This is a genomic window from Streptomyces sp. DSM 40868 (assembly GCF_011820545.1).
GTDB lineage: Bacteria > Actinomycetota > Actinomycetes > Streptomycetales > Streptomycetaceae > Streptomyces > Streptomyces eurythermus.
On the sequence record NZ_CP050504.1, the window covers coordinates 5607871 to 5723213 of the forward strand.

Sequence of the window (115343 nt, forward strand, 5' to 3'; positions counted from 1 at the left end):
GAGCTGACCGGCACCTCGCTCCGCGACCGCAGGGGGAGGTCGCCAAGGAGATCCCGTCCGGCGAATCAGCGAGCCACAGGCGGGAGTTGTCGTCGTGTACGCACAGGGAGACACAGATGGGAGCTGACTGACGGTCATGCTAGAGTTCCGCGTTCTCGGGCCCGTCGGACTGTGGTCCGACGGTGTGGAGGCTCCACTGGGCGGTTGCAAGCAACGCACCATACTGGCCGCCCTGCTGCTCGCCGACGGCTGGGTCGTCTCCGACTCCGACCTCGGCGGGGTGCTGTGGGAACGGCGTCCTCCCGCCACGTATCAGGCACAGATCTACACCTACGCCTCGCGGCTGAGGGGTCACTTCCACGGCGGCGCGACGATCACGCGCTGCGGCCGTGGTTACCGCGTCGAGAGAGGGGACACCCGCTTCGACCTGGACGAGTTCTACCGACTGGCCAAAGAGGGCCAGACGCTGATGCGTTCGGGACGCACCGGCGACGCGGCGGCCCGGTTCCGGGCGGCGCTCGACCTGTGGAGCGGCCCCACCCTGACCGGGGTGACGGACGCGCTGGTCGACAACGAGCGGTCCCGGATCGAGATGGCCCGGATGGAAGTGCTGGAGAGCCGGATCGACGCCGACCTCCACCTGGGCCGGCACCGGCAACTCGTCGGTGAACTCACGCAGTTGGTGGGAGCGCATCCACTGCGGGAGACGTTCCGGGCGAAGCTGATGATCGCCCTGCACCGCAGCGACCGGCAGGCCGAGGCCTTCGAGACGTTCCACGCGGGCTGCGGCCTGCTGCGGGAACAGCTCGGGGTCGATCCCGGGCCGACGCTGCGCAGCGCCCACCAGGCCATCCTGGCGGACGACTTCGCACCGGCACGCCCCGGCCGGGGCGATCTGGTGGCCGGTCCGACCGGGTGACGGGGGCTCCAGCTGGTGCGCAGTTCCACGGCACTGCGCACAAGCTGGAGAGCGGAGGAAAGGCGCGAGGGCCCGGGCGGCCCGCCGGAGTGACGCGCGGCGGGCCGCCCGGCCGGAACGGGGCCACCGGAGAAGCGGTGGCGGGCGACCGCCGAGGGTACGGCGGCGGAAGGCGGCGGGGATCCGGTCGTACGGGCCGCCGGAGGGACGGTCGTTCCGGGCAGGGGTGGCCGGGCCGGGGTGACCGTACCGGGCGCGGGAGAAGCGGTGGTGTTGCGGCGTCGGAGCGGTCGGGCAGGGGGAAAGGGAGGGGCGGATCGCCTCCAGCGCCGCCGGGGTCCGCAGGGCCACCTCGATCGCGGGCAGCCCGCCGGCCACCGGCACCCGTGCCGGCGGTATGGCGTCGGCGAGCACCACCACGGGCGGAGGGGCCGGCGGAGCGGGGCAGCGGCGAGGTCATGCCCTCACCGTCGGCGCCGGCGCGTCCGGGCACGGAGAAGCCGTCGGGCTACGGCGTCGGTGGGGTCGTGGGGTGAAGGACCAGCGGGCCCGGGCGGGCGTACTCGCGGGCCAGTGCGGCCGAGCGGCCGGGGCCCAGGATGAGGTCCTCGACCGTCCAACCGCCCGGGGAACCGGGCTCCTTGTGGTCGACCCGGACCGGGCCGTGCGCGCCGGTGAGGGCGTCCAGACGGCGCAGGTCGGCGACGATGCCGACCCCCACGGCCTTGAGGACCGCTTCCTTCCGGGTCCAGGCCCGCAGGAAGACCTCCTCGTACTCCCGCTCGCTCCCGGCCCGGCCCAGGACGCCGAGTTCGCCGTCCGACAGGGCGATCCGGGGCGCGTCCCCGAAGCCGCGCCCGGTGTGCTGCTCGATGTCGACGCCCACCTGCCCGGCGGCGGTGACGGCGAGCAGCCAGTACGGCCCGGAGTGCGACAGGCTGAAGTCCAGCCGGGTGGCGGGTGCCACGATCCTGGGCCGCCCGTGCAGCGGGTCACCGCACCTCGGGCACGGATGCCGGCCGAACCGGATCGCGGCCGGCGGGCCGCCGAGATAGTGGTCGGCGAGGATACGGCGCACCGCGGCGTGCGCTCCGGCGTAGCGGGCGGCGAACGGCGCGCCACGGCGCCGGAACGTGCTCAGTTCCGTGACGTCCAGCACGGCCAGGTCGGCCGGGTCGGGGAGGTCCCCGGCCCGGCCGTGCCACACGTGGACGGCGTTGCCGCGGCCGAAGCGGGCGGTGCCGTCGCGCACCGACGGCGAGCGGCCGCGGCCGACCGGCCGGGCGGCGCCTCGGCCGGGGGCGTCGGCGGCGGGCGGGGTTCGGGGCATGACGTGCCTCTCTGCGAGGAGCCGGCGGCGCCGGAATGAGGGAAGGGCCAGGGCCGGCCGGGGGATGTACCGGCCCTGGCCCCGCTTCGGTGGCGGGGGCTCCCGGCCGGTCAGTCCGGCAGGAAGCCCTCCACCCGCATGCCGAGCCCCTGGGCCCGGGCGGCGGTCAGGACGTGGTCGGCCAGGGCGATGTCGAGGACACCGAGGCCGAACGGGGCGTAGACGACCGTCCGGCCCGGCTCGGGGACGTACCCCTGCCCCGCGTCCTCGTCCAGGAGCAGCCGGCCGATCGTCGGGGCGATGAAGTCGCGGTGGCCCGCCGCCCGGACGGCGAGGTCGAGGGAGGTGCGTTCGCGCAGCGCGTGCTCGGTGTCGTCCACGACGTTGTACGCGTCGAGCAGCGACTCGGGCAGCAGGTCCCGCAGCGAGATGTGCAGCACGACCGTGCCCGGTTCGGCCGCCCCCAGGTCCAGGTGCGGTTCGACGGCCGAGGTGGCGATGGTGACGAGGCCGTGCGCGGCCAGCGCCTTCTCGGCGCTGTCGAGCACGAGCACCCGCGCCCCGGGCACCACCGAGGCCGCCTGGGCGGCGAACTCGGCGGCGCGTTCGGGCGAACTGTCGTACACCGCAAGCGAGGTGAGGCCGGGCAGGACGGCGTGCGCGTGGCGCAGGATCTCCAGGTTGATCACCCCGCAGCCGATCAGGGACAGGCCGTCGGGGCGGCGGTCGCGGGTGAGCAGCTCCGCGGCGAGGGCCGCGCTCGCCGCGGTGCGCTTGGCGGAGATCAGCGATCCCTCGATCAGGGCCTCGGGACGGCCCGTCTCCAGGGAGTTGAGGATGATCGCCGCGCTGGCCCGCTGGATCCCGCGCCCGATGTTGGCGGGGAAGGAGGCGATCCACTTCATGCCGGCGGCCGGCCGCTGCCCGCCGCGGTAGGCGGGCAGCCCGATGATCCGGTCACGCGGCTGCCCGGGGAACCGCAGGAACGTCGAGTGCGGCACCGCGGTGTCGCCCCGCTCGTGCAGGCGGTAGGCATCCGCGACGACCGACATGGTGTCGGGTTCGCGGCCGTCGAGAAGCCGCGCGACCTCGCTGTGGCGCAGGATGAGCATGACGTCGGTCCGTTCCTTCCAAGGGGTGAGCGGTGCCGGTCAGCGGGTGGCTTTGAGGGTGCCCAGATAGGGGTGCCACAGGTGGTCGGGGTTGGCCTCCACCGCGGCCACCGCCTCGCGCATGGCGACCAGGGCCTTGGGCTCCTCGTCGTCGTACACGTCGCCCTGGAGCATCTTCAGTACGTCCGTCCGGTACCGGGGGTCCTGGACGAACGCGGTGAACAGGACGTTGAGCCGGTAGTAGATGGAGATGAACTCGTACCAGTAGCGCACCGCCCTGCGGAGCTTGGTCTCGTAGGCGGCGAACCGCTCCTTGCCGTAGTCGCCGGCCGCGTGCGCCGCGATGATGTCCCGGGAGGCGATACGGGCGCTGTTCAGGGCGACGCTGACGCCGCTGGAGAAGATCGGGTCCACGAAGCGGGCGGCGTCGCCGATCAGGACGTAGCGGTCGCCGGTGATCTCCTTGACCGAGTAGCTGTAGTCGCCCTCCGCCTTCAGCGGGCGGACCTGGCGGCAGCCCTTGAGCGCGTCGTGCAGTTCGGGGCGGCTGCCGACGAAGTCCCAGAAGAACTCGTCCAGGTCGCCGCTGCCCTCGGCGAACCGCTTCTTCTGGGTCACCACACCGATGCTCGTGATCGTGTCGGTGATCGGGATCTGCCACACCCAGGAGTCCTTGATGGGCAGGAAGTGCACGTAGATGTGCTCGGCCTGGGCCGCCGAGGTGGACAGCGCCTCCCGGTCCAGCCCCTCGAACCAGGCGTGCACCGCGTACTGGTCGAAGACCGGGTCGGGCACCTTCGTCCTCAGCTGCCGGCCCAGCATCGTCTGCCGGCCGGAGGCGTCCACGACCATGCCGGCCGTGTAGTCCACCCGCTTGCCCGCGATCCGGGTGCGGACCGTCACCTCCGGGTCGCCGAAGTCGACGCCGAGGACCCGGGCCCCGTTGAGGACGGTCGCGCCCTGTTCCTCGGCGTGCCGCAGCAGGATCGCGTCGAAGCGGGAACGGTCCACGTGGTACGTGTAGTCGCGGTCCACCCCCTGCTGGTCGCGCTCCACGAACTGGATGTCCGCGGTCCAGTCGTGCTGGAGGCCGCTGAAGCCCAGCCGGGGGATGTCACGCGACTCGGCGGAGGTCCAGGAGGCGCCGTACTTGCGCGGGAAGCCCGCCTCGTCGATCTTGTCGAGGGCGCCGATCTCCAGCAGCACCGGTGTGGTGGCCGGGACCAGGGACTCGCCCACGTGCGGCCGGGGGAAGGTCTCGCTCTCGAAGACGATCACGGAGAGCCCGGCGCGGGCCAGGTAGGAGGCGGCGGTGGAGCCGGCGGGCCCGCCGCCGATCACGGCGATGTCGAAGTCGGTGGTCATCGGACGGTCTCCTGCTCCAGCTCGCAGATCATGGCGGCGATCGAGGCGGCGTTCTTGAAGTTCTTCGCGTCGATCCGGGCGGTGGGCACGGAGACGTCCCACTCGTTGAGGATGAAGGCCTGCAGCAGCGCGATCCGGAGCGAGTCGATGATGCCCCACTCCAGCAGCGGGGTGGCCGCGTCGATCGCGCGGTCCTCGTCGGACCAGAGGAACTCGGTGCGGATGAAGTCCAGCACGCGGGCGGTCACGGCGTCGGTGTTCATGAGCGTCCTTTCGAAAGGGTCAGGTGCCGCCGGACCAGCGCCGGACGGTCGATCTTTCCGTTGCGGGTGCGCGGCAGGTCGTCGAGCAGATGGACGTGGTCGGTGATCATGTAGCTGGGCAGCCGCTCGGCCAGGTGCCGGCGCAGCGCCAGCGCGCCGGGCCGGGCGCCGGGCACGGGGACGACGAAGGCGACCAGCCGGGCGTCCATGCCCTCGCCGGCCACGACGACGGCCGCGGTCTCGACCTCCTCGTGGGCGTCGCAGGTGGTCTCGATCTCGCCGAGTTCGATGCGGTGGCCGCGGACCTTCACCGCGTGGTCGCGGCGGCCCACGTAGTCGAAGGAGCCGTCGGGCAGCACGGTGACGATGTCGCCGGTGGCGTACTCGCCGGAGCCGGGCGCGGCGCCCCAGTAACCGAGCATCACCGACGGCCCGCTGACGACGAGTTCGCCCTGTTCGCCCGGCCCGGCGACGGCGCCGGCGTCGGTGCGGGCCCACACCTCGTCGCCGCTCGCGGCCCTGCCGATCGGCACCGGCCGGTCGCGCTCCAGGTCGGCCGGGACGACCTCGTGCCAGGTGCACACATTGGTCTCGGTCGGGCCGTACAGGTTGAGCAGCCGGGCCTTCGTCCACGCGGCCAGGCGGCGGACGTGGGCGATGGGGAACGGCTCCCCGGCGAACAGCACCGCCCGCAGTCCGGCGGGGGCGGGCCGGTCGAGCAGGCCGCCGCCGCGGATCATCAGGATCAGCGCCGACGGCACCGAGTACCAGACCGTGATCCGCTCCCGGTGCAGGAACTCCACCAGCTCGCCGGGCGCGTAGGCCAGCGCGGCCGGGACCAGGCGGACCGAGGCGCCGGCCGCGAAGGCGGCGTACAGGTCCAGCACCGACAGGTCGAAGACGAGCGGCGCGTGGTTGGCGAACCGGTCCCCGGGGCCCGCGCCGAGCAGGTCCACGGCCCAGTCGACGAAGGCGCGGGCGTTGCGGTGGCTGATGCTCACGCCCTTCGGCGTCCCGGTGGAGCCGGAGGTGTACAGGATGAACGCCGGGTCGTCCGGCTTCACCTCCGTGTCGACCGGGGGCACCGCCTCGTCGTCACCGGGCGGGGCCGCCGCCAGATCCAGCACGGTTACGCGGCTTGGCACGGCGTCGAGCCGCGCGGTGCCGCCGTGTTCCGCGGGGAGGCCGAGCGCCGGGCGGATCCGTGTCAGACGGGCGCCCGTCGCGCACACCACCCGGGCGGCGCAGTCGCGGGCCACGGTGGCGACCCTGCCGACCGGTGCCGTCCCGTCCTGGGGGACGTAGACGGCGCCCAGGCGCAGCACCGCCTGCATCGCCACCACGACCTCGGGCGACTTGTCGCCCCACAGGACGACCCGGTCCCCGCGGCCGACCCCGGCCCGGGCGAGCAGGAGGGCGTAGGCGTCGGCCGCGCGGTCGAGTGCGCGGTAGGTCAGCTCGCGCCCCTCTCCCGCCACCGCCGGCCGCAGCGGGTACCGCCGGGCGGAACGTATGACCAGCTCGTGGAGGTTCACAGTCCTCTCTCCCTCGCGATGACGCTCCGGTGGATCTCGGTGGTGCCGGAGAAGAGCGTGCTGGGCACGGCGTCGCGCAGCTGCTGCTCGATGCCGGTCGAGGCGAGGTAGCCGATGCCGCCGAAGACCTGCACCGCGTCCCGGGCGTTGGCGACGGCGGCCTCGGAGACCGCGACCTTGGCCAGCGACACGGCTCCGGCGTCGGCGGTGCCCTGGTCGGTGAGCCAGCAGGCGCGGTACAGCAGCAGCCGCGCCCCCTCCAGCCGCTCCGACATCACCGAGATCTTGTGCGACACGGCCTGGAAGTCGGCCAGCCTGCGGCGGAACTGCTTGCGCGAACGGACGTGGGCGACGCACCGCTGGAGCTGGTACGTCATCACTCCCAGGTAGATCGCGAACAGGCAGGCCCGTTCCCAGCCCATCGAGTGCTGGAAGACCGCCCGGCCCTGGCCCTCCACGCCCAGCAGGAAGCGGGCGGGCACCCGGACCCCGTCGAAGGTGATCCGGCCGGCCGGGCAGCCGTGCAGGCCCATCTTCTCCAGGGGCGGGCCGACGCTCAGCCCCGGCAGACCGCGCGGGACCACGAACCCGCTGGTGCCGAGGAACCCGGCAGCGGGCTCGGTGACCGCGTAGGTGACGATCACGTCGGCCAGCGGGGCGTTGCTCGCGAACGACTTCACGCCGTCGAGCACGTAGACGTCGCCGTCGCGGCGGGCGGTCATCTCCAGCCGGGCCGTGTCGGAGCCCGCCGCGTCCTCGGTGATCGCGTTGGAGGCGATCAGCGAGCCGGTGGACAGGCCCTTCAGCAGCTCCTCCCGCAGCTCCGGGCCTGCGAAGTCCCGTACCGGCACCGCGCAGGCCAGCAGATGGGCGGCGACCCCGAAGGCCAGCCCGGTGTCCAGGCAGCCCTGCCCGAACGCCTCCAGGCACAGCGCGGTGTCCAGGGCGCCGAGCCCGCCGCCGCCCGACTCCTCGGGCAGGCAGAGCCCGGTCAGCCCGAGGGCCGCCGCCCTCGCCCAGTCCTCCCGGTCGAAGTGGTCCGCCGGGTCGGTGCGCCGGCGCCCCGGCATGTCCTCCCTGATCGCGGCCAGCAACCGCTCACGACGTCGCTGCTGCTCGGTCGTCAAGGCGAAGTCCATCGACGTCCTCCTTTCCGTAGGCGTGGAGCTCGGCGTCGGACATCGCGTCGAGCTCGGAACGGACCAAGTCCTCGATCAGGGCCGCCAGTTCGGCGACGGTCGGGCCCTCGAAGACGGCCCGGATCGGCAGGTCCACGTCGAAGGCGTCCTGGAGCGCGGCGACCAGCCGGATCGCGAGGATCGAGTTGCCGCCGGCCCGGAAGAAGCCGGTGTGCGCGCCCACCGGGGCCGCGAGCAGACCGGTGAAGATCTCCGCGACGCGTTCCTCGACGATCCCGCGCGGCGCCACCGGCTGTTGCTCGTCGGACGCGGGCGCGGGCAGTGCGCCGTGGTCGACCTTGCCGTTGGCGTTCAGCGGCATCGCGGCCAGCGCGGTGAACACGGCCGGCTGCATGTACGCGGGCAGCCGGGCGGCGCACAGGGCCGTGAGCGACCGCGGGGAGGGCGCGGTGCCGTCCGGGACGTAGGCGACCCGGATCAGCCCGTCGTGCGCGGTGGCCACGGCCTGCCGCACTTGCGGGTGCTCGGCGACCACCGCGGCGATCTCGGCGAGTTCGACGCGGTAGCCACGGATCTTGACCTGGGTGTCGGCGCGGCCGAGGAACTCCACCTCGCCGCCGTCCAGCACCCGGGCCAGGTCCCCGGTCCGGTACAGCCGGTCGCCCGGCGCCCCGAACGGGTCGGGGACGAACCGCTCCGCGGTCTGCTCCGGCCGCCCGGTGTAGCCGCGTCCGACGCCCGCGCCGCCGACGCACAGTTCGCCGACCGCGCCGACCGGGACCGGCCGCAGCCAGGAGTCCAGCACGTGCGTGCGCACGCCGGGCAGGGGCCGTCCGATCGGCACGCCGTCCCGGCCGGATCCCGCCGTGACCGGGTGCACGGTGGCGCCGACGCAGGTCTCGGTGGGGCCGTACTCGTTGATCAGCCGGCCCGGGCCGAGGAGGGACGCCCAGCGCTCGGCCAGGGCGGCCGGCAGCGCCTCGCCCGCGACGACGATCCGGGCCGCGAGGCCGGCGATCCGCTCCTCGGGCAGCCCGGACAGGATCTCCAGGTGGCCGGGCGTGAGCTTGAGGAAGGCCAGCGGGGCGGCGGCGACCAGCCGGTCACCCAGTTCGGTGAGGTCCAGGTCCTGCGGCAGCAGCGTGGTCGGCCGGCCGGCCAGCAGTCCCGCCCACAGGTTGGGGACGCCGAGGTCGAAGGCGACCGAGGTGAACACCGCCGCGCCGCCCGGCGCCGGCAGCGCCAGCTCGTCCACCGCCCACCGCAGATGGCCCGCGAGAGCGGCGTGGGTGATCTCGACGCCCTTGGGCCTGCCCGTCGAACCGGAGGTGTAGATGACGTACGCCAGCCGCTGCGGGTCGGCGGAGCGGGCGGGCCGGGACTCCTCGGCGCCCTCCGCGCCCGGCGACACGGTCCGGGCGCCCTCGACGGTGGTGCCGGAGACCAGCAGCCGGGCCCCGGCGTCGGCCAGCATGTACCGGACCCGCTCGGCCGGGGTGCCCGGCTCGATCGGCAGATAGGCCGCGCCCGCCTTCCACACGCCGAGCAGGGAGGCGATCAGGTCGGCGCCGCGGTCGACCAGGACGCCGACCACCGAGTCCGCGCCCGCGCCGAGGCCGAGCAGCCGGTGGGCGATGCGATTGGCCCGCCGGTCCAGTTCGGCGAAGGTGACCTCGCCGGTCTCGGTGCGCAGGGCGACCGCGTCGGGGGAGGCGTCGGCCCGCCGCTCGAAGAGGCCGGGGGCGTCGGTGGTGTACGCCGGGGCGGGGGTGCCGCTCCAGCGCAGCAGCGCCCCGCGCTCGGCGTCCGGCAGCAGATCGAGTGCGTCCAGGCGGGTGCCGGGGCTCGCCGAGGCCCGCTGGAGCAGCAGCGCGAACTGCTCCGCCAGGCGCGCGACGGTGTCCCGCTCGAACAGGGCGGTCGCGTACTCCAGGCCCCCGGACATCCCCCCGTCGGGGCGGCGGCGCAGATAGAGGGTGAGGTCGGTCTTGGCGATCCGGGAGACCTCCACCAGGGTCGCGAGGTCCGCCGCGTCGGCGGCCGATCCGGTCAGCTCCTCGTCGTGGAGGTCGAAGGCGACCTGGTAGAGCGGGGTGCGCGAGGAGTCCCGCTCGGGGGCGAGGTCGGCCACGAGCTGCTCGAAGGGCAGCTCCTGGTGGGCGAAGGCCGCCCGGCACGCGTCCCTGACCCGCCGGATGCCCGCGTCGAAGGTCATCCGGCCGGACAGGCCCAGGCGCAGCACCAGGCTGTTGAGGAAGAAGCCGACCACGCCCTCGGTCCCGGGCCGGTCGCGGCCGGCCACCGGGGTGCCGAGCACGACGTCCCACTGTCCGGTCCGGCGGGCGAGCAGCGTGCCGAACCCGGTCAGCAGCATCATGAACGGGGTGGCCCCATGGCTTCGGCCCAGCTCGGTGAGGGCCTCGGTGACCTCGGGCGACAGCTCCAGCGGCACCATCGCGCCCCGGCCGTCGCGCACCCGGGGCCGGGGGTGGTCGGGTCTCGGCTCCAGCGGGGCCGCGCCGTCCAGCGCCGTACGCCAGTGGGCGAGTTCCCGCTCCACCGTCTCGGGCGTGATGCGCTCCCGCTGCCAGACGGCGAAGTCGGCGTACTGGACCGGCAGCGCGGGCAGCTCCGGCGCCCGGCCGGCGCGCAGCGCGGCGAGGACCGTGGCGAACTCCCGTTCCAGTACGGAGGAGGACCAGCCGTCGCAGACGATGTGGTGCACCGAGAGCACCAGCACCTGCCGGCCGCCGGGCGCGGGGTCGCGGGCCAGCAGGGCGCGGGCGAGCGGGCCGCCCGCCAGGTCGAAGCCGCGGTCCAGCTCGCGGTCCAGCACGGCGGGCAGCTCCCCGGGCGTGACCTCGGCCGTCGTCAGTTCCAGCGGGGCCGGCGGCCGGATCAGCTGCATCGGCTCGCCGTCCTGGACGACGAACGCCGTGCGCAGCGCCTCGTGCCGCTCGACCAGCCGGTCCAGCGCGGCGGCGACCAGGTCCGTGCCGGTGCCGTCCGGCACCGGCAGGAACAGCGCGGACACCCATTCGCGGCTGCGCGGCTTCATCCGGTCCAGCACCCACAGCCGGCGCTGACCGAAGGACAGGGGGAGCGGTCCGGTACGGGGCAGCGGCACGGGGCCGCTGGGTCCGTCGGGGCGGTTGAGGGGGGTGACCCCGTCGGTCTCGTCGGCTTGGTCGGCCTGGTCGGCCTGGTCGGTCGGCGGTACCGGGGCGTTCCCGTCGCCCGGGCCGTTGCCTTCGTCCCGGCCGGCGAGCAGGCGGGCCTGGCCGGCGATCGTGGTCTCGGTCAGCAGGTCCGCGAGGGCCAGGTCGCGGCCGGTCGCCTTGCGCAGCCGGTTGACCAGCCGGGTGAACTGGAGGGACGTACCGCCGAGTTGGTAGAAATCGGCGTCGGGGTCGATGCCGTCGCTCTTGAACAGGTCGCGCCAGACCCGGGCCACCGTCTCCTCGGCCGCCGGCCTCTGCCGGACGGCCTGCGCCGCGAGGGACGGCGCGGGCAGCGCCGCGCGGTCCAGCTTGCCGCTGGAGGTGGCCGGGAACCGGTCGACCGCGATCAGCACCGACGGCACATGGCTGCCCGGCAGCCGCTCGGCGAGGAAGTCGCGCAGCCCGTCCGGCACCTTCGGCGCCCGGACATAGGCGGCCAGGGCCGTTCCGCCGCCCGGCGCCTCGACCGGGACGACGGCGGCGCCGCCGACCGCGGGGTGGCTCTCCAGGGCGGCCTCGATCTCGCCCGGCTCGATCCGGACGCCGCTGACCTTGACCTGGCGGTCGATGCGCCCGAGGTACTCCAGGGCCCCGTCCGGGCGCACCCGGACCCGGTCGCCGGTGCGGTACAGCCGCGCCCCGGCGGGCCCGTACGGGTCGGGCACGAACCGCTCGGCCGTCAGATCGGCCCGCCCGAGGTACCCGCGGGCGACCCCCACCCCGCCCGCGAACAGCTCGCCCGTGTCCGCCGGTTCGCCGCTGTCGTCCAGCACCAGCACACGCATCCCGGTGATCGGCCGGCCGATCGGCACGGGCCCGGTGCGCTGCGCGGGGTCGAAGCGGTGGGCGGTGATGTCGACGGAGCACTCGGTCGGCCCGTAGGTGTTCCACACCGTGACACCGGAAGGGGCCAGCGCGAGCACCCGCTGGACCACCTCCGCGTGCAGCGGCTCACCGGCGCACGCCAGCACGCGCAGCGCTCCGCAGCGGTCCCAGCCGTCCTCCTCGGCCAGCGCCCGCAGCACGGACGGCACGACCTGGAGCACGCTCGCGCCGGTGTCGGCGACGGCCCGCAGCAGGGCCGCCGGGTCCCGCTCGGCACCCTCCGGCGCGAGGACGACCGTGCCGCCGACGGCGAGCGGCGCGAAGATCTCCCAGCCGGCCGCGTCGAAGGTCACCGGCGTCTTCTGCAGCACCCGGTCCGAGGCGTCCAGGCCGAGCGCGCCGATCGCCCAGCGGACGCGGTTGGCGAGGCCCGCGTGGTCGATCACCACGCCTTTCGGGCGGCCGGTCGAGCCGGAGGTGTGCATCACGTACGCGGCTCCGCCGGGCTCTGCGGCGGCCCGCGCGATCCCCTCGCCCGGGAGGGTCCCGCCGGCCGGGGCGGGAGCGTCGGCGCGCACCGCGGTGGCGCCGGCCGCGGTGACCCGGGCGTGCCCGGCGCGGTCGGTGACGACCAGGGTGAGGCCGGTCTGCCCGACCAGGCCGGACAGCCGGCCGGACGGGTGGCCGGGGTCCAGGGGCAGGTAGGCGGCTCCCGCCCGCCAGACGGCGAGCAGGGTCACGACGAGGTCGGGGCCGCGCGGCAGCAGGACGCCGACCGGGCGGTCCGGTGCCGCGCCGTGGGCGACGAGGGCGTGGGCCAGGGCGTCGGCCCGGGCGTCCAGCTCGGCGTAGGTCAGCTGCCTGCCGGCCGCGGCCACCGCCGGCCGGTCCGGGGTCAGCGCGATCTGCCGGGCCACCAGCTCGGGGACGGGCGTCGGGGCGGTCATGACAGGGTCTCCTTCGGTGTGCCGGGAGTACGGGGTGTGCCAGGAGTTCGGTGTGCCGGTGGTTCGGGCCTGCCGGGACTACGGCGTGCTGGGAGTACGAGGCGCGCCGGGAGTACGGGTTGTCCCGGGGTGCGGTTGCGCCAGGAGTTCGGGCGTATCGGGAGCTCGCGTGCTGGGAGTGCGGGAGGCGCCGGAAGTACGGGTGCGCCGGGAGTGCTGGAGGCGCCGGTAGTTCGGGCGTGCTGGGAGTGCGGTAGCGCAGGCAGCTCGTACGCGCCGGGAAGCCGGGTGCGCCCGGGGCCGGGAGCGGGTCAGGAGGTGAACTGCGGGACGCCGTAGCGGGCGAACCGTTCGGCGACGGCCGCGGGATCGCGGGTCGTGGCGAGCGTGAGCAGCAGCAGGATCCGGGCCTTCTGCGGCAGCAGGTCCTCGGCGGGCAGGACACCGGGTGCGTGGGCGTCGTACACGGCGCCGCCGCCGGTCCGGGCCGCGGCCACGACCGTCACGCCCTTGCCGAGCACCCCGCGCAGCGCGCCGGCCTCGCCGGGCGAGGGGTCGCCCGCGACGACGACGCCCTTGACGCCCGCGTCGGCGAACGCGGTGATCGCCTCGCCGCCGGCGTCCGGGTAGGAGGCGACGATCTCGGTGCGGGGCAGCTCCTCCCGCCGGATCCGGTCCAGGTCGAACGGTGTGCGCCAGCTGTCCTCTCCGCACCGCTGGACCCGGGCGGGCGCCCGCAGCAGCCGGATCCGGTCGCCGTCGACGGTGCCGAGCACCCCCGCCTGTCCGGCCTGGAAGGCGCCGGGCCTGAGGGTGGTGGTCTTGGTGGCCTCGCGGGCGGCGAGGATCTCGTTGCCGAACGCGACGACCGTGCCGAAGCACCGGGTGCGCGCGCTCGCGGCCAGCACCACGGCGTCGTAGAGGTTGGCGGGGCCGTCCGCGCCGAACACGTTGGACGGCCGCATGGATCCGGTCACGACCACCGGCTTGGGGCTGCGCACGGTCAGGTCGAGGAAGTACGCCAGTTCCTCAAGCGACTTGGTGCCCGCCGTGACCACGACCGCGTCCGCCGTGCGCAGCGCCCGGTCGACCTGCCGGGCCAGGTCGTAGTAGTCGGTCATCGCGGTCCGCTCCGGCCCTTCCCGGGTGGTGACCCGTGCCACCTCGTCCAGCTCCGGGCGCAGACCGGAGACGATGTCCGCGATGGGCAGCGCGCTGCCGTCGTAGTCCTCGAAGCCGGCCCGGTCCTCGGCGACGCCGGTGATGGTGCCGCCGGTGCCGATCACGACCACCTCGGGCCCGGCGGCCCGCCGCGGCCCGGCCTCCTTCGCGGCGACGGCCGGCACCGAGGAGACCAGCCCCACCAGCAACAGGGCCGTGACGGCCGGCACGAGCCGTCTCACGACAGCACCTGCCCGTTGTCGGCGCGCAGGGCGCGGGACCTGCGGTGGTCGAGGTGGATGAAGGTCCGGTGCAGCCAGCGGTCCTCGCCGTCGTAGCGCGGGGTGAAGTGGGTCCTGCCGTGCAGGGTGACCCGGTTGTCCACGATCGCGAGGTCACCCGGGCGCAGGTAGACGGCGCGGGTGACGGTGTCCAGGGCGGCCCGCAGGACCGTCATCGCCTCGGCGGCCTGCTCGTCCTCGGGGTGGGTGGCGTGGAAGTCCACCCGGACGTCGGGGTCGTCGAAGTCGCCGTACAGCACCGGGTGCGGCGGGGCCTGGCCGCCGGGGCCGCCGAAGGACGGCGGGACCTCGGTGCGGAACCGTTCCTCGCCGAGCACCTTGCGCACGTCGTGCGGCAGCAGCGCGACCGCCCGGCGGATCGAGGCGACCCGCAGACCGGCGCCGCCGTCGTGGTCGGGGCGCAGGCACAGCAGCGCGACCATGTCCGGCCGGTACGGGTGGAAGGCGTTCTCCACGTGCAGTTCCAGCGGGACCGAACCGGCGTTGCTCTGCTGCTCCTCGCGCCCGGCCACGGGGACGACGTTCTGCACCAGGGCGCCGCTCTTCTCGTCCCGGTAGGCGATGACCTCGCCGAGCTGCGAGGAGACCAGGGCGATGGTCCCGGCGGCCGGGGTGGCCGCGCGCTCGACCGACTCCTGGACGGTCGGGGTGGGGGCGAGCGCCGGCGCCGACGGCAGGTTGCGGACCAGCAGCATGCCGTCCGCCCGCGGGTCGTGCCGGAACGCCCGCAGTCTGCGGCGCAGCCGCTCCGGGAGTTCCTCGGACATCCCGCGGCAGGCGTCCAGCCAGCTCCGGTCGTCGACCAGGCGCGGTTCCACCTCGGCGAGCGCATCGGCGACGGCCCCGGTCCGCTCCCTCTCCGCCTCGGTGAGGGTGAATACGTGGTCCTCGGTCATGACGTTCCTTCCTGAACGGGTTCGGACAGATCACGGACCAGCGGGTCCCGGCCGAGCGCGACCGCTTCGAGCACCCGGGCGCAGCGCGCGGCCAGCCGCCGCGCCTCACCCGGGGTGAAGGCGTCGGGGCGGTGCCCGAGCCGCAGCGACAGCCGCTCGCCCGGGACGACCGCCAGCCGGAGCGGGAAGTGGGTGTCGTCCGCGGCCGTGAACGCGCGCATCCGCAGCCGCCCGCCGAGGGCCGCCGCCCACGCGGACGGGTCCATCGGGTAGTTCACGAACAGCGTCGTGGTGTCGAACAGGGTGCGCAGGCCGGCCGCCCGCTGGATCTCGGCCAGGCCCAGGTGGTCGTGCGGTTGCAGCGCGGCCTGCTCCCGCTGGAGGCGGTGCAGCGCGCCGAGGAACGGCTCGTCCGGGGCCAGCCGTACCCGCACCGGGACGGTGTTGGTGAACAGCCCGACCATGCCCTCGACACCGGGCAGTTCGGGCGGCCGGCCGGACACCGAGGACCCGAAGACCACGTCGTGGCCGCCGGTCAGCCCGCCCAGCACCACGGCCCAGGCGCCCTGGACGACGGTGTTCAGCGTCAGCCCGTGCGCCGCGGTACGCGCCGTCAGTGCCCGGGTGGTGGCCTCGTCCAGCTCGCGCACGACGAGTTCGTGCGGCACCTCGGTACGGCCCGTGGCGCCGACGAGGGTCGGACCGGGCAGGCCGGCCAGCGCCTCGCGCCAGGCCTCCTCCGCCGCGTCCCGGTCCCGGCCGGCGAGCCAGGCCGCGTACCGCCCGTACGGCGTGACGGGCGCGAGCCGGCTCCCCGCGTACAGGGCGAACAGTTCCCGCACGAGCACCGAGGTGGACCAGCCGTCCCACAGGATGTGGTGGACGGTCAGCACCAGCCGGTACCGCCGGGTGCCGAGCCGGAGCAGGAGGAACCGCAGCAGTGGCGGCTTCGCCGGGTCGAACCGGGCGCGGCGGTCCGCGGCGGCCAGCCGTGCGGCCTGGGCCTCCGGGTCGGGGCCGCCGGTCAGGTCCGTCTCCCGCCAGGGCAGTGCGACCCGGGCCGGCAGGACCTGGACCGGCTCGTCCAGGTCGCCGTAGTGGAAGGCGGCGCGCAGGTTGGCGTGCCGGTCCAGGACGGCCTCGGCGGCGGCCCTCATCCGCGCGGCGTCGAGGGCTCCTTCGAGGTCGACGGCGAGCTGGGCCGCGTAGACGTCGAGCGTGTGCTCCGTCCGCATGCTGTGGACGAGGAAACCTTCTTGCAGCGGGGAGAGCGGCAGCAGGTCGGCGAGCGGCCCGTACTGCCCGGCCAGCTCGTCGATCTCGTCCTGGGACAGCTCGACCAGCGGCACGTCGGACGGGGTGAGCCCGCCCGCCCCGGCACCCCGGCCGTGCCGGGCCAGGCCCTCCAGGGCCGTGCGCAACAGGGCGGTCAGCTCGGTGATCCGCTCGTCCGGGAAGAGCCGTCGCGGCCAGTGGACGGTGAGGGTCAGCTCCGGGCCGGACGGGCCGTCGAAGGTGGCCGCGAGGATCTCCAGCTCGTGCGCGAACGGCATCCGCGGGTCGGCGTCGGCGTGGAGACCCCCGTCGGTCAGCTCCCAGTCGGCGCCCTGTCCCGAGGAGAAGCGGCCCAGGTAGTTGAAGCCGAGCCGGGGCGTGGGCAGCGCCGACAGCCGGGCCCGGGACGGCTCGTGGAGGTGGCGCAGCATGCCGTAGCCGAGGCCGTGGTCGGGCAGCGCGCGCATCTGCTCCTTGACCCGCTTGAGCGCGTCGCCCACTGCCGGGCCCGCCGCGGCCACCTCCGGCCAGGCGACCTCGCCCGGGTCCAGGCGGGCCGGGTACATGCTGGTGAACCAGCCGACGGTGCGGTCCAGCCGGACGCCGGGGAAGACGTCCTCCCTGCCGTGCCCCTCCAGCTCGCACAGCACCGCGCCGTCCGCGCCGCGCCAGCGGCGGTAGGCCAGCGCCAGCCCGGTCAGCAGCACGTCGGTGACTCCGGCGCGGAACGCGGCGGGCACCTCGGTGAGCAGCGCCCGGGTCGTCCCGGGGGAGAGGGTCACCGTCACACTGCGGGCGGTGGCGAACAGGTCGGCGGCCGGGTCCAGGGCGCCGGCTCCGGCCCCCGGGTCGGCGGTGCGCGCGATCCCCTCCCACATCGCGAGCTCGCCGGCCCGCTCCGGGGCGGCGGCGGTGAGCCGGTGGGCCCAGGTGCGCAGCGAGGTGCCCACCGCGGGCAGCGGGGCGCCGGTCATCGCCGAGGCGAGGTCCTGGAGCAGCACCCGCCAGGACACGCCGTCCACGGCCAGGTGATGCAGGGTCAGCTGGAGCAGACCGGGCGCGCCGGGCCCGCCGGGACACCAGACGGCCTGGTGCAGGACCCCCTGCGCCGGGTCGAGCCGGTCCCGGGCACCCGAACGCCAGATGTCTTCCCGTCCAGGCTCGGGTACGACGGTCGGTTCCGGTACGACGGTTGCTTCGGTGAGGTCGGTCGGTTCGGGTATGCCGACCGGTGTGGGGACGCCGGTCGGCCCGGGTGCGACGGCCCGCCCCGGCGCGACGGATGGTTCGGTGACGCCGGTCGGTCCCGGCGCGACGGCTGGTTCGGCGGCGCCGGCCGGTGCCGGTACGACGGCCGGTGCGGGTACGACGGCCCGCCCCGGTACGCCGACTGGTTCGGCCACGCCGGTCGTTTCCGTTACGACGGTCAGCTCGGGGGCGACCGTGCCCGGCGGTCTCACCTCCAGGCGTCCTGTCTCGCGCAGCCGCAGGCGCAGTGCGTCGTGGTGGTCGATGAGGGTGCGCAGGCCGTCGGACAGGGCGTCGGACGTGGTGCCCGCCGGTGTCCGGACCGTCACCGACTGGCTGAAGCGCGAGTTGGGGGTGTCCTGTCCGGCGAGCCAGGCCACGATCGGGGTGAGCGGCACCTCGCCGCTGCCCGCGCCGTCGGGCTCGGCGGCCCCTTCGTCGGCCAACGGCCTTGCGATGCCCGCCAGTCCGGCGGCCGTCGGGTGCAGGAACACCTCGCGCGAGGTGAGTTCCAGCCCGGCCTTGCGGGCGCGGCTGACCAACTGCAGCGCCATGATGCTGTCGCCGCCCCGGTCGAAGAAGGAGGCATGGGCGCCCACCCGGTCCAGCCCCAGGACCTCGGCGAAGAGCGCGCGGAGCGTCTCCTCGGCCGGGGAGCCGGGCAGGTCCGTGTCGTCCGCGCGCCCCTCGGGCGGGGCGGGCAGCGCGCGGCGGTCGAGCTTGCCGTGCGGGGTCAGGGGAAGGGCGTCGAGCACGACGAGCGCGGCGGGCACCATGGCCTCGGGCAGGATCCGCCGGGCCACCTCCCGGACCTCGGCGGGGTCGAGCGGCCCGGCCGGGACCAGATAGCCGACCAGGCGCCGGGCGCCGGGACGGTCCTCCCGGACGGCCACGGCCGCCGCGCGGACGCCGGGGTGCCGGCTCAGCGCGGCCTCGACCTCGCCCGCCTCGATCCGCAGCCCGCGCAGCTTGAACTGCCCGTCCCCGCGGCCGAGATACTCCAGCTGCCCGTCCGGCCGCCACCGGACGCGGTCCCCGGTCCGGTACATGCGGTCGCCGTCCGGGCCGTACGGGCAGGGCAGGAAACGGTCCGCGGTCAGCTCCGGGCGGCCGTGGTAGCCGCGCGCCACTCCGGCGCCCGCGATGTACAGCTCGCCGGGGCAGCCGGCGGGGACCGGCTCGAGCCGCTCGTCCAGCACGTAGACCCGCGCCCCGGCGATGGGGCGGCCGATCGGCGGCCGGCCCTCGCCGCCCAGCGGGCCGCTGCCGGTCGCCGCCACGGTCGCCTCGGTCGGCCCGTACATGTTGAACATGCGGCGGCCCGGCGCCCAGCGGGCCACGAGCGCCTCGTCCACGGCCTCCCCGCCGACGATCAGCACGTCCAGGTCGGGCAGTTCCCGGGCGGGCAGACCGGCCAGGACGGCGGTGGGCAGCGCCAGATGGGTGATACGGGCGTCCCGCAGCAGCTCCGCGAGGTCGTCCGGTGCCAGGGCCGAGGTGTCCGGCGCGAGCACCAGCGTGGCACCGGAGATCAGGGCGGGCCAGATGTCGCCCACCGCGGCGTCGAAACCGGGCGAGAGGTACTGGAGCACCCGGCTGCCCGGCCCGAGCCCGAACCGTCCGGCGTGGTCGAGGGCGAGGTTGGCGAGCGCGCCGTGCGGGACGACCACGCCCTTGGGCAGGCCGGTCGAGCCCGAGGTGTAGACGAGGTACGCGGCCGAGTCCGGGTCGGGCCGGCCGAACCCGCCCCCCGGTAACCCGGTGGGGCCCTCCTCGGTGAGGACGCACACCGGGGCGGCGTCCGCCAGCAGGTGGTCGATCCGCTCCCGCGGGTATCCGGGGTCGACCGGCACATAGGCGGCACCGGCCCGCAGGCAGGCGAGCATCGCCACGACCAGGCCGGCCGTGCGCGGCATCAGCAGCGCGACCGTCGTGCCCTCCCGCGCCCCCCGCTCGCGCAGCCGGGCGGCCAGCGCGTCGGCCCGCGCGTTGAGTTCGCCGTAGGTCAGCGTGGTGTCCCCGTACTCCAGGGCCGGCGCCCCGGCCGGGCGGCCGGCGACGAGCCCGGGCACGTCACCCCCGTACGCCGGGGAGGGCGCCCGGACCGGCAGCAGGGCCGTCCGCTCGTCCGGGGTGAGCAGGTCCAGCTCGCCGATCGGCGTGCGCACCGAGTCCGCCGCCCGCAGGACGAACGCGGTCAGCCGCGCCGCGTGCGCGGCCAGCCCGGTGGCGTCGTGCAGGCCGGGGTCGGCGTCGAAGAGCAGCGCGCCCGGCGAGCCGTCCGAACGGCCGCTGACCGCCACGGTCAGGTCCGGGGCCGGGCCGGAGGCCAGGTTCGTCACCCGGCCGGTGGCGCCGCCGAAGTCCAGGTCGCGCTCGTACGGCATGAAGTTGACCAGGGTCCCGAGCAGGCCGCCCTCCCGCCCGGTGACGCCCAGTTCGCGGCACAGGTCCTCGTGCCGGTAGCGCTCGTGCCGCAGCGCGGTGCCGATCTCGGCCGCCACCACGGGCACCAGATCGGCGAGGCTCGCCTCCAGCGGGACGTCGAAGCGCAGCGCGACCGTGCCCGTGGCCATCCCGGGCACCCGGCGCGTGCCGGGGCTCCGCCGGCCGGAGACCGGCAGGCCGAGGATCACGTCGGTGCGCCCGGTCAGTCGCCGCACGTACGCGGCGGTCGCGGCGACGAGGAGGGTCTGCCAGGTGGTGCCGGTCTCCTGCGCGGCCCGGTCCAGCACGGCGCGTCCGGCCTCGGGCAGCGGATCCTCCCGGCGCAGGCGCGGCGGCCGGTCGCCGGTGGGGGCGGCGCCCGGCAGCAGCACGGGGTCCGGGCGGTCGGCGAAGCGGGCGGTCCAGTAGGCGCGGTCGGCCTCGAACCGGGGCGAGGCGCGGTAGCCCGCCTCCTCCTCGGCGAGCGTGTGCAACGGCTCGAAGCCGGCCGGGCCGGGCCGCGCGCCGCACAGTTCGCCGAGCCGGCGGCGCAGCAGATGCACTCCGTAGGCGTCCACGAGAATGTGGTGAATTCTGTAGTAGAACAGCAGCCGTGCCGGACCGAGCAGGAAAACGGCCGCGTGCGACAACGGCCCTTTCTCCAGATCCACGGACGTCGCCAGATCGGCGTCCATCCATTTCCGGGCGGCCTCCTCCGGGTCGGCGCTGTCGCGCAGATCGACCAGGGGAGGCGTTTTCGGCGGGGCCGCGGACACGTATTGCCGCAGCCCCTCGCCGTCCTCGCCGACCGAGGTCACCCGCAGCACCTCGGCCTCGGAACACAACCGCGCCCAGGCCCGCCGGAGCGCCTCGGGGTCCAGGTCACCGCGGATGTCGATGCACTCACCGCAGTTGTAGCGCCGGCCCGAAGGGTCCAGCTGATGGGCGAACCAGACGCCCTGCTGCGCCATGGAGAGCGGAAGCCGCCGTTGGTATTCCATGCCGAAGAGCCTGCGCGGCCCGGCTATCAGCGGCCTATAGCAAAACGACCCCCGGTCAAAAGATCGGACGGGTATAGCGGCAATATGGGCGCCTTATCGGATCCGATTCGACGCTCGGCCCCATGGTGATAGCACTCGGCCCCATGGTGACAGCCGCGAATCCGGTGGTGCCGCTTCCGGCGGACCGGCTGCTGACGTTTCTGCTCCAGGCGGGCCTGCTGCTGGGCACCGCGCTGGTGCTCGGCAGGCTGGCCCGGCGGGTGAACCTGCCCGCGATCGCCGGTGAGCTGTGCGCCGGGGTGCTGCTCGGCCCGTCGGTGCTCGGCGCCCTCGGCGTCTGGCACGGGCCCGGCACCGAGCAGATGCACCTGCTCGACGCCACCGGCCAGTTCGGTGTCCTGCTGCTGGTCGGCCTCTCCGGCGCCGAGCTGGACCTGCGGCTGGTGCGCACCCGCGGGGCGACCGCGGCGAAGATCAGCCTCGGCGGGCTGCTCGTGCCGCTCGCCTTCGGGGTGGCGGCGGGCTTCGTGCTGCCGCTGTCGCTGCTGTCGGGCGGCGCGGACCGGACGGTCGTCGCGCTGTTCCTCGGCGTGGCGATGTGCGTGAGCGCGATCCCCGTCATCGCCAAGACGCTGCTGGACATGAACCTGCTGCACCGCAACGTGGGCCAGCTGACCCTGACCGCGGCCGTCATCGACGACGTCTTCGGCTGGCTGATGCTCTCGGTGGTCTCCGCGATGGCCACGACCGGGCTCGGCGCCAGGACGGTGGTGGGCTCGGTGGCCGAGATCGCCGCCGTGCTGCTGGTCGCCGCGTTCGTGCTCCGGCCGGCCGCCCGCGTCGTGCTGCGGCGCGGTCCGGCGATCGCACCGGTGGTGGTCATCGTCCTGCTGGGCGGCGCGGCCACCCAGGCCCTCGGCATCGAGGCCGTGTTCGGCGCGTTCGTCTGCGGGGTCGTGATCGCGTCGGTCAACCCCCGCCCGGAGGCCCTGGCCCCGCTGCGCACGGTCACCCTGACCGTCCTCGCGCCGCTGTTCTTCGCCCTGGCCGGCCTGCGCATGGACCTGACCGCGCTGGCCGACCCCGGGGTCGCCGCGGTGGCCGCCGGCATCCTGCTGCTGGCCGTCGCCGGCAAGTTCCTCGGCGCCTGGATGGGCGCCGCCGCCAGCGGCCTCGGCACCGCGGAGGCACTGGCCTGCGGCGCCGGCATGAACGCCCGCGGTGTCATCGAGGTCATCGTCGCGATGACCGGGCTACGGCTCGGCGTCCTCAACGCCACCGCCTACACCACGATCGTGCTCGTCGCGATCGTCACCTCCCTCATGGCCCCGCCCCTGCTGCGCAGGGCGATGGACCGCGTCGAGCACACCGCCGAGGAGCAGATGCGGCTCACCTGGCCGTCCGTCCCGAAGAAATCGGAGATCCCATGAGCGACCTGCTGCCCCACCTCGTGGAGGGCGGACCCGGCGCCCCGCCGCTGCCGGAGTTCACCGCGCTCCACCGCGACGAGCTGCGGGCCCGGCTGACCCGCCACGGCGCCGTGCTGCTGCGGGGCTTCTCCACCGGCCCCGACCAGCTGCGCGGCGTCGACGACGTGGTCCGCGCCTTCTCCGGCCCGCCGCTGGAGTACGCCGAGCAGTCGTCCCCGCGGACCGCCCTGCACGGCAACATCTACACCTCCACGGACTATCCGCCCGAGGAGGAGATCTTCCTGCACAACGAGAACTCCTACCAGGCGTCCTGGCCGGGCGTGCTGTTCTTCACCTGCGTCGAGCCGCCCCTCACCCGGGGGGCGACCCCGCTCGCCGACACCCGGGAGATATACCGCTCGATCGATCCGGCGGTCCGGGCGGAGTTCGAGGAGCGCGGCTGGATGGTCGTGCGCACCTACCGGCCGCGCTTCGGCGTCGACTGGCGGATCTCCTTCGGCACCGGGGACCGCGACGAGATCGCCCGCCTGTGCGCGGCCCGCGACCTGCGCTGCTCCTGGGCGGACGGCGACGTGCTGCGCACCGAGGGCGTTCGCGGGGCCGTCCACCGGCATCCGGTCACGGGGGAGTCCGTCTGGTTCAACCACATCACCTTCTTCCACAACAGCACCCTCCCGCCGGACGTCCGGGAGGGCCTGCTGGAGCTGTTCGGGGACGACGGCCTGCCGGCCAACAGCTACTACGGCGACGGCGGCACCATCCCCGACGATGTCATCGCCCACCTGCGCGACCGCTACCGCACGGCCTCCCGCAGGTTCGACTGGCGGCGCGGGGACGTGCTCCTGGTCGACAACATGCTGGCGGCGCACGGCCGGGAGCCCTTCACCGGCCCGCGCCGGATAGCCGTGGCCATGGCCGAGCCCGTCGTCCCGGCGGCCGTACGGTGAGCTGGTTCCGTACGTTCCACGCCCGGCCCGAGGCCCGTGTCCGCCTGGTCTGCCTTCCCTACGCAGGCGGCGGCGCGGGCCTCTACCGTGCGCTGGCACAGCAGCTCCCGCCCGGGATCGAGGTCGTGGCCGTGCAGTACCCGGGCCGCCAGGACCGGCGTGCCGAGGCCCCGGTCGAGGACCTGGAGGCGCTGGCCGACCGGATCGCGACCGAGCTGACCGCCCTGGACGGCCCTCCCGTCGCGCTGTTCGGGCACAGCCTGGGCGCCACGGTCGGCTTCGAGGTGGCCCGCCGGATGCTCCCCAGGTTCCCGTCCCCGGTCGTCCGGCTGTTCGTCTCCGCCCGCAAGGCGCCCGCCGACCACCGGCCGGGCGGGCGGGAATTCCGGGCGGACGCCGTGCTGCGGGCCTGGGCCGAGCGCTCGGGCGGGGCGGCCCGGCAGGCCGCGGCCGACCCCGAGCTGTGGCAGCTGGCGGCTCCCTCGCTGGCCGCGGACCTGACGATGTCGGAGACCTACGCGCCCCGCCCCGGCGCCAAGGTGACCTGCCCGGTCACCGCCATCGCCGGCGCCGCCGACCACGGGTGCGGGGTGGCGGAGATGGGCCGCTGGGCGGCGCACACCATCGGCGGCTTCGAGGCCGTCGAGGTGGCGGGCGACCACTACTTCATCGACGATCCGGCCGCCGACCTGTGCGGGATCCTGGCGGGACTCGTCCGCGAGGTCCGGGTCTGAGGAAGCGGACTTCGCGCATCAGCGGGCCGGTTCAGGGCCGGGAAGGCCACGGCAGGCGGAAGGGGCGGGATCCCTGAAGGATCCCGCCCCTTCGACGCGCGGCCCTACTCTCCCTTGCCGGCCAGGTCCAGCAGCCTGCCCCGCAGGAAGAAGCGGGTGGCGACGACCGCGACCGTCACCGCGACGGCCGCGCAGGCGGCGCCCACGGCGATGACGGCCCCCCACGGCACGCTGAACGCGAACCCGCCGGCCAGCTTGGTCAGCGCGGCCCGCTGGCCGGCCACCACCAGCCCGGCCGCGACCGCGCCGAGGATCCCCCCGGCCACCGCCGCGACCGCCGTCTCCGCCGCGACGTACTTCAGCGTGTCGCCGCGGGTGGCGCCGGTCAGGTTGAGGGCCGCCAGCTCCCGGCGCCGGCCGGGGGCCGCCATCACGAGGGTGTTGGCGATCGCGAGCAGCGCGTAGCCCAGCGCGAGCGCGAACACGATCAGGGTCGCGAGCCGGGCCTGCTCCTGCTGGTCGTCACGCACCTCGTCCAGGAACTCGGCCATCGGCGCGACCTCGACCGGCTGGTCGCGCGCCGCCTCGCGCAGCGCCGCGGCGACCGCGGCCCGGTCGCCGCCCCGGCCGACCTCGACGTCGATCCGGGTCGGCTCGCCACCGGCCGCGTGGGCGGCGGAGACATAGCCGGTCTCGCCGAGCACCGAGGGGCCCGTCAGCGCCGCGACCGTCAGGTTCACCGCCGTACCGTCGGGCAGCCCGGCCTTCACCTCGTCCCCGGCCTTGATGCCGAACTCGGCCGCGGTGTCCTCGTCGAGCACCAGCTGCCGGTCGCCGAACCGGTCCAGCGAACCCTCGGTGATCTTCAGGTCCTGGGTGGCGGCCAGCGCCTTCGGATCCACCGCCCAGCTGGACAGGGTGCCGATGTAGCGGTCCTTCGCCCCGGACAGGCGCAGCTCGCCGGGGGTCAGCGCGGCGGCCCGGACACCGGGCAGGGCGAGCACCTTCTCCCGGGTGGCGGCGCCGATGGTCGCGCCGTCGTCGGCGACCATGGTGAAGTCCGCCCTCGCCTGGGCCCGCAGCCCCGCGGCACCGGCGTCACCCGCGGCGACCGGCGCGGTGAGCAGCGCGCCGCCGAGGCCGAGCGCCAGCACGACCGGCGCCGCGACCGAGGCGGTGCGGCGGCCCGCGAACAGCGCGCCCTCCCGCACGATCATGGCGCCGGCGCCCAGCCTGCCCAGCGGCCAGGAGGCGAGGAACAGCACCGGGCGCAGCAGCAGCGGGGTCAGCAGCGCGCAGCCGCCCACGATCAGCACGGGCACCGGGAAGTAGTTCTGCATGCTCATCGCGGTGAGCGGGCTGTCCACCGCCGAGACGCTCCGGTACAGGCCGAGTCCCAGCAGGGCGACGCCGAGCACCAGGCGGACGGGGGTCAGCGCCCGGCGGCTCCCGGTGGCCTCGCGCAGTGCCTCGGCGGGTTTGACCCGGCCCGCCTTCCAGGACACGGCGGCGGTGCCGAGCATCGCGGACAGCAGGCCGGCCGCGAAGGCGATGAGCAGGGGCGGCCAGACGACGTCGATCTCGTACCAGGCCGGGGCGATGTCCTTGTCGACCATGAAGTCCCGCAGCAGCGCGGCGAACCGGGCGCCCACCAGACAGCCCAGCGCGGAGGCGACGGAGGCCAGCAGCAGCGCCTCCAGCAGCACCATCCGCCGCACCTGCCAGGGGGTCGCCCCGATGGTGCGGAACAGGGCGAGTTCACGACGGCGCTGGTCGACCACGAAGGCGAAGGTGGCGATCACCACGAAGACCGCGACGAAGGCCACGATCATCAGCGAGGTGCCCGCCATGCCCTCGGCGTCCCTCAGCTGGTCCCGGCCGCCCTCCTGGTCGGCCTCGGCGAGCAGCCGGGCGTCCCCGGTCAGCACGCTCGCCGGGCCGGCCGCCGAGCGCACCCGGTCGAGCGGGCCGTAGGCCACCACGGCCCGGACACCGGGCGCGAGCCTCCTGGCCTCGGCGTCGGTGAAGAACACGGCATCCTCGAACCAGACCAGATCCGTGACCCCCACGACCCGGTAGCCGGCGAAGGTGCCGCCCACGGCGACCTCGACCCGCTTGCCGACCAGGGCGGCGTCGCCGCCACCGACCACGATCTCGTCGGCGGCCCGCGGCGCCCGGCCGGAAGCGAGCCGGTACGGGGTGAAGGCGGCCGTCGACCACGGATGGCCGACCTGGTCGCCGGGTCCGCCGGGCAGCCGGGCGGAGAACGAACGGTCCTCGACCGTCCGGCCGGTGGCGGCCAGCGCGCTCACGGTCCGCGCGGGCAGGTCGCCCGGGCGGGCGATCGGGAACTCCCGGGGATCGCCGTCGTCGTCGGTCAGCTTGTAGGTGACGGGCTGGGTCACGACGGCGGGGGCCGCGGCATACCGCTGCGGCCCCGACAGATCGGTGGTCCCCACGGCCCACAGGGCGAGGGTCATCATCGCGATGATGCCGACCCCCAGCGCCAGCGCGAGGAACGCGCCCGCGAACGAGACGGCACGGGCTCGCACGGTCGCGAGCGCAAGCCTCACCATGACTGCTCCAGTTTCGTGATCCGCGCCGCGGCCAGTTCGGGGGTGGGGGATTCCAGCACGCCCGCCGGGCGGCCGTCGGCCAGGAAGACGATCTGGTCGGCGTAGGAGGCGGCGACCGGGTCATGGGTGACCATGATGATGGTCTGCCCGGTGGTGTCGACCAGTTCGCGCAGCAACTGCATCACCTGCCGGGAGGACTTGGAGTCCAGCGCCCCGGTCGGCTCGTCGGCGAACAGCACCTTCGGCCCGGTCAGCAGCGCCCGCGCGAGCGCGACCCGCTGCTGCTGGCCGCCGGACAGTTCGCCGGGGCGGTGCTGCTTGCGCTCGCCCAGCCCCAGCCGGTCCAGCGCGGCGTCCACCGCCTTGCGGGCGGGTTTCTTCCCCGCGAGCATCAGCGGCAGCGCCACGTTCTGCCGCGCGGTCAGCGACGGAATGAGGTTGAACGTCTGGAAGACGAAGCCCACATGCTGTCGTCTCAGCCTGGTCAGCGCGGCCTCGCCCAGCCCGCGCAGCCGGGTGCCGGCCAGCGTGACCTCCCCGGAGTCGACCCGGTCGATGCCGGCCGCGCACTGCAACATGGTCGACTTGCCGGAGCCCGAGGGTCCCATCACCGCGGTGAAGACCCCTTCGGGAAAGTCCAGCGTCACCTCGTCGAGGGCGATGACCCGGTTGTCCCGCTTGCCGAATCCTCTGCTCACGGACTCAAGCCGCACCATCGCCGTTCCCGTATCCATGTCCGGAACGGTAGGGGCGCCATCTATATCCGTCCCATACGTGCGGACCGGTCGGCCGGATCCGGCCGACCGCACCGCCGCGGCCTCGGTGTATCTGGCGAATATGGCTCGGCTATGGCCGGTTCCCGAAGCTCGGGAGGGTCCGTGTCTGCACGGGTCCCTTGTTCACCGGAGGTGGGAAATGCACGCTGAGGAAGCCGACGACCGCCGCTATCTCGTGGTGCTCAACGACGAGGAGCAGTACTCGATCTGGTGGGCCGACCGGGCTCTGCCGGCCGGCTGGCACCCGGAGGGCACCGAGGGCGGCAAGGACGAATGCCTGGCCCACATCGGAAAGATCTGGACCGACCTGCGGCCGGCGAGCCTGCGCCGCCGGATGGCCGCGGCCCGATGAGCGGCGCCCGCAGGCTGGTGTCGCTGGAGGACCTCGGCGACGGTGACCTGGAGCGGATCGTGCGCCGGGGCGTCTCCCACTCCGCGGGCACCTCCGTCCACCACGAGCCGCTGGCCGGCCAGGTGGTCGGCATCTACTTCGGGATGACCTCGACCAGGACCAGGACCGCGTTCTGGTCCTCGGCGCTCCGGCTCGGCGCCCACGTCATCACCTTCGGCCCGTCGGACCTCCAGACCAACACCGGCGAGGCGTCCTCGGACACCGGGCGGGTGCTGTCGGGCATGCTCGACCTGCTCGTCGCCCGCACCGGCCGGCCCACCGGGGAACTGGCGGACTGGGCCGGGCAGCACCGGATGCCGGTGGTCAACGCCATGACCGAGGAGGAACACCCGACCCAGGCGCTCGCCGACCTCACCACCCTGCGGCGCCACTTCGGCTCCCTCGAGGGACTGCGGGTGCTCTACGTCGGCGAGGGCAACAACACCGCCTCGGCGCTGGCGCTCGCCCTGGGCCGCACCCCCGGCGTGGAACTCCAGCTGCGCACCCCGCCCGGCTACGGGCTCGACCCGCGCCTGCTGGAACTCGCCCAGGGACACGCCCGGCGGTGCGGGGCCCATGTCGCCGAGAGCCACCGGATGGAGCCCGCGCCCCGCGGCTTCGACGTCGTCTACACCACGCGCTGGCAGACCACCGGCACCACCAAGCCCGACCCGGACTGGCGGCGGACCTTCCAACCGTTCCAGGTCACCCGGGAGCTGTGGCGGGGCAGCCCGGAGGCGGTGTTCATGCACGACCTGCCCGCCCACCGGGGCGAGGAGGTCACCGCGGACGTGCTGGACGGCCCGATGAGCATCGCCTTCCAGCAGGCCGAGAACAAGATGCACAGCGCCATGGCGGTCCTGGAATGGTGCCACGGCGCCCCCATGGAGGACCGGGTGGCGGGCGCGGCCCTCGGGGAGGGCCGTACCGGGAGCGAAAAGGCATCCCTGTGGTGACCGGGATCAGTCCCAGCGGCGCGTCGGCCAAGGCCGGCGCGCCGCCGCCGTTGCGGCGCAACCGGGACTTCCTGCTGCTGTGGACCGGTGCGGGCGCCACCCAGCTCGGCGCCCGCACCGGGGTCATCGCCTACCCGCTGCTCGTGCTGTGGGGCGACGGCACGGCCGCCGACGCCGGGCTGGTCGCGTTCGCCGGCCTGCTGCCCATGCTGGTGCTCCAGCTGCCAGCCGGGGTGCTGGTCGACCGCTGGGACCGGCGCCGCCTGATGCTGGTCTGCAACGTGATCGGTCTGGCGGCGATGGCCAGTGTGGTGGCCGTGGTCCTGGCCGGCCGGGTCTGGCTGCCGCACATCCTCGCGGTCGCCTTCGTGGACGGCGCGGCGACGATCTTCTACCAGCTGGCCGAGCGCACCGCGGTCCGCAATGTGGTGCACCCCGACCGGCTGTCCTCCGCGCTCGCCCAGAACGAGGCGCGGGGACGGGCGGCGGGCCTGCTCGGGCAGCCGGTCGGCGGTGCCGCGTTCTCGGTCGCGGGCTGGCTGCCGTTCGGGGTGGTCGCGGCCGGGCACCTGCTGTCCCTCGTCAACCTCAGCCTGGTCAGGGCGCCCTTCCAGGAGGAACGCGGGCCGGGCGAGCGGGACTGGAAGGCGGAGGTGCGCCAGGGCCTGTCGTGGCTGTGGGGCCAGCGGTTCCTGCGCGCGGCGATCTGCGTGGTCGCGGTCACCAACCTGCTGTTCCAGATCGTCAACATGGCCCCGCTCGTGGTCATCCGGGACCACGGCGGCTCGGCGGCCCAGGTCGGGCTGATCGGGCTGGTCTCCGGGCTCGGCGGGGTGGCCGGCGCGCTCTCGGCCGGCAAGCTGCTGACCGGGATCCGGCTGCCGAACATCCTGCTCGGCACCCTGCTGAGCTGGACGGTCCTGGTCCCCGCGGTGGCCCTGACCACGCAGTACGGGGCCCTGCTGGCGCTGTACGCGGCGATGTCCTTCACGGGCGCGGCGCTCAACGTCGGCGCCGGCGCGTACATGGCGCACCTGGTCCCCGACGAGATCCACGGCAAGGCGATGAGCGCGGTCATGCTGGCCTCCTGGGGCGCCAACTCCCTGGGCGCGCTGGCCGCGGGCTTCCTGCTGGCCGCCTTCGGCACCACCACCGTCCTGCTCGGCGTCGCCGCGGCCATGCTCGTGTGCACCGTCACGGCCGCCGCCAGCCCGGCGATCCGCAACCCCTGAGCGAAGCCGCACCACCCCACCGACGAGGCTCCCCACCCGGCGACCGGGCGGGGAGCCTCGACTGTCGGCCACCTGCACGAGCCACCCGGACCCCGCCTGTACGGGAACCCGGCCAGCCACTCCCGCACGCGAGAAGCCCCAACAGCCGAAGCCCACCCACGAGAACCCACCGCTCGCGGCTCGCGCATGGGAGTCCGCCGGTTGTGGCCCGCGCGCGGGGTCTGTCGGTTGTGGTCGGCGCATGGGATTCGCCGGTTGCGGCTCGCGCACGGGGGTCCGCCGGTTGTGGTCTGCGCGCGGGGTTTGTTGGTTGTGGTCGGCGCATGGGATTCGCCGGTTGCGGCTCGCGCATGGGAGTCCGCCGGTTGTGGTCTGCGCGCGGGGTCTGTCGGTTGCGGCCGGCGCATGAGAACTCGTCGGTTGTGGTCTGCGCGCGGGGTTTGTTGGTCGTGGTCGGCGCATGGGACCCGCCGGTCGCGGCTCGCGCACGGGGGTCCACCGGTTGTGGCCCGCACGGGGGGCTGTTGGTGGCGGCCCGCGCGCGGGGTCTGTCGGTTGCGGCCGGCGCATGAGAACCCGCCGGTCGCGGCCCGCGCTCGGCAGTTGTCGGCGCAGCCCGTACACGGTTCCGTCAGTTGCGGCCGGCGCATGAGACCCCGTCGGTCGCGGCACGCGCACAAGAACCCCCGGTCGCGGCCCCCACGCGGGAGTCCGCCGGTCGCTGCCCTCACCCGGTGCGTCAACGCATGGGAACCCTCCGGTCGCCGCCCGAACGCGCGGCTCCGTCGGACCGGTCCCCGCTCACGGTGAAGGCTCTCCTCCCCGGCCGGGGAGGAGAGCCTTCACCGTGGAACCCGCGCGCCCCGCGGAGCGGTTACGCGAGTGCGGTGCTCAGGCGTGCCGCCGTCCGGTGTTCGAACACCTCGCGGACCGAGACGCGTACGCCCGCGCGGCGCAGTTCCTCGGTTGCCCGGAAGGCCCGGACGGAGTCGCCGCCGAGGTCGAAGAAGTCGTCCTCGACCCCGACCTCGTCCACCGGGAGCACCGACCGCCAGACGGCCACGACCCGTTCCTCCAGCGGGGTCCGGGGCGCGACCGGCGCGGCCCGGACGTACGCCTCGGGCCCCGGCAGGGGCAGCCCGCGCGGGTCGGTCTTGCCGGCGACCGTGCGGGGAAGCGCGTCCAGCAGCACGTACGCGACCGGGATCATCGGCTCGGGCAGCACCCGGGCCAGCGCCCCGCGCAGCCCGGCCGGTCCGGTGCCGGCTCCCACCGCGTAGGCCACCAGCCCGCCACCGGCCACCGTCACGGCCGCGTCGGTGACCAGCCCGGTGGCCAGCAGGGCGGCGCGGACCTCGCCGGGCTCCACCCGGTGGCCGCGGATCTTCACCTGGTCGTCGAGCCGGCCCAGGAACTCCAGGGAGCCGTCGGCCAGCCGGCGGACCCGGTCGCCGGTGCGGAACCGGCGGGCCCCGGGCCCGCCCGCCGGGTCGGGCACGAACCGCGCGGCCGTGCCCCCGGGATCACCCAGGTAGCCGAGGGCCACACCCGCACCGCCGATGTACAGCTCGCCCGGGACCCCGTCCGGGACCGGGTGCCCCGCCGCATCCAGCGGCTCGGCGTGCACGCCCGGCAGGGGCCGGCCGATCACGCTCCGGCCGGTACGGGCGAGGTCGTCGGCGGTGATCCGGTGCGCCGTCGCGTAGATGGCGGTCTCCGTCGGGCCGTACATGTTGACGAGGGCCGTACGTCCCAGCCGCGCCGCCCACGGGGCGAGTTCCGCGAAGCGCACCTTCTCCCCGGCCAGCACCACCGCCCGCAGCCCGGGGTCGGCGCCCCGCGCGACCAGCTCGGTCAGCCCCCGGAAGGCCGTCGGCGTCTGGCAGAGCACGGTCACACCGTGCCCGTCGATCAGGCCGAGCAGTTCGCGCGGTGAGCGGGCGGTCTCCCGGTCCGGGACGACCAGCGTGCCGCCCGAGAGCAGGGCGCCGAAGATCTCGAAGACCGACACGTCGAACGCCGGGGAGTGGGTCAGCGCCCACACCTCGCCCTCGGCCACGCCGATCCGCTCCAGCGCGGCCAGGACGACGGAGGCCGCCTGCGTGTGGGTCACCGCTACACCCCTGGGCCGTCCCGTCGAACCGGAGGTGTGGATCACGTACGCCAGGTCGCCGGCCGGTTCCGGGACGGCCGGCGGACGCCCGCTGCCCTCGGGTGAGGGGGAAACGGAGTCGAGTCCCGGCAGGGCGAGCCCCGGCCCGGTCACCGCGATCCGGGCGCCCGCGTCGGCCGCGTACCCGGCGAGCCGCGCGGCCGGCAGGGCGGGGTCGAGCGGCAGGTAGGCGGCGCCCGACCTGAGCACGCCCAGCAGCGCCACGACGAGGTCGGCGGAGCGCTCGACGTGCACGCCGACCCGGTCGCCGGGGCGGACCCCGCGCCCGGCCAGCCGCGCGGCCAGGTCGTCCGCGCGCCGGTCCAGCTCCGCGTACGACAGGGTGACCGGGCCGGACACCACCGCGGGCCGGTCCGGCATGCGGGCCGCCCGGTGCCGGACCAGTTCGTGCAGCCGGCCCCGGACCGGGACGGCCGGTTCGCGCCCGGCGGCCGGGCCGGGCAGGACCGGGCCGCGGGCATCGCCCTCCGGGTCGCGGGCCATGGCCTCCAGCACGGTGCGCAGCATCCGCCCGACGCGTTCGGCCTCGGCCCGGGACACGGCACGCGGGTCGTGACTCAGCCCCAGCCGGTCCGGCCGGGCGATCACATTGAGCCCGAACTCGGTGCGCAGACTGCCGCCCAGCCCGGCCGCGACATCGACCAGTCCGGTGTCCACCTGGTGGAAGTCCACGAAGTTGAAGATGGTGTCGATCAGCCGGCCGGCGCTCCAGCCGCGCTGGAGGGCCGACATCGGGTAGCGGCGGTGCGGCCAGAGCTCCACCTCGCGCCGGAACACCGACCGCACCAGGTCCCGCCAGGTCGCCGCCGCCCGGTCCACCGGGAACGGCACCGTGTTCAGGTACATGCCGTGCACCCGGTCGGCGCCGATCCGCTCCGGCCGGGTGTCGCACACCAGCCCCACATGGACGTCGCGTTCGTCGGTGAGCGCCCCCATGACCTTGACGAACGCGGCCAGCAGCACGCTCTTCACGGAGGCCTCGGCGCGCGCGGCGAGCTCCCGCAGCGCGGGCTGGAGGTCCGTGAGTTCCACGACCACGTCGGCCGTGTCCGCCGGTTCGGCGCCGCCGCCTCCCCAGCTGTCGGGGAAGGCGAAGGGGACCCGGCCCGCCAGGACGCCCGCCCAGTAGGCGCGGTCCTCCGCCGAGGCGAGCGAGGCCAGTTCCTCGGCGACGAAGTCGGCGAACCGGACGGCCGGCGGCCGGTGCGGTTCCGGCTCCAGCCCGTCCCTGAGCCGGCGGTAGCAGCCGAGCAGCTCCATCAGCAGCTGGTGGTAGGTCCATCCCTCGGTGATCAGGTGCGCCTGGGTGAAGACGACCGTCCAGTGGCCGTCCGGTTCCAGCAGCACGGTCATCCGCATCAGCGGCGCCCGCGCCAGGTCGAACAGGTCACCCTGTCCGGCCATCGCGCGGACGGCGGCCCGTACGTCGGCCGGGGTGCCGTCCCTGAGGTCGCGGACCTCGACCGGGATGCGCGCGCTGTCGTGGACGAGCTGCATCGGCACGGAGTACCCGGTCAGCCGCACCGAGGTCCGCAGCATCTCGTGCCGTGCCGTCAGCGCGTCCACGGCCCGGCGGAACGCCCCGGCGTCGAAGGGCGGTTCGTCCTTGATCCGGAAGGAGGTGACGTCGTGATAGCTGTCGCGGCCGTCGCCGGACAGCATCTCCACGGCCATGCCGATCTGGTTCTGCGCCAGCGGATAGGCGTCGGCGAGCCCGTCGGGCAGCAGCGGCCGGTCCTCCTCGGGCACCAGCGCGAACGGCGCCACGACCCGCTGGGCGGCGGCGTCCAGCAGCGGCCGGCGCTCCAGTTCCGCGCAGAGCGCGGCGACGGTGCGCAGCTGGAAGATGTCCCGCACGGTCACGTCCAGGCCCTCGGCGCGCAGCACGCCCGCCACGGTGACGGCCCGGATGGAGTCGCCACCGAGGTCGAAGAAGGCGTTGTCCACCCCCACCCGGTCCACCGGCAGCGCGTCGAGCCAGGCCGCGGCCACCCGCCGCTCCAGGGCGGTGCGGGGCTCCACGTGGGCGGCCCGGGCGAACGCCGACGACCCCGGATCGGGCAGAGCCTTGCGGTCCACCTTCCCGTTCGGGGTGAGCGGGATCCGCTCCAGCGCGACGAACGCGGCCGGGATCATGTAGTCGGGCAGGGTGGGGGCCAGCGCGGCCCGCAGCGCCGCCGGGTCGGCCTCCCCGGCCTCCCCGGCCACCACGTATCCCACCGGCTGCCCGCCCCGGACGGCCACGACGGCCTGCCGGACCAGCCCGGTCGCGGTGAGCGCGGCCTCGATCTCGCCCAGCTCCACCCGGTGCCCGCGGATCTTCACCTGGTCGTCGGCCCGGCCGAGGTACTCCAGGCTGCCGTCCGCCCGCCAGCGGGCCAGGTCACCGGTGCGGTAGAGCCGGTCGCCGGGCCGCCCGCCGAACGGGTCGGGGACGAAGCGCTCGGCGGTCAGCGCGGGCCGGCCGCCGTAGCCCCGGGCGACCCCGGCGCCGCCCGCGTACAGCTCGCCCGTGACCCCGGCCGGGAGCAGCCGCAGCTCCTCGTCGAGGACGTACAGCTCGGTGTTGCGGACCACCGTGCCGATGGGCACCCGCTGGGCCGGAGCGCTGTCGGGCGTGAGGATCGCGTGGGTGATGTCGTCGGAGCACTCGGTGGGGCCGTAGGCGTTCACCAGCGGGATGCCGGGGAAGCGCCGGAACCAGCGCGCGCACAGCTCGGGCGGCAGTTCCTCACCGGTGACCACCAGCCACCGGAGAGTCTCCAGCCGGGGCGCGCCGGTGCCCAGGTCCCACAGGTCGAGGGCGGCGCGCAGCAGGGACGGGACGACCTCCAGCACGGTCACGGACTCGGCGTCCACCAGGCCGAACAGCGCCTTCGGGTCGAGCGCCACCGAGCGGCCGGCCACCCGGGTGCGGCCCCCGGTGACCAGGCCCGCGAGCATCTGCCACACGGAGATGTCGAAGCCCTGCGAGGCGTTCTGCACGATCGTGTCGGCGGCGGTCAGACCGAGGTCCTCCACCTTGGCGAGCAGGTGGTTGCCCATGCCGCGCCGGTGCACCAGCACGCCTTTGGGCAGTCCGGTGGAGCCGGAGGTGTAGATGACGTAGGCCAGGTTCTCCGGGTCCGCCGGGCGGTCGGCCGGCGCGCCGGGTGCCGCTTCGGGGCCGTCCGGGCCCAGCACGGTGCCGGCGCGCAGGCCGTCCGGGGCGCCGGGGCCGGTCACCAGCAGACGGGCACCGGCGTCGCAGAGCATGTAGGCGAGGCGGTCCGCCGGCAGCTCCGGGTCGAGCGGCAGATAGGCCGCGCCCGCCCGGAGCACCGCCAGCACCGCGACGACCAGCTCGGCGGAGCGGTCCATGCACAGGCCCACGACGGCGTCCGGGCCCGCGCCCTCGGCGGTCAGCCGACGGGCCAGCCGGCCCGAACGCTCCTGGAGCTCCCGGTAGGTGAGCGTGCCCGTGGCATCGGTCAGGGCGGGCGCGTCCGGTGTCTCGCGCGCGATCGCGGCGACCGCCCCGGGCACGTCCAGGGTGAGCGGGGTGCGGGCGTTCGCGGTCCACGCGGCCAGCTGCTCGCGCTCGCCCTCGGGCAGCCGGACGGCCCGCGCGTCGCCGTCCGGACCGGCGGCCATCGACTCCAGCACCGCGCGGAACATCCCGGCGACCCGGTCGGCGTTGCGCTCGTCCACGAAGCGGGGGTCGGCGGTCACCCAGATGTGGCCGGCCCGGGAGGAGACGGTCAGCGGGAACTCGGTCGGGCTGTCGTCGGTCCCGGCCATGTCGATCAGATCGGTGTCGACCTGCCGGAAGTCCTGGTAGTTGAAGTACACGTGGACCAGGCGCTGCCGTCCGGGCACGTCCCGCTGGATCTCCGCGAGCGGGAACCGGCGGTGCGGCCACAGCTCCACCTCGCGCTCGAAGGTACGGCGGACCAGGTCCCGCCAGGTCGCCGCGGACCGGTCGACGGGGAACGGGAGCGTGTTGAGGTACATGCCGTAGACCCGGTCGGCGCCTGCCGTCTCCGGGCGGGCGTCGCAGATCAGCCCGGTGTGGAAGGCCGCCTCGTCGGTGAGCTGGCTCATCACCTTGGTGTAGGCGGCGACCATCACGCTCTTGAGCGAGGCGTCGGCCGCCGAGGCGAGCGCGCGCAGCCCGTCCTCCAGGTGGGACCAGGGCGTACGGCGGACCAGGTACCGCGAGCCGGTGGGCAGCGCCGGGTCGCCCCAGCCGGCGGGCACCCGCATCGGCGCGTGACCGCTGGTGATCCCCTTCCAGTAGGCGCGGTCCGCGGCCGAGTCCACGGAGGCCAGTTCGGCCGCGACGAAGTCGGCGAACCGGACGGCCGGCCGCTCGAACGGCTCGGGTACGAGACCGTCCCGGAGCCGGTCGTACAGCCCGAGCAGCTCCATGATCAGGGTGTGGTGGCCCCAGCCCTCCAGGATCGGGTGGCATTCGGTGACGGACAGCCAGTAGCCGCCGTCACCGGTCACATGGACGAAGACCCGCATCAGGGTGGGCGTGCCCAGGTCGAACAGGTCGGCGCGGTCCCGCGCCGCGTACTCGGCGAGGACCCGCTGCACCTCCTCGTCCGGGAGCGGGCCCAGCTCCTCCATGCCGACCGGCATCACCGCCTCGGCGTGCACGACCTGCATCGGCGCCGAGTAGCCGGACAGGTGCAGCGAGGTGCGCAGGATCTCGTGCCGCGCCACCGCGATCCGGGCCGCCTCCCGCCAGGCCGGGAGCGAGAACGGCTTCGGGTCCTTGATCCGGAAGGAGGTGACGTTGTGGTAGCTGTTCTGCTCGTCGGCGAGCATCTCCACCAGCATGCCGATCTGGTTCTGCGACAGCGGATAGGCGTCGACGGCGCCTTCGGGCAGCCGCGCCCGGTCCTCCCCGGTGATCAGCGCGAACGGGGCGACGCCCGGCTCCTGTCCGGCCAGCACCGGGCGGGCGGCCACCAGTTCGCACAGTGTGGCGACGGTGTGGTGGGCGAACACGTCCCGGACCGACACGTCCAGACCCGCCTCCCGCAACGCGCCGACCAGCGCGACCGCCCGGATGGAGTCCCCGCCGAGGTCGAAGAAGCTGTCGTGCACGCCGACCGCCCCGCCCGGCAGGACCCGCGCCCAGACCGCGGCGACCCGCTCCTCCAGCGGGGTGCGCGGGGCCGTCCCGGCCGCCTCCCGCGCCGGACCGGGGGCGGGCAGGGCCGCGACGTCCAGCTTGCCGACCGGGGTGAGCGGGATCCGCTCCAGCGCCGTGAACGTGCCGGGGATCATGTGCTCGGGCAGGGTCAGCGACAGCCGGTCGCGCAGCGCGCCCGGGTCCGGGGCGTCCCCCTCGGGCACGTAGTACGCGGCGAGCCTGCCGTCCACGGCCAGCACCCGCGCCTCGGTGACCGACGGGTGCCCGGCCAGCGCGGCCTCCACCTCGGCCGGTTCGACCCGGTACCCGCGGATCTTCAGCTGCCGGTCGGCGCGGCCGGCGAACTCCACGGTGCCGTCCGCGAGGACCCGGCCGAGGTCGCCGGTGCGGTACAGACGGGAGCCGGGCTCCCCGAAGGGGTCGGGCAGGAACTTCCCGGCGGTCGCCGCCGGCCGTCCCGCGTAGCCCCGGGCCACGCCCGCGCCGCCGACGCAGACCTCCCCGACGACCCCGGGCGGGACCGGGCGGAGGGTCTCGTCGAGCACGTACATGGTGGTGCCCGGGATGGGCAGCCCGATCGGGACGACCTCCCGCTGCGCGCCGGCCACCGGATGCGCGGAGTTGCCGACGGTGATCTCGGTGGGACCGTACTCGTTGATCAGACGGCCCGCGCCCAGCAGGGCGTCCCAGCGTTCCGCGGTCGGGCCGAGCAGGGCGTCCCCGCCGGTGACGACGGTACGGGCGAGACCGTCGACGGCGTCGTCGGCGAGCTGGTGGCCGAGCAGTTCCAGATGGCCCGGGGTGAGCTTGACGAACGCGTACGGCGCGCCCCGGGCCAGCAGGGCGCCCAGGTCGGCGAGGTCGAGGTCCTGCGGGAGCATGTGCACCGGCAGCCCGGCGAGCAGCGGGCCGAACAGCACCGGGACGACGACGTCGGAGGCGACCGTGGAGAACAGCGGGGCACCGCCCGCCCGGGCGTCTCCGATGTACTCGGCCAGCACCCAGTCGAGGTGCACGGCCAGCGACGCGTGCGAGATCTGCACGCCCTTGGGGCGGCCGGTGGAGCCCGAGGTGTGGATGATGTACGCCAGCGCGTCCGGGTCGGGCAGCACACGGGGGCCGGGGGCGTCCTCGGGATCGGCCTCGTCCACGACGACGATCTCCCCGGGGAAGACCTCGGCGAGGCGGCCGGCCCGGGCCCGGTCGGTGAGGACGGTCCCGGCGCCCGCGTCGGCGAGCAGCGCCGCCCAGCGCTCCGCGGGGAACTCCGGGTCCAGCGGGACGTAGCCGCCGCCCGCCCGCCAGGTGCCGAGCAGGGCGGCGAGCAGGTCGGGGCCGCGGTCCAGCAGCACGCCGACGACCGACTCCACCGCCACACCGCGCCGGGCCAGACGGCCGGCGAGGATCCCGGCGCGCTCGTCCAGGGCCCGGAAGGACACGGTGCCGCCCGCGCCGGTGACGGCGGGGGCGTCCGGGCCGGCCGCGACCCGCTCGGCGAACCGTTCCGGCACGGACCGGTACGGGGCGGCGGGCGCGCCCCGGCCCGCGGCGAGGAACCGGTCCCGCTCGGCGTCGTCCAGGATCTCCACGGCGGACAGCGGGCGTCCGGGGGCGGAGGTGAGCCCGTCCAGCAGCCGTACGAGGTGGCGGCCCATCCGGGCGACGGTGTCGTGGTCGAACAGGTCGGTGGCGTAGATCAGCCGGCCGGTGAGGCCGCCCGCGCGGGAGTCGCGCACCTGCAGTTCGAGGTCGCAGCGGGCCACGCCGCCGTCGGCGAGGAAGGGCTCGACCGCGACGCCGGGCAGCTCGAACCGGGCGCCGCCGCCCTCGTGCAGGGTGAACACCGCCTGGTAGAGCGGGGTACGGGACAGGTCCCGCTCGGGCTCCACCTCGGCGACGACCCTGGCGAAGGGAACGGCCTGGTGGTCGTACGCGTCCAGGCTGGTGCGCTTCACCCGGTCGACCAGACCGGCGAAGGAGTCGTCGGCGGCCCAGTCCGTCCTCAGCACCAGGGTGTTGACGCCGTAGCCGAGCATGCCCTGCAACTCCGGCCGGCTCCGCCCGGAGACGACGGTGCCGACCGCCACGTCCCGGCGGCCGGTGTAGCGGCCGAGCAGCACCTGGTAGGCGGCGAGCAGCACGGTGAAGACCGTGGTGTCCCGCTCGTCGGCGACGGACCTGACCCGCTCGGCCAGTCCCTCCGGGAAGTCCAGGGCGACCTCGGCGCCCCCGTGGCCGCGCACCGCCGGACGCGGCCGGTCGAAGGGCAGCTCCAGCGGCTCCACGCCGGTCAGCCGGGACTTCCAGTGGGCGAGCTGCCGGGCGAACCGGTCACCGGAGGCCTGCCCCCGCTGCCAGGCGGCGAAGTCGGCGTACTGGAGCGCGGGCGCGGGCAGCGGCAGCTCCCGGCCCTCGGCGAAGGCCGCGTAGGCGGTCGCCAGCTCGCCGACCAGGATGCCGGTCGACCAGGCGTCGCAGGCTATGTGGTGGGAGACCAGCAGCAGCACGTGGTCGTCGTCCGCGATCCGGACCAGCAGGGCCCGCGTCGGCCAGTCGCGCGCCAGGTCGAAGGCGCGCGCGCACGCGTCCTCCACCACCTCCCGGGCCCGCTCCTCGCCGTCCGCCCCGGCGACGGCGAGCGTGCCCGCCCGGGGCGGGTCGACGACCTGCTCGGGCTCGGTGCCGTCCAGTACGTGCCGGGTGCGCAGGATCTCGTGCCGCTCGGTCATCGCGTCCCAGGCCCGCCCGAGCGCACCCGCGTCGAGCGGCCCGCGCAGCCGGAACGAGACCGGGACCAGATACTCGGTGCTGCCCGGATCGAGCCGGCTGAGGAACCACATCTGCTCCTGGCCGAACGAGAGCGGCAGCGCGCCCGAGCGATCGGCCGGCTCGATGACCGCCCGCGCGCGCCGCCCCCCTCCGGCCAGCCGCTGCCGCAGCAGCTCGGCGCGCACCTCGTCGGCGGGCGGCGCCATCACGGATTCTCTCGGGGTCATCTCGGCCTCTTCCAGTCATGGATGACTATCAGCCTTCCGATGCTGGCGACGGCCGCCATACCCACTCCATATTCGGGCATTCGGGCATGCGGGCACCGGCACATCCGGCCGCGGGGCCCGCGCGGGGCGCGCAGGGTGCCGGTGAAGGCGTGACAGATCCGGTTGCGAAGTCGGGGTGGAGCGGCGGGCCGCGCGGGCCGCCGGCCGGCCGGAAGGCCGGCGGCGGGACCCGGCGGCGGGCCGCCGGAGGAACGGGCGTACTGACGGACCGCCCGGCGGCCGCTCAGGAGGAGGGGACGGGGAGTTCCGGCTTCCACAGCTGCGAGACCTCGCCGAACCGCTCGCTCACCCAGAGGTCGTCATAGACGGTGTCGAGATAGCGGTCGCCCCGGTCGGGGAAGACCAGCACACAGGTGGCGCCGTCCGGGATCTCGTCACGGATCTGCTGGAGCGCCGCGACCACCGCCCCGGACGAGCCGCCGGCCAGCACCGCCTCGCTGCCGACCAGCCGCCGGCAGCCCACGACACAGTCCAGATCGGTCACGTGCACCACCCGGTCGGCGGCCGACGGATCGAACAGGGCCGGCCGGACCGACGCGCCGTGCCCGGGGATGAGGCGCCGTACCGGCCCCCCGTCACCGAAGAGCACGCTGCCGACGGCGTCGACCGCGACCAGGGTGGTCCCCAGGCCGTTGGCCCGGGCGTAGCGGGCGCAGCCCTGGAGGGTGCCGGTGGTGCTGGTGGCGCAGAACAGGTAGTCGACCCGGCCGTCCAGGGCCCGCGCGATCTCCCGCATCGTGTGTTCGTGCGCGGCGGGGTTGAGCGGATTGGCGTACTGGTTGGGCCAGAAGGCGTGGGGGATGGTCGCCACCAGCCGGCGGACCCGCTCCAGCCGGCGCTCCAGGAACTCGCCGGTGCGCGGGTCCGGTTCGGTCACCTCCTCGATCTCGGCGCCGTACGCCCGCAGGATCGCCAGGTTCTGCCGCGAGGTCTTCGCGTCGACCACGCAGATGAACCGGATTCCGTGGTAACGGCACAACTGGGCGATTCCCACGGCGAGATTGCCCGAGCTGGATTCGACCACCACCGAGCGGGCCGGGTCGATTTCCCCGCTGTGGATCCGGTCGAGGACCATGCTCACCGCGGTCCGGTCTTTTATGCTGCCCCCCGGATTGAAACCTTCGATCTTGGCGAATACCCTTCCGCCGAAGCCGGGCAGAAGCCGGTGCAGCTCCACCAAGGGCGTGCCCCCGACCGTTCCGAGGATGCTGCCCGCAGCCGTTCTGTCCATAGCCACTCCTCCTCGAAGTACCTCCCGCAACCGTTGGCCCAGGCGCTATAAGAGCCCTATACGAAAACGGATAGGGCCGGAGTGTGGAAATGGGCCGCGGAACTCGGAAATCCGAACGGCGGCCCGGCGAGAACTCGGCGGCGCGCACGGAAAGCCCGGCTCCCTGATCGCGGAGCCGGGTTTTCCGTGCGCCGTCCGGGAGTTCAGCCGGACATCGCCACCAGGACGCGGCGCGGCCCCGAGTAGGGCCTGCGGCCGTGCGCCACCAGCACGTTGTCCACGACCAGGAGGTCCCCCGCCCGCCAGTCCACGTCCACCGCGGCGGCCAGGCCCCGGTCGCGGATCGCCAGGACGTACGCGGGGTCGATCGGCGACCCGTCCGCGAAGGTGACGTGCTGCGGCAGGTCTTCCTCCGGCATGATCCGGGCCAGCGCGGCGGCGGTCTCGTCGCCGAGCGCCGCGTGATGCCACTGGTCGGCCTGGTTGAACCAGACCTCCGTGCCGGTGACCGGGTGGGTGACGGTCGCCGGGCGCACCTGGGTGATCCGCAGGCCCCCGTCCCGCTTCCACTCCCAGGTCGTGCCGGGCATCCCCGTCAGATGCCGTTCCACCTCCGCCCGGCCGGCGGCCTCGAACGTCTCCTGCCAGCTCTTGCCGAAGCCGTGCCCGTCATGGAGGTTCTGGGTGTAGCGCACACCCCCGGCGAACGCGGCCCGCAGCCCGGGCGGGAGCGCGGCCAGCCAGGCCGCGCCGGACACGACCGGCGTGGCACCGCCCGAACCCGGCGCGGTCTCGCAGTAGAAGGCCAGCCGGGCCGGCCAGCGCGCCGAGTACGACAGCTCGTTGTGCATCGAGATCGTGTGCTCGGCCGGGTACTCCGTGGACGTGTACACGCGGTCGCCCACATGACTGCGCGGCGAATTCCCGTGCACGTACGCGAGCCGGTCGCGCAGCACGCGGTCCAGTACGCCGTCCAGGGCGGCAGGCGTGATCCCGAAACCGCGGAACACCACGGCACCGGCGCTCAGCAGCAGCTCGTCGAGGCGCCCGGCCAGCAGACCGGGCAGCGGGCCGTCCGAGGGAGTGATCTCCGCGGGGGCCCAGGTCATGGTCTCCGTCATGACCACGAGCGTCCCGCCGCGGGCTATACCGGCCCGATATCCCGCCGGTGCCGCGCGGGCGGCGGAAGCGGTGGAAACGACGGTGCGGGCGAGCCCGGCCCCCGCCGGATCCGGCCACCCGCCGGTTCCCGGAGCGCTGGCTCGTCCGCCCTGGTCTGGAGCGCCGGCTCGTCCGCCGGATCGCGGAGTGCCGGTTCGTCCGCCCCGGCCCGGAGCGTCGGCTCGCCTGCCGGATCGCGGAGCGCGGGTTCGCCCCCCGGCCGGAGCGCCGGTTCGTCCGCGGGATGGCGGAGTGCCGGTTCGTCCGCCCCGGCTCGGCGCCCGGCTTGCCCACCGGGCCCCGGAGCGCCGGTTCGTCCGCCGGATCGCGGAGCGCCGATTCGTCCGCCGGATCGCGGAGTGCCAGTTCGTCCGCCCCGGCCCGGAGCGTCGGCTCGCCTGCCGGATCGCGGAGCGCGGGTTCGTCCCCCCGGCCGGAGCGCCGGTTCGTCCGCGGGATGGCGGAGCACCGGCTCGGCCGCCCCGGCTCGGCGCCCGGCTTGCCCACCGGGCCCCGGAGCGCCGGTTCGTCCGCCCGGTCCCGGAGCACCGGCTCACCGGTCGGCTCGCGGCGCCCCGGCTCGTCCGCCCCGGCCCGGCGCCCCGGCTCGCCCGCCGGGCCCCGGCACACCAGCCCTCCGGCCGCTCCGCCGGGTCCCGGCCCTCCGGTCGCGCTCAGAGCGTCGGCGCGATGCCCGGTCCCGGTCCCAGGTCCCCGGCCGGGTACGGGGCCGGGTCCGTGACCCAGCCCGCGGCCAGGACCAGGCGGGAGTCGCGGTCGGCGGCGAGGAAGCCGAAGGGGCGGTCGAAGGCGACCCGGACGACCGTGGTCTCGTAGCGGAACTCCGGAAGCCCGCCCGCCGCCATCGGCACCGCCGTGACCGCCGCCGCCCGGAAGCCCAGCGCGCCGAACTGGGCCACCGCCGACTGCCGGGCCTCGCCGACGGCCAGCGGGCGGTCGCTCACCCCAGGGAAGTGCCCGGTCCTGGCGTCCATCGCCGTGGTGAGCCCGAACAGGCCGGACAGGGCGAGCAGATCGTGGTCGGCCCGGACCTCGTACGCCACCGTCCGCACGTCCAGCGTCCTGGGCTCCGGTGTGACGGCCGGCTCCTGCTCCACATGCAGGCCAGGGCCGACGTGCCCGTGCGGCAGGGCACCGCCCGCGGTCAGCGGCAGACCGCGCTCCACGATGCCGACCCCGGCCGCCAGCACCTGTCCCGGCGCCATCCGCTCCTCGCCGAGGACCAGATGGACGTCGACGCCGTTGTCCCCGGGAACCGTCAGCGCGGTGACGAAGCCGTCCGGGGTGCCCGTCACCCCCACCCGGTCCGGCCGCACACTGCGCCGGTGCAGTCCGCGCAGGGTACGTCCCTGCCAGGGCCCGGTGTCCGGCAGCAGCGGCAGTTCCGTGAAGGGCTGGCGCCACCGGGTCCGCAGCGCCAGCGCGCCGGCCAGCACCATCCGGGAGTCGCGGGTCAGTGTGACCGGCATCCGCTCGACCAGGCCGCCGGTCCGCTCGGCCGCCCACGCGTCCAGCCGCTCCTGCGCGGTGACCAGGTCGTCCCCGAACCGGCCGTGGGCGCCGGCGGGCAGCCCGGCCCGCCACTCCTCGCGCAGCACCAGCCCGTGGTGAGTCCACAGGCCGAGCGCCGCGTCCAGCCCGGACACCGACGCGAGCCCCGCCAGCAACTCCCGCGCGGCCCCGGCCGCCTGATCGGCCGGTACTCCCAGGGCACCGGCCAGCTCCGCGCGCGCCGGGCCCGCCGCGCCGTCGGCCAGGAAGGCCAGCAGGGGCCACACACCCGGCGCCGAGAACACCGTTCCCCCGGTCAGGGTCTGCGCCCAGCGGGCCGTCAGTCCGTTGACCCGCCGGACCGTCTCCTCGGCCACCCCGCTCACTCGTGCCCCTCCCGGTCCGTCCTGCTCATTCCCACCCGACCCCCCCCGGTCGTCCCGTGCCCGTCCGGGGCCGTGTTCCGCCCCCGCCCGGGCCCCGCTTACCATGCGGCCAGTCGTACGTCAGTCCAGCCGCCGGCCGGTCGCCGGTCCTGTGCTGCCGCCGCCCGACCCAGGAGCACGGTACCGGTGTCCATACCCCCGCCTTCCGGCCCCCACCAGCCAGAAGGGTCCGTTCCGCCGCACCGGGGGCCGTACGGCCCGCCGGCTCATCCCCGCCCCCCGGGCCCGGGGTTGCCCGGGTACCGGCCGTGGACCCAGGGCTACCGCCCGCACAACGCCCCGGCGCCGGTCAACGGCCTCGCCATCGCCTCCCTGGTGCTCGGGGTGCTGTGTTTCGTGCCCGGCGTGGGTCTGGTGCTCGGGCTGACCGGGCTGCGGCAGATCCGCCGGCGCGGCGAGCGCGGCACCGGTCTGGCCGTGGGCGGCGCGGTGCTGTCCGGGGTGGGACTGCTGCTGTGGGCGCTGCTGTTCGCCACGGGCGGTGTCTCGGCCCTGTGGCACGGAATCAGAGAGGGCGCACGCGACGGCGCCTCCGTCTCGCTGACGGAAGGCCAGTGCTTCAACGCGCCGGGCGGTGCGCTCACCGGTGTGACCTACGACGTGGACACGGTGCCGTGCACCGGGGTGCACGACGGTGAGGCCTTCGCGTCCTTCCGGCTGCCCGGCCGCGGCCCGTACCCGGGGGACGACGTGGTCACGGACACCGCCGACGAGCGCTGCCAGGCCCTGCGGGACGGTTACGCGATGGACGGCTGGGCCGTCCCGGCGTACGTCGAGGTGTACTTCCTGACGCCGACCGAGGACAGCTGGGCGGCCGGGGACCGCGAGGTCACCTGCGTGTTCGGCCACACCGACGAGGGCGGCGAGCTGACCGGGTCGCTGCGCAACGACGAGACCGACCTGGACGCCGACCAGGTCGCCTATCTGAAGGCCGCTCACGTGCTCAACGCGGCGCTGGAGACCGCCCCCGGCGAGGAGTACGCGGAGGACGACCTGGCGGGCCACAAGGCGTGGGCCGGCCGGGTGGCGGCCGCGCTCGGCGAGCAGGCCCGGATGCTGCGCGCGCACTCCTGGCCGGACGAGACCGCCGGGCCGGTCGCCGCGCTCGCCGCCGACCTGGACAAGGCGCGCGCGGAATGGGCGAAGGCGGCCGGGGCCGGGGACGCGGACGGCTTCACCGCGCACTACGAGAACGGCCTGGACCTGATCGATCCGGTCCGCACGGTGATCGTCCGGTCGGTCCTGGGGCTGGCCACCACCCCGCCCACGGCAGGGGACGCCGGAGGAAGCGGCAGCCGCATGCAGGTGTGAGCCGGTGCGGACCGAGGGCACCTATACGGCAGGAAAAGTGCCTGCGTAAAGGCGTACCCGCCACCACGTCATCACATCGGGTGATTCTCTGGCCTCTGCTTGCACCGCTGAACCCACGGTTGCCAGGCTGTTGCTGTCTGTACAACCTGAGGGGAGTGGCCAGTGGCTTTCGGTGAGCAGCCGGCGTATCTGCGTGTCGCGGGTGATCTCCGCAAGAAGATCGTCGACGGCTTGCTGCCGCCCCACACCCGGCTGCCCTCGCAGGCCCGCATCCGCGAGGAGTACGGCGTCTCGGACACGGTCGCGCTGGAGGCCCGCAAGGTGCTGATGGCCGAGGGGCTGGTCGAGGGCCGCTCCGGCTCGGGCACCTATGTGCGCGAGCGGCCCGTGCCCCGGCGGGTGGCCCGCTCCGGATACCGCCCGGCCGGCGGCGCCACCCCCTTCCGGCAGGAGCAGGCCGACACCTCGGTGCGCGGCACCTGGGAGTCCAGCAGCGAGCAGGCCGAGGCCTGCGCGACCGTCGCCGAGCGGCTCGCGATCCAGGCCGGCGACCGGGTCATGTGCACCCGGTACGTCTTCCGGGAGGCCGGTGAGCCGATGATGCTCTCCACCTCCTGGGAGCCCCTCGCGGTCACCGGCCGCACGCCCGTGATGCTGCCCGAGGAGGGCCCGCTCGGCGGGATGGGCGTGGTCGAGCGGATGCGGGCCATCGACGTCATCGTGGACAACGTCACCGAGGAGGTCGGCGCCCGCCCCGGCCTCGCCGAGGAGCTGCACCTGCTCGGCGGGGTCCCCGGCCATGTGGTGCTGGTCGTCCAGCGCACCTACTTCGCCTCCGGCCGCCCGGTCGAGACCGCCGACGTGGTCATCCCGGCCGACCGCTACCGGGTCGCCTACCACCTGCCCGTGAGGTGACCCCGGTCCCACGGGTCCTGGGGCGGCGCACGCGGAACCCCGTGCTCCGCTCGGCGTGAGCTAGCGCACACCCCCGGGCGCCGCCGGCCCCGCCGACGGCGCCCGCCGGTCGTCGCCGCCCTCTCCGGGTGCCCGGTGATCCGGCCGTCTGCCCAGGTGGGCGCCCGGTGGACCCGGCGGGCCCGCGACCCGGGGCGGTGTCGTCCCCGACGGCGCGTTCGTTCGTGCGCGCCCCCGCCGTTCTGGCTGGTTGCGTACCTCTTTGTGAAAAGCCGTATGCGCAGCGTGAAGGTAGGGCGTACGCTCGGGCATATGCGGAGTGCGGTTTCCTTGTCCGCGGAAGGCGGGTGGAACGGTGCGGGAAGGGGCACGGGCGGTGGGGGCGATGAGTGAGGGGGCGGTCTCCCTGCCCTGGATCGTGATACGGCAGGACGACAACGGCAATCGCTACCGCGTCGCCCGGTACGCGACCCGGGCGGAGGCGCAGAAGACCGCCGACAGCCTCGGCGGCCAAGGCCGCGAGCAGCTGTACTGGGTGGAGCGCATCGGCCAGAACGGGGACGGCACGCAGAACTGACCGGGCGCGCGCTCCCGTAGGCTCCCCTCCATGACGCGCACGACTGCCCAGGTGGAACCGATCGTGGTGGTGGGGGCCGCCCTGCTCGACGGCGGCCGGCTGCTCGCCGCGCGCCGCAGCGCGCCCGCCGACCTGGCCGGGCGCTGGGAGCTGCCCGGCGGCAAGGTCGAGCCCGGTGAGCGGCCCGAGGACGCCCTGGTGCGCGAGCTGCGCGAGGAGCTGGGCGTCGACGCCGAACCGGTCGAACGCGTGCCGGGGCAGTGGCCGCTGCGTACGCCGTACGTCCTGGAGGTGTGGACCGTCCGGCTGCGCCCCGGCTCGCCCGGCCCCCGGCCCCTCCAGGACCACGACGAGTTGCGCTGGCTCACCCCGGACCGCGTCTGGGAGGTGGACTGGCTCGACCAGGACGTCCCGGCGGTGCGCGAGGTCACCACCCACTGGCCCGAGGCCCGCGACCGGCTCTGACAAAGCCGACCCCGGCACGCCCGCCCCGGCCCCCGCGCCCGCCCGGACCTCCCCGACTTCCGGGCCGACCCGGCCCTGGGGGCCTCCGGGGTCCCTGCGCCGACCCGGTCCTGGGGGCCTCCGGGGTCCCTGCGCCGACCCGGTTCCGGGGCTCTGTGACTTCCGCGTCGATTCGGTTCTTCGGGTCATCGGGCTCCGTGTGCCCGTCCGGCTTCCGGGTTTCCGGGCCTTCGTGGCTTCACCGTCGACCCGGCCTTGGGGGTCTTCGGGTCTCTGTGCCGACCCGGTTCCCCGGGCTCCCGAGGCACCGCGACCCCCGCACCCACCCGGGCCCCCGCCCACTGGGACTCCGCCCCCTTTCGATCCCTCGCCGACCCGGCCCCACGTCAAACCGGGCCCCGGCCTCCGCGCATGCACGCCGACCCGGCCCGCCGGGTCGCGGCCCCCGCGACACCTGTACCGACCTGACTCCCCGGGCTTCCCCGGTTCCCCGAGCCGCCGCCTCCGTGCCGACCCGGGCCCCCCGCCTCCACGGCCTCCGTGTCACTCCGGGACGCGGCCTCGGCGAACCGCGCCGATCCCGACCCCGGCGCCCGCCATCTCCGCACCGACCGGCCCCCCGGGCTTCCCGGCGCCCCCGCCCCGGACCCCGTGGAGCACCCCGTACGCCGTTCGTGCCACAGTGCGCCGTCCCGTGCGGTACTGCCTGCCGGATATCGGGTATGTCCCCATTAACCCCACGAAACCGGACATGGTGGGCTCCGCTGGCCTGGGAAGTGATCGGCGTGATCGACACCGATGGCGGCTGCGCCGAGTGGACCTTTCCCGCGGAGCCGGGCGCCGTGCGCTCCGCCCGCGCGGTGGTCCGGGGCCAGTTGCACGGCTGGGACCTGGACTGCGTGGCCGACCTCGCCGCGCTGCTCGTCAGCGAGCTGGTCACCAACTCGCTGCGGCACGCCACCGGCCCCATCGGCGTACGGCTGCTGCGCCCCGCCGCACTGGGCGACACCCTGCGGGTGGAGGTCTCCGACCCGCTCCCCGACCCCCCGCGGGAACGCGTCGCCCACCCCGAGGACGAGAGCGGGCGCGGCCTGCAACTGGTCGCCGGCTCCTCCCGCCGCTGGGGCACCCGCCCCGGGGCGAAGGGAAAGACGGTCTGGTTCGAGCTGGCGGTACCCGGGTAGGCGGGGCACCCACGGGGCACGGGGGTGTACGGCCGTCGACGTGCCGTACGGCGTGCGCGCCGGGGGCGCACACGCTTCGGCGGCGTGTGGTTCGGCGGTGTGTTCCCTGGTTAGAAGAGTGGGAGTGTTGTCACGGACCGGTCCGAAAAACATCTGGACCGACCTGTGATCGTGAACACCGTGTCCTGTGGCGCCGTAGTGCTGGATACTGCGGGCAGCCGCCCCCGGTGACCGGTGCCGGACGCGGTGAGCTGGAGGGGACGGTTCGCGTGAGCGAGATACCAGCGAAGGCCACGGAGTCCGAGGACCCGTCGGACGGCGCGAGGAGTCAGGCCGCACAGGCGGAGGCGGCGGCCGGCGACGCCATGTGGCAGAGCAGTCCGCCCGGTTCCATCTACGACTACATCCGGGTGGCGTCCTTCTCCATCAGTCCCGGCGGTCTCGTCGACCAGTGGAGCCTGCGCGCCGAGCAGCTGTTCGGCATCCCCGCCGACCGTGCCGTCGGCATGGACCCCATAGAGGCCTTCGTCGATCCCGACCTGCGCGAGCGCGGCCAGCGGAAGATGGCCGAAATCCTCGACGGGCGCGAGTGGACCGGAGTGGTGCCGTTCCGGATGCCGGACCGGCCGGACGGCACCCGCGGCGAGGAGGGCCTGGCCGAGGTGTACGTCATGCCGACGCGCACCGCCGAGGGCGAGAAGGCCGCCGTCTGCATCGTCGTGGACGTGCGCACCCTGCGCAGCATCGAGACCGACCTCGCCGCCTCGCAGGCGATATTCGGCCAGTCGCCCTTCGGTTTCCTGCTGATCGACACCGACCTGAGGGTCCGCCGCGCCAACGAGCGCTTCGCCTCCATCTTCGGCGGCACCCCCGACGACCACCGCGGCAAGGGCGTGCACGACTATCTGCCGCGCCCCGAGGCCGAGCGGGTCTCGGCCACCCTGCGGCGGGTGCTGGAGACCGGCGAGTCCATCACCGACATGCACGTCACCGGGTACGTGCCCGACTCCGAGGAACGCCGGCACTGGTCCATCAACCTCTACCGCGTGCACAGCGGCAGCGGCCGGCCCATCGGTGTCGCCTGGCTCGGCACGGACATCACCGCCCGCCGGGCCGCCGCCCGCGAGGCCGCCGCCGCCCGTCGCAACCTCGCGCTGCTCAACGAGGCCGGCGCCCGCATCGGCAACTCCCTCGACCTGGAGACCACCGCCCGGGAACTCCTCGACGTGGTCGTCCCCGGCTTCTGCGACCTGGCCACCGTCGACCTCTACCAGGGCCTGCTGGCCGGCGACGAGACCCCGCCCGGCCACGCCGACGGCAGCGCCGAACTGCGCCGCGTCGCCTTCGCCAGCGCCGTCTCCGGCGCCCCCTTCAGCAGCGCGGGGAAGCCCGTCGACGTCGGCGCGGTCCACCACTTCCCGTTCCACTCGCCCTGCGCGGAGGCCCTGCGCACCGCCCGCCCGCAGCGGGTGCCCGCCGAGGAGGGCGGCCTGGTGCAGTCCACGCTGGCCGTGCCGATGGTCGCCCACGACACCGTCGTCGGACTCGCCCAGTTCGCCCGCACCAAGGGCAGCGAGCCGTTCGGCGACCGGGACCGGGACCTCGCCGTCGAACTGGCCGCGCGCGCCGCGGTCTGCATCGACAACGCGCGCCTGTACCGCCGGGAACACGAACGGGCGCTGATACTGCAACGGTCCCTGCTCCCGCCCGGCGACCCGGAGGCGTCCGGCCTGGACATCGCCTGCCGCTATCTGCCCGGCAACGCGGCGACCGAGGTGGGCGGCGACTGGTTCGACGTCATCGAACTGCCCGGCCACCGCACGGCACTGGTCGTCGGCGACGTGATGGGCCGGGGCCTGCGCGCGGCCGTCGCGATGGGCGAACTGCGCACCGCCGTACGCACCCTGGCGCTGCTGGACCTGGAACCGGCGGAGGTGCTCTCCGCGCTGGACGAGATCGCCCGCGGCCTCGGCACGCCGGGCGGGGTCCAGCAGGCCACCCGCACGGCCCGGCAGCCCAGGGACGCCGACCTGTCCGAGGTGTACCTCGCGACCTGCGTCTACGCCGTCTACGACTCCGTCACCAGACGATGTACGTTCGCCAACGCGGGCCATCTGCCGCCGGTGCTGGTCGAGCCCGGCGAGCCGGCGCTGATGCTCGACGTGCCGCCGGGCATGCCGCTCGGCGTGGGCGGCGAGCCGTTCGAGGAGGTCGAGCTCGAACTGCCGGAGGGCGCGCTGCTCGCCCTGTACACGGACGGCCTGGTCGAGTCCCGGGACCATCCGCTGGACGAGGGCCTCCAGGCGTTCATCGGGGCGCTCACGGACCCCTGCCGGCCGCTGGAGGACGTCTGCGACCACGTCCTCAGCACCCTCGACACCCACCACGGCGAGGACGACATCGCCCTGCTGATGGCCCGGGTGCAGGGGCTGCCCGCGGACTCCGTCGGGGACTGGACGCTGCCCCGCGAGCCGCGGAGCGTGGGCCGGGCCCGCGAGTACGCCCGCGACCGGCTGCGGTCCTGGGACCTGGAGCCGCTGATCGACACGACCGAGCTGCTGGTCAGCGAGCTGGTGACGAACGCGCTGCGGTACGGCGAGGGGGAGATCCGGCTACGGCTGCTGCTGGACCGCACGCTGGTGTGCGAGGTCTGGGACTCCGGCCTGGTCCAGCCGCGCCGGCGACGGGCCCGGGACACCGACGAGGGCGGACGGGGACTGCAACTGGTCGGGCTGCTCAGCGCGGCGTGGGGCTCCCGGCGGACACCGCGCGGCAAGACGGTGTGGTTCGAGCTGCCGCTGCCCGGCGGAGAAGGCGCCCTCACCGACCCGGCGGAGGCCCTGCTGAGCCTGTTCTGACACGTCCTCCGCCCACCCGCCCCGGCGCGTCCGGGGCGGGGAGTCACGCGCGGTGGCGGGATCTCGTGCGCGGGCCGCCGTAGGACGCCGGGGGGCCCGCGTCCGCGTCCTCGGCGAGGAGGATGCCGCCCAGGACCGCGCCCGCCAGTCCCGCCGTGTCCCCCTCCGCGTCGGCGTACGGCGTGCCGTGGGTCCGCACGTCCAGCCCGGCCAGTTCCCGCGCCTCCCCGGCCACCGCGTCGGCCCGCCCGGCGTGCCCCGCGCCCAGCTCCCGTACCGCCTCCGCCAGCCGGGCCCGGGCCGCCGTGCCCACCGCCGCCCGGTGCACCGCCACGTACTCCTCCGCGCCCTCCACGGAGCACCGCGCCACCAGCAGCGCCGCGCGCTCCAGCGCCCCGGGTCCCGCCCCCGCCCCCGGCACCGGCTCGACGGCCCGGGTGATCCGGCGCAGCAGGTCCAGCGGGTCACCGGTCCCGGCGGTCCACTCCTCCCGCGCCGCCGCCAGCACCCGCTCCGCAGGGGCCCGCCCCGCCCCACCCTGCCGGGCCGCCATCGCCTCCGTCTCCGCGGCCGCCAGCGCGTCCGGCACCAGCATGGCCGCCTCCGCCAGCCGCGCCGCGAGCCGCTCCACCCCGCCCACCAGCACCCCGGCCTGGGCCACCGCGCCCTCGCCCGCCCGCAGCCGGCACACGGCCCGGTCGGTGTCGCCCGCGTCGACGGCCTGACGCGCCCCGTTGAGCCGGGCGGTGGCGAACAGCAGCCGGTCCCCGGCCTGTTCGGCATACCCGGCGACGGACTCGGAGGCCGAGGCCGGGTACCGCGCACGGAGTTCCGCCAGCGTCTCCCGAGCGGCCACCACCCGTGCCGTCAGCTCCCTGAACCGCCGCTCGGCCACCTCCAGCCCGGCCGGGTCCGGCCCCCGCTCCCCGAACCCCCGCAGCCGGTCCAGCGCCTCCGCCTCCGCGTCCAGCCGCCGGCCCGCCTCCGCGCACCGGCCGATCACCCCGGCCAGTGCCTGGCGCCGGGCGCCCGCGTCCCGCGGGGCCCCCTGCTCGTACCGCCGCCAGATCGCGAACGCCGCCGCCGACTCGGTCTCGGCGGCCCGCAGCGCCCGCTCGAACCGCTCGGTCCGCTCCGTCCCGAACCGCTCCCGGACGAAGGTCAGTTCCTCCCTGCTGGTGCGTACGCAGTCGTCGGTCAGCCGCAGCGCCGCCCGGGCCTGCCGTTCGGCGTCCTCGGGGGAGGAGGCGGACGGGCGCGCCGGGACGGTCCCCGGAGTCGTCCGGGTGCGGGCCCGCCGGGCGCGCCGCAGCCGGCCGTACCCGGCCAGGGCCACGGCCGCGACCCCGGCGAGGAGCGGCAGTACGAGGTCGGCGGTCGACGTCCCCTCCGGCCGCGGCGGGGCGGAGCGCGTCGTGGTGCCGGCGCGAGCCGTGGGAACCGGATCGGGGACCCCGACCGTCATGAGCGGCAACACCAGCCACACGGTCCCCGTCACGACGCCCAGCAGGGCATGCGCCACCCGTACCCGTATGTGCGCCGTGGCACGCCGGGGCCGGCCCCGGATCAGGAAGGACGTCACCTTTCGGAGCGTATGGGCGGGTTGACGGCTCCGCTAGCGGGGCGGATACGGGTGGGGGACCAGCCACAGAGGGGGCGGAATGAGCCAGAGACGGATGGACGGGACCCGGGGCGACGACGGCCACGGGGACGAGAACCCGGCCGTGCAGAACCCGGCGCCCGCCCCGCAGGCACCCGAAAGCCGGCCGGCCGAAACGGACACGGACCGCACCGGCGCGGCCACACCGGCCCTGGCCCAGAGCCCGAACCCGTCCCCACAGCCGAAGCCCGCCCCGGCCCCCGACCTTGCCCCGGGCCCCGCTCCTGACCCGGCCCCGGACACGGCCCGCGCCCCTGACCCGTCCCCGCAGCCGGAGTCCGCCCCGGACACTGCCCCCGGCCCGACCGCCACCCCGGACCCGTCCCCGCAGCCGGAGCCCGCCCCGGACACCGCCCCCGGCCCGACCGCCACCCCGACCGCCTCCCCCTCCCGCCCCCGCAAGCGCCGGATCATCCGCCTCCTCGGGGCCCTGCTCGCCCTCCTCCTGCTCCCGTTGCTCACCGCCGAGACCGCGTTGCGGATCAACTACACCGGTGACCCGGCGCCCGGCACCCGCACCCGGCACCGGGACGCGCTCTGGCTGGGGCATGCCTGGGTGGACGGGCGGAAGACCGACCGGGACGTCGAGGCCCTCGCCCGGCGGCTGCGCGACACCGGCATCCGGGACCTCTACGTCCACTCGGGCCCCCTGGAACACGACGGCACCCTGCCCCCGTCGGCGTACAAGAAGGCCCGCTGGTTCACCGACGCCGTGCACCGGGAACTCCCCGGCGTCCGGGTGCAGGCCTGGCTCGGCGACGTGCTGGCCACCGAGACCCCCGACGGGCTGCGCCTGGAACGCGCGGCCACCCGGACCGCGATCCTCGCCTCCACCCGGGCCGTCCTCGACGCCGGATTCCAGGGCGCGCACTTCGACCTGGAGCCCCTGCACTCCGGCGACCGGAACTACCTCGCCCTCCTCGACGACCTGCGCGACCTCACCCACGCCCGGGGCGCGGTGCTGTCCGTCGCCGCCCACCAGATCGACCCGCTGCCCGCCTTCCACTCCTTCTGGGGCACGACCACCGGCCACCCCAAGTGGTGGTCGCAGGCGTACTTCGGGCAGGTGGCCCGCCGGGTGGACCAGATCGCCGTCATGTCGTACGACACCATGCAGCCGACGCAGGGCCTGTACGGCGGTTACGTCGCCCAGCAGACCAGCCTCGCCCTGGAGGTCACCCCGGACGGCACCGACCTGCTGATGGGCCTGCCCTTCTACCACGAGAACCGGTTCGGCCACTGGGCGCACGCCGAGACCGTCCCGGCCGCCGTGCGCGGGGTCCGGCTCGGCCTGAGCCGCACCGACGCCGGCCGCGCCCGCTTCGGCGTCGCCCTGTACGTCGACTTCGCGGCCACCGAGGCGGACTGGCGGGCGTACCGGGACGGCTGGGCGGCTACGTCCCCGACCGCCTCCTGATCTTCGAACCCAGCCACACCAGCGGGTCGTACTTGCGGTCCACGGCCCGTTCCTTCAGCGGGATCAGCGCGTTGTCGGTGATCTTGATGCCCTCGGGGCACACCTCCGTGCAGCACTTGGTGATGTTGCAGTAGCCCAGGCCGTGTTCGTCCTGCGCGGCGCGGGAGCGGTCCAGGCCGGCCCCGGCCGCCGCGTCCAGCGGGTGCATGTCGAGTTCGGCGACGCGCATCAGGAAGCGCGGCCCGGCGAAGGCCCGCTTGTTCTCCTCGTGGTCGCGCACCACATGGCAGGTGTCCTGGCACAGGAAGCACTCGATGCACTTGCGGAACTCCTGCGAGCGGTTCACGTCCTCCTGGAACATGCGGTACTCGCCCGGCCCGAGCCCGGCCGGCGGCACGAAGGCAGGCACCTCCCGCGCCTTCTCGTAGTTGAAGCCGACGTCCGTCACCAGATCGCGGATCACCGGGAAGGCGCGCAGCGGGGTGATGGTGATCGTCTCGGCGCGGTCGAAGACCGACATCCGGGTCATGCACATCAGCCGGGGGCGGCCGTTGATCTCCGCCGAGCAGGAACCGCACTTGCCCGCCTTGCAGTTCCAGCGCACGGCCAGGTCGGGCGCCTGGGTGGCCTGGAGGCGGTGGACGATGTCCAGCACCACCTCGCCGTCGTTGACCTCGACGGTGAAGTCCTCCAGGCCGCCGCCCCCGGCGTCGCCCCGCCACACCTTGAAACGGGCCTCGTAACCGCTCACTCGTACAGCTCCTCTTCGGCGAGGTACTTGACCAGCTCCTCCTTCTCGAAGAGGGCGAGCAGGTCCGGGCGGATGGGTTCGGTTCGCTCGCGGGTGAGCCGGATCTGCGCCCGCGCGGGGTCGGCCGCCGCGAGGCCGCCGGTGGGGTCGGCGAGGGAGCACAGCAGGTTCACGTTGCGCCAGGCGCGGTCCATCGCCGGGTGGTCCTCGCGGGTGTGCCCGCCGCGCGACTCGGTGCGCTCCAGCGCGGCCCGGGCCACGCACTCGCTGACCAGCAGCATGTTCCTCAGGTCCAGGGCGAGGTGCCAGCCCGGGTTGAACTGGCGGTGGCCCTCCACCCCGGCCCGCCGGGCCCGTACCCGCAGCTCGGCCAGCCCGCGCAGGGCCTGCTCCATCTCGCCCTCCCGGCGGATGATGCCGACCAGGTCGTTCATGGTCTGCTGGAGCTCCTGGTGCAGGGTGTACGGGTTCTCCGGGGGACCGGCCTCACCCCCGGCTCCGGCCGTGAACGGGCGCAGTGCCTCCTCCGCCGCCGTGTCCACCTGGGCCTCGTCCACCGGCGGGCGCCGGTCCGCGAGCCCGTGCGCGTACCCGGCCGCGTACCGGCCCGCGCGACGGCCGAACACCAGCAGGTCGGACAGCGAGTTGCCGCCCAGCCGGTTGGAGCCGTGCATGCCGCCCGCCACCTCGCCGGCCGCGTACAGCCCCGGCACCCCGCGCGCCGCCGCCGTGTCGGAGTCGACCGCGACCCCGCCCATCACGTAGTGGCAGGTCGGCCCGACCTCCATCGGCTCCGCCGTGATGTCGACGTCCGCCAGCTCCTTGAACTGGTGGTACATCGACGGCAGCCGGCGCCGGACCACCTCGGCGGGCATCCGGGTGGAGACGTCGAGGAACACCCCGCCGTGCGGGGAGCCCCGGCCCGCCTTCACCTCGGCGTTGATCGCGCGGGCCACCTCGTCGCGGGGGAGCAGCTCCGGCGGGCGGCGGTTGTGGTCCGGGTCCTCGTACCACCGGTCGGCCTCCTCCTCCGACTCGGCGTACTTGTCCTTGAACACGTCCGGGACGTAGTCGAACATGAACCGCTTGCCCTCGGAGTTCCTGAGCACCCCGCCGTCCCCGCGCACCGACTCGGTGACCAGAATGCCCTTCACCGACGGCGGCCAGACCATGCCGGTCGGGTGGAACTGCACGAACTCCATGTTCACCAGGGGAGCGCCCGCCAGCAGCGCCAGCGCGTGCCCGTCCCCGGTGTACTCCCAGGAATTGGAGGTGACCTTGAAGGACTTGCCGATGCCGCCGGTCGCGAGGATCACGGCCGGCGCCTCCAGGACCAGGAAGCGGCCGGTCTCCCGCTCGTAGCCGAAGACCCCCGAGACGCGCCCGCCGTCCTTGAGCACGCGGGTGACCGTGCACTCCTGGAAGACCTTCAGCCGGGACTCGTGGTCACCGGTTGCCCGGTGGTCCTCCTGCTGGAGCGCGACGACCTTCTGCTGGAGGGTGCGGATCAGCTCCAGCCCGGTGCGGTCGCCGACGTGCGCGAGCCGCGGGTACTCGTGGCCGCCGAAATTGCGCTGGGAGATCCGGCCGTCCGCCGTCCGGTCGAACAGCGCCCCCCAGGTCTCCAGCTCCCACACCCTCTCCGGGGCCTCCCGGGCGTGCAGCTCGGCCATCCGCCACTGGTTCAGGAACTTTCCGCCGCGCATGGTGTCGCGGAAGTGGACCTGCCAGGTGTCGTTCTCGTTGGCGTTGGCCATCGCCGCCGCGATGCCGCCCTCGGCCATCACCGTGTGCGCCTTGCCGAACAGCGACTTGCAGATCACGGCCGTACGGGCACCCCGCTCGCGGGCCTCGATCGCGGCCCGCAGCCCGGCGCCGCCGGCACCGACGACCACGACGTCCCACTGCTGCCGTTCCACCGCTGCCATCAGAAGAACCTCGGATCGTCGAAGACACCGGACGCGACCAGATACACGTAGAGGTCGGCGAGCGCCACGCTCAGCAGCGAGGCCCAGGCCAGCTGCATGTGGCGGGCGTTGAGCCGGCCGACGAACTGCCAGGCCCGGTAGCGCACCGGGTGCCTGGAGAAGTGCTTGAGCTTGCCGCCGACGATGTGCCGGCAGGAGTGGCAGGAGAGGGTGTACGCCCAGATCAGCACGATGTTGGCCAGGAACACCAGGGTGCCCAGGCCCATGTGCCCCCACCGGTAGTGCTCGTCCCGGAAGGCCAGCACGGTGTCGTAGGTGAGCACCCCGGCCACCAGCAGGGCGGCGTAGAAGAAGTACCGGTGGACGTTCTGCAGGATCAGCGGGAAGCGGCTCTCGCCGGTGTACGACCGGTGCGGCTCGGCCACCGCGCAGGCGGGCGGGGACGCCCAGAAGGCGCGGTAGTACGCCTTGCGGTAGTAGTAGCAGGTCAGGCGGAAGCCGAGCGGGAAGATCAGGATGATGATCGCGGGTGAGATGCCCCACCAGCCGCCGAACAGATCGGCGTTGGGGCCGGCGCGCATGGCGTCGCAGTTCTCCGCCAGGCACGGCGAGTAGAACGGCGAGACGTACGGCGCCGCGTAGTAGTCGGCGTTCGCGAAGGCCCGCCAGGTCGAGTAGACGACGAAGGCGAGCAGACCGGCCGCGGTGCAGGCGGGCGCCAGCCACCAGCGGTCGGTCCGCAGATGCGGGGCGGTGATCGCGGCGCGCGTACCGGTGCGTACGCCGCCGCGCTGCCGGGGGGATTCCGTACCAGTGGCCAAGTCGGGACTCCGGTCGGTAGCGGGTTCAGGGGGCGCGGCGGTCGCGGGCGCCCAGGCCCTCGTCGTCCGAGTCCGTCCACAGACTGATGTCGTAGGGCGTGTCGGAGATGGTGACGAGGTCGGGCCGGGGGAGCGCGACCGGGGCGGTGGCGGTCTCCCGCAGCAGGGCCACGCTCTCGCGCAGGTGCTCGGCGTCCAGCCGGACCCGCCGTATCTCCAGACCGCCGCGGCCCAGCTGGTGCTCCAGGCGGCTCAGCGACCGGTTGAGGTCGTCCAGACAGCGCTGGACGGCGGTGATGTCGTCGTGCACGGACATGACTTGCCCTCACTTCCACGGGACCGGCGGGCCATGGGCGGCAACGTTCATGCGCCTTGGAGTGTTGCGCCTCGGCCTGCCTGTGTGAAGGGATGTGCGGCGATTGGCCGGGGCGTACGGGTGCATCGTCCGGGCGGTGTGCGCCGCATGGGTGGGCTTACCGGCTGTCGCCGCCGTGTCGCCCGCCGTTGCCGGATCCTTTCCTCTTCAGTGGCGGCATAGATCTGATCAGCTCCATATACCGCCAAATGCGAGCATAAGGCCCGTGGCTCCCCGGAGGTAGCAGAGATGTCCTACGACGGCGACGCCCCCCACGCGGTCGCGGCGGGGCAGCGCCCCACCGGCGCGCGGCCGGCCACGACCCGCCCGCCGCACCCCACCGCGTCCCGGCCCCTCCGCCGGAGCGCCCTGCGGTCGGCCGCCTTCCTCACCGCCGGCGCCCTCGCCGTGCCGCTGCTCGCCGGCTGCGGTGAGGACGAGAAGCCCCCCGCCCCCCTCGCCGGGCAGGACATCGCCCCGGCCGCCCGGAGCCTGGTCGCCGACGGCTCCACCCTGAAGTGGGCCGTGGACGCCCTGCCGGAGACCCTCAACACCTTCCAGGCCGACGCCGACGCCGGCACCGGCAGGGTCGCCCAGGCCGTGCTGCCCTCGATGTTCCGGCTCGACGCGAACGGCCGCCCGGTGGCCAACCCGGCCTACCTGGAATCGGCCGAGATCATCGAGACCGAGCCGCGCCAGGTGGTGCTGTACAAGCTGAACCAGCAGGCCGTGTGGAGCGACGGCCGGGAGATCGGCGCCGCGGACTTCGTCGCCCAGTGGCGCGCCCTGTCCGGCCGCAACAGCGCCTACTGGACCGCCCGCAACGCCGGCTACGACCGCATCGCCAAGATCGAGCGCGGCGACAGCGACCTCCAGGTCCGGGTCACCTTCTCCCGCCCCTACGCCGACTGGAAGTCGCTGTTCTCCCCGCTGTACCCGAAGGACGTCACCGGCACCCCGGACGCCTTCAACGACGGCGCCCGCCGCAAGCTGAAGGTCACCGCCGGCCCGTTCCGGGTGGAGAAGGTCGACACCGCGAACAAGGACGTGGTGCTCACCCGCAACCCCCGCTGGTGGGGCAGACCGGCCAAGCTGGAGAAGATCGTGCTGCACGCCGTACCCCGCGACCAGCGGGCCGCCGCGCTCGCCGACGGCAGCGTGGACCTGGCCGAGGTCGACGCCGCCGACGCCCAGCGAATCGGGCTCGCGCACCGCGCGGGCGGCACCGGCACCCCGCTCCAGGGCGGCGGCCGTACCTCCGTGAAGAAACTGGGGCAGCAGGCACTGCGGGACGTGGAGATCCGCAAGTCGCTGGAGCCCGCCTACACCCAGCTCGCCCTCAACGGCGCCGGTGGCCCCCTGGCCGACGAACGGGTGCGCCGGGCCGTCGCCCGCGCCCTGGACCGCGTGGAGCTGGCCCGGCTGGTGCTCACCCCGCTGGGGCTGCCCGCCGTACCCGTCGGCAGCCATCTGGCGCTGTCCGGGCAGGCCGCCTACGCCGACAACAGCGGCGCGCTCGGCGCCCAGGACGCCAAGGAGGCCCAGGCGCTGCTCGCCGACGCCGGCTGGGTGCGCGGCGGCCCGCTGAAGGAGCAGCACAAGACCCAGAAGGCGGCGGGCTCCGAGCAGCACGGCGAGGACGTCTCCCAGGGCGGCGAGGACGGCGCGTACATCGTCGGCGAGGACGACAAGGGCAACCGCCACGGGACCGCCGGCGACCAGCACACCGACCCGCACCTGGCCCGGGAGGGCCGGGCCGGCGGCGCCCCCGGCGCCTACGCCCCCAAGGGCACGGCCGCCCCCGCCGCCGCGCCGGCCGGGCCGCTCGCCAAGGACGGCAAGCCGCTCGCGCTGCGCTTCGTGCTGCCCTCCGGCCCCGGCTCGGACACCCTGAACTCGGTCGCCGAGCGGATCTCCGCGATGCTGGAGCAGGTCGGCATCCGCGCGACGATCACCAAGGTCTCGGACGAGAGCTACTTCAGGGACCACATCGCCGCCGGCGACTACGACCTCGCGCTGTACTCATGGCCCGCCACCGCCTTCCCGGCGACCGACGCCCGGCCCGTCTACGCCAAGCCGCTGCCGGCGGCGGACGGCTCGGTGAACGTCGAGCAGAACTACACCCGGGTCGGCACCGACCAGGTGGACCAGCTCTTCGACCAGGCCGCGACCACCCTGGACGAGGACGAGGCGCGGGACCTGATCAAGAAGGCCGACTCCCGGATCTGGGCGGCGGCGGGCTCCATCCCGCTCTACCAGCGCCCGCAGCTGGTGGGGGTGCGCAAGAACGTCGTGAACGCGGGTGCCTTCGGCTTCCAGACGCCGGTCTACGAGGACATGGGCTTCCTGAAGAAGGGGGCGAAGGTCTCGCCGGCCCCGGGCAGGGACAAGGGGTAGGACGGCCCGGGCGAGCCTCTTCGGCGGGGGCCACGTACCATGGGGTGAGGCCGTGGCGTGTCCAGCCCGGCAGGGCCCGCGCGACACGGACGTACGCGCAGGGCAGACCGCACACTCCGGGAGTACGCCACAATATGGCCACGCGCCACGACATCCGCAACGTCGCCATCGTCGCCCACGTCGACCACGGCAAGACCACCATCGTCGACGGCATGCTGAAGCAGGCCGGTGCCTTCGCCGCCCATCAGCTCGACCAGGTCGACGACCGGGTGATGGACTCGAACGACCTGGAGCGTGAGAAGGGCATCACGATCCTCGCCAAGAACACGGCGGTCAAGTACCACCCGAAGGACGGCGGGGACCCGATCACCATCAACATCATCGACACCCCCGGCCACGCCGACTTCGGCGGCGAGGTCGAGCGTGGTCTGTCGATGGTCGACGGTGTCGTCCTGCTCGTCGACGCCTCCGAGGGCCCGCTGCCGCAGACCCGCTTCGTGCTGCGCAAGGCGCTCCAGCAGCGCCTGCCCGTCATCCTGTGCATCAACAAGACGGACCGCCCGGACGCCCGGATCGACGAGGTCGTCAACGAGACCTACGACCTCTTCCTCGACCTGGACGCGGACGAGGAGCAGATCGAGTTCCCGATCGTCTACGCCTGCGGCCGTGACGGCGTCGCCTCGCTGACCAAGCCGGCCGACGGCACCGTCCCGGCCGACAGCGACAGCCTGGAGCCGTTCTTCTCCACGATCCTGGAGCACATCCCGGCCCCCACCTACGACGAGGACGCCCCGCTCCAGGCCCACGTCACCAACCTCGACGCCGACAACTTCCTCGGCCGTATCGCGCTGCTCCGGGTCGAGCAGGGCGAGCTGCGCAAGGGCCAGACCGTGGCCTGGATCAAGCGCGACGGCTCCGTGCAGAACGTGCGGATCTCCGAGCTGATGATGACCGAGGCGCTCACCCGCAAGCCCGCCGAGAAGGCCGGCCCGGGTGACATCTGCGCGGTCGCCGGCATCCCGGACATCATGATCGGCGAGACCCTGGCCGACCCGGAGAACCCGGTCGCGCTGCCGCTGATCACGGTGGACGAGCCGGCCATCTCCATGGTGATCGGCACCAACACCTCGCCGCTGGTCGGCCGGGGTGCCACCGGCAAGGGCGCCGACAACAAGGCGGCCGTCAAGGACCGCAAGGTCACCGCCCGCCAGGTCAAGGACCGCCTGGACCGCGAGCTGATCGGTAACGTCAGCCTCCGGGTGCTCGACACCGAGCGCCCGGACGCCTGGGAGGTCCAGGGCCGTGGTGAGCTGGCGCTCGCCATCCTGGTCGAGACCATGCGCCGGGAGGGCTACGAGCTGACCGTCGGCAAGCCGCAGGTCGTCACCAAGGAGGTCGACGGCAAGGTCTACGAGCCGGTCGAGCGCATGACGATCGACGTGCCCGAGGAGCACATGGGCGCGGTCACGCAGCTCATGGGCGTCCGCAAGGGCCGCATGGACAACATGTCCAACCACGGCTCCGGCTGGGTCCGCATGGAGTTCGTCGTGCCGTCCCGCGGTCTGATCGGCTTCCGTACCGAGTTCCTGACCCAGACCCGCGGCACCGGTATCGCCCACTCCATCCACGAGGGCCACGAGCCCTGGTTCGGCACCCTGCAGACCCGGAACAACGGCTCCCTGGTCGCCGACCGCGCCGGTGCCGTCACCGCGTTCGCGATGACGAACCTCCAGGAGCGCGGCGTGCTCTTCGTGGAGCCGGGCACCGAGGTGTACGAGGGCATGATCGTCGGTGAGAACTCCCGCTCCGACGACATGGACGTCAACATCACCAAGGAGAAGAAGCTCACCAACATGCGGTCCTCGACGGCCGATGTGACCGAGTCGATCGTGCCGCCGCGCAAGCTGTCGCTGGAGCAGTCGCTGGAGTTCTGCCGCGACGACGAGTGCGTCGAGGTGACCCCGGAGGCCGTTCGCATCCGCAAGGTCGTGCTCGACCAGCGTGACCGCGCCCGCGCCGCGAGCCGCGCCAAGCACGGCTGATCTCCCGGCACTTGAGCCCGGGTGCCCCCGCCATGGGGGCACCCGGGCTTTTTGCAACCCGTTTTCGGGGGCCCGATGTCCGACATGCGGTGATCGGTGCCCGATAGCCATGTAACAAGTCCGTTTCGCGCCTTCTTCCGGCGAACAGTTTGTCCAGATTTTGGAAGGTCTACGCGTGAGCTGTGACTGAATTGAGATCTACGAGCGGTGGTCGGTAGTCGACCCATGGCAGATAGTTAGCGGCGTAGCGCTCGGGTCAATGGGTCTCGCACTGTGGGGACAGTGCCCGACTCACGAGCACCAGGGGGTGTCTGACCCTCCGTCAGGGGTGTCGGAGGGTGGACGGAAACCCCCTCCTGTTGGTGAACACGTGAAGTCATGAGGAGGGAACCCCAGTCATCACGCGCGTCCGACCGCGGTCACGCGCGTCCTCGGAGTACCCGGGTATCTCTCACACTCATACCTGTGAAACGGACGAACCGTGACAAGTCCTATCGAAACAGAGGGCGGCGGGGCGTCGGCCGTCGTCTCCGGCGCGTTACCGCCGGCGCCAGGGACCCAGGCCGTCGAACTCGCGGGCCGGTCGCCGGGCCGGCTGATGTGGCTGCGCTTCAGACGCGACCGCACCGGCGTGATCTGCGCCGTGGTGGTGATCGGCTACTTCGTCGTCGCACTGCTCGCGCCGCTGCTGGCGAAGCTGCCCGGCACCGATCCGTACACCCTCTACGGCCAGGATCCCACCTACGCCGACCATCCCGTGCTCGACGAATTCGGGCTTCCGCTCGGCTACTTGGGGGGCGTCTCCGGCGAGCACTGGTTCGGCGTCGAGCCGCAGTACGGCCGTGATCTGTTCGCCATGCTGCTGTACGGAATGCGCACCTCCCTGTACATGGCGCTCGGCATCACCGTGCTCATCATGTTCACCGGGGTCGTGATCGGCCTGGTCGGCGGTTACTTCGGCGGCCGTACGGACTACTGGATCGGCCGCGGCACCGATTTCTTCCTCTCTTTTCCCCAGCAGTTGTTCTTCATCGCGTTCATGCCCGTCGTGACGTCGTTCTTCGTGGACCCGCGCGAGGAGACGCCGACCTACTTCCGCGCCGTGGCGATGCTGATCGTGCTGTGGCTGCTGGGCTGGATGGGCATGGCCCGGCTGGTGCGCTCCACCGTACTCTCCCTGCGGGAGCGGGAGTTCGTGGAGGCGGCCCGGGTCTCGGGCGCCTCGCCCTGGCGGATCGTGCGCAAGGAGATCCTGCCCAACGTCGTCACCCCGATCCTGGTGCAGTTCACGTACCAGCTGCCCAGCACCATCCTCAGCATCGCCTTCCTGTCCTTCGCCGGGGTCGGCTTCGTGGAGCCGACGCCCGACTGGGGACGCCTCTTCGCCGCCGGCGCCCGGTACGCCGAGCAGGACCCGGCGTTCATGTTCTTCCCCGGGGTGGCGCTGGTGATCTTCGTCCTGTGCTTCAACCTCCTCGGGGACTCCGTACGGGACGCGTTCGACCCCAAGTCCGGGCGTTAGCACGTCCGTTGGGTGGGGGGTGGCTGCCGCCCCCGCCGGCCCGCACGGCCGGCGCCCGGCAGATCTCACGGATAACAGACCCGACAGGTAGGTGGACAGCCCACATGATGTCTCAGCGTGCCCGCGCAGCGCGTGCCGTCGTGATCGCCCTCGCGGCCGGCTCCCTCGCACTCACGGCCTGCTCGAAGAACGAGGGCGGTAAATCCGGCACGGACTCCAAGAAGGACCAGAAGGAGGCGGCGGTCCAGTCCCAGCCGGTCGTCTACGCCGACGCCGCGGCATCGACCGGCCCCGCCAAGGACCTGCCCGGCGCCAAGTCCGGCGGCACGATCACCGTCTACCAGGAATCCGGCCTGTCCCACCTGGACCCCGGCCAGATCTACGTCTCCGACTCCCGCCAGGTCGCCTATCTGCTCTTCCGCCGCCTGACCCAGTTCCAGGAGGACGACCGGGGCAACGTCTCGGTGGTCGGCGACCTCGCCACCGACTCCGGCAAGTCCTCCGACGGCGGCAGGACCTGGACCTTCACCCTGAAGGACGGCATCAAGGACGAGCACGGCAACCCGATCACCTCGGCCGACATCCGGCACACCATCGAGCGGCAGTACGCGAAGTTCATCTTCGACGGCCCGACCTACGTGCAGACCTGGCTGAGCGGCGCGGACTACCGCAAGGCGCTGCCCGGTGGCGGCTTCGACGGCAAGCACCTGCCGGCCTCGGTGCTGGACACCCCCGACGACAAGACGGTGGTCTTCCACTTCGGCCAGCCGCGCCCGGACCTGCCGCAGACGCTCGCCATGGCCGGCTACGCCGTCGTCCCCGCCAAGGGCGACACCAAGGAGCGGTACGAGAAGAAGCCGGTGGCCACCGGCCCGTACAAGATCGCCGAGAACAAGGTCGGCAAGACCCTGAAGCTGGTGCGCAACACCCACTGGGACCCGAAGAGCGACTCCGTGCGCCACCAGTACGTCGACGGCTTCACCTTCCAGTTCGGCGTCACCGAGTCCACCCAGACCAAGCGGCTGATCGCCGACGAGGGCGACAACAAGAACGCCATCCAGCTCACCGGCGGCGTCGACGCCACCCAGATCCAGGACGTCATCAAGAACCCGGACGCCAGCAAGCGCACGGTCAAGGGCTACCAGCCGTACGTCATGTCGCTGACCTTCAACCTCGACCGGGTCAAGAACAAGAAGGTCCGAGAGGCCGCCACCTACGCGGTCAACTCCAAGTCCCTCATCGCCGGCGAGGGCGGCGCCTACGGCGGTGACGTCGCGCCCAACCTCTTCGCACCGACGCTGCCCGGTTACGAGCCCGCCTACGACCCCTACGGCCGGCTGAAGACCCCGCAGGGCAACGTCGCCAAGGCCAAGGAGATCCTCAAGGACGTCCCGGCCGCCGAGAAGAAGCTCGTCTTCGCCTACGCCAACAGCGAGCAGGGCCAGCGGCGCAAGGTCGCCGTCGAGGACGCGCTGAGCAAGGCCGGCTTCGACGTCGTCGCCAAGGAGGTCGACTCGGCCAGCTACTACGAGCAGATCGGCAAGCTCGACAACCCCTACGACATGTACATCTCCGGGTGGGGCCAGGACTGGCCGTCCCCGGGCACGGTCGTCACCCCGATCTACGACGGCTCGCAGGTCTTCGACGGCTCCGCGAACTACTCGCACGTGAAGGACCCGAAGGTCGACGCCCTCATCAAGAAGGCGCTCACCCAGGCGCCCGCCGAGGCCGCCAAGACCTGGAAGGAAGCCCACCACTACCTGCTGGAGAACGTCCTCCCGGCGGCCCCGCTGTGGTACACGAAGCAGTTCCAGCTCGCCGGTTCGAACGTGGGCGGCGCCCGCTACAGCACGGAGTCCAGCCTCATCGACATCACCCGGCTGTACCTGAAGTCGTGATCCACGGCCGGTGACGGGGGCGCGCGGCGAAACGGGCGCCCCCGTCACCGGCCGCCCCGGCCCATCCACCGTCTCCGCAGGAGCAGCCAGCCCGCCATGGTCCAGTTCATCATCCGGCGCACGGTCGGCGCCTTCGTCACGCTCGTCCTCATCGGGGCGGCGACGTTCTTCCTCTTCGTGGCCGCCCCCTCCGACTACGCCTCCCTGGCCTGCGGCAAGGACTGCTCGCCCCAGCGGCTGGCGGACATCAGGGAGGCCCTCGGCCTCGATCTGCCCCTGGCCCGGCAGTTCTGGGAGTTCATGTCCGGCATCGTGACGGGCCGGGACTTCCCGACCGGTCACTGCCCGGCCCCCTGCCTCGGGGTGTCGTTCTACTCCGGGGACATGGTCTGGAGCACCATCATGGACCGGTTCCCGCTGACCCTCACCCTGGCCGCCGGCGCCTCCGTGGTCTTCCTCCTCGTCGGGATCGGCGCCGGCATGATCGCCGCCTACCGGCGCGGCACCCTGGTCGACAAGGTCGCCACCGGCACCTCCATGGTGCTCAGCTCCTTCCAGATCTACTTCCTCGGCCCGCTCGTGCTGACCGTCCTCGTCTACAGCACCGGCTGGCTGGAGGACCCCAAGTACGTGCCCCTCACCCGGGACCCGGTCGGCTGGTTCGCCGGCATGGCGATCCCGGTCTGTGTACTGGCCACGATCTTCACCGCGCAGTACACCCGTATGGCGCGCTCGTCGATGATCGAGCAGCTCGCCGAGGACCATGTGCGCACCGCCCGCGCCAAGGGCATGTCCCGCGGGTACGTCTTCCTGCGCTACGCCTGGCGCGGCTCGCTCATCCCCATCGTGACCATCCTCGCCATCGACGTCAGTTCCATGCTGGGCGGTGCCGTCGTCACCGAACTGACCTTCTCCCTCCAGGGCATCGGCCGGCTCGCCGTGGACGGCGCGGTCAACAAGGACCTGCCGCTGACGATGGGAGTGATGCTGTTCGGCGCCTTCTTCATCCTGCTCATCAACATCCTCACCGACATCACCTACGCGTGGATCGACCCGCGCATCCGGCTCTCCTAGGAAGACCAGCCATCGTGACCACAGTGACCAAGGCCGAGGGAGCCCCGGCCCCGGCCGGGCCGGGCGGATTCCTCTCGGTGCGCGATCTCCAGGTGACGTTCTCCACCGAGGACGGCCCGGTGAAGGCCGTCGACGGGCTCTCCTTCGACGTCGACCGCGGCCGGACCCTCGGCATCGTGGGCGAGTCCGGCTCGGGCAAGTCGGTCACCAACCTGACCGTCCTCGGGCTGCACGACCCCCTGTTCACGACGGTCGACGGGGAGATCCTCCTGGACGGCAAGGAGCTGATCACCGCCACCGAGAAGGAACTGGAGAAGCTGCGCGGCAACCGGGTGGCGATGATCTTCCAGGACCCGCTCACCGCGCTGTCGCCCTTCTACACCGTCGGCCGGCAGATCGCCGAGCCGTACATGAAGCACACCGGCGCCTCGAAGAAGGCCGCCTGGGAACGTGCCGTGGAGATGCTCGGCAAGGTCGGCATCCCGAACCCGAAGGAGCGCGCCCGGGACTATCCGCACCAGTTCTCCGGCGGCATGCGCCAGCGCGCGATGATCGCCATGGCGCTGGTGTGCGACCCGGACCTGCTGATCGCCGACGAGCCGACCACGGCCCTCGACGTGACCGTGCAGGCCCAGATCCTGGATCTGCTGAAGGACCTCCAGCGGGAGTTCGGCACCGCGATCGTCTTCATCACCCACGACCTCGGGGTCATCGCCGACATGGCCGACGACATCATGGTCATGTACGCCGGGCGCGCGGTGGAGCGCGGCACGGTCGACGAGGTGCTCCGCACGCCGCGGCACCCGTACACCTGGGGCCTGCTGAACTCCATGCCCCGGCTGGACTCCGACCTCGCCACCCCGCTGGAACCCATTCCCGGGACGCCCCCGTCCCTGCTCACCCCGCCGTCCGGCTGCCGCTTCCATCCCCGGTGCGCCTTCCGGGACCGGGTCGGCGGCGACCGCTGCGTCACCGAGAGCCCCGCCCTGGCACCGGGCCGCTCCTCGGCGTGCCACCTCGACGCCGAACAGAAACGCACCGTCTTCGCCGAAGAGATCAGGCCCCGACTGGGCTAGGAGGACAACATGAAAGAGGACCTGGTCCTCCCCGCCGCCCGCGAGGCCACCGCCGACACGCCGCCGGAACCCCTGCTGGAAGTCTCGGGGCTGGTCAAGCACTTCCCCGTCAAGGGCGGCTTCCCCATCAAGCGGACCGTCGGCGCCGTCCAGGCCGTCGACGGGCTGGACCTGACCGTCCACGCGGGGGAGAGCTTCGGCCTGGTCGGCGAGTCCGGCTGCGGCAAGTCGACCACCGGCCGGCTGATCACCCGCCTGCTGGAGCCGACCGGCGGCAGGATCACCTACCGCGGCCGGGACATCAGCCATGCCACGCGCAAGCAGCTCGCCCCCATCCGCTCCGAGATCCAGATGATCTTCCAGGACCCGTACTCGTCGCTGAACCCGCGGCAGACGGTCGGCAAGATCATCTCCGGGCCGATGGAGATCAACAACATCAACCCGGAAGGCGGCCGGGAGAAGCGGGTCCGCGAACTGCTGGAGATCGTGGGCCTCAACCCGGAGCACTACAACCGGTTCCCGCACGAGTTCTCCGGCGGCCAGCGCCAGCGCATCGGAGTCGCGCGGGCGCTGGCACTGGAGCCGAAGCTGATCGTGGCGGACGAGCCGGTCTCGGCGCTGGACGTCTCCATCCAGGCCCAGGTCGTCAACCTGCTCCAGAAGGTGCAGCGGGAACTCGGCATCGCGTTCCTGTTCATCGCCCACGATCTGGCAGTGGTCCGCCACTTCTCCCAGCGTGTGGCGGTCATGTACCTGGGCAAGATCATCGAGGTGGGCGACCGCGACTCCATCTACACCCGTCCGCGCCACCCCTACACCCACGCCCTGCTCTCCGCCGTCCCCGAGGTGACCCTGACGGAGGGCGAGGCGCCCCGGCGCGAGCGGATCCGGCTGGCCGGTGACGTCCCGTCCCCCATCTCCCCGCCCTCCGGCTGCCGCTTCCGCACCCGCTGCTGGAAAGCACAGGAGAAGTGCGCGACCGAGGAGCCTCCGCTGGTCCGGCTCGACGGCAACCGGGACGGCCACCTCACGGCCTGCCACTTCCCGGAGGAACCGACCACCGGGGCCCGGGCCGAGGACATCGTGCTGGACCCGGCCCTGACGGCGCTGGAGGAGGAACTGGGGGACTGACCGCGGCCCGGACGACCCGCTCAGGCCCGGCGGGCCACCGTGATGATCTCCGGGGCCGTGGGGGTGAGCGGGGACCGGTCCCAGTCGCCGTACCGCGCGGCCACCGTCAGGCCCGCCTCGGCGAGGAAGCCCTCCAGTGCCGTGGCGTCCAGGAAGCGCAGGACGCCGTGCACGGAGCGCGGGGCCGGCCAGTGCGGGCCCGCGTAGGTCTCGGTGAAGCGCACCCGGCCCCGCTCCGGGCCGGTGCCGGGCGTCTCGTGCCAGACCCGCACCGGGGTGCCGTCGGGAGCGGTGATCTCGTGCACCCGGTCCGGGGTCCAGCGCTCCCAGGGGCGGGCGGCGGGGTTGCGGGTCTCGAAGACGAGACGGCCGTCGCCGCGGAGGGCGGCGTGGACGGCGTGCAGGCAGGTCCGGATGTCGTCGTCCGTCAGCAGTTCCTGGAAGGCGTGGCCGGTCATGACGACCAGGTCGAACTCCTGCCGCCAGTGCCGTACCCGGACATCGCCGAGGACCCACTCGACGTCGGGCCGCGCCCGGCGGGCCTGGACGAGCATGGCGGGGGCGGGGTCGAGGCCCATCAGCCGTCCCCGGTGTCCCTCGGCCCGGGCCCGCCGCAGTAACCGTCCGGTGCCGCACCCGATGTCCAGCACGGAGCCGGCCTCCCGCAGCAGCCCGAGGTAGAAGTCGTCACCCGGTCCCCAGGGGTTGAGGCTGTCGTACAGCGCGGCGAGCGAGGGATCGGCAAAGGCTTGGTCCACCACCGCGGCAGTGTGACACACCGCACTGAACGATGGGTCGGGAAGGGCGTACTTGTAATCCCTTCAAAACAACTGGAGTTGGTGTTCGGTGACGCGAACCGGTGGAGCACGGAAGAGGGCCCGCGCCTGGGCAGGCACGGGCCCTCGTCCCCTGGACCGGACGTTCATGGGCTCGGGTCAATGGGCCGGTGAAAGTCCGCTCCGCGAGGGGGCGGCTGACGGAAAGGGGTGTGTCAGGCCGCCGCCTCGGGGTCCTTGGAAAGACGCGGGGCGGGCACGGTGTCCGCCGTCTCCGGGTAGTGGCAGGCCGTGAGGTGACCGTCCCGGTTGCCCTCCACCCGCACCAGCGGCGGCGCCTCCGACGCGCACTTCTCGGTCGCCTTCCAGCAGCGGGTGCGGAAGCGGCAGCCGGAGGGCGGGTTGATCGGCGACGGGACGTCTCCGGTCAGCCGGATGCGCTCGCGCGGCTCCTCCTCCACCGTCGCCTCGGGCACGGCGGACAGCAGGGCCCGGGTGTAGGGGTGGCGCGGGTTGCCGTACAGGTCCTCGCGGTCGGCGATCTCCACGATCTTGCCGAGGTACATCACGGCGACGCGCTGCGAGAAGTGCCGGACGATGGCCAGGTCGTGGGCGATGAACACGAACGCGATGCCGAGTTCCCGCTGCACCTTCTGGAGCAGGTTGACGACCTGGGCCTGGATGGAGACGTCCAGGGCGGAGACCGGTTCGTCGGCGACGATCAGCTTCGGCTCCAGGGCCAGGGCGCGGGCCACGCCGATGCGCTGGCGCTGGCCGCCGGAGAACTCGTGCGGGAATCGGTTGTAGTGCTCCGGGTTCAGACCGACGATCTCCAGGAGTTCGCGGACCCGCTTCTCCCGGCCGCCTTCCGGGTTGATGTTGTTGATCTCCATCGGCCCGGAGATGATCTTGCCGACCGTCTGCCGCGGGTTCAGCGAGGCGTACGGGTCCTGGAAGATCATCTGGATCTCGGAGCGGATCGGCGCCAGGTCCCTGCGGCCGGCGTGCGTGATGTCCTGGCCCTGGTAGGTGATCTTGCCGCTGGTCGGCTCCAGCAGGCGGGTGATCAGCCGGCCGGTGGTCGACTTGCCGCAGCCGGACTCGCCGACCAGGCCCAGGCTCTCGCCCGCGGCGACCTGGAAGTCCAGCCCGTCGACGGCCTGGACGGCGCCGACGGTCCGCTTGATGGGGAAGCCGCCCTTGATCGGGAAGTGCTTGGTGAGCCCGGAGACGTCCAGGAGGGGGGTGGTGCTGCTCATGGTGGTGAAGTCCCGTCTGAAGACCGTCAGTGGGTGCGGGCCGCGGCGTAGTCGGAGAACAACTCGCGCTTCTGCTCCGGCGTCAGATGGCAGGCGGCGGCCCGCCCGTCCACGAACTCCAGCGCGGGCCGCTCACTGGAGCACCGCCCGCCGGCCACCTGGTCGGCGAACGCGCACCGGGGGTGGAAGCGGCAGCCGGACGGCGGGTTGAGCAGGGAGGGCGGCGAGCCGGGGATCGGCGACAGCGGTACGTCGACCGGTCCGTCCAGGCTCGGCATGGAACCGAGCAGCCCCAGCGTGTACGGGTGCTGCGGGGTCTGGAGCACTTCCTTCTTCGTGCCGCGCTCCACGCACCGGCCGCCGTACATCACCAGCACGTCGTCCGCGATGTCCGCGATGACGCCCAGGTCGTGCGTGATGAAGATGATCGCGGTGCCGAACTCCTGCTGGAGGTCCTTCAGCAGGTCCATGATCTGCGCCTGGACCGTCACGTCGAGGGCCGTGGTCGGCTCGTCGGCGATCAGCAGCTCGGGGTCGCACACCAGCGCCATGGCGATCATCGCGCGCTGGCGCATACCGCCGGAGAACTGGTGCGGGTAGTCGTCCACCCGGACGTCGGGCTGCGGGATGCCGACCCGGCGGAGCATCTCGACCGCGCGCTCCCGGGCCTCCTTCTTGGAGCAGCCGGTGTGCTTGCGGTACGTCTCGCCGATCTGCGCGCCGATGGTGTGGTACGGCGACAGCGAGGCCAGCGCGTCCTGGAAGATCATCGACATCTTGTTGCCGCGGAGCTGCTCCAGCTCCTTCTCGGTGGCGGTGACCAGCTCCTTGCCGTCGAGCAGGATCTCGCCGTCGAGGGCGGTGTTGCGCGGGTCGTGCAGGCCCAGGATCGCCATGTTGGTGACTGACTTGCCGGAGCCGGACTCGCCGACGATGCCGAGGGTCTTGCCCTTCTCCAGGTCGAAGGAGAGCCCGTCGACGGCCTTGACGACGCCGTCCTCGGTGGAGAAGTGCACCTTGAGGTCGCGGACGGAGAGGAAGGGGGTGCTCATGGGTCTCTCCTTAGGCGAGGCGCACGCGCGGGTCGATCATGGCGTACACGGCGTCCACGATGATGTTGAACACGATGATCGCGGCGGCGGCGACCATGATGACGCCCAGCAGGATCGGCAGGTCGTTGGTGCCGACCGCCTTCACCGAGAGCATGCCGAGGCCCTGGAGGCTGAAGGTCGACTCGGTGATGATCGCGCCGCCGAGCAGCACACCGAGGTCGAGGCCGAAGATGGTGATGATCGGGCCCATGGCGCCGCGCCAGGCGAACCGGAAGAACACCGTGCGGCGGGACAGGCCCTTGGCGCGGGCGGTGCGCACGTAGTCCTGCGTGAGCGATTCGACCATCTGCGAACGGGTCATACGGGTGTAGTTCGCGGTGAAGATCAGCGACAGCACCAGCCACGGCACCAGCAGGCCGGAGAACCACTTGCCGGGGTTGTCGGTGAACGGCGTGTAGCTGGCCCGGTCCAGCAGGTGCAGCTGGTCGACCAGGAGGTAGGTGGCGAACACGCCGACCACGTAGATCTGCATCGAGGACGCGATCAGCGAGGCCGAGCTGGCGATCTTGTCCAGCGCCTTGCCCTGCTTGACGGCGGCCAGCATGCCGGTGCCGACACCGAAGATCAGGAAGACCACGGCGGCGCCGAGGGACAGGGAGATGGTGGTGGGGAAGCGGTCCAGGATGGTGTCCAGCACCGGCTCACGGCTCTGGAACGAGTAGCCCAGGCAGGGCGCGTCGCAGTGCCCGTACGAGGTGTAGTCCCGCCCCACGAACAGGCCCTTGAGCCATTCCCAGTACTGCATGGGGAGCGGATCGGAGATCCCCAGGTTCTTCTTCACCAACTCCAGGGTCTCCGGGGTGCAGACCTTGCCGCAGGCGATGCGGGCGGGGTCGCGCGGAGCGGCGTAGAACAGGACGAACACCAGGGCGCTGATGATCAGCAGAATCACCGCGGCGCCGAGGATCCGGCGGACGAGGAAGCGGAACATGGCAGTTGGGATTTCCTGACGGATGCCGTAGGGGGGAGAGACGGCGGGGCGGCACCGGGGCCGCCCCGCCTAGGGGGCCGTACGTCAGGCCTTGACGAAGGTCTTGTACAGCAGCGTGGCGGAGAAGTTCGGGTCGAACTGCGCGCCGCCGACCTTGTTTCCGTAGACGTAGAAGCGGCGCTGGTACGTCTCGGGGATGAGCGGGGCGACCTCCTCCATGATCCGCTTGTCGAGCGCGGCCCAGGCCTTGCCGGCCTCGTCCTGGTCCGGGATGACGGCGTTCTTCTTGATGCCCTCGTTGATCCAGTCGACGTTGGTCTGCGAGACGTTGTTCTTGCCGTTGCCGATGGCCTCGCCGTCCAGCAGCGGCTGGATCATCGTGAAGGCGGTCGGCCAGTCGGGGGACCAGCCGCCCCACATCACGTCGTAGCTGTTGTCGACCTGCTGGACCTGGTCGTAGTACGACGTGGAGTCGATCGGCTTGATGACCGGGGTGAAGCCGGCCGCCTTGAGCGCGTTCTCGATGACGACCTTGGTCTTGTTGTAGGTCGGGTCGTTCGGGAAGGCGTAGACGATCTTCTGGCCTTCCTTGCCGGCCTCCTTCAGCAGCTTCTTCGCGGCCTCCGGGTCGCCCTGCGGCTTCTTCAGCTTGCCGTACACATCGGTCTTCTGGTAGCCGATGATGTCGGGGCTGAGGACCGAGGTGGCGAAGTCGCCGGCCGACGGGCCGCCGTAGATCTGCCGGATCTGCTGGAGCGGCCAGGCGTGGATGAGGGCCTGGCGGACCTTCAGGTCGGTGACCCGCTTGGTGTTGATCCAGTAGAAGTAGGTGCCGGTGAGCAGACCGTTGAAGGTGCGCTTCTTCAGGTCCGGGTCGGTGAGGACCTTCTGGATGCGCTCGGCCGGAACGCCCTTGTAGATGGACACGGCGTAGGCGTCGTTGCCCTGGGAGGCGATGAGGCGGTCGACGCCGTCCAGCGTCTCGACACCGAAGCGGAACTCGAAGCCGTCCGGGTAGGCGTTGCGGATCGGGTCGGTCTTCGGGTCCCAGTGCTTGTTGCGGACCAGCACCATCGACTTGTCGGTGGTGTGCGCCTTGACCATGTACGGGCCGGAGGCGACGGGCTTCTTGTCGTACTTCTCCTTGGTGTCCAGCTTGGCCGGCACCGGGGCGTAGGAGTGCATCGCCAGCGTGAAGTTGAAGTCCGGCTTGGCCTCGGCCAGCTTGAACGTGATCGTCCGCTTCGCCTTGTCGGTGACGATCGAGTCGAGGTGCTTGCCCTTGTACGGGCCCTCGTAGCCGTCACGCCACTTGCCGGCCTTGCCGGTCAGCGCCCGCTGGACGTAGTCGGCGCCCTCGGTGATGAACGGCGCCCAGGAGCGCTCGATGCCGTGGCGGACGTCCTCGACGGTCAGCTCGCTGCCGTCCTCCCACTTCAGACCCTCCTTCAGCGTGAAGGTCCAGGTCTTGTTGTCGGCGGAAGGAGTGCCGGTGTCGGTGGCCAGGTCGCCGACCAGCTTCTGCTTGCCGGACGCGTCGATCTTGTAGCCGGTCAGGCAGCGGTGCAGCACGTTCGCGACGGTGGAGTTGTACGCGTAGTAGATGCGCTGCGGGTCCAGGTGCGAGAAGTCGTCCGGGGCCAGGCCGTAGATGGTCCCGCCCGTCTTCGCGCCGGGGATCTCCGGGGCCGGGCCGGTGGAGTCGGCCTGGGTGCCGATGGTGACCTTGGCGCCGGTGTACTCCGTGGCGCCGGCGCTCGGGGTACCGCTGCCGCCCGCGTCACCGCTGCTGCACGCGGACAGCACCGTCGAGCCCGCGGCCGCGACAGAGGTGGCGATCAGGAAGTTTCTGCGGGAAAAGGACATGGCTGGCCTGTTCTGCTGGAGGAACGAAGTGGTGCTGGGACCCCGGCCGGGCCCCGTCGCCGTGGCCGGGGATGGATCAGCGCTTGGTCTTGGGGTCCAGGGCGTCGCGGACCGAGTCGCCGAGGAGGTTGAAGGCGACCACGAAGACCACCATCGACAGGCCCGGGAAGAGCATGAAGGTGATGTCGTCCTGGTACACCTTGGCGCCGTTCTGGATCATCACGCCCCAGTCGGGGGTGGGGTCCGTCAGACCGACGCCGAGGAAGGCGAGGCCCGCCTCCGCCGTGACGTACGCGGGCAGCAGCAGCGTCGACTGGATCAGGATCGGCGTCCAGAGGTTGGGCAGCAGTTCCTTGAAGATGATGCGTGCCGGGGACGCGCCGGTGACCTTGGCCGCCTCCACGAACTCCCGCTCGCGCAGGGCGAGCACCTCGCCGCGCAGCAGTCGGGCGATGGAGGCCCAGCCGAAGGCCGTCATCACGAGGATGAGGCTGGTGACCGTCAGCCAGACCGGGGTGTTCTCCTCCGGCGAGACGAAGATGGCCATCACCACGGGCCAGAAGGCGATGAAGAAGAGGGTCTGCGGGAACGCCAGCAGGATGTCGATGACCCGGCCGACGAAGTAGTCCGTCTTGCCGCCGAGGTAACCGGCGGTGACGCCGACGACGACACCGAGCAGGGTCGTCAGCAGGGCGGCCGCGGTCGCGATGAGCAGCGAGTTGCGGATGCCGTAGAGCAGGAAGGTGAAGACGTCCCGCCCGAGCTGCGGCTCGATGCCGAACCAGAAGTCGGAGCTGATGCCGCCGTTGGGCTTGACCGGGTAGTTGAACTCGTTCAGCAGGCCCGGGATGTTCATGCCGTAGGTGGTGTACGGGTCCTTGCCGTACAGCTTGGCTATGAGCGGGGCGAGGATGCCGACGACGAAGAAGAGGATCACCACGAAGGCGGATATGACGCCCGTCCGGTCCCGCTTGAAGCGGATCCAGGCCAGCCGTCCCGGAGAGCGGCTTTCGGTGCCCTTGGGGGTGGCGGGCTTCGCCGATGCGGCGCTGTCTTCGTCGGTCACCTCGAGCGGGGCGGCCGGGGAAGGGGTTGCGGGGGTCATGATGCTCCGTGCCTTGTGGGTCAAGGCTCCGCAGGGCGCTCCCCTACGGGCTACGCCGGACTTTTTCAACGCAATTCATTCAAGGTCAATAAATTCTCGGCCGCCTTGGTTTTCTCTTTACCTTCTTTACTCTCCCTTGATCATTCCGTAGCTACGCGGGTAGCGCGCCGTAATCAATCTGTGCTTCACATCGGACCAACTGCGCGAAACGGGCAACGAGTTCGATATGCGGACGGTGGAGTGTCGACATGCGTACATCACCCCGTCCCAATCCAACGTTTCGGCATCGTTACGCGAAGATCTATTGCACTGGATGGTCAAGATCATCAGTGGCCGGGCGCCGGGTGCCTGCAATCGGATGACGCGTCCCCCTAAAGGCCGTCTTTTCGGGCGGTACGCGACAGCCGCGCGCGGTATGTCTCCCTCGACCCGTATCCGTTTTCCGGCTCATGAGGAGGCACGCCATGCGGTGCGGCACGCATGCCCGACGGGCCGCCTGCGCGGCGGCCCTGGCGCTCGCCGCCACGGGCTGCGCGGGCGTGGGCGCCGGCGGCAACGGCGGCGCGGTGCTCAGCTCCTCCTGGGCCGACCCGCAGAACCCCCTGGAGCCGGCCAACACCAACGAGGTGCAGGGCGGCAAGGTCCTCGACATGATCTTCCGGGGCCTGAAGCGGTACGACCCGAAAACGGGCAAGGCCCGCGACTTTCTGGCCCGGTCCATCGAGACCCGGGACTCGCGCACCTTCACCGTCCGCCTGAAAGACGGCTGGATCTTCTCCAACGGCGAGAAGGTGACCGCCCGCTCCTTCGTGGACGCCTGGAACTACGGGGCGAGCCTGCGCAACAACCAGAAGAACGCCTACTTCTTCGGCTACATCGACGGCTACGACGAGGTCCACCCCGAAAGCGGCCGGCAGCGCGCCGACACCCTGAGCGGACTGAAGGTGGTGGACGACCACACCTTCACCGTCCGGCTCAACCAGAAGTTCTCCGGCTTCCCCGACACCCTCGGCTACGCGGCCTTCGCCCCGCTGCCCCGCGCCTTCTTCACCGACCACGCGGCCTGGGTGCGCAAGCCGGTCGGCAACGGCCCGTACACCATCGAGTCCTATACAAAGGGCGCGCAGATGTACCTGAAGAGGTGGGACCGCTACCCCGGCCCCGACAAGGCGCGCAACGACGGCGTCACCCTGCTCGTCTACACCGACAGCAACACCGCCTACACCGACCTCCTGGCCGGCAACCTCGACCTCGCCGACGACATCCCCGCCGCCCAGCTGAAGAACGTCGAGAGCGACCTGGGCGAGCGCTACCTCAACACGCCCGCGGGCATCCTCCAGACCCTCGCCTTCCCCTACTACGACAAGGACTGGAGCAGACCCGGCGCGGAGAAGGTCCGCACCGGGCTGTCCATGGCGATCAACCGCCGGCAGATCACCGACACCATCTTCCGCGGGACCCGCACCCCGGCCACCGACTGGACCTCCCCGGTGCTCGGCGCGGCCGGCGGCTACAAGAAGGGCCTGTGCGGCAGGGCGTGCGAGTACGACCCCGGCCGGGCGCGCGAGCTGATCGAGGAGGGCGGCGGCATCCCCGGCGGCCGGCTCACCGTGACCTACAACGCGGACTCCGGCTCGCACCGCCAGTGGGTCGACGCCGTGTGCAACTCCATCAACAACGCGCTCGGCGACGACCGGGCCTGCGTCGGCAACCCGGTCGGCACCTTCGCCGACTTCCGCAACCAGCTCGGCGGGCACCGGATGACCGGCCCGTTCCGGGCGGGCTGGCAGATGGACTACCCGCTCATCCAGAACTTCCTCCAGCCCCTCTACTACACCGGCGCCTCCTCCAATGACGGCGCCTGGTCCGACGAGGAATTCGACCGGCTGGTCGACCGGGCCAACGCCGAGACCGACCCCGCCAGGTCCGTCGCCCTCTTCCAGCGCGCCGAGGAAGTCGTCCGGGACCACATGGCCGCGATCCCGCTGTGGTACCAGAACGGCAACGCCGGCTACTCCGAGCGGCTGTCCCACGTGGCGCTCAACCCGTTCAGCGTGCCCGTGTACAACGAGATCAGGGTCGGCTGAGCCGTGGGACGCCACGTCCTGCGCCGGCTGCTGCAGATGATCCCGGTCTTCGTCGGGGCCACGCTGCTGATCTTCCTGATGGTCAACGTGATGGGCGATCCCGTCGCCGGCCTGTGCGGGGAACGGGCCTGCGACCCGGCGACCGCCGCCCAGCTCAGACGGGAGTTCGGCCTCGACCAGCCGGTGTGGCGGCAGTACCTCACCTACATGGCGAAGGTCTTCACCGGCGACTTCGGCACGGCGTTCAACGGACAGCCGGTCACCGAGCTGATGGCGACGGCGTTCCCGGTCACCGTCCGGCTGACCGTCGTGGCCGTCCTCTTCGAGGTGGTCGTCGGCGTCACCCTGGGCGTGGTGACCGGGCTCAGGCGCGGCCGGCCCGTGGACACCGCGGTGCTGCTGGCCACCCTGGTGGTCATCTCCGTGCCGACCTTCGTCACCGGCCTGCTGCTGCAACTGCTGCTCGGCATCAAGTGGCAGTGGATCAGACCCTCGGTGCGCGCCGGCGGCTTCGACGAGCTGATCGTGCCCGGGCTGGTCCTCGCCTCCGTCTCGCTCGCCTACGTCACCCGGCTGACCCGCACCTCCCTCGCGGAGAACCGGCGCTCCGACTACGTCCGCACCGCCGTCGCCAAGGGCCTGCCCCGCCGCCGGGTCGTCACCCGGCACCTGCTGCGCAACTCGCTCATCCCCGTGGTCACGTTCATCGGCACCGACATCGGCGCGCTGATGGGCGGCGCCATCGTCACCGAGCGGATCTTCAACATCCACGGCGTCGGCTACCAGCTCTACCAGGGCATCCTGCGCCAGAACAGCCAGACCGTCGTCGGCTTCGTGACCGTGCTGGTCCTCGTCTTCCTGGTGGCCAACCTGCTCGTGGACCTGCTGTACGCCGTACTCGATCCGAGGATCCGCCATGCCTGAACAGCCCTACGAGCCCGAAGGCGCGATCGCCGGCACCGGCATGGGCGGTGCGATGGACCTCGGCGCGAGCGAGGCCGTCACGCTGGAGGGGACACCGGGCGGAGCGCCCGGGCAGGGACCGGCCGGCCGGCCCCGGTCGCTGTGGTCCGACGCCTGGCGGGACCTGCGCCGCAACCCCGTCTTCCTGCTGTCGGCCTTGGTCATCTGCTTCCTGGTGCTGATCTCGCTGTGGCCCTCGCTGATCGCCCCCGGCTCCCCGCTCAGCTGCGACCTGGCCAGATCCCAGGACGGCCCGGCCCCGGGCGCCCCCTTCGGCTACGACGGCCAGGGCTGCAACGTCTACACCCGCACCGTCCACGGCGCCCGTACGTCCGTCACGGTCGGCCTGTGCGCCACGCTCGGGGTGGCGCTGCTCGGCTCGGTGCTCGGCGGACTCGCGGGCTACTTCGGCGGCGTCTGGGACGCGCTGCTGTCCCGGCTCACCGACATCTTCTTCGCCATCCCGGTCGTCCTCGGCGGCCTGGTCCTGCTCTCGATGGTCACCTCCACCACGGTCTGGCCGGTCGTCGGCTTCATGGTGCTGCTGGGATGGCCGCAGATCTCCCGGATCGCGCGCGGCTCGGTCCTCACCGTCAAGCAGAACGACTACGTCCAGGCCGCCCGCGCCCTCGGCGCCTCCGACACCCGCATCCTGCTCCGACACATCGCCCCCAACGCGGTGGCGCCCGTCATCGTCGTCGCCACCATCGCGCTCGGCACCTACATCGCCCTGGAGGCGACCCTGTCCTACCTCGGCGTCGGCCTGAGACCGCCCAGCGTCTCCTGGGGCATCGACATCTCCGCCGCCTCCCCCTTCATCCGCAACGCCCCGCACGCCCTGCTGTGGCCCTCGGGCGCCCTGGCCGTGACGGTGCTGGCCTTCATCATGCTCGGCGACGCGGTCCGCGACGCCCTCGACCCGAAGCTGAGGTGACGGCGCCGTGCTGCTCGAAGTGCGGGACCTGCGCGTGGAGTTCCGGACCCGGGACGGTGTCGCCCGGGCCGTCGACGGGGTCGGCTACGCGGTGGACGCGGGGGAGACCCTGGCCGTGCTCGGCGAGTCCGGCTCCGGCAAGTCCGTCACCGCGCAGGCCGTGATGGGCATCCTGGACACCCCGCCCGGCCGGATCACCGGCGGGCGCGTCCTGTTCCAGGGCCGGGACCTGCTCACCCTCAAGGAGCGGGAGCGGCGCCGGATCCGGGGCGCGCAGATGGCGATGATCTTCCAGGACGCGTTGTCGGCGCTCAACCCGGTGCTCACCGTGGGGGACCAGCTCGGGGAGATGTTCGTCGTGCACCGGGGGATGTCCCGCAAGGACGCCCGGGCCCGGGCGGTGGAGCTGATGGAGCGGGTGCGCATCCCGGCGGCGGCCCAGCGGGTGCGGGACTACCCCCACCAGTTCTCCGGCGGCATGCGCCAGCGCATCATGATCGCGATGGCGCTGGCCCTGCGGCCGGCCCTCGTCATCGCCGACGAGCCCACCACCGCCCTGGACGTCACGGTCCAGGCCCAGGTCATGGATCTCCTGGCGGAGCTGCGGCGCGAGTACCGCATGGGGCTGATCCTGATCACCCACGACCTGGGCGTGGTCGCGGACGTCGCCGACCGGATCGCGGTGATGTACGCCGGGAGGATCGTCGAGTCCGCGCCCGTGCACGACCTCTACCGGGCCCCCGCCCACCCCTACACCCGGGGGCTGCTGGACTCGGTGCCCCGGCTGGACCGCAAGGGCCGGGAGCTGTACGCCATCAAGGGCATGCCGCCGAACCTCATGCGCGTCCCGCCCGGCTGCTCCTTCCACCCGCGCTGCCCGATGGCCCAGGATGTGTGCCGCACCGACGAGCCGCCGCTGTACGAGGTGCCCGGCGGCCGGGGCAGCGCCTGCCACTTCTGGAGGGAGTGCCTGCGTGGCTGAGCCGATTCTGGAGGTGACCGGGCTGGTCAAGCACTACCCCCTCACCCGGGGCGTGCTGCTGCGCGGGCAAACCGGCGCGGTGAAGGCGGTCGACGGCGTCGACTTCGCGCTCGGCCGGGGCGAGACCCTGGGCCTGGTCGGCGAGTCGGGCTGCGGCAAGTCGACGGTGGCCCGGCTGCTGTGCCATCTGGAGCGCCCGACGGCCGGCACCATCCGGTTCAAGGGCGAGGACGTCACCGCCCTGTCCGGCCGGGCACTGAAGGCCGTGCGCCGCGCCGTCCAGATGGTCTTCCAGGACCCCTACACCTCGCTCAACCCCCGGATGACGGTCGGGGACATCGTCGGGGAGCCGTACGAGATCCACCCCGAGGCGGCTCCCAAGGGCGACCGGCGGCGCAGGGTGCGGGAGCTGCTGGACGTGGTCGGCCTGGACCCGGAGTACGCGGGCCGCTACCCCCACCAGTTCTCCGGCGGCCAGCGCCAGCGCGTCGGCATCGCCCGGGCGCTGGCGCTGCGTCCCGAGGTCGTGGTCGCCGACGAGCCGGTGTCCGCCCTGGACGTCTCGGTGCAGGCCCAGGTGGTCAACCTGCTGGCCCGGCTCCAGGCGGAGTTCGGCCTGTCGTACGTCTTCATCGCGCACGACCTGTCGGTGGTGCGGCACATCTCGGACCGGGTCGGGGTGATGTACCTGGGCCGGATCGTGGAGAGCGGCCCGGCCGACGCGATCTACGACCATCCGACGCACCCCTATACCCAGGCCCTGCTCTCCGCGGTGCCCGTGCCCGACCCCGGGGCCCGGGACCGGCGCGAGCGGATCATCCTCACCGGGGACGTGCCCTCGCCGGCGGCCGTCCCGTCCGGGTGCCGCTTCCGCACCCGCTGCTGGAAGGCGCGCGAGCGGTGCGCGCGGGAGGTCCCGGAGCTGGCGGTGCCGGCCGTCTTCCGGGACGCCGGCGGCCCCGCGGCCCACCCGTCGGCCTGTCACTTCGCCGAGGAGAGGCCGGCCGTCCCCTCCGGGGAGCCCGGCAACGGGAACGGGCCGGGGTGACATGGCGCACCCCGGCCCGTTTACGGCACCCGCACGGCCGTACGCAGTTCAGGCTGCCTTGTCCGTATATCGGTACCGCTTCCGTGAAGTTGCCTGCGTGTTAACGGAGTTCACGGGCGTTTCACCGGGGGCAGGGAGCGCCGCAGGAAGTCCAGCTGGAGGTGGAGCAGATTCTCCGCGACCGTCTCCTGCGGGGTCATGTGGGTGACCCCGGACAGCGGCAGCACCTCGTGCGGCCGGCCGGCGGCCAGCAGGGCGGAGGACAGCCGCAGCGAGTGGGCGACCACCACGTTGTCGTCAGCGAGCCCGTGGATCACCATCATCGGGCGGTGCGGTTCGGCCGCGTCGACCAGGCCCGCGTCGTCGATCACCGAGTTGCGGCGGTAGACCTCCGGCTGCTCGCCCGGATCGCCGAGGTAGCGCTCCTGATAGTGGGTGTCGTAGAGCCTGAGGTCGGTGACGGGCGCGCCGACCACCGCCGCGTGGAAGACGTCCGGGCGGCGCAGCACCGCCAGCGCCGCCAGATAGCCGCCGAAGGACCAGCCCCGGATCGCCACCCGGTCCAGGTCCAGCGGGTACCGCTCGGCGAGCGCGTGCAGCGCGTCGACCTGGTCCTGGAGCACCACGGCCGCCACGTCGTCCCGGATCGCCTTCTCCCAGCCGGGGGAGCGGCCCGGGGTGCCCCGGCCGTCGGCGACGAGCACCGCGAAACCCTGGTCGGCGAACCACTGGGAGGTGAGGTGGGCGTTGTGCGCGGCCACCACCCGCTGCCCGTGCGGGCCGCCGTAGGGATCCAGCAGGACCGGCAGAGGAGTGTCGCCGGGGTAGTCCCGTGGCATAAGCACGGCGCATGGAATTCGGCGTGCGCCCCCTTCGGTGAGCGTGACCCGCGGACGCAGCCCCGGATCCTCGGCGTACGACCGGATCGTGGCCGCCGGCTTCCCGTCGCACAGCACCCGGGCCCGGGTGCCCGGCCGGTCCAGGGCCGCGGACACCAGGACGGTCACACCCCCGGCGCGCACCGCGGAGTGCACACCGGGCTCGTCCGACACGCGCTCCACACCCAACTCGTTCACTCTGTACACATGAACTTCGCCAATTTCCGGCGCCGCGGCCTCCGGACCGGAAGAGGCGGAAACCAGTACGTCCCGGGAACCCACGTCCAGAACCGCACGAATGTGCAACTGTGCGCTGGTCAACGGCCGTTCCCCGACCGTCAGCACCCGGGCGCCGCCCTCGTCCGCGATGCGGACAAGCCGCCCCGAGGGGCTCCAGCAGGGCACACCAGCGAAAAGTTCCAGCCAATCTGAGTCCTCGTCGGCGTGCACCATCCGGGTGGCCCCGGAATCGGGGTCCACGGCCAGGAACAGCTGGCTGCGCTGGTCCCGCGCCTGCACCAGCAGCAGCGGCGCACCCGCCTCTGACCAGTGCACACGCGCCAGATAGGGATAGCGGGCCCGGTCCCAGACCACCTCCGTGCGACTGCCGTCCAGCCCGAGGACGAACAGGTGTACGTCCGCGTTGGGGGTGCCCGCCGCCGGGTACCGGATGTTGAGTGGCTCACGTTCCGGACGGGCCGGATCCGCGATCCACCACCGCCGCACCGGCGTGTCGTCCACGCGCGCCACCAGCAGCCGGTCCGAGGACGGAGCCCACCAGAAGCCCCGCGAACGCCCCATCTCCTCGGCCGCGACGAACTCCGCGAGCCCGTAGGAGACCTCCGCCGACTCCGGCTCGGCCAGCGCCCGGTCGCCGTCCCCCTCGGCGCCCACCACCCGCAGCGCGCCCCGCGCGACGTAGGCGATGTGCCGCCCGTCGGGGGCCGGACGAGGGTCGATCACCGATCCCGGAACGGGGAGTTCACGTGCCGTCCCGGCCCGTAGCTCCGCCGTGAAAAGCCGCCCTGACAAGGCGAAGGACGCCAGCTCCACGGAATTGTCGGTGGCATAACCGACGATGCCCCCACCCCCCTCCCGGCTCCGCTCGCGGCGGGCCCGCTCCTCGGGCGGCAGCTCTTCCGGGGAGCCCTGGAGCAGCACCCCGGGATCGGCCGCCAGGCGCTCGGTGCCGTCCGGAAGGTCCAGTACCCACAGGGAGTTGGCCCGGTCGGTGCCCGAGCCGGAACGCAGGAACGCCACGCGCGCGCCGTCGGGTGCCACGGTGAAGGAACGCGGCGCGCCGAGCGTGAACCGCTGCGTCCGCGCGTGCCGGCGGGGGAAGGAGTCAGCCTCGGTCGTCATACCCCGACCATATTGGCCATGCGCCCCCTTGTGCGGCTGTGCGCCGAGCGATGCGCGCACACGGATAGTTATGATCACTACCGCTGTGTGGGTATCAACCTGCTGGCGACTGCATGGATTTGCTCAACTGATCTAGAACCCGCGTCCCTGGGATCTTTGGAGGTGAGCCGCCGTGGCACTCTCGATTTCGGCGGTGGTGCTGCTGGCGATCATCGTCTTCCTGTTGATCAAGAAGTCAGGACTGAAGGGCGGCCATGCGGTCGTCTGCATCCTGCTCGGCTTCTATCTCGCCTCCTCGACCATCGCGCCCACGATCAGAGAGCTGACGACCAACGTCGCCGGCATGATCGGCAGCATCAAGTTCTGAGGGCCGGTGTCGCCGGGGGCGGTGCGCGAGACCTCGTAGGGTGGTGCCATGACGGAACTGCCCGCGCGGCGTCTGCTGCTGGTGCACGCGCACCCGGACGACGAGTCGATCAACAACGGCGCGACCATGGCCAGGTACGCGGCCGAGGGTGCCCATGTGACCCTGGTCACCTGCACCCTGGGCGAGCGCGGCGAGGTCATCCCGCCGGAGCTGCGGCATCTGACGGGCCCCGCGCTGGGCACACACCGGCGCGGTGAGCTGGGCGCGGCCCTCGCCGCGCTCGGCGTCACCGACGGCCGGCTGCTCGGCGGCGCCGGGCGCTACGGCGACTCCGGGATGACCGGCACCGCCGACAACGACGACCCCGGCTGCTTCTGGCAGGCCGACGTGGACGAGGCCGCCGGCCACCTCGCCGAGGTGATCCTGGAGGTACGCCCGCAGGTCCTCGTCACCTACGACGACAACGGCGGCTACGGCCACCCCGACCACGTCCAGGCCCACCGCGTCGCCATGCGCGCCGTCGACCTCGCGGCCGAACGCGGCCACCGGATCGCCAAGGTGTACTGGAACCGCGTCCCGCGCTCCGTCGCCGAGGCCGCCTTCGCCCGCCTCCGGGACGAACTGGACACCCTGCCGTTCGACAAGAGCGCGGCCGTGGACGACGTACCGGGCGTGGTCGACGACGAGCGGATCACCACCGCCGTCGACGGCACCGCGCACGCCGCCGCCAAGGCCGCCGCGATGCGCGCCCACGCCACCCAGATCGAGGTGGCCGGGCCGTACTTCGCGCTCTCCAACGCCCTCGCCCAGCCGCTGTTCACCACCGAGTACTACGAGCTGGTGCGCGGCACGGCCGAGCCCGGGGAGACCGACCTCTTCGCGGGTGTCGAGGAGGCGTCATGAGCGGCGGCGGACCGGGCCCGCTGCTCGCCCAGCCGTTGCGCCCGCCCTCTCCCGGCCGGGCCGCCGCCCTCGCCGGCCTGCTCGTGCTCGGCGCGCTCGTGGGCGCGGCCGGCGCCCTGGTGCAGGCCGCCTGGTTCCCCGGCGGGCTGCTGCTCTCCCTCGCCGGCGCCGCCGGGGCCTTCCTCGGCGGCTCCTACGCCACGCGCAGCCGGGGCGGGGCGGTCGCGCCGGCCGCGGGCTGGCTCGTCGCCGTGGTCCTGCTCACCACCACCCGCCCGGAAGGCGACTTCCTGTTCGGCGCGGGCGGCGGCTCCTATCTCTTCCTGCTCGGCGGCATGGTGCTGGCTGTGATCTGTGCCACCGTTGGCGCCGGACGGCAACCCGGCGGCGGCTCCGCCCGACTTGGCAAGTGACGTACCACTTCGCCGTGCGGCGCACGTGCGAGTCCCGTGTGGGTTTCCTCAGCGGTCATGGGATGCGCGCCAGAAGTGGCCAGTATGGTGGTGCGCGCCGCCGAGCCGCCCGAGCAGTCAGGTCGTAAGGGCGGCGGAGCCAACCGGGAGAACCTGCCTTGAGTCGTGAAACTGACACTCCGTCCTCCGGGCCCAACGGGCGCGGCGGAGCCGCATACCCCTCCGGCACACCGCCGTACGGGACCCCCCTGGCTTCCGACGACGGTACGGGCGCGGGCCGTTCGGGCACGCGGCCGGACGAGAAGAAGACCGAGACCACGCTGACGACCCGGATCCGGATCAACATCCCCGGATCCCGGCCCATCCCGCCGGTCGTCGTGCGCAAGCCCGTCGCGGACGGAGAGGGCGGCGGGGACGACACGCCCGCCGCCGAGGAGCGGCCCACGGCGGACCGCGCGCCCGCCGCCGACGGCACCGCCGAGGCCCCGGCCGAGCCCGCCGGGCAGGCGGAGGAGAAGACCAGCGACTGGTTCGCGCCCCGCAAGTCCGGCGCCCCGAAGGGCGGTCCGGGCGGTGGCGGCACCAACGGCGCCGGCATCAAGGGCGGTTCGGCCGCACCGGCTCCCGCCTCCGGCGCGGCGCGCCCCCGCAAGGGTGGTCCGGGTGCGTCCGGCGCGTCCGGTGCCACCGGCGCGCGCTCCGGCGGACGTCCCGGCGGTGTGGTCGGCGCCATGAGCGCGCCGGGCGGCTCCCGCCCCGGCGGCCGCAAGGGCGGTGCCGCGGGCGGCAGGGGCCTGCCCGGCGCCACCGGTGGCCCGGTCGCCCCGGGCCACGGCGGCGGCACCGGCTCCTTCGACGTGACCGAGGCGCTGACCGCGGGCCCGCTGGGCGGCGGCTCCCGCCCCGGCACCCCCGGTTCCGGTGCGCCCGGAGCCGATGACTCCCGCCGCGACGACCTGCCGTACTTCTCGGCCCACGGCGGCCAGGACGGCTACGGCGCCGGTGCGAGCGGACCCGACGGCTACGGCGCCGGTGCCGCTGGATCCGACGGCTACGGCGGTGGCGCGACCGGTGCCCCGCAGCAGGGCGGCGCCGGAGACTTCACCGGACACGGCGGTCTGAACGGACACGGCGGCCCCGGCGGTCCGAACGGACACGGTGGCGCCAGCGGCTTCAACGGGCCCGGCGGAACCGGCGGCCCCGGCGGCCCGCAGGGTCCGGCCGGCCCCACCGGCGGACCGGTCACCGGCGACGGCACCCTCGTGCCGCCGCCCGGCCCCGGCGCGGGCGGCCCCTTCGACGGCCCCTCGGGCGCGGACGCCGGCTACCCCGGCCAGGGCACCCCGCGCAGCGCCCTGACCGACCTCGCGGACCTCGACGGCCCCGGCGCCGGTCCCGCCGGTGCGGGCACCCGCCCGGCCGGCCGCGGTCCCGGCGGCGGGCTCAGCGACGACACCGCGATCCTCACCCCGCAGAAGCCGGCCCCCGAACCGGGCACGCCCGGCTACCGCTCGCCGGCCGCCGGCAACGTCTCCGGGCAGACCGTCACCAGCGGCATCCCGGTCGTGCCCGGCGCGGGCGGCGGCGCCCCGTTCGGCACCCCCGGCGGCGGCCCGGCGGCGCCCGCGGCGCCCGCGCCCAAGCCGGAACCGGCCCCCGCCGCCAAGGCGGCCAAGCCGAAGAAGAAGGGCCGCAGCAAGCTGATGCTGCTCGGTGCCCTCGTGGTCGTCGTCGCGGGCGGTGCCTACGGCGCCGGACTGCTGATGAACCACACCGACGTGCCCAAGGGCACCACCGTGCTCGGTGTCGACATCGGCGGCGGCACCCGCGACGACGCGGTCAAGAAGCTGGACGACGCCTTCGGCAAGCGGGTCGACAAGCCGCTGAAGCTCGCCGTCGGCGGCAAGACCGTCACCCTCACCCCGGAGAACGCGGGCCTCCAGTTCGACTACCAGGCCACCGTCAGCGAGGCCGCGCACAGCGACTACAACCCGGTCCACGTCGTCGGCTCCCTGTTCGGGCAGAAGCGCGTGGTCGCCCCGGTCATGCCGGTGGACGAGGAGAAGCTGCACGCCGCGCTCCAGCAGGCCGGCGGCGGCTCTCAGGCGGGCGCGGGCGTGGCCACCGACGGCACCATCGAGTTCAAGTCCGGCAAGGCCGTGCCCGTCTACGGCAAGGCGGGCAAGGCCGTCGACGCCGAACACTCCGCCCAGGCGGTCGAACAGGCATTCCGGGCGCTGGTGGAGACGGGCGACGCCACCCCGGTCGCCGTGCCGACCACCACCCGGCAGCCGACGGTCTCCGACGCCGAGGTCGACCGGATGATGAAGGAGTTCGCCGAGCCCGCGATGTCGGGCCGGGTGACGGTCCAGGTGGACGCGGCCCACTCGGTGCCGTTCAGCCCGCAGAACTCGCTGTGGAAGTTCCTCCGGGTCACGGCCGTGAACGGCAAGCTGGTCGACAAGCCCGACCTGGCCGCCCTCAAGGAGCTGTACGGCCAGGCCTTCGACGGGGTGCTCATCACCCGGGGCAACGGCAAGAAGACGGCCGTCACCCCCGAGGACGTCTACGCGGCGCTGCGTCCCGCGCTGATGAGCAGGACCAACCGGGTCGGGGTCATCGAGACGAACCCGAGCTAGGCGGTCACCGCACGGGAAGCGGGGGCGTCTCCACGACGGGGGCGCCCCTCGCCGCACCGTCACCCGCCCCGCATGACATCTGTCACCCGGCGGTCAGGACCCACGGCACTGCCGGGCCGCCACCCCCTGCCGCCAGCATGGACACCATGACGACGACAGCGGTACCGGCCACCACCACCCCGGTGGTCGGGTTCGACCAGGTGACCAAGACGTACGGGAGCGTGCGGGCCGTGGACGGCCTCTCGCTGCGGCTGTACCCGGGCGAGACCGTCGCCCTCCTCGGCCCGAACGGGGCCGGCAAGTCCACCACCCTCGATCTGCTCCTCGGGCTGAAGCAGCCCGACAGCGGCTCGGTCGCCCTGTTCGGCACCAGCCCGCGCGAGGCCATCGTGGCCGGCCGGGTCGGTGCCATGCTGCAGAGCGGCGGGCTGACGGACGGGGTCACCGTCGCCGAACTGGTGAAGCTGGCCTGCGCGCTGCACCCGCGGCCCTACCCGGTCGCCGACGTGCTGGCGCGCGCGGGCCTGAGCCAGATCGCCGACCGCAAGGCCGACAAGCTGTCCGGCGGACAGGCCCAGCGGGTCCGGTTCGCCCTCGCCACCGCCGGCGACAGCGACCTGATCGTCCTGGACGAGCCGACCACCGGCATGGACGTCTCCGCCCGCCAGGCCTTCTGGGCCACCATGCGCGAGCAGGCCGACCAGGGCCGTACGGTGCTGTTCGCCACCCACTACCTCGAAGAGGCCGACGCCATCGCCGACCGGGTCCTGGTGCTGCACCGGGGCCGCCTCCTCGCCGACGGCACCGCCGCCGAGATCAAGGCAAAGGCGGGTGTCCGCCGTATCTCCTTCGACCTGGCCGGCGGCATCGACGAAAGCGCCCTCGGCGCCCTGCCGTCCGTCACCCGGATCGACGTCTCGGGCCGGACCGTCCGCATCCAGTCCGTCGACGCCGACGCCACCGTCCACGCCCTGTACGGCCTCGGCCTCTACCCCCGCAACCTCGAGGTCGCCGGCCTCGGCCTGGAGCAGGCATTCGTCGCCATCACCGCCGCCGAGGAGGCCAAGCAGCAGTGAACAGCCTGATCAAGCTCGAACTCGTCCGGGCCCTGCGCAACCGCAAGTTCCTGTTCTTCACCGTGATCTACCCCTCGGCCCTGTTCCTGCTGATCGCGGGCAACGCCGACAGCCACACCGAGGTCGACGGCACGGGGCTGACCCTGCCGACGTACATGATGGTCTCCATGGCCTCCTTCGGCGCCCTGACCGCCACGCTCATGGGCAACAGCGAGCGCATCGCCAAGGAGCGCGAGAGCGGATGGGTACGGCAGCTGCGGCTGACCCCGCTGCCCGGGCGCGGCTACGTCCTCGCCAAGACCGCCGGCGCGGCCGTGGTCAGCCTGCCGTCCATCGTCATCGTGTTCGCGGTAGCCGCCGTGGTGAAGGACGTACGCCTCGACGCCTGGCAGTGGCTCGCGCTGAGCGGCGCCGTCTGGGCCGGCAGCCTGGTCTTCGCCGCGCTCGGCGTCGCCCTCGGCTACCTGGCCACCGGCGACGCGGTCCGCCCGATCACCATGATCATCTACTTCGGGCTGTCCATGCTGGGCGGCCTGTGGATGCCCACCACCACCTTCCCGCAGTGGCTCCAGGACATCGCCCGGTGGCTGCCCACCCACGCGTACGCTGCCCTGGGACGGGCCATCGAACAGAGCCAGGCCCCGCACGCCCAGGACATCGCCGTGCTCGTCGTCTCCTTCGTCCTGTTCGCGGGCGGCGCCGCCTGGCTGTACCGGAAGGACACGCTGAAGGCGTGAGCGGCACGACGACGGAAGACCGGGACACCGCGATGCCGCGGCACACCCCCGTGGGCTGGCCGCCCACCAGCCGGCGCGACCTGATGGTCAAGTCGCTGTGGATCCTGGTCTGGCTGGTCTTCCTCAGCTCACCCGTCGAGGACCTGGCCGGCGGCCACCACTCCACCGCCGCCACCGTGGCGGGCTCCTGCGGCCTCGCCGTCTTCGTCGGGGTCTATCTGACGATGGTCTTCCGCAACATCGGCCGCCCGTTCTCCCGGGGCGTCGTGCTCGGCCTCGGCGGGATCCTCGGCATCCTCGCGCCCGTCCTGGCCTACACCCTCGGCAGCGCCTGGCTGGGCCTGTTCGTCTACCTGGCGGTCGCCTTCGGCGCCACGCTGCCGCTGCGCGCCGCCTACTGGGCCATCCCGGCCTCCGCCCTCGTGATGTACCTGATCGGCATGCGTTCCGCCGAGAAGGAGGCGCGCGGCCTGGTCGTCCTCGTCGTGCTCATCGGGTTCGCGATGACCGGCGTCGGCCAGCTCGTGCGCACCACCATCGAGCTGCGCAAGGCCCGGGCCACCGTCGCCCAGCTCGCCGCCAACGAGGAACGCCTGCGCCTCGCCCGCGACCTGCACGACCTGCTCGGTCACTCGCTCTCCCTGATCACGCTGAAGAGCGAGCTGGCCGGCCGGATGCTGCCCGGCCACCCGGAGCAGGCGGCCCGGCAGGTCGCCGACATCGAACAGGTCAGCCGGCAGGCCCTGGTCGACGTCCGGGAGGCCGTCACCGGCTACCGGCGGCCCCGGCTGGCCGCCGAACTCGCCGGCGCCCAGGCCGCCCTGGCCGCCGCCGGGGTCGTCGCCGAGGTGCCCCACGACCCCGGCCTCACCGGCGTTCCCGAGGAGGCCGAGTCCGCCCTCGCCTGGGCGCTGCGCGAGGCGGTCACCAACGTGGTCCGGCACAGCGGCGCCGACCGCTGCGCGGTACGCCTGTCGCGCCACGAGACCCTGGACGGTCCGGTGCTCGAACTCACCGTCGAGGACAACGGATCCGGCGGCCCCGGCAAGGGCCCCGGCAACGGTCTGACCGGCCTGACCGAGCGGCTCCACAAGGCCGGCGGCACCCTGCGGGCAGGCCGGGTCAGACAGGGATTCCGGCTGGTCGCCCGCGTGCCGGCGGCCCCCCTGACCGACGTAGGATCCGGGGCATGACGAGCACGATCAAGGTCCTGCTGGCCGAGGACCAGTCGATGGTCCGCGAGGCGCTGGCCGCGCTGCTCGGCCTCGAGGACGACATCGAGGTCGTCGCCCAGGCCGCGCGCGGCGACGAGGTGGTCGCCGCCGTCGGCGCGCACGGCGTGGACGTGGCACTGCTCGACATCGAGATGCCCGGCTGCACCGGCATCGAGGCCGCGGCCCGGGTGCGCCGCGCCCACCCGGACGTCAAGCTGGTCGTGCTCACCACGTTCGGGCGGCCCGGCTATCTGCGCAGCGCCATGGAGGCCGGCGCCGACGCCTTCCTCGTCAAGGACGCCCCCGCCGCCCAGCTCGCCGAGGCGATCCGCAAGGTGCTGGCCGGCGAGCGGGTCATCGACCCGACGCTGGCCGCCGCCGCGCTCGCCGAGGGCGCCAATCCGCTCACCGAGCGCGAACGCGAGGTGCTCCGCGCGGCGGCCGACGGCTCCACCAACGCCGAACTGGCCCAGGCCCTGCACCTGTCCCCGGGCACGGTCCGCAACTACCTGTCGACGGCCATCCAGAAACTGGCGGCCCGCAACCGCGCGGAGGCGGTGCTGATCGCCCGCGAGAAGGGGTGGCTGTAGGGCGCCCGGTCAGTTGAGCCGGGCGCGTGCGGTGCCCGCCTCCTGCCGGATCCTGCGCGCCGCCGCCTCGTCCACCACCTCGATCAGGCCGGCGTAGTGCTCCAGTTCCTCGGCGCCCGCCACGAACTGCCCGCACCGCACCAGCAGTTGCCCGCGCTCGTAGCGCAGGCGCGCCGGATGGGAGGGGATGAGCAGCGCCAGCTCCACGGCCCGCAGTCCCACGTCCGACCGCTCCGGCCGGGCCTCCGCCCACGCCCGGATGTTGTTCAGCACCCGCTGCACGACCTCCAGCGGCGGTGCCGGCTCCAGCATCGAGGGGTCCGGCGGCGCGCCCGTGGCGCCCACCACCAGCAGCTCGGCGTCCGTCCCGGTGAGCACCCGCCCGCCCTCGAACGGATCGGCCAGCACCCGGTCCGCCGCCGGTCCGAACCCGACCACGAAGTGCCCCGGCAGCGCGACCCCGTACACCGGCGCCCCGGCCCGGCGCGCGACCTCCAGCCACACCACCGACAGCAGGATGGGCAGCCCGCGCCGCCGCCGGAGCACCTCGTGCAGCAGGGAGGACTCCAGGTGCCGGTAGTCGCCGGGCGTGCCGTGGAAGCCGTGGCGGTCGCCGAGCAGCCGGCGCACCGCCTCCGCCCACGCGCGCGGCCCGCCCGGCCGGTACGGCAGCTCGCCCGCCAGCCGGTCCAGCTCCGCCTGCGCGGCGTCGATACCGGCGTCGTCCAGCGAGCCGTCCAGCTCGGCGCCGATCAGCAGGCACAGCGCCGGCAGATCCGGCCGCTCGGCCCGCGCCTCCTCGGCGAACCGCCGCCGCAGCTCGGCGGAGCGGTCCGGCGGGGGCGGATACGGCGGCGGCAGATACGGCTGACGCATGACAGGCTCAGGCCCTTCCGTGACGGTCGGGGGGCGTGGCGGGGCCGTGCGGTGTGTGCTGCGCGGCCGGTTTTTCCGGCGTGTGGTCGAGGGCGGCGGGTGCGGCTGGTTCTTCCGACGCGACGTCGGACGCGGCCGGTCCCCCCGGCGTGCGATCCGGGGTGGCAGGCGTGGCCGGACCTTCCGGTACGGCGTCGGGCGCGTCCGGTGCGTCCCGTACGGTGTCGGGCGCGGCCGCTTCCTCCGGGGCGCGGTAGTGGTGGTAGGCGTGGTGCGGCAGGAAGCCGAGGGTGCGGTACAGCGCCCTGCCGCCCTCGTTGTCCGTCTCCACCTGGAGCCACGCCGCCGAGGCGCCCTCGTCCAGGGCGCGCCGGGCCAGCGCGGCCATCACCTCGGTGGCCAGCCCCTCCCGGCGCCGGGCGGGGTCCACCTCGACGGCGGCGAACCCGGCCCAGCGGCCGTCCACGACACACCGTCCGATCGCCGCCGGGGGCTCGCCGGCCCCGGCACCGGGCACGGCCGCGAACCACACCGACGGTCCGCCGCGCAGCACCCTCAGGGCCACCTCGCTCACTCCCTTGCGCCGGTACCGGGCGAGCCACGCCTCGTCCGCCGTCCGGGACAGCACCACGCCCTCGCCGCCGGCCCGGTCCGCGACCGGCGCCAGCGCCCCGGTCCACACCTCGGCGCTCACCTCCCGCGCCCAGCCGCGCCGCTCCAGCTCCGCGCACAGCAGCTCCTGCGTGCCCTCGGCGCCGGTCGCGGTCTGCACCCGCGCCGGCAGACCACGCTCGCCGTACCAGCGTCGTACGGCGTCCAGGGCCGCGTCGAGCCCGAGCCCGGGGTCGCCCAGCGGCAGGACGCTGTTGGCGCGCCGGGTGAACCCGGCGGCGGCCCGCAGCTCCCAGTCGCCCAGCGGCTCGCTCTCCACCGGGGGCCAGGCGCGCGCGGCGACGCGCGCCAGTTCCGGGTAGGAGGCGGCGGGACCCCTGCGGCGCGCCGGTGCGGCGGGAATCACTTTGCCCGCGACCAGCGCGGATTCGGGGATTCCGACACTTTCCCCGTCCCGGCGTGTGATCATGAGCACGCCACCGTCCCAGGATGTGAGAACACCCACCGTGTCAGTGAACTTCTCCGGTCCGGCACCGGGTTCGCCCAACCGCCGTACAGAGACCCGTTTCCCCACGTCAGCGGGGGTGATTCGGACCTCCAGGCGTCCTGTCGCCGAGATTTCCACTGGTCAGTTCACCCCTCCTGTTCGGATCATGCTCCGGAACGGAGATACTAGGGGCGGGCATCGACGACGCCGCGCTCCCGCGCGCCAGGCGGCGGGCCTGAGGAGGCCCGCCAGCGCCCTATCGAGGAGGAACGACAGCGTGACCTACGTCATCGCGCAGCCTTGTGTCGACGTCAAGGACAAGGCGTGCATCGAGGAGTGCCCGGTCGACTGCATCTACGAGGGCCAGCGGTCCTTGTACATCCACCCGGACGAATGCGTCGACTGTGGTGCCTGTGAGCCGGTCTGCCCGGTCGAGGCGATCTTCTACGAGGACGACGTCCCGGAGGAGTGGAAGGACTACTACAAGGCGAACGTCGAGTTCTTCGACGAGCTGGGCTCGCCCGGCGGCGCCAGCAAGCTGGGGCTGATCGAGCGCGACCACCCCTTCGTCGCCGAGCTGCCGAAGCAGGGCTGAGAGCCCGCCTGAGCGCCAAGCGGCCGCAACCGCGCCGCCTCGGTCCCGTACGGCCCGATCACCCCGATCAGCGCCGCACGGGACCGAGGCGTTTGCCGCACCGTACGAAAGTGAGCCACTGATCGTGTCCGCAGTCTCCGACCGGCTTCCCGTCTTCCCGTGGGACAAGCTGGAGCCGTACAAGAAGACGGCCGCCGCCCACCCGGACGGCATCGTCGACCTCTCGGTGGGCACCCCGGTCGACCCGGTGCCCGAGCTGATCCGGAAGGCCCTGGTCGACGCGGCCGACTCGCCGGGCTACCCGACCGTCTGGGGCACCCCCGCCCTGCGCGACGCGATCACGGGCTGGCTGGAGCGCCGGCTGGGCGCCCGCGGGATCACCCACCGGCACGTGCTGCCGGTCGTCGGCTCCAAGGAACTGGTGGCCTGGCTGCCCACCCAGCTCGGCCTCGGCCCCGGCGACAAGGTCGCCTACCCGCGCCTGGCCTACCCCACCTACGAGGTCGGCGCCCGCCTCGCCCGCGCCGAGTACGAGGTCTACGACGACCCGCGCGAGCTGGACCCGGCGAACCTGCGGCTGCTCTGGCTGAACTCCCCGTCCAACCCGACGGGCCGGGTCCTGACCAAGCGGGAGCTGACGGACATCGTCGCGTGGGCCCGCGCCCACGACGTCCTGCTCTTCTCCGACGAGTGCTACCTGGAGCTGGGCTGGGAGGCCGACCCGGTCTCGGTCCTGCACCCGGACGTCAACGGCGGCTCCTACGACGGCATCGTCGCCGTGCACTCCCTGTCCAAGCGGTCCAACCTGGCGGGCTACCGCGCGGCCTTCGTCGCCGGTGACCCGGAGGTCCTCGGCCCGCTGCTGCAGATCCGCAAGCACGGCGGCATGATGACCTCCGCGCCGACGCAGGCCGCGGTCGTGGCCGCGCTCGGCGACGACGACCACGTGCGGGAACAGCGCGAGCGCTACGCGGCCCGCCGGGAGGCACTGCGCTCGGCCCTCCTCGCCCACGGCTTCCGCATCGAACACAGCGAGGCGAGCCTCTACCTGTGGGCCACCCGGGACGAGTCCTGCTGGACCACGGTCGCCCACCTGGCCGACCAGGGCATCCTGGTGGCCCCGGGCGACTTCTACGGCGAGGCGGGCGCACGCCACGTACGGGTGGCCTTCACGGCGACGGACGAACGCGTCCAGGCGGCCGTCTCCCGCCTGACCCGCTGACCCTGACCGCCTGACCGGCGCCGCAGGCGCGCGCACAACGGCGAAACGGGGCCCAGGGAACTCCCTGGACCCCGTTCACAGGCGCCGGCGGCCTCAGCCGAGCGGCAGGCCCTGCGTGGGCAGGCCCTGCGTCGGCAGGCCCTTGGTCGGCAGGGAGTCCGTCGGCAGCCCGCCCTTGGTGAGCGAGTCCGTCGGCAGGCCGCCGCCCTTCGTCGCGCCGACCGCGGCGTCCCCGAGGACACCCCCCGCGGCACCGGCCGCGTCGCCCGCGGCCTTCTGCGCCACCGGAGTCGTCCGCTTCACGGCGCTGCCGCCGGTCTTGCCCGCGGCCGGCACCGCCTGCTCGACCGCCTTGCCGCCCGTGTGGCCCGCGACCGAGGTCACCTGCCGTGCGGCACTGTCGACGGCGTCACCGGCGTGCGCCCCGTCCAGCGCGGTCAGCCCGCTCAGGTTGGGGCCGACGTCGGGCAGGTTCGTGGCCGCACCGGCGGAGCCGGCCGCACCGACCCCGGCGGCCGCTCCCGCTGCGACGAGCAGCGCGGCACGGGCGATCCGGCGGGTCAGAGGGAGGGACATGATGCTCCATTCGACGGGAGAGAACGGTGTCTGCGTCCGAGCCCGTCTCCGGCTCGGACGCCGTGACTACCGCTCGAAGCCCGCGAAGGTTGCGGACGCCCCGGGTAAAGAATGGATAACGCATCGCATTATCAGGTGTGGATAAAAACGGGCAAAGAAGGTTCGCCCGCATGCCGCGCAGAAACCTTCCGGTCCCTGATTTCCCAAGGATTTCCGCCCCGGAGGATCAACCGCGCCGACCGTCCCGTCACTCCGGCGGAGCACAACCCGCGGGAGTGACCGGACGTACTGCTGTGCGGCCCGCTGTCGACGGCCTACTGCGCGGCCACGATCCGGACGGCCCCGGCGGACCGCTCCGCCCCGGCGGCCCCCTCGGAGGCGACGGGGCGCCACTCGTCGGAGTCGCTCCCCACGGTCCACTCCCGCCCCGCGTACGTCACCCGCTCGATGCGCAGCGCCGAGGAGTTGGCGACCGCCCAGTGCGCCAGCTGCCAGCCCCGCTCGCGCTCGTCGCGCCCGGTGGCGTCCGTCCTCGCGCCCTCCGGCACCGGAACCGTCACCGTCCGCCCGCGCGCGGTCGCGGTCACGCTCGGCGACGGGGACGGCGACGGCACGGGCGTCCCGCCCACCACGGCGCCGGTCTCCTGGAGCGCGTCGCGCCCGAAGTCCCGTACCAGCGCGGCCCGTACCGCGTCCGGGCCGGTCTCGGGCGCCGTGTGCTGCGGGCGCCCGTCACAGGTCAGCGTGGCCGCCGCGCGCCCGGTCAGGGCCGCCGCCAGCAGCGTGGCGTCCGACTCGTGCTTGGCGTACGCCTCCGGGTAGCCGCTGCGCTGCACCCGCTGCGCGGCCACCGTCAGCGGCAGGTCCGTGTAGTGCGGCACCTTGGCCAGGTGCGCGTAGAAGATGCCCGCCGCGTACGACGGGTCCATGATCTGCCGCTCGCTGCCCCAGCCCTGCGAGGGGCGCTGCTGGAACAGGCCCAGCGAATCCCGGTCGCCGTGCCGGATGTTGCGCAGCCCCGACTCCTGGATGGCGGTGGCCAGCGCGATCGTCACGGCCCGCTGAGGCATCCCGCGCCCGGTGCCCACGGCCGCGATCGTGGCCGCGTTCTCCGCCTGCTCGGGCGTGAACTCGTAGGCGGCCCCGTCACCGGAGGCCGAGACCACTTTGCAGCCGCGCGCTCCGCCGCCTCCGGTGACGTACTGCACCACGAGGTACGCGGCGACACCGCACAGGACCAACAGGGCCGCCGTGAAACGGAAACGGCGGCCACGGCGCTCGGGAGAGGTGGGGGACGGCTCTGGCACGCGTACAAGGTACTGGAGCCCGGCCGGTGCCCCGCGTGGGGTCCGCGCCGTCGGCCCGGCGGTGTTCCGGCAGGTGGCGCGCTAGGGTCGAGGCCATGCCCGACACCTCCCTTGACCTCACGCTGGACGCCGCCACGCTCACCGCGCGGCTCGTGGACTTCCCGTCGGTCAGCGGCACCGAGAAGCCGCTCGCGGACGCGATCGAGACCGCCCTGCGCGCCCTGCCGCACCTGACCGTGGACCGGTACGGCAACAACGTGATCGCCCGGACGGACCTGGGCCGCGCCGAGCGCGTCATCCTGGCCGGCCACATCGACACCGTCCCGATCGCGGACAACGTGCCCTCGCGGCTCGACGACGACGGCGTGCTGTGGGGCTGCGGCACCTGCGACATGAAGTCGGGCGTGGCGGTGCAGTTGCGCATCGCGGCCACGGTCCCCGCCCCCAACCGCGACCTGACCTTCGTGTTCTACGACAACGAGGAGGTCGAGGCCGAGCGCAACGGACTCAGGCACGTCGCCGAGGCCCGTCCGGAGTGGCTCCAGGGCGACTTCGCGGTCCTGCTGGAGCCCTCCGACGGCGAGGTGGAGGGCGGCTGTCAGGGCACGCTGCGGGTGCTGCTGAAGACCACGGGCGAGCGGGCGCACTCGGCGCGCGGCTGGATGGGCTCCAACGCCATCCACGCGGCGGCGCCCATCCTGGCCCGCCTCGCGTCCTACGAGCCGCGCCGGCCGGTCATCGACGGGCTGGAGTACCGCGAGGGCCTGAACGCGGTGCGCATCGGCGGGGGAGTGGCGGGCAACGTCATCCCCGACGAGTGCGTGGTGACGGTCAACTTCCGCTACGCCCCCGACCGCACCGAGGAGGAGGCGATCGCGCACGTCCACGAGGTGTTCGCGGACTGCGGCGTGACGGAGTTCGTCGTCGACGACCACAGCGGGGGCGCGCTGCCGGGTCTGTCCCACCCGGCCGCGGCGGCCTTCATCGAGGCGGTGGGCGGCACCCCGCGGCCCAAGTACGGCTGGACGGATGTCTCCCGGTTCTCCGCGCTCGGCATCCCGGCGGTCAACTACGGCCCCGGCAACCCGCACTTGGCGCACAAGCGGGACGAGCGGGTGGAGACGGCGAAGATCCTCGCTGGCGAGGAGCGGCTGCGGAACTGGCTCACCGCGTAAGGACCGCACGGGTGCCGGTGCCTGCCGGACACGCCGGGGTCCCCCCTCCGTAACCCGTATGGATCTAGGCTGAGAAGGAACTACCGGCAAGCGGAGGGAGCGCACATGCCTACCGGCAACCCCGAGGGGAAGAAGCAGCCGCCGGACGAGCAGCGGCTCGGGCCGGTCCTCCGGCGGCGGGGCCAGGTCACCGCCAGCACGACCGACCAGCGGCTGCTGGACGAGCGCGCTCCCACCGACTGGGTCCACACCGACCCCTGGCGGGTGCTGCGCATCCAGTCGGAGTTCATCGAGGGCTTCGGCACGCTGGCCGAACTCCCGCCCGCCATCAGTGTCTTCGGCTCGGCGCGGACACCGGTGGACTCGCCCGAGTACGACGCGGGGGTGCGGCTCGGCCGGGGGCTGGTGGAGGCCGGCTTCGCGGTCATCACCGGCGGCGGCCCGGGCGCGATGGAGGCGGCCAACAAGGGGGCGTGCGAGGCGGGCGGCATCTCGGTGGGCCTCGGCATCGAGCTGCCCTTCGAGCAGGGCCTCAACCCCTACGTCGACATCGGCCTGAACTTCCGCTACTTCTTCGTCCGCAAGATGATGTTCGTGAAGTACGCGCAAGGGTTCGTGGTCCTCCCCGGCGGCCTCGGCACCCTGGACGAACTCTTCGAGGCCCTCACCCTCGTCCAGACCCAGAAGGTCACCCGCTTCCCCATCGTCCTCTTCGGCAGCGAGTACTGGGGCGGCCTGGTGTCCTGGCTGAGAAACACCCTGGTCGCCCAGGGCAAGGCCGCGGAGAAGGACCTCCTCCTGTTCCACGTCACGGACGAGGTGGAGGAGGCGGTGTCCCTGGTGTCGAAGGAGGCGGGGCGGTAGGTGCCGCTTTGAGCGCATCGGCCGCACCCACGGGTGACCGGCGGCTAGGCCAGGCCCCGCCGGGCCACCGTGGGTGTCCGGTGGCCGGCGATGGCGGTGACCATGTCCAGCACCTGCCGGGTCTCCGCCACCTCGTGCACCCGGTACACCTGGGCGCCGAGCCACGCGGACACGGCCGTCGTGGCCAGCGTGCCGATCAGCCGCTCCTTCACCGGCCGGTCCAGGCTCTCGCCCACGAAGTCCTTGTTGGACAGCGACACCAGCACCGGCCACCCCGTGGCCACCATCTCGTCCAGCCGCCGTGTCGCCTCCAGGCTGTGCCGGGTGTTCTTCCCGAAGTCGTGCCCGGGGTCGATCAGCACCGACTCCCGCGGCACCCCCAGCGAAACCGCCCGCTCGGCCAGCCCGAGGGTCACGTTCAGGATGTCGGCCATGACGTCGTCGTACGTCACCCGGTGCGGCCGGGTCCGCGGCTGCGCCCCGCCCGCGTGCGTGCACACCAGCCCCACCCCGTACCGGGCCGCGACCTCGGCGAGCCCGGGGTCGACGCCGCCCCACGCGTCGTTCAGCAGATCCGCGCCCGCCTCGCACACGGCCTCGCCGACCTCCGCCCGCCAGGTGTCCACACTGATGATCACATCGGGGAACCGGCGCCGGACCTCCGCGACGAAGCCGACCGTCCGGCGCGCCTCCTCCTCGGCCGAGACCTCCTCGCCGGGCCCGGCCTTGACCCCGCCGATGTCCACGATCGCGGCGCCCTCGGCCACCGCCCGCTCCACCCGCGTGAGGGCCGGTTCGTCGCGGAACGTGGCCCCTTGGTCGTAGAAGGAATCCGGCGTCCGGTTCACGATCGCCATGATCACCGGCTCGTGCGGCCCGAATTCCCGCTTGCCCAGCCTGAGCATCCGCCCTGCCCTCTCCTAGTACGTCCCGCTGTACGGCCGCCTGTGACCCTAACTGTCAGACTCGCATGGCACGATCGGTGCCTGACAGATACCGCTGCCGGCAGCGTCCGGTACGAGCGTGGGGACCCTGAGGCGATGGTGATGTTCTTGTTCCTGGTCGTCGCGCTGGCCGTCGTGGTCGCCGCGGTGACCCTGGCCGTGGTCGGCGGCGGGGAGAGCGCCCCGCTGCCGGAGGCGGCGCCGGAGCGGCTCCGGGACCCGCTGCCACCGGACCGCCCGGTGGACCGCGCGGACGTGGAGAGCCTGCGCTTCCCCGTCGCGCCGCGCGGCTACCGCATGGCCGACGTGGACGACGCGCTCGGCCGGCTCGCCGCCGAACTGGCCGAGCGCGACGCCCGCATCGCCGACCTGGAGACCGCGCTGGCCGGCGCCCGGGCCGCCGCGCACGAACAGCGGGCCGAGCACCCGCGGACGGAGCCCGACGAGGGCCGGAAGGAGCAGCGATGACCGGCCGATCCGCCGTCGCCGGGCCGGACGGCGCCCCGCGCTGCCCCTGGGCCCTGTCCACCGACGACTATGTGGCGTACCACGACGAGGAGTGGGGCCGTCCGGTCCACGGCGACGACGCCCTCTTCGAACGGCTCAGCCTGGAGGCCTTCCAGTCGGGCCTGTCCTGGATCACGATCCTGCGCCGCCGCCCCGGCTTCCGCGCCGCCTTCGCCGGCTTCCGCATCGAGAAGGTCGCCGCGTTCACCGACGCCGACCGCGAGCGCCTGCTGGCCGACCCGGGCATCATCCGCAACCGCGCCAAGATCGACGCCACGCTCGCCAACGCTCGCCTGCTCGCCGACTGGGCCGAGGGCGAGCTGGACGAGCTGATCTGGTCCCACGCCCCGGACCCGACGGCCCGCCCGGCCCCCAGGACCCTGGACGACGTCCCGGCGGTGACCCCGGAGTCCACGGCCCTGTCCAAGGCCCTGAAGAAGCGGGGCCTGCGCTTCGTCGGCCCGACGACGGCGTACGCCCTGATGCAGGCGTGCGGCCTGGTCGACGACCACCTGGAGGCCTGCGTGGCCCGCGGCACGCCGTGACGGACGGAGCCGCGGCCCCGCGGCGCGTCACCGTCCCAGGTACTTCGGCTTCTCCTTGTTGACGAACGCCTGGACGGCGATGTGGTGGTCCTCGGACCGCCCGGCCCGGGTCTGCAGCTCGTCCTCCTTCTCCAGCGTCTCCTGAAGGGAGTGCGTCAGCCCGTAGGCCACCGCCTCCTTGATCGCCGCGTACGCCACCGTCGGCCCCTCGGCCAGCGCCCGCGCCACCTTCACGGCCTCGGCGCGCAGCTCGGCCGCCGGTACGACCCGGTTGGCGATGCCCAGCTCCAGGGCGTCCTGGGCGCTGATGCTGCGCGGGAACAGCAGCAGGTCGGCGGCGCGGCCCGGGCCGATCACCCGGGGCAGCGTCCAGGAGATGCCGGAGTCGGCGGTCAGGGCGACGCCCGCGAAGGAGGTGTTGAACGCGGCGGTGTCGGCCACCAGCCGGTAGTCCGCGGCGAGCGCGAAGCCGAACCCGGCGCCGGCCGCGACGCCGTTCACCGCCGCGACCACCGGCTTCGGCGCCCCGGCCAGGGCCCGCACGACCGGGTTGTAGTGCTCCTTGACCGTGCTCATCGTCTGCCCGGCGCCGGTCTCCCGGTCACCGGCCAGCAGCCCGATGTGCTCCTTGAGGTCCTGGCCCACGCAGAAGGCCCGGTCCCCGGCGGCGGTCAGCAGGATCGCCCGTACGGCCGTGTCCCCGGCCGCCGATTCCGCCGCCTCCCGCAGGGCCGCCTTCGTCGCGATGTTCAGCGCGTTCATCGCCTCGGGGCGGTTCAGCGTGATCGTCGCGAGTCCGTCGCTCACCTCGTAGAGCACGGTGTCGGCCATGGCGTGTCCCCTCCGGAGTAGCCGCTGGTGACGTACCGCTCAGTACGTCCCTGTCTGAGGACAGCATGGCGGAGATCCCCGGCCGGCGGCCGGAGCGGACATGTGACCTGCGTCAAAGAAATCCGGGAGGGAGCCGGTCGCAGGAGCCTCGCGGGGTGGCGCAGTATCGCAGGCACATCGCCGAATTGGGTGGTTTTGCTCGCGCGCGTTGCCCAAGCGATGCCGACCGATGTTGGTCATCGGGTCCTGCCATGCGGGATAATGGCCAGGAAGCAATGTGTTCGATGCCGGTGTCGCGTGTCCGTTCCGGATGGCGGGTGCCCCCTGCCCGGGGGTACCGGCAGAGACGATGAGCTGGTTTCAGGAAGGGGAACGAGCATGGCGGCCATGAAGCCGCGGACGGGTGATGGCCCGCTCGAGGTGACCAAGGAGGGGCGGGGCATCGTCATGCGCGTTCCGCTCGAAGGCGGCGGTCGACTCGTCGTCGAGCTGACCCCTGACGAGGCCGAGGCGCTTGGCGACGCCCTCAAGAAGGTCGTCGTCTGACGTCCCGATTCTGTCCTCGCGCCTGCCCCGGCATCGTACGCGGTGCCGGGGCAGCCGCGTCTTCGGGGGCGGCCGGCGCTGCCCCCTCGGCCGGTACCGCGGGCATCCCGCGTACCCCGGGCACCGCCGTCATCGCTTGACGGCGCACAGCAGCCCGTCGCCCACCGGCAGCAACGACGACACCAGCTCCTGGCTCTCCCGCACGGTGCGCAGCAGCTCCCGCAACCGCAGCACCTCGGCGGGCTGGGGCCCCGAGTCGACCGTACGGCCGTCCGCGAAGACGCCCTCGAAGACCACCAGGCCGCCCGGGCGCAGCAGGCGCAACGATTCGGCGAGATAGTCCGGGTACTCCAGCCGGTCCCCGTCGCAGAACACGAGGTCATACCCCGCGTCGGCGAGGCGCGGCAGGACCTCCAGGGCGCGGCCGGGGATGAACCGGGCCCGGTTGCTGGCGAAGCCGCAGCCGCGGAAGGCCTGCCGGGCGAACTGCTGGTGGTCCGGCTCCGGGTCCACCGTCGTGAGTACCCCGTCCGGCCGCATCCCGTGCAGCAGATGAATGCCGGACACCCCGCAGCCGGTGCCGATCTCCGCGACCGCCTTCGCGTCCACGGAGGCGGCGAGCAGTCGCAGCGCGGCGCCCGTGCTGGGCGACACCGAGCGCAGCCCTGCCTCGCGGGCCCGTTCGCGGGCCCAGCGCAGCGCTTCGTCCTCGGCGACAAAGGCGTCGGCGAACGCCCAGCTCGTCTGCCGGTTGGCGGTAATGACCCTCTCCTGTCCCCGTGGTTGCCTGGGCGTGACTGTATCCGTTGGCGGCGGGAACCCGCAGATGAGCCCGTGCGTTTACAGGGATGAGACGGTGGCCGGCGACGCGACGGGGGGCGAGCGGTGAGGCAGGACGCCGAGCAACTGCTGACGCAGCCGGATGAGCCGGATCAGGAAGTATCAAATTCTCGTAAAACCGCTTATCCGGAGCTAACGGGCGAGGTGGCTATGGTAGGGGCTCCACTGGACACCACCAGAGCCGACAGGGGAGGTGCGGCTGCGCCCGGGGATCGGGGTGGAGTGCTGCGGCGCTTCCTCGGGTCGGCGGGCAGGCCGAAATCCGTGACCGACACCGCTGCTGACAGCCACGCCGCCGGGACCGCCGCAGGCGAGCCCCCGACCGCGACCTTCACCACCGACGCGGACGGGCAGGCGTGGACTCCGCCCACGTGGGACGAGATCGTCAGCACGCACAGCGGCCGCGTGTACCGACTGGCCTACCGCCTGACGGGCAACCAGCACGACGCCGAGGACCTCACCCAGGAAGTCTTCGTCCGCGTCTTCCGCTCCCTGTCGACGTACTCGCCGGGCACCTTCGAGGGCTGGCTGCACCGCATCACCACCAACCTCTTCCTGGACATGGTCCGGCGCAAGCAGCGCATCCGCTTCGACGCCCTCGGCGAGGACGCGGCCGAGCGTCTGGCCAGCCGCGAGCCCACCCCGCAACAGCTCTTCAACGACGCGCACTTCGACGCCGACGTGCAGCAGGCCCTGGACACCCTGGCGCCCGAGTTCCGCGCCGCCGTCGTCCTGTGCGACATCGAGGGACTGTCGTACGAGGAGATCGCCGCCACCCTCGGCGTGAAGCTCGGCACCGTCCGCTCCCGTATCCACCGCGGCCGGTCCCAGCTGCGCAAGGCGCTCGCACACCGCTCCCCGGAGGCCCGCGCGGCCGAGCGGCGCTCCTTCCTGGCCCGGGTCCCCGCGCTGGGAGGAGGGGGCGCGACCGCGTGAGTGGATCTCGGTCGAAACCTGCCGAGGAGGCACACCTCGCAGAGCAGCACCTGGGAGACCGGCTCTCCGCCCTGGTGGACGGGGAACTCGGTCATGAGACGCGTGAGCGGGTCCTCGCGCACCTGGCCACCTGCGCCCGGTGCAAGGCCGAGGCGGACGCCCAGCGCGCGCTGAAGAACGTCTTCGCGGAGGCCGCCCCGCCCCCGCCCTCGGCGAGCCTCCTGGCCCGCCTCCAGGGCCTTCCCGGGGGAGATCCGGACGGCGGCGGCACGCCGTCACCCGGGCCCGGACCCGGCGCCTCCGGCGGCCTCGGGCCCTTCGGGGCGCGGCGCGGCGACCGCCTGCCCTTCGGGTACGTCCCGGCCCGCCCGCACGGCCTGCTCCCGACCGGCGCGGACGGCGCCGGCGGACCCCGGGACGACGGCTTCCGTATCCACCCCGTCGGCCGCCCGGACGACGCCCGCACCGCCTCGCGCGGCCGGCGGTTCGCGTTCGCCGCCGCCGGTGCGGTGTCGCTGGCCGCGCTGGCCCTCGGCGGCGTGACCACCGGCTTCCCCGGCGACCCGGCCACGGAGGCCCGCGGCGGCTCCGGCGTCATCCCGGTGCGCTCGGCCGGCACGGGCGGTGGCGCGGCCACCCCGGACAGCCAGCGCCGGCGCCCCGTGGGACCGCTGCTCGCCCAGGGCGGCGCGCTGCTCGGCTCGGCCCCGGTGGCGCCGACCACGCTGTCCGCGCCGCTGCTGCCCGGGGTGCCCGCCCCGGCCTCCGGGCAGGCCCGGGCCGAGGCGGTACGGGCGCTGACCGCTCCGGTGTTCGCCGGTGCGGCAGCCGTCTCCTCGCTGATACGCCCGCTGGACGAAACGGTCGCCCTTCCGCTCACCGACTGGCCCAAGCCCCCCGGGGCCACCGGCTCCGGCCCCCTGCCCGCCCCCGTCCCCGACACCACGCCCTCCTCCGTCACGGCCTCCCCGCACCCCTCGCCCTGACCGTCACTGCGCCACGGCTCGCGCACCTGGTTGAATCCTGGGACGCCGTGCCCGTGGCGCCGACCCGGGGGCGGCAGCCGATGTCCCGTGACCAGCCGTGGGGAGAGCATGAACGAGGGGAACGGCGTGCCGCCGACGGACGGACAGCGGGAAACGCCGGAGGCGACACCGGCCACCCCATCCCCCGAAGACGACGGCGACTTCGAACTGGCCAGGCCGACACCGCCCGCGATCCCCGCAGAGGCCGGGGGAGAGGCTGGGAGAAGGCCCGGGGAGGCCGGCGCGGGGCCCGCGCGGCCCGTGACGGCGGCGAACGGACCCGACGGGGTGGTGGACCCGGTCGTGCGGGGTGACGGGGTGGCGGACTCGGCTGTGCCGACCGTGCGGGGCGACTCGGTGGCGGATCCTGCCGCGCGGGCGGATGAGAGGGCGGAATCCGCCGGGCGGCCCGAGGTGGAGTCACCCGAACCGGGTGCGGTGGCCGAGGTGGCCGCCGGTGGTTCCGGAGGGCGGGATGCGAGCGCCGTCGTACCGGACTCCGGTGAGCGGTCCGGGGCCGACCGGGTCACGCCTCTGCACGATCCCGACCCCTACAGCACCCCGCCGTACGGCCAACCCGGCCCCTGGGCGCCCGCGCCACCGGTGCAGCATCCGGCGGTCACCCAGGCGCACGGTACAGCCGTCCCCGCGCACCTGCCCCCGTCGGCGCCCGCGGCCCCCGGAGCGCCCGTACTCCCCGTGCCACAGGGCGCGCCCGCCCCGCAGCTTCCGGTATCCACCACGGCCCCCCTGCCGCAGATGCCCGCGTCCGGGGCGGCGGTTGGCGCCATGGCGCCCGCGCCTCAGGCACCGGGTTCCGCCACGGTTCCCGGGACGCAGATGTCGGCGCCTGCCATGGCGCCCGCGTCCGGGGTGGCGGTTGGTGCCATGGTGCCCGCGCCTCAGGCACCGGGTTCCGCCACGGCTCCCGCGCCCCAGATGCCGGCGCCTGCCATGGCGCCCGCGTCCGGGGCGGCGGTTGGCGCCATGGCGCCCGCGCCTCAGGCACCGGGTTCCGCCACGGCTCCCGGGACGCAGATGCCCGCTCCCGCCCCGGCACCCGCTTCCCGAGCGGCGGCCCCCGCCACGGCGCCCGCCCCCCAGGCAGCCCGCCCCCCCGCCCCGAACGCCGGCCCCCGCCTCCCAGGCACCGTCCGGCGCCACGCCCCCCACCCCCCGGACACCAACCCCCGCACCTCCCACCGGTCCCGGACTCCCCCCACCCCACGGCACGCCCGCCCCGCAGGGTCTGGAAGCCGCAGCCGCGCCCCTGGCTTCCGTACCCCCTGGCCCGGAGGGCCCGGCGACGTACGGGTCCGCCGCACTCCCTGGCCCGGAGGGCACGTCGGCACCCGGGGCTGCCGTACCCCCCGCCCCGCAGGGCACAGCGACGCCCGGGGCCGCCGTACCCCCTGCCCCGGAGGACGGTGCCGGGCCCTGGGCCGGTTATGACCCCTGGGTCGCGGCTCAGGCGCGGGAGCCGTTGCAGCAGACGGGGGCCAAGGGGCTGACGCGGGCGCAGCGCAGGCGGCGGGCCTGGCGGTGGGTCGTCGGGTGGACCCTCGCCGTGGCCGTCGTCTCCGGCGGCACCGGCGGAGTCGTCGGCGCGTACGTCGAACGCGAAAGACTCGACGGCGTACGGCTGCCGCAGCCCGGGAGCGCGCCGGACAGCATGGCCGGGATCGCCGCCCGGGCCCTGCCCAGCGTGGTCACCCTGCACGTACGGGGCGACGACGAGGCGGGCACCGGCACCGGCTTCGTCCTCGACGCCCAAGGGCACATCCTCACGAACAACCACGTGGTCGAGCCCGCCGGGCCGGACGGCGAGATATCCGTGACGTTCGGCAGCGGCGACACCGCGAAGGCCGAGGTCGTCGGCCGCGACGCCGGCTACGACCTCGCCGTCGTCCGGGTGCGCGGCGTCCACGGGCTCACCCCGCTGCCCCTCGGCGACTCCGACGACGTACAGGTGGGCGACCCCGTCGTGGCCATCGGCGCCCCCTTCGACCTCGCGGGCACGGTCACGTCCGGCATCATCAGCGCCAAGGAGCGGCCCATCACGGCCGGCGGCGAGAAGAGCGACGGAAGCGACCTCAGCTACGTCGACGCGCTCCAGACCGACGCGCCCATCAACCCGGGCAACTCCGGCGGCCCGCTGCTCGACTCCCACGCCCGGGTCATCGGCATCAACTCCGCCATCCGCTCGGCCGGCGGCGGCACCGGCGCCGACGGCGGACAGTCCGGGTCCATCGGGCTCGGCTTCGCCATACCCGTCAACCAGGCCAAGCGGGTCGCCGAGGAGCTGATCGACCACGGCCACGCCACCCACCCCGTGATCGGCGTCACGCTCGACATGGGCTACACCGGTGACGGCGCCCGCATAGGCGACAAGGGCGCGAACGGCGGCCCCGCCGTCACCCGGGGCGGGCCCGGCGACCGGGCCGGACTGAGGGCGGGCGACGTCATCACCGAGGCCGACGGCGCGCGCGTGCGCACCGGCCGGGAGCTGATCGTCAAGATCCGCGCGCACCGGCCCGGCGACCGGCTGCGCCTGACGGTCGAACGCGACGGCACGGAGCGGGAGGTGTCACTCGTGCTGGGCGCGTCCGGCCAGAACTGACAGAAGTCTCACCTCGGGACGGTACCGGTCGGACGGGATGGCCGGGTACCGTTGAGCGACCGAGGACATCGCAAGGAGCGTCAGGTGTTCAATGACATAGGGCCACTGGAGCTGGTGACCATCATCGTGCTCGCCGTGCTCGTCTTCGGTCCGGACAAGCTCCCCAAGGTCATCCAGGACGTCATGCGCACGATCCGGAAGATCCGCGAGTTCTCGGAGAGCGCCAAGCAGGACATCCGCAACGAACTGGGTCCGGAGTTCAAGGACTTCGAGTTCGAGGATCTCAACCCCAAGACCTTCATCCGCAAGCAGCTGGACAACGAGGATCTGGGCCTGAAGGAGATCCGCAACGGCTTCGACCTGAAGAAGGAGATGGCCGAGGTCACGGACGCCGTCCACGGCCGCGACAGCGAGGCGTCGTCCTCGTCCTCCTCCCCGCCCCCGGCCTCCGGCGGACGCGTCGACATGACGAAGAAGCCCGAGGACCCCGGCGACGACCGCCCGCCGTTCGACATGGACGCCACATAAGCCAAGCTTTCTCCGCCCGACACGCAGGCGGGCGTACGCCGCACACGTGACGTGTTTCATAGCGTGCGCCCGTCGCGCACGGCGTGAACAGGCCGTTGGCGCGACCCACGCGTCCAGAGCCTGCCCTGCCGCTCTCCGCGGTGTGGATATGCTGCCGAGTTGTTGTGCGGACTTGACGCGTACGCCCGAAGGGGGGCGGGCCGGCCGGTCCGACGAGAGCGAGGAGGCGTCCGGGCAGATGGAGACGACGAGTCGGGTGGGCGCGCAGGCGCCGGCCGCGGAGGGCGGACAGCAGCTCCCCTCCGCCTGGCGTACGGTCGACGGTTACCTGCGGGCGCCCTTCCCCTGGTACGGGCTCGACGAGGCGTTCACCGGGCCGCGCTGGCTGATGCAGGTCGGCACGACGTCCGACGGTGCCGTGGAGCACGGCTCGACCGGGCACGGGGACGAGCCCTCGCTGCGGGGCGAGAGCGGTTCGGGCGAGCCGCGGGAGAAGTTCGCGGTGGTGGTGACCGTCGCCGCGCAGCCGTCCCGGCGGAGCGCCGACGGCACCGGCCTGCTGGAGGCGACGTCGGTGTCCTCCGCGGCCTGGCTGGCCGGGGTGGGACTGCTGTCGTTCACCTGGCCCGGGCAGATGGACCACAGCCTCCGGGACGACTGGCTGGAACAGCAGACGGAGACGGCGTGGGCCCTGGCCGACGACCTGGACGGCCCGGAGTGGTCCCGTCTCTCCCTGCCGGTCGACGGGGTTGCCGCCTCGTTCCACTACCGGGAGTCCGAGTTCGGGTGGGTGCTCGCCGGTACGACGGGGGCGGGGGTCCATCTCGGCGCGTACGGGCGGGGGATGAGCGCGTACGGACTCGGATTCGCCGCGATCAAGGACATCACGGCGTACGCGTCGTAGCCGACGGGGGGTCGGGGGACCGCTGCGGCCGGGCGGCGGTCCGGGGCCGGCCGGCTAATCGATCAGGTACTCCCAGAGCGTCGCGGCAGCGGCCAGCTGGGCCAGGAACCAGGCGATGTACGCGGCGAAGCCCTGGAGCCGGTAGATGGACATGACGAGCGCGAAACGACTGTGCGTGTACTGCTGGTCCTCGCTGAACGTCGACGCGTCCATGACGATGCTGGTGGCCGTCAGGACGACGGCCATGAACAGGGAGTAGAGGAGCAGGCGCGTGAAGGCCCCGCCGATGAGGAGATTGAGCAGGACGGCCAGGCAGGCGGGCACGGCGTAGGCGAGGACCAGGCTCAGGGCCCGGACCGGGCTCGGACGGCCGGGCAGCAGGCGCCACAGCGCACCCAGGACGAAGCCCGCGGCGGCCCACGCCGCCTGCAACGCGATGAACTTCACGACGATCTCCGGGAGCGCGGTGGGCTCGTATCTGAGCCGCATCTGCTGCAGACGTGGCTGCAGTTCCAGCACAAGCAGCCCTACGGTGCCCGGGATCCCGAACCAGAACGCCACGCGCGCGGCGCGGACCGCGTTGTCCCACCAGTGACCCTCCGGCCCCCAGGCCAGGGCGATGTCCATGACGGACAAGTGGGCGGGCGGCGGCCTGTCGCTGTCGCATCCGGTCAGCAGCCATTGCCGCAAGTCGCGCTGACGGGCTTCCACCTGGTCCAGCGTCATGCTCGCGCTGCCCCCCTTGCCGAGCACACGCGATTCGTTCTCGAGGAAGCGGTGCTCATGGGCCCGGTCCATCAGCTCACGGCGCCACCTCTCGCTTCTCATCCTGCGCAGGCAGAAGGTTTCGCCCACCCGGCCCAGTACCGACCACCGTCGTCCCACCGAGAGGACTCCGAACAGTGAGGCGATGTTCAACAGGAGCCAGATCGGGTACTGAGCGGCGTTCCCGGCGACCGATGCGCCCTGCACACCCGAGGTGAAAGCGAAGATCCCCGCGGTGAGCAGTACGTCGGGTCCTTCCGGCCCCAGCGCCGATCTCTCCCGATTCTCATCGTCCTGCCGCCGCGTCCTGGTGCGGTAGCTCAAGAGGGCCAGGAGCGCGATCCCCGTCAGGACCCAGCTGTCAGAGAAGATCAACGTCAGGTGGGACAACGAGAAGTTCGCCAGGTAATTGGCGACGTTCGCCCCGTGCGTCTGCCCGGCGGTCTGCCCGGCGGGCCAGGAACTCCTCTCCCATTGGTTCTCATTCGCCCAGGAGAGACATCCGAGCAGGCCGCCGGCAACGGCTCCGATCGCCAGGGAGGCCAGGGTGACGCAGAGAACCGGAGCCCTGTTCCATCTGTCCGTCCAGGAGGCGGGGACCATGAGCCCCTCGCGGGCGAAACGCCACGCCCACGCGGTCAGGGCCGCCAGCCACAACCACACGGCCGCCAGACCCATGAGCACATAGCCCACCTTGCCCAGGACGCTCGGTTCGGTCTTCGAGACCAGATGCGGCGGCAGGTAGAACAGGTGGGGCGCGACGACCACCAGCAACCCGGCCGCCGCCACGGAGATGACCGCGGCTCGCACGGCGCGGGCCTGGAGAGGCGTGCCACCGAGCCAGGGACGGGCGACAAGGGTCAGGGCCAGGCCGGCCGAAATGCACATGAGGGCATTCCACGGCGGACTGACGTGTTGGTAGCTGATCACGATCAGCATCACGGCGACCGACCCGCTGAGCGCGGCCCATTGCAGTACGGCCTGGACAACGCTGTCCCTGCGGCCGTCGCTCCCGGCGGAAGGACGCCTCGGCCGCCCGCGCAGCGCGGCCAGCGCGACCACGACCGAAGCGCACACCCACCAGGCCCCGACGCCGATCTTGCTCCAGAACGACCGGCCGTAGGTCAGGACCCACCAGCGCTGCCACGGAAGACCGAGGTCGAAGGTGATCCGGCCGGGCGGGTCCCCTTCCCACATCCACTTACCGTCGTGAGGCGAGGCGGTTTTCGACGTGTCGTCAAATCTCAGGCCCCCGAGGTCCGCCTGCACTTTCCAGTGGGATTTCTGCAGCGTCGTCGGACTGAACTGAACGGTCCATGTGCCGCCCTTCTTCCACTTGATCACCCATGGGCCGAGCTTGATGGGGGCATAATCCCTGATCCATGCGTAGGATTCATATCTCACTCGAATGTCCTGCCCCTGCTCTTTCACCTCCGGGTCGTCGAACCGCCATTCTGACCGCCGGATCGACGTGTCCTTCCCGCGCAGCAGGCACTGCATGGCGTGCCTGTATTCTTCGGAATGCTTGCCGAGAAGCAGCCGGTCGGCCAGAACCCAGTCGGCCATGGGAATCTCGACAGTCATGTCCGAGTGGATTCTGACGGCGTCCTTGTCGTGTTGGTCGAATTGAATCAGGGCGTCCACACGACTGCTCTCGAGCTGGCTTTCCCGGCAGCTGCTGCCATCGTTCTGCAGGGCTTCCGAGGGAGAACACCCCCACCACATCAGGTTCACAAAAATCAATGGCAGTAGCTGCCACCATCGGATCCCCTTCATTGTCCGCCACCTCCTTCCGGAGGAATTTATCGGCGCCGTGCGCGGGATGCCCAGGGACACGCGAAGCGGTTTCGGCAGGCCACCCCATCGGCTGCCGCCCGTGGAATTGCGGGAAAATAGTCCCTGGTCGATACTGGAATCCGATGTGCCGTCAACTGTCCGACGGAGGGGTCATGACCGACATGAACGTTTCCGCTACCCGGGCCCCGCTGCCCCGCTTCGAGGAAGCCGAGGGGCTGGGCCCCGAGGACTCGGAATTCGTCAGGGACATCGTGGCGGTGCTCGCCAAGCACGGCAACCTGGACCGCTTCGGCCTGTGTCTGCTCCACGACCACTTCCCGCTCGCCGCGGACGAGGTCCTCGTGGAGACCAACGACCCCAGGGCCCGCACGCTGAACGTCCACGTGGAGAAGGCGGACAGGACCCGGCATGCCAAGGCGTCGCAGTGGCGGTTCGTCCCGCATGCCGAGCGCGAGCCCGGAGCCGGACCCGAGCCGGGCGCGTACGAGGAGATCCTGCTCTGCACCAAGCTCGACCTCTGCCCGGGGGACGAGGACGAGGGCGACTGAGCTTCACGCGGCATGACGAAGGGGCGCCGTCCAGAAGGACGCGCGCCCCCGTGCCGCGGTGCCTGGGACAGGCCGGCTCAGAACTTGTTCTTCGGCGTCAGACCCAGCGACAGGCCCGACAGACCGCGCTGCCTGCCGCCCAGCTTGCCGGCGATCGCGCGCAGGGCCGAGCCCGCCGGGGAGCCGGGGTCGGTGAGGACCACCGGCTTGCCCTCGTCGCCGCCCTCGCGGAGGCGGACGTCGATGGGGATGCTGCCGAGGACCGGGACCGTCGTGCCCGTGGTGCGGGTCAGGCCGTCGGCGACCAGCTGGCCGCCGCCCGTGCCGAAGACGTCGACCATCTCGCCGCAGTGCGGGCAGGGCAGGCCGGACATGTTCTCGACCACGCCGACGATCTTCTGGTGGGTCTGTACGGCGATGGAACCGGCGCGCTCGGCGACCTCGGCCGCCGCCTGCTGCGGCGTCGTCACGACCAGGATCTCGGCGTTCGGGACCAGCTGGGCCACGGAGATCGCGATGTCACCCGTGCCGGGCGGCAGGTCCAGCAGCAGGACGTCCAGGTCGCCCCAGTAGACATCGGCGAGGAACTGCTGGAGGGCGCGGTGCAGCATCGGGCCGCGCCAGACGACCGGCGCGTTGCCCGGCGTGAACATGCCGATGGAGATGACCTTCACGCCGTTCGCGGACGGCGGCATGATCATGTTCTCGACCTGGGTGGGCCGGCCGTCGGCGCCCAGCATGCGCGGCACGCTGTGACCGTAGATGTCGGCGTCCACGACACCGACCTTCAGGCCGTCGGCCGCCATCGCCGCCGCCAGGTTGACCGTCACCGAGGACTTGCCGACCCCGCCCTTGCCGGAGGCGACCGCGTAGACCCGGGTCAGGTTGCCCGGCTTGGCGAAGGGGACCTCGCGCTCGGCCTGGCCGCCGCGCAGC

83 protein-coding genes and 2 pseudogenes (1 of these 85 running past the window's edge) are annotated in these 115343 nt (G+C 73.2%); 47 read left to right on the forward strand and 38 right to left on the reverse strand.

Annotation, left to right across the window (positions count from 1 at the left end; all coding sequences use genetic code 11):
* The first annotated feature begins 136 nt into the window (after positions 1-136).
* Positions 137-919 carry an AfsR/SARP family transcriptional regulator gene (locus HB370_RS25735; RefSeq protein WP_030778835.1) on the forward strand — a complete coding sequence of 261 codons (783 nt, stop codon included), beginning with the start codon at positions 137-139 and terminating at the stop codon, positions 917-919.
* Positions 920-1231: 312 nt separating this feature from the next.
* Here HB370_RS25735 and HB370_RS42035 read toward each other — a convergent pair.
* From HB370_RS42035 to HB370_RS25790, 11 genes and pseudogenes are all read right to left on the reverse strand, one after another.
* Positions 1232-1339, reverse strand: a pseudogene (locus HB370_RS42035) (keto-deoxy-phosphogluconate aldolase); the annotation flags it as partial.
* Between the two features lie 88 nt (positions 1340-1427).
* Positions 1428-2249, reverse strand: coding sequence for a 4'-phosphopantetheinyl transferase superfamily protein (locus HB370_RS25745; protein WP_051815464.1), 822 nt, complete (start codon positions 2247-2249; stop codon positions 1428-1430).
* Positions 2250-2359: 110 nt separating this feature from the next.
* Positions 2360-3361, reverse strand: coding sequence for a 2,3-diaminopropionate biosynthesis protein SbnB (gene sbnB / locus HB370_RS25750; protein WP_030778839.1), 1002 nt, complete (start codon positions 3359-3361; stop codon positions 2360-2362).
* A gap of 39 nt (positions 3362-3400) precedes the next feature.
* Positions 3401-4726, reverse strand: coding sequence for an NAD(P)/FAD-dependent oxidoreductase (locus HB370_RS25755; RefSeq protein ID WP_030778842.1), 1326 nt, complete (start codon positions 4724-4726; stop codon positions 3401-3403).
* Positions 4723-4989, reverse strand: a complete 267-nt coding sequence (locus HB370_RS25760; protein ID WP_030778843.1) for a hypothetical protein — start codon at positions 4987-4989, stop codon at positions 4723-4725. Before HB370_RS25760 ends, HB370_RS25755 begins: the two co-directional genes overlap by 4 nt.
* Positions 4986-6524 (reverse strand): AMP-binding protein, encoded by a 1539-nt coding sequence (locus tag HB370_RS25765; RefSeq protein ID WP_030778845.1) that lies wholly within the window; start codon positions 6522-6524, stop codon positions 4986-4988. Before HB370_RS25765 ends, HB370_RS25760 begins: the two co-directional genes overlap by 4 nt.
* On the reverse strand, positions 6521-7663 hold the full coding sequence (locus HB370_RS25770; RefSeq protein ID WP_030778847.1) for an acyl-CoA dehydrogenase family protein: 1143 nt from the start codon (positions 7661-7663) through the stop codon (positions 6521-6523). Before HB370_RS25770 ends, HB370_RS25765 begins: the two co-directional genes overlap by 4 nt.
* On the reverse strand, positions 7623-12656 hold the full coding sequence (locus HB370_RS25775) for a non-ribosomal peptide synthetase (protein WP_051815465.1): 5034 nt from the start codon (positions 12654-12656) through the stop codon (positions 7623-7625). The genes HB370_RS25770 and HB370_RS25775 overlap by 41 nt, the downstream gene beginning before the upstream one ends.
* A gap of 311 nt (positions 12657-12967) precedes the next feature.
* Complete coding sequence (locus HB370_RS25780) at positions 12968-14059, reverse strand: asparaginase (protein ID WP_051815467.1); 1092 nt, start codon at positions 14057-14059, stop codon at positions 12968-12970.
* Positions 14056-15015 (reverse strand): TauD/TfdA family dioxygenase, encoded by a 960-nt coding sequence (locus tag HB370_RS25785; protein ID WP_030778853.1) that lies wholly within the window; start codon positions 15013-15015, stop codon positions 14056-14058. The genes HB370_RS25780 and HB370_RS25785 overlap by 4 nt, the downstream gene beginning before the upstream one ends.
* A complete protein-coding gene (locus HB370_RS25790) occupies positions 15012-20966 on the reverse strand; it encodes a non-ribosomal peptide synthetase (RefSeq protein ID WP_078637415.1) in 5955 nt (1984 codons plus the stop codon). The genes HB370_RS25785 and HB370_RS25790 overlap by 4 nt, the downstream gene beginning before the upstream one ends.
* Positions 20967-21088: 122 nt before the next feature.
* Here HB370_RS25790 and HB370_RS25795 point away from each other — a divergent pair, with 122 nt between their 5' ends.
* From HB370_RS25795 to HB370_RS25805, 3 genes are read left to right on the forward strand one after another with little or no spacing between them, the layout of a single operon-like run.
* The gene (locus HB370_RS25795; protein WP_106980604.1) at positions 21089-22396 is read left to right on the forward strand and encodes a cation:proton antiporter; all 1308 of its coding nucleotides are present in this window, start codon (positions 21089-21091) and stop codon (positions 22394-22396) included.
* The gene (locus HB370_RS25800; RefSeq protein ID WP_030778860.1) at positions 22393-23343 is read left to right on the forward strand and encodes a TauD/TfdA family dioxygenase; all 951 of its coding nucleotides are present in this window, start codon (positions 22393-22395) and stop codon (positions 23341-23343) included. The genes HB370_RS25795 and HB370_RS25800 overlap by 4 nt, the downstream gene beginning before the upstream one ends.
* Positions 23340-24077, forward strand: a complete 738-nt coding sequence (locus HB370_RS25805) for an alpha/beta fold hydrolase (protein WP_030778863.1) — start codon at positions 23340-23342, stop codon at positions 24075-24077. Before HB370_RS25800 ends, HB370_RS25805 begins: the two co-directional genes overlap by 4 nt.
* A gap of 104 nt (positions 24078-24181) precedes the next feature.
* Here the strand turns inward: HB370_RS25805 and HB370_RS25810 are convergent, their stop codons facing one another.
* Both HB370_RS25810 and HB370_RS25815 read right to left on the reverse strand, forming a co-directional pair.
* Positions 24182-26653 (reverse strand): ABC transporter permease, encoded by a 2472-nt coding sequence (locus tag HB370_RS25810; protein ID WP_030778865.1) that lies wholly within the window; start codon positions 26651-26653, stop codon positions 24182-24184.
* A complete protein-coding gene (locus HB370_RS25815; RefSeq protein ID WP_030778867.1) occupies positions 26647-27387 on the reverse strand; it encodes an ABC transporter ATP-binding protein in 741 nt (246 codons plus the stop codon). The genes HB370_RS25810 and HB370_RS25815 overlap by 7 nt, the downstream gene beginning before the upstream one ends.
* A gap of 181 nt (positions 27388-27568) precedes the next feature.
* Between HB370_RS25815 and HB370_RS25820 the strand changes: the two genes are divergently transcribed.
* Genes HB370_RS25820 through HB370_RS25830 form a run of 3 tightly spaced genes read left to right on the forward strand, consistent with a single transcriptional unit; the run spans position 27569 to position 30008 of the window.
* Positions 27569-27781, forward strand: coding sequence for an MbtH family NRPS accessory protein (locus tag HB370_RS25820; protein ID WP_030778869.1), 213 nt, complete (start codon positions 27569-27571; stop codon positions 27779-27781).
* Positions 27778-28776, forward strand: coding sequence for an ornithine carbamoyltransferase (locus HB370_RS25825; RefSeq protein WP_051815471.1), 999 nt, complete (start codon positions 27778-27780; stop codon positions 28774-28776). Before HB370_RS25820 ends, HB370_RS25825 begins: the two co-directional genes overlap by 4 nt.
* Positions 28773-30008 carry an MFS transporter gene (locus HB370_RS25830; protein WP_157855547.1) on the forward strand — a complete coding sequence of 412 codons (1236 nt, stop codon included), beginning with the start codon at positions 28773-28775 and terminating at the stop codon, positions 30006-30008. Before HB370_RS25825 ends, HB370_RS25830 begins: the two co-directional genes overlap by 4 nt.
* An 874-nt stretch (positions 30009-30882) precedes the next feature.
* On the opposite strand, the gene HB370_RS25835 is transcribed toward HB370_RS25830, so the two are convergent.
* The 4 genes from HB370_RS25835 to HB370_RS25850 all read right to left on the reverse strand — a co-directional run bounded on the left by HB370_RS25835 (position 30883) and on the right by HB370_RS25850 (position 44664).
* Entirely contained in the window at positions 30883-40323 is a 9441-nt protein-coding gene (locus HB370_RS25835) for a non-ribosomal peptide synthetase (protein WP_078637417.1), read from the reverse strand.
* Between the two features lie 283 nt (positions 40324-40606).
* Positions 40607-41614, reverse strand: coding sequence for a 2,3-diaminopropionate biosynthesis protein SbnA (gene sbnA / locus HB370_RS25840; protein WP_030778874.1), 1008 nt, complete (start codon positions 41612-41614; stop codon positions 40607-40609).
* A 203-nt stretch (positions 41615-41817) separates the two neighbouring features.
* Positions 41818-42735 (reverse strand): TauD/TfdA family dioxygenase, encoded by a 918-nt coding sequence (locus HB370_RS25845; protein ID WP_030778875.1) that lies wholly within the window; start codon positions 42733-42735, stop codon positions 41818-41820.
* 714 nt (positions 42736-43449) lie between these two features.
* Positions 43450-44664: a serpin family protein gene (locus HB370_RS25850; protein ID WP_030778876.1), complete on the reverse strand. Its 1215-nt coding sequence runs from the start codon at positions 44662-44664 to the stop codon at positions 43450-43452.
* A 300-nt stretch (positions 44665-44964) separates the two neighbouring features.
* Here HB370_RS25850 and HB370_RS25855 point away from each other — a divergent pair, with 300 nt between their 5' ends.
* The 6 genes from HB370_RS25855 to HB370_RS25880 all read left to right on the forward strand — a co-directional run bounded on the left by HB370_RS25855 (position 44965) and on the right by HB370_RS25880 (position 52043).
* The gene (locus HB370_RS25855) at positions 44965-46044 is read left to right on the forward strand and encodes a DUF4190 domain-containing protein (protein WP_030778877.1); all 1080 of its coding nucleotides are present in this window, start codon (positions 44965-44967) and stop codon (positions 46042-46044) included.
* 162 nt (positions 46045-46206) lie between these two features.
* On the forward strand, positions 46207-46959 hold the full coding sequence (locus HB370_RS25860) for a GntR family transcriptional regulator (protein WP_030778878.1): 753 nt from the start codon (positions 46207-46209) through the stop codon (positions 46957-46959).
* A gap of 385 nt (positions 46960-47344) precedes the next feature.
* Positions 47345-47536, forward strand: a complete 192-nt coding sequence (locus HB370_RS25865) for a hypothetical protein (RefSeq protein ID WP_030778879.1) — start codon at positions 47345-47347, stop codon at positions 47534-47536.
* A 30-nt stretch (positions 47537-47566) separates the two neighbouring features.
* Positions 47567-48001: a (deoxy)nucleoside triphosphate pyrophosphohydrolase gene (locus HB370_RS25870; RefSeq protein ID WP_037700970.1), complete on the forward strand. Its 435-nt coding sequence runs from the start codon at positions 47567-47569 to the stop codon at positions 47999-48001.
* A gap of 722 nt (positions 48002-48723) precedes the next feature.
* Complete coding sequence (locus tag HB370_RS25875) at positions 48724-49185, forward strand: ATP-binding protein (RefSeq protein WP_051815473.1); 462 nt, start codon at positions 48724-48726, stop codon at positions 49183-49185.
* 269 nt (positions 49186-49454) lie between these two features.
* Positions 49455-52043, forward strand: coding sequence for a SpoIIE family protein phosphatase (locus HB370_RS25880; RefSeq protein WP_030778884.1), 2589 nt, complete (start codon positions 49455-49457; stop codon positions 52041-52043).
* A 43-nt stretch (positions 52044-52086) separates the two neighbouring features.
* On the opposite strand, the gene HB370_RS41405 is transcribed toward HB370_RS25880, so the two are convergent.
* Entirely contained in the window at positions 52087-53625 is a 1539-nt protein-coding gene (locus tag HB370_RS41405) for a hypothetical protein (protein ID WP_030778885.1), read from the reverse strand.
* 79 nt (positions 53626-53704) lie between these two features.
* Here HB370_RS41405 and HB370_RS25890 point away from each other — a divergent pair, with 79 nt between their 5' ends.
* On the forward strand, positions 53705-55120 hold the full coding sequence (locus HB370_RS25890; protein ID WP_244405642.1) for a hypothetical protein: 1416 nt from the start codon (positions 53705-53707) through the stop codon (positions 55118-55120).
* Here HB370_RS25890 and HB370_RS25895 read toward each other — a convergent pair.
* Genes HB370_RS25895 through HB370_RS25910 form a run of 4 tightly spaced genes read right to left on the reverse strand, consistent with a single transcriptional unit; the run spans position 55098 to position 58936 of the window.
* On the reverse strand, positions 55098-55871 hold the full coding sequence (locus tag HB370_RS25895) for a succinate dehydrogenase/fumarate reductase iron-sulfur subunit (protein WP_030778888.1): 774 nt from the start codon (positions 55869-55871) through the stop codon (positions 55098-55100). The genes HB370_RS25890 and HB370_RS25895 overlap by 23 nt on opposite strands.
* Entirely contained in the window at positions 55868-57799 is a 1932-nt protein-coding gene (locus HB370_RS25900; protein WP_030778892.1) for a fumarate reductase/succinate dehydrogenase flavoprotein subunit, read from the reverse strand. The genes HB370_RS25895 and HB370_RS25900 overlap by 4 nt, the downstream gene beginning before the upstream one ends.
* Complete coding sequence (locus tag HB370_RS25905; RefSeq protein WP_030778893.1) at positions 57799-58620, reverse strand: hypothetical protein; 822 nt, start codon at positions 58618-58620, stop codon at positions 57799-57801. Before HB370_RS25905 ends, HB370_RS25900 begins: the two co-directional genes overlap by 1 nt.
* Positions 58621-58645: 25 nt before the next feature.
* Positions 58646-58936 (reverse strand): hypothetical protein, encoded by a 291-nt coding sequence (locus tag HB370_RS25910; protein WP_030778894.1) that lies wholly within the window; start codon positions 58934-58936, stop codon positions 58646-58648.
* Between the two features lie 288 nt (positions 58937-59224).
* Between HB370_RS25910 and HB370_RS25915 the strand changes: the two genes are divergently transcribed.
* The 7 genes from HB370_RS25915 to HB370_RS25945 all read left to right on the forward strand — a co-directional run bounded on the left by HB370_RS25915 (position 59225) and on the right by HB370_RS25945 (position 70115).
* Positions 59225-61372 (forward strand): ABC transporter family substrate-binding protein, encoded by a 2148-nt coding sequence (locus HB370_RS25915; RefSeq protein ID WP_051815474.1) that lies wholly within the window; start codon positions 59225-59227, stop codon positions 61370-61372.
* A 134-nt stretch (positions 61373-61506) separates the two neighbouring features.
* On the forward strand, positions 61507-63414 hold the full coding sequence (gene typA / locus HB370_RS25920) for a translational GTPase TypA (protein ID WP_030778896.1): 1908 nt from the start codon (positions 61507-61509) through the stop codon (positions 63412-63414).
* A 481-nt stretch (positions 63415-63895) separates the two neighbouring features.
* Positions 63896-64936, forward strand: coding sequence for an ABC transporter permease (locus HB370_RS25925; protein ID WP_030778898.1), 1041 nt, complete (start codon positions 63896-63898; stop codon positions 64934-64936).
* 104 nt (positions 64937-65040) lie between these two features.
* On the forward strand, positions 65041-66834 hold the full coding sequence (locus HB370_RS25930) for an ABC transporter substrate-binding protein (RefSeq protein ID WP_030778900.1): 1794 nt from the start codon (positions 65041-65043) through the stop codon (positions 66832-66834).
* 96 nt (positions 66835-66930) lie between these two features.
* Positions 66931-67908 (forward strand): ABC transporter permease, encoded by a 978-nt coding sequence (locus tag HB370_RS25935; RefSeq protein WP_030778902.1) that lies wholly within the window; start codon positions 66931-66933, stop codon positions 67906-67908.
* 14 nt (positions 67909-67922) lie between these two features.
* Entirely contained in the window at positions 67923-68984 is a 1062-nt protein-coding gene (locus HB370_RS25940) for an ABC transporter ATP-binding protein (RefSeq protein WP_030778904.1), read from the forward strand.
* 9 nt (positions 68985-68993) lie between these two features.
* Entirely contained in the window at positions 68994-70115 is a 1122-nt protein-coding gene (locus tag HB370_RS25945) for a dipeptide ABC transporter ATP-binding protein (RefSeq protein ID WP_167513023.1), read from the forward strand.
* Positions 70116-70135: 20 nt separating this feature from the next.
* Here HB370_RS25945 and HB370_RS25950 read toward each other — a convergent pair whose 3' ends face one another.
* The 6 genes from HB370_RS25950 to HB370_RS25975 all read right to left on the reverse strand — a co-directional run bounded on the left by HB370_RS25950 (position 70136) and on the right by HB370_RS25975 (position 77164).
* On the reverse strand, positions 70136-70876 hold the full coding sequence (locus HB370_RS25950; RefSeq protein WP_030778908.1) for a class I SAM-dependent methyltransferase: 741 nt from the start codon (positions 70874-70876) through the stop codon (positions 70136-70138).
* A 230-nt stretch (positions 70877-71106) separates the two neighbouring features.
* Entirely contained in the window at positions 71107-72150 is a 1044-nt protein-coding gene (locus HB370_RS25955) for a dipeptide ABC transporter ATP-binding protein (protein WP_167513024.1), read from the reverse strand.
* A 26-nt stretch (positions 72151-72176) separates the two neighbouring features.
* Entirely contained in the window at positions 72177-73202 is a 1026-nt protein-coding gene (locus tag HB370_RS25960; RefSeq protein WP_030778910.1) for an ABC transporter ATP-binding protein, read from the reverse strand.
* Positions 73203-73212: 10 nt separating this feature from the next.
* Entirely contained in the window at positions 73213-74193 is a 981-nt protein-coding gene (locus HB370_RS25965; RefSeq protein ID WP_030778912.1) for an ABC transporter permease, read from the reverse strand.
* Between the two features lie 84 nt (positions 74194-74277).
* A complete protein-coding gene (locus HB370_RS25970; protein WP_030778914.1) occupies positions 74278-76059 on the reverse strand; it encodes an ABC transporter substrate-binding protein in 1782 nt (593 codons plus the stop codon).
* Positions 76060-76135: 76 nt separating this feature from the next.
* On the reverse strand, positions 76136-77164 hold the full coding sequence (locus tag HB370_RS25975) for an ABC transporter permease (RefSeq protein ID WP_030778916.1): 1029 nt from the start codon (positions 77162-77164) through the stop codon (positions 76136-76138).
* Positions 77165-77628: 464 nt separating this feature from the next.
* Here HB370_RS25975 and HB370_RS25980 point away from each other — a divergent pair, with 464 nt between their 5' ends.
* Genes HB370_RS25980 through HB370_RS26000 form a run of 5 tightly spaced genes read left to right on the forward strand, consistent with a single transcriptional unit; the run spans position 77629 to position 83178 of the window.
* Positions 77629-79251 carry an ABC transporter substrate-binding protein gene (locus HB370_RS25980; protein WP_030778918.1) on the forward strand — a complete coding sequence of 541 codons (1623 nt, stop codon included), beginning with the start codon at positions 77629-77631 and terminating at the stop codon, positions 79249-79251.
* A 3-nt stretch (positions 79252-79254) separates the two neighbouring features.
* Positions 79255-80175: an ABC transporter permease gene (locus HB370_RS25985; RefSeq protein ID WP_030778920.1), complete on the forward strand. Its 921-nt coding sequence runs from the start codon at positions 79255-79257 to the stop codon at positions 80173-80175.
* Positions 80168-81148 carry an ABC transporter permease gene (locus HB370_RS25990; RefSeq protein ID WP_030778922.1) on the forward strand — a complete coding sequence of 327 codons (981 nt, stop codon included), beginning with the start codon at positions 80168-80170 and terminating at the stop codon, positions 81146-81148. Before HB370_RS25985 ends, HB370_RS25990 begins: the two co-directional genes overlap by 8 nt.
* Before the next feature lie 7 nt (positions 81149-81155).
* Entirely contained in the window at positions 81156-82130 is a 975-nt protein-coding gene (locus HB370_RS25995; RefSeq protein ID WP_030778924.1) for an ABC transporter ATP-binding protein, read from the forward strand.
* A complete protein-coding gene (locus tag HB370_RS26000; RefSeq protein ID WP_030778926.1) occupies positions 82123-83178 on the forward strand; it encodes a dipeptide ABC transporter ATP-binding protein in 1056 nt (351 codons plus the stop codon). Before HB370_RS25995 ends, HB370_RS26000 begins: the two co-directional genes overlap by 8 nt.
* Before the next feature lie 110 nt (positions 83179-83288).
* Here the strand turns inward: HB370_RS26000 and HB370_RS26005 are convergent, their stop codons facing one another.
* Positions 83289-85418, reverse strand: coding sequence for a prolyl oligopeptidase family serine peptidase (locus tag HB370_RS26005; protein WP_030778928.1), 2130 nt, complete (start codon positions 85416-85418; stop codon positions 83289-83291).
* A gap of 172 nt (positions 85419-85590) precedes the next feature.
* Here HB370_RS26005 and HB370_RS26010 point away from each other — a divergent pair, with 172 nt between their 5' ends.
* The 8 genes from HB370_RS26010 to HB370_RS26045 all read left to right on the forward strand — a co-directional run bounded on the left by HB370_RS26010 (position 85591) and on the right by HB370_RS26045 (position 93357).
* A complete protein-coding gene (locus tag HB370_RS26010) occupies positions 85591-85785 on the forward strand; it encodes a hypothetical protein (RefSeq protein WP_030614868.1) in 195 nt (64 codons plus the stop codon).
* Positions 85786-85833: 48 nt separating this feature from the next.
* Positions 85834-86688, forward strand: a complete 855-nt coding sequence (gene mshB, locus HB370_RS26015) for an N-acetyl-1-D-myo-inositol-2-amino-2-deoxy-alpha-D-glucopyranoside deacetylase (protein WP_030778929.1) — start codon at positions 85834-85836, stop codon at positions 86686-86688.
* Positions 86685-87101 (forward strand): DUF6113 family protein, encoded by a 417-nt coding sequence (locus HB370_RS26020; protein ID WP_167513025.1) that lies wholly within the window; start codon positions 86685-86687, stop codon positions 87099-87101. Before mshB ends, HB370_RS26020 begins: the two co-directional genes overlap by 4 nt.
* Positions 87102-87259: 158 nt before the next feature.
* A complete protein-coding gene (locus HB370_RS26025) occupies positions 87260-89740 on the forward strand; it encodes a hypothetical protein (protein ID WP_167513026.1) in 2481 nt (826 codons plus the stop codon).
* A 137-nt stretch (positions 89741-89877) separates the two neighbouring features.
* The gene (locus HB370_RS26030) at positions 89878-90816 is read left to right on the forward strand and encodes an ABC transporter ATP-binding protein (protein ID WP_037700977.1); all 939 of its coding nucleotides are present in this window, start codon (positions 89878-89880) and stop codon (positions 90814-90816) included.
* On the forward strand, positions 90813-91553 hold the full coding sequence (locus tag HB370_RS26035; protein WP_030778937.1) for an ABC transporter permease: 741 nt from the start codon (positions 90813-90815) through the stop codon (positions 91551-91553). The genes HB370_RS26030 and HB370_RS26035 overlap by 4 nt, the downstream gene beginning before the upstream one ends.
* 32 nt (positions 91554-91585) lie before the next feature.
* Positions 91586-92746 carry a histidine kinase gene (locus HB370_RS26040; protein ID WP_030778939.1) on the forward strand — a complete coding sequence of 387 codons (1161 nt, stop codon included), beginning with the start codon at positions 91586-91588 and terminating at the stop codon, positions 92744-92746.
* Positions 92743-93357 carry a response regulator transcription factor gene (locus tag HB370_RS26045; protein ID WP_030778942.1) on the forward strand — a complete coding sequence of 205 codons (615 nt, stop codon included), beginning with the start codon at positions 92743-92745 and terminating at the stop codon, positions 93355-93357. The genes HB370_RS26040 and HB370_RS26045 overlap by 4 nt, the downstream gene beginning before the upstream one ends.
* A gap of 9 nt (positions 93358-93366) precedes the next feature.
* On the opposite strand, the gene HB370_RS26050 is transcribed toward HB370_RS26045, so the two are convergent.
* Both HB370_RS26050 and HB370_RS26055 read right to left on the reverse strand, forming a co-directional pair.
* Positions 93367-94233: a transglutaminase-like domain-containing protein gene (locus HB370_RS26050; RefSeq protein ID WP_030778944.1), complete on the reverse strand. Its 867-nt coding sequence runs from the start codon at positions 94231-94233 to the stop codon at positions 93367-93369.
* A 241-nt stretch (positions 94234-94474) separates the two neighbouring features.
* Positions 94475-95470 (reverse strand): annotated as a pseudogene (locus HB370_RS26055) (GNAT family N-acetyltransferase); the annotation flags it as partial.
* Positions 95471-95609: 139 nt separating this feature from the next.
* Here HB370_RS26055 and fdxA point away from each other — a divergent pair.
* Positions 95610-95927 carry a ferredoxin gene (gene fdxA / locus HB370_RS26060; protein ID WP_030614838.1) on the forward strand — a complete coding sequence of 106 codons (318 nt, stop codon included), beginning with the start codon at positions 95610-95612 and terminating at the stop codon, positions 95925-95927.
* A 124-nt stretch (positions 95928-96051) separates the two neighbouring features.
* Positions 96052-97149, forward strand: a complete 1098-nt coding sequence (locus HB370_RS26065; RefSeq protein ID WP_030778949.1) for a bifunctional succinyldiaminopimelate transaminase/glutamate-prephenate aminotransferase — start codon at positions 96052-96054, stop codon at positions 97147-97149.
* 93 nt (positions 97150-97242) lie between these two features.
* On the opposite strand, the gene HB370_RS26070 is transcribed toward HB370_RS26065, so the two are convergent.
* Positions 97243-97725 (reverse strand): ATP-binding protein, encoded by a 483-nt coding sequence (locus tag HB370_RS26070; RefSeq protein WP_030778950.1) that lies wholly within the window; start codon positions 97723-97725, stop codon positions 97243-97245.
* Positions 97726-98039: 314 nt separating this feature from the next.
* Complete coding sequence (locus HB370_RS26075; RefSeq protein WP_208974443.1) at positions 98040-99032, reverse strand: heavy metal transporter; 993 nt, start codon at positions 99030-99032, stop codon at positions 98040-98042.
* 95 nt (positions 99033-99127) lie between these two features.
* Here HB370_RS26075 and dapE point away from each other — a divergent pair, with 95 nt between their 5' ends.
* Positions 99128-100207: a succinyl-diaminopimelate desuccinylase gene (dapE, locus tag HB370_RS26080; RefSeq protein ID WP_030778955.1), complete on the forward strand. Its 1080-nt coding sequence runs from the start codon at positions 99128-99130 to the stop codon at positions 100205-100207.
* 105 nt (positions 100208-100312) lie between these two features.
* A complete protein-coding gene (locus HB370_RS26085) occupies positions 100313-101071 on the forward strand; it encodes a TIGR00730 family Rossman fold protein (RefSeq protein ID WP_030778957.1) in 759 nt (252 codons plus the stop codon).
* 44 nt (positions 101072-101115) lie between these two features.
* Here the strand turns inward: HB370_RS26085 and folP are convergent, their stop codons facing one another.
* Positions 101116-101976 carry a dihydropteroate synthase gene (folP, locus tag HB370_RS26090; protein WP_030778959.1) on the reverse strand — a complete coding sequence of 287 codons (861 nt, stop codon included), beginning with the start codon at positions 101974-101976 and terminating at the stop codon, positions 101116-101118.
* A 135-nt stretch (positions 101977-102111) separates the two neighbouring features.
* On the opposite strand from folP, the gene HB370_RS26095 reads away from it, so the two are divergent.
* Both HB370_RS26095 and HB370_RS26100 read left to right on the forward strand, forming a co-directional pair.
* The gene (locus HB370_RS26095; protein ID WP_030778961.1) at positions 102112-102483 is read left to right on the forward strand and encodes a DivIVA domain-containing protein; all 372 of its coding nucleotides are present in this window, start codon (positions 102112-102114) and stop codon (positions 102481-102483) included.
* Positions 102480-103067, forward strand: a complete 588-nt coding sequence (locus HB370_RS26100) for a DNA-3-methyladenine glycosylase I (protein WP_030778963.1) — start codon at positions 102480-102482, stop codon at positions 103065-103067. The genes HB370_RS26095 and HB370_RS26100 overlap by 4 nt, the downstream gene beginning before the upstream one ends.
* A 27-nt stretch (positions 103068-103094) precedes the next feature.
* Here the strand turns inward: HB370_RS26100 and HB370_RS26105 are convergent, their stop codons facing one another.
* Entirely contained in the window at positions 103095-103898 is an 804-nt protein-coding gene (locus HB370_RS26105) for an enoyl-CoA hydratase-related protein (RefSeq protein ID WP_030778965.1), read from the reverse strand.
* A 378-nt stretch (positions 103899-104276) separates the two neighbouring features.
* Between HB370_RS26105 and HB370_RS26110 the strand changes: the two genes are divergently transcribed.
* Entirely contained in the window at positions 104277-104444 is a 168-nt protein-coding gene (locus tag HB370_RS26110) for a DUF3117 domain-containing protein (protein WP_018544333.1), read from the forward strand.
* A gap of 129 nt (positions 104445-104573) precedes the next feature.
* On the opposite strand, the gene HB370_RS26115 is transcribed toward HB370_RS26110, so the two are convergent.
* Complete coding sequence (locus HB370_RS26115) at positions 104574-105272, reverse strand: O-methyltransferase (RefSeq protein WP_078637421.1); 699 nt, start codon at positions 105270-105272, stop codon at positions 104574-104576.
* Positions 105273-105506: 234 nt separating this feature from the next.
* Between HB370_RS26115 and sigE the strand changes: the two genes are divergently transcribed.
* The 5 genes from sigE to HB370_RS26145 all read left to right on the forward strand — a co-directional run bounded on the left by sigE (position 105507) and on the right by HB370_RS26145 (position 111297).
* The gene (gene sigE, locus HB370_RS26120; protein ID WP_078637422.1) at positions 105507-106220 is read left to right on the forward strand and encodes an RNA polymerase sigma factor SigE; all 714 of its coding nucleotides are present in this window, start codon (positions 105507-105509) and stop codon (positions 106218-106220) included.
* Positions 106217-107206: a zf-HC2 domain-containing protein gene (locus HB370_RS26125; RefSeq protein WP_030778971.1), complete on the forward strand. Its 990-nt coding sequence runs from the start codon at positions 106217-106219 to the stop codon at positions 107204-107206. Before sigE ends, HB370_RS26125 begins: the two co-directional genes overlap by 4 nt.
* A gap of 922 nt (positions 107207-108128) precedes the next feature.
* Entirely contained in the window at positions 108129-109865 is a 1737-nt protein-coding gene (locus tag HB370_RS26135) for a trypsin-like peptidase domain-containing protein (RefSeq protein ID WP_244405644.1), read from the forward strand.
* 84 nt (positions 109866-109949) lie between these two features.
* Positions 109950-110393 carry a sec-independent translocase gene (locus HB370_RS26140; RefSeq protein ID WP_030787950.1) on the forward strand — a complete coding sequence of 148 codons (444 nt, stop codon included), beginning with the start codon at positions 109950-109952 and terminating at the stop codon, positions 110391-110393.
* A 238-nt stretch (positions 110394-110631) separates the two neighbouring features.
* Entirely contained in the window at positions 110632-111297 is a 666-nt protein-coding gene (locus HB370_RS26145) for a hypothetical protein (RefSeq protein ID WP_030787947.1), read from the forward strand.
* Between the two features lie 54 nt (positions 111298-111351).
* On the opposite strand, the gene HB370_RS26150 is transcribed toward HB370_RS26145, so the two are convergent.
* Positions 111352-113838, reverse strand: a complete 2487-nt coding sequence (locus HB370_RS26150; protein ID WP_030787944.1) for a DUF6185 family protein — start codon at positions 113836-113838, stop codon at positions 111352-111354.
* A 173-nt stretch (positions 113839-114011) separates the two neighbouring features.
* Here HB370_RS26150 and HB370_RS26155 point away from each other — a divergent pair, with 173 nt between their 5' ends.
* On the forward strand, positions 114012-114407 hold the full coding sequence (locus HB370_RS26155; RefSeq protein ID WP_030787941.1) for a hypothetical protein: 396 nt from the start codon (positions 114012-114014) through the stop codon (positions 114405-114407).
* Between the two features lie 77 nt (positions 114408-114484).
* On the opposite strand, the gene HB370_RS26160 is transcribed toward HB370_RS26155, so the two are convergent.
* On the reverse strand, positions 114485-115343 hold the 3' portion of the coding sequence (locus HB370_RS26160; protein WP_030787938.1) for an Mrp/NBP35 family ATP-binding protein. Its footprint extends 275 nt past the window's final position; the window shows 859 of its 1134 coding nt (coding positions 276-1134); the start codon falls outside the window, past its right edge; the stop codon is at positions 114485-114487.

Bases quoted from the DNA above. Each gene is read 5' to 3' on its own strand.
- HB370_RS25735 (WP_030778835.1), top strand. From the start codon at position 137: ATGCTAGAGTTCCGCGTTCTCGGGCCCGTCGGACTGTGGTCCGACGGT.
- HB370_RS25745 (WP_051815464.1), bottom strand. From the start codon at position 2,249: ATGCCCCGAACCCCGCCCGCCGCCGACGCCCCCGGCCGAGGCGCCGCC.
- sbnB (WP_030778839.1), bottom strand. From the start codon at position 3,361: ATGCTCATCCTGCGCCACAGCGAGGTCGCGCGGCTTCTCGACGGCCGC.
- HB370_RS25755 (WP_030778842.1), bottom strand. From the start codon at position 4,726: ATGACCACCGACTTCGACATCGCCGTGATCGGCGGCGGGCCCGCCGGC.
- HB370_RS25760 (WP_030778843.1), bottom strand. From the start codon at position 4,989: ATGAACACCGACGCCGTGACCGCCCGCGTGCTGGACTTCATCCGCACC.
- HB370_RS25770 (WP_030778847.1), bottom strand. From the start codon at position 7,663: ATGGACTTCGCCTTGACGACCGAGCAGCAGCGACGTCGTGAGCGGTTG.
- HB370_RS25775 (WP_051815465.1), bottom strand. From the start codon at position 12,656: ATGACCGCCCCGACGCCCGTCCCCGAGCTGGTGGCCCGGCAGATCGCG.
- HB370_RS25785 (WP_030778853.1), bottom strand. From the start codon at position 15,015: ATGACCGAGGACCACGTATTCACCCTCACCGAGGCGGAGAGGGAGCGG.
- HB370_RS25790 (WP_078637415.1), bottom strand. From the start codon at position 20,966: ATGGAATACCAACGGCGGCTTCCGCTCTCCATGGCGCAGCAGGGCGTC.
- HB370_RS25795 (WP_106980604.1), top strand. From the start codon at position 21,089: ATGGTGATAGCACTCGGCCCCATGGTGACAGCCGCGAATCCGGTGGTG.
- HB370_RS25800 (WP_030778860.1), top strand. From the start codon at position 22,393: ATGAGCGACCTGCTGCCCCACCTCGTGGAGGGCGGACCCGGCGCCCCG.
- HB370_RS25810 (WP_030778865.1), bottom strand. From the start codon at position 26,653: ATGGTGAGGCTTGCGCTCGCGACCGTGCGAGCCCGTGCCGTCTCGTTC.
- HB370_RS25815 (WP_030778867.1), bottom strand. From the start codon at position 27,387: ATGGATACGGGAACGGCGATGGTGCGGCTTGAGTCCGTGAGCAGAGGA.
- HB370_RS25820 (WP_030778869.1), top strand. From the start codon at position 27,569: ATGCACGCTGAGGAAGCCGACGACCGCCGCTATCTCGTGGTGCTCAAC.
- HB370_RS25825 (WP_051815471.1), top strand. From the start codon at position 27,778: ATGAGCGGCGCCCGCAGGCTGGTGTCGCTGGAGGACCTCGGCGACGGT.
- HB370_RS25835 (WP_078637417.1), bottom strand. From the start codon at position 40,323: ATGACCCCGAGAGAATCCGTGATGGCGCCGCCCGCCGACGAGGTGCGC.
- sbnA (WP_030778874.1), bottom strand. From the start codon at position 41,614: ATGGACAGAACGGCTGCGGGCAGCATCCTCGGAACGGTCGGGGGCACG.
- HB370_RS25845 (WP_030778875.1), bottom strand. From the start codon at position 42,735: ATGACGGAGACCATGACCTGGGCCCCCGCGGAGATCACTCCCTCGGAC.
- HB370_RS25865 (WP_030778879.1), top strand. From the start codon at position 47,345: ATGAGTGAGGGGGCGGTCTCCCTGCCCTGGATCGTGATACGGCAGGAC.
- HB370_RS25870 (WP_037700970.1), top strand. From the start codon at position 47,567: ATGACGCGCACGACTGCCCAGGTGGAACCGATCGTGGTGGTGGGGGCC.
- HB370_RS25875 (WP_051815473.1), top strand. From the start codon at position 48,724: ATGTCCCCATTAACCCCACGAAACCGGACATGGTGGGCTCCGCTGGCC.
- HB370_RS25890 (WP_244405642.1), top strand. From the start codon at position 53,705: ATGAGCCAGAGACGGATGGACGGGACCCGGGGCGACGACGGCCACGGG.
- HB370_RS25900 (WP_030778892.1), bottom strand. From the start codon at position 57,799: ATGGCAGCGGTGGAACGGCAGCAGTGGGACGTCGTGGTCGTCGGTGCC.
- HB370_RS25910 (WP_030778894.1), bottom strand. From the start codon at position 58,936: ATGTCCGTGCACGACGACATCACCGCCGTCCAGCGCTGTCTGGACGAC.
- HB370_RS25915 (WP_051815474.1), top strand. From the start codon at position 59,225: ATGTCCTACGACGGCGACGCCCCCCACGCGGTCGCGGCGGGGCAGCGC.
- typA (WP_030778896.1), top strand. From the start codon at position 61,507: ATGGCCACGCGCCACGACATCCGCAACGTCGCCATCGTCGCCCACGTC.
- HB370_RS25930 (WP_030778900.1), top strand. From the start codon at position 65,041: ATGATGTCTCAGCGTGCCCGCGCAGCGCGTGCCGTCGTGATCGCCCTC.
- HB370_RS25935 (WP_030778902.1), top strand. From the start codon at position 66,931: ATGGTCCAGTTCATCATCCGGCGCACGGTCGGCGCCTTCGTCACGCTC.
- HB370_RS25945 (WP_167513023.1), top strand. From the start codon at position 68,994: ATGAAAGAGGACCTGGTCCTCCCCGCCGCCCGCGAGGCCACCGCCGAC.
- HB370_RS25955 (WP_167513024.1), bottom strand. From the start codon at position 72,150: ATGAGCAGCACCACCCCCCTCCTGGACGTCTCCGGGCTCACCAAGCAC.
- HB370_RS25960 (WP_030778910.1), bottom strand. From the start codon at position 73,202: ATGAGCACCCCCTTCCTCTCCGTCCGCGACCTCAAGGTGCACTTCTCC.
- HB370_RS25965 (WP_030778912.1), bottom strand. From the start codon at position 74,193: ATGTTCCGCTTCCTCGTCCGCCGGATCCTCGGCGCCGCGGTGATTCTG.
- HB370_RS25970 (WP_030778914.1), bottom strand. From the start codon at position 76,059: ATGTCCTTTTCCCGCAGAAACTTCCTGATCGCCACCTCTGTCGCGGCC.
- HB370_RS25975 (WP_030778916.1), bottom strand. From the start codon at position 77,164: ATGACCCCCGCAACCCCTTCCCCGGCCGCCCCGCTCGAGGTGACCGAC.
- HB370_RS25980 (WP_030778918.1), top strand. From the start codon at position 77,629: ATGCGGTGCGGCACGCATGCCCGACGGGCCGCCTGCGCGGCGGCCCTG.
- HB370_RS25990 (WP_030778922.1), top strand. From the start codon at position 80,168: ATGCCTGAACAGCCCTACGAGCCCGAAGGCGCGATCGCCGGCACCGGC.
- HB370_RS26005 (WP_030778928.1), bottom strand. From the start codon at position 85,418: ATGACGACCGAGGCTGACTCCTTCCCCCGCCGGCACGCGCGGACGCAG.
- mshB (WP_030778929.1), top strand. From the start codon at position 85,834: ATGACGGAACTGCCCGCGCGGCGTCTGCTGCTGGTGCACGCGCACCCG.
- HB370_RS26020 (WP_167513025.1), top strand. From the start codon at position 86,685: ATGAGCGGCGGCGGACCGGGCCCGCTGCTCGCCCAGCCGTTGCGCCCG.
- HB370_RS26030 (WP_037700977.1), top strand. From the start codon at position 89,878: ATGGACACCATGACGACGACAGCGGTACCGGCCACCACCACCCCGGTG.
- HB370_RS26040 (WP_030778939.1), top strand. From the start codon at position 91,586: ATGCCGCGGCACACCCCCGTGGGCTGGCCGCCCACCAGCCGGCGCGAC.
- HB370_RS26045 (WP_030778942.1), top strand. From the start codon at position 92,743: ATGACGAGCACGATCAAGGTCCTGCTGGCCGAGGACCAGTCGATGGTC.
- HB370_RS26050 (WP_030778944.1), bottom strand. From the start codon at position 94,233: ATGCGTCAGCCGTATCTGCCGCCGCCGTATCCGCCCCCGCCGGACCGC.
- HB370_RS26070 (WP_030778950.1), bottom strand. From the start codon at position 97,725: ATGTCCCTCCCTCTGACCCGCCGGATCGCCCGTGCCGCGCTGCTCGTC.
- dapE (WP_030778955.1), top strand. From the start codon at position 99,128: ATGCCCGACACCTCCCTTGACCTCACGCTGGACGCCGCCACGCTCACC.
- HB370_RS26085 (WP_030778957.1), top strand. From the start codon at position 100,313: ATGCCTACCGGCAACCCCGAGGGGAAGAAGCAGCCGCCGGACGAGCAG.
- folP (WP_030778959.1), bottom strand. From the start codon at position 101,976: ATGCTCAGGCTGGGCAAGCGGGAATTCGGGCCGCACGAGCCGGTGATC.
- HB370_RS26095 (WP_030778961.1), top strand. From the start codon at position 102,112: ATGGTGATGTTCTTGTTCCTGGTCGTCGCGCTGGCCGTCGTGGTCGCC.
- HB370_RS26100 (WP_030778963.1), top strand. From the start codon at position 102,480: ATGACCGGCCGATCCGCCGTCGCCGGGCCGGACGGCGCCCCGCGCTGC.
- HB370_RS26105 (WP_030778965.1), bottom strand. From the start codon at position 103,898: ATGGCCGACACCGTGCTCTACGAGGTGAGCGACGGACTCGCGACGATC.
- HB370_RS26110 (WP_018544333.1), top strand. From the start codon at position 104,277: ATGGCGGCCATGAAGCCGCGGACGGGTGATGGCCCGCTCGAGGTGACC.
- HB370_RS26145 (WP_030787947.1), top strand. From the start codon at position 110,632: ATGGAGACGACGAGTCGGGTGGGCGCGCAGGCGCCGGCCGCGGAGGGC.
- HB370_RS26150 (WP_030787944.1), bottom strand. From the start codon at position 113,838: ATGAAGGGGATCCGATGGTGGCAGCTACTGCCATTGATTTTTGTGAAC.
- HB370_RS26155 (WP_030787941.1), top strand. From the start codon at position 114,012: ATGACCGACATGAACGTTTCCGCTACCCGGGCCCCGCTGCCCCGCTTC.